The organism is Stenotrophomonas sp. DDT-1 (genome assembly GCF_001580555.1).
In the GTDB taxonomy this organism is placed as follows: Bacteria; Pseudomonadota; Gammaproteobacteria; order Xanthomonadales; family Xanthomonadaceae; genus Stenotrophomonas; species Stenotrophomonas sepilia.
The window spans coordinates 1-114,473 of record NZ_LEKR01000001.1 but is presented as its reverse complement, the minus strand read 5'-3'; the positions used below and the strand labels follow the sequence as shown (position 1 = coordinate 114,473).

98 protein-coding genes, 1 tRNA gene and 2 pseudogenes (1 of these 101 running past the window's edge) are annotated in these 114,473 nt (G+C 66.3%); 69 read left to right on the top strand and 32 right to left on the bottom strand.

Annotated elements, in window-relative coordinates:
• From AB839_RS00500 to AB839_RS00490, 3 genes are all read right to left on the bottom strand, one after another.
• A protein-coding gene (locus tag AB839_RS00500; RefSeq protein ID WP_061477898.1) for a hypothetical protein crosses the window boundary here: on the bottom strand, positions 1-629 show its 5' portion. Its footprint begins 133 nt before the window's first position; 629 of the gene's 762 nt are visible here — the first part of the coding sequence; its start codon is at positions 627-629; the stop codon falls past the left edge of the window.
• 94 nt (positions 630-723) lie between these two features.
• Positions 724-1,359 carry a LysE family transporter gene (locus tag AB839_RS00495; RefSeq protein ID WP_061477897.1) on the bottom strand — a complete coding sequence of 212 codons (636 nt, stop codon included), beginning with the start codon at positions 1,357-1,359 and terminating at the stop codon, positions 724-726.
• 74 nt (positions 1,360-1,433) lie between these two features.
• Positions 1,434-2,249 (bottom strand): AraC family transcriptional regulator, encoded by an 816-nt coding sequence (locus AB839_RS00490; protein WP_061477896.1) that lies wholly within the window; start codon positions 2,247-2,249, stop codon positions 1,434-1,436.
• Between the two features lie 89 nt (positions 2,250-2,338).
• Here AB839_RS00490 and moeB point away from each other — a divergent pair, with 89 nt between their 5' ends.
• The 10 genes from moeB (at position 2,339) to AB839_RS21820 (ending at position 14,937) form a co-directional block, all read left to right on the top strand.
• Entirely contained in the window at positions 2,339-3,475 is a 1,137-nt protein-coding gene (moeB, locus tag AB839_RS00485; protein WP_061477895.1) for a molybdopterin-synthase adenylyltransferase MoeB, read from the top strand.
• 278 nt (positions 3,476-3,753) lie between these two features.
• Positions 3,754-5,586 (top strand): monovalent cation:proton antiporter-2 (CPA2) family protein, encoded by a 1,833-nt coding sequence (locus AB839_RS00480; RefSeq protein ID WP_061477894.1) that lies wholly within the window; start codon positions 3,754-3,756, stop codon positions 5,584-5,586.
• 390 nt (positions 5,587-5,976) lie between these two features.
• Entirely contained in the window at positions 5,977-6,855 is an 879-nt protein-coding gene (gene folD, locus AB839_RS00475) for a bifunctional methylenetetrahydrofolate dehydrogenase/methenyltetrahydrofolate cyclohydrolase FolD (protein WP_061477893.1), read from the top strand.
• Positions 6,856-7,088: 233 nt separating this feature from the next.
• On the top strand, positions 7,089-8,546 hold the full coding sequence (guaB, locus tag AB839_RS00470; protein WP_032958143.1) for an IMP dehydrogenase: 1,458 nt from the start codon (positions 7,089-7,091) through the stop codon (positions 8,544-8,546).
• 107 nt (positions 8,547-8,653) lie between these two features.
• Positions 8,654-9,130, top strand: a complete 477-nt coding sequence (locus tag AB839_RS00465) for a hypothetical protein (RefSeq protein ID WP_061477892.1) — start codon at positions 8,654-8,656, stop codon at positions 9,128-9,130.
• Positions 9,127-10,692 (top strand): glutamine-hydrolyzing GMP synthase, encoded by a 1,566-nt coding sequence (gene guaA, locus AB839_RS00460; RefSeq protein ID WP_005413109.1) that lies wholly within the window; start codon positions 9,127-9,129, stop codon positions 10,690-10,692. Before AB839_RS00465 ends, guaA begins: the two co-directional genes overlap by 4 nt.
• Positions 10,693-11,029: 337 nt before the next feature.
• Positions 11,030-11,989, top strand: a complete 960-nt coding sequence (locus AB839_RS00455) for a hypothetical protein (RefSeq protein WP_156476601.1) — start codon at positions 11,030-11,032, stop codon at positions 11,987-11,989.
• 152 nt (positions 11,990-12,141) lie between these two features.
• Positions 12,142-12,828: a RusA family crossover junction endodeoxyribonuclease gene (locus AB839_RS00450; protein ID WP_082783260.1), complete on the top strand. Its 687-nt coding sequence runs from the start codon at positions 12,142-12,144 to the stop codon at positions 12,826-12,828.
• Positions 12,829-13,137: 309 nt separating this feature from the next.
• Positions 13,138-14,016, top strand: a complete 879-nt coding sequence (locus AB839_RS00445; protein ID WP_061477889.1) for a hypothetical protein — start codon at positions 13,138-13,140, stop codon at positions 14,014-14,016.
• A gap of 690 nt (positions 14,017-14,706) precedes the next feature.
• Positions 14,707-14,937, top strand: a complete 231-nt coding sequence (locus tag AB839_RS21820; RefSeq protein ID WP_241776727.1) for a hypothetical protein — start codon at positions 14,707-14,709, stop codon at positions 14,935-14,937.
• Between the two features lie 124 nt (positions 14,938-15,061).
• Here the strand turns inward: AB839_RS21820 and AB839_RS00440 are convergent, their stop codons facing one another.
• Together AB839_RS00440 and AB839_RS00435 are read right to left on the bottom strand one after the other, a co-directional pair.
• Entirely contained in the window at positions 15,062-15,418 is a 357-nt protein-coding gene (locus AB839_RS00440; RefSeq protein WP_061477969.1) for a hypothetical protein, read from the bottom strand.
• Positions 15,419-15,970: 552 nt separating this feature from the next.
• The gene (locus AB839_RS00435; protein WP_061477888.1) at positions 15,971-16,888 is read right to left on the bottom strand and encodes a LysR family transcriptional regulator; all 918 of its coding nucleotides are present in this window, start codon (positions 16,886-16,888) and stop codon (positions 15,971-15,973) included.
• 97 nt (positions 16,889-16,985) lie between these two features.
• Between AB839_RS00435 and AB839_RS00430 the strand changes: the two genes are divergently transcribed.
• The 3 genes from AB839_RS00430 to AB839_RS00420 all read left to right on the top strand — a co-directional run bounded on the left by AB839_RS00430 (position 16,986) and on the right by AB839_RS00420 (position 19,540).
• Positions 16,986-17,825: a type 1 glutamine amidotransferase domain-containing protein gene (locus tag AB839_RS00430; protein ID WP_061477887.1), complete on the top strand. Its 840-nt coding sequence runs from the start codon at positions 16,986-16,988 to the stop codon at positions 17,823-17,825.
• Between the two features lie 81 nt (positions 17,826-17,906).
• The gene (locus AB839_RS00425; RefSeq protein WP_061477886.1) at positions 17,907-18,701 is read left to right on the top strand and encodes an SDR family oxidoreductase; all 795 of its coding nucleotides are present in this window, start codon (positions 17,907-17,909) and stop codon (positions 18,699-18,701) included.
• A gap of 107 nt (positions 18,702-18,808) precedes the next feature.
• Positions 18,809-19,540, top strand: a complete 732-nt coding sequence (locus AB839_RS00420; protein WP_061477885.1) for a hypothetical protein — start codon at positions 18,809-18,811, stop codon at positions 19,538-19,540.
• 89 nt (positions 19,541-19,629) lie between these two features.
• On the opposite strand, the gene AB839_RS00415 is transcribed toward AB839_RS00420, so the two are convergent.
• Positions 19,630-21,432 carry a hypothetical protein gene (locus AB839_RS00415; RefSeq protein ID WP_156476599.1) on the bottom strand — a complete coding sequence of 601 codons (1,803 nt, stop codon included), beginning with the start codon at positions 21,430-21,432 and terminating at the stop codon, positions 19,630-19,632.
• 566 nt (positions 21,433-21,998) lie between these two features.
• Here AB839_RS00415 and AB839_RS00410 point away from each other — a divergent pair.
• Positions 21,999-22,781: a 3-hydroxybutyrate dehydrogenase gene (locus tag AB839_RS00410; protein ID WP_061477883.1), complete on the top strand. Its 783-nt coding sequence runs from the start codon at positions 21,999-22,001 to the stop codon at positions 22,779-22,781.
• Between the two features lie 38 nt (positions 22,782-22,819).
• Here AB839_RS00410 and AB839_RS00405 read toward each other — a convergent pair whose 3' ends face one another.
• From AB839_RS00405 to AB839_RS00395, 3 genes and pseudogenes are all read right to left on the bottom strand, one after another.
• Positions 22,820-23,278, bottom strand: a complete 459-nt coding sequence (locus tag AB839_RS00405) for an SRPBCC family protein (protein WP_061477882.1) — start codon at positions 23,276-23,278, stop codon at positions 22,820-22,822.
• Between the two features lie 2 nt (positions 23,279-23,280).
• Positions 23,281-23,595, bottom strand: coding sequence for a metalloregulator ArsR/SmtB family transcription factor (locus tag AB839_RS00400; protein ID WP_005416268.1), 315 nt, complete (start codon positions 23,593-23,595; stop codon positions 23,281-23,283).
• Positions 23,596-23,606: 11 nt separating this feature from the next.
• Positions 23,607-24,063: pseudogene (locus tag AB839_RS00395) on the bottom strand (SRPBCC domain-containing protein).
• A 234-nt stretch (positions 24,064-24,297) separates the two neighbouring features.
• On the opposite strand from AB839_RS00395, the gene AB839_RS00390 reads away from it, so the two are divergent.
• Both AB839_RS00390 and AB839_RS00385 read left to right on the top strand, forming a co-directional pair.
• The gene (locus AB839_RS00390) at positions 24,298-24,885 is read left to right on the top strand and encodes a TetR/AcrR family transcriptional regulator (protein ID WP_061477881.1); all 588 of its coding nucleotides are present in this window, start codon (positions 24,298-24,300) and stop codon (positions 24,883-24,885) included.
• 92 nt (positions 24,886-24,977) lie between these two features.
• A complete protein-coding gene (locus AB839_RS00385) occupies positions 24,978-25,478 on the top strand; it encodes a hypothetical protein (protein ID WP_061477880.1) in 501 nt (166 codons plus the stop codon).
• A gap of 11 nt (positions 25,479-25,489) precedes the next feature.
• Here AB839_RS00385 and AB839_RS00380 read toward each other — a convergent pair whose 3' ends face one another.
• The 3 genes from AB839_RS00380 to ftrA form a co-directional block, all read right to left on the bottom strand.
• Complete coding sequence (locus tag AB839_RS00380) at positions 25,490-25,957, bottom strand: chemotaxis protein CheW (protein WP_061477879.1); 468 nt, start codon at positions 25,955-25,957, stop codon at positions 25,490-25,492.
• Between the two features lie 97 nt (positions 25,958-26,054).
• Positions 26,055-26,498: a BLUF domain-containing protein gene (locus AB839_RS00375; RefSeq protein WP_061477878.1), complete on the bottom strand. Its 444-nt coding sequence runs from the start codon at positions 26,496-26,498 to the stop codon at positions 26,055-26,057.
• A 95-nt stretch (positions 26,499-26,593) separates the two neighbouring features.
• The gene (ftrA, locus tag AB839_RS00370) at positions 26,594-27,595 is read right to left on the bottom strand and encodes a transcriptional regulator FtrA (protein ID WP_061477877.1); all 1,002 of its coding nucleotides are present in this window, start codon (positions 27,593-27,595) and stop codon (positions 26,594-26,596) included.
• 338 nt (positions 27,596-27,933) lie between these two features.
• On the opposite strand from ftrA, the gene AB839_RS00365 reads away from it, so the two are divergent.
• The 9 genes from AB839_RS00365 to AB839_RS00320 all read left to right on the top strand — a co-directional run bounded on the left by AB839_RS00365 (position 27,934) and on the right by AB839_RS00320 (position 38,624).
• Positions 27,934-30,510 (top strand): TonB-dependent receptor, encoded by a 2,577-nt coding sequence (locus tag AB839_RS00365; protein ID WP_061477876.1) that lies wholly within the window; start codon positions 27,934-27,936, stop codon positions 30,508-30,510.
• A gap of 149 nt (positions 30,511-30,659) precedes the next feature.
• Positions 30,660-31,241, top strand: coding sequence for an FMN reductase (msuE, locus tag AB839_RS00360; RefSeq protein WP_061477875.1), 582 nt, complete (start codon positions 30,660-30,662; stop codon positions 31,239-31,241).
• Between the two features lie 156 nt (positions 31,242-31,397).
• Complete coding sequence (locus tag AB839_RS00355) at positions 31,398-31,760, top strand: DUF3088 family protein (protein WP_061477874.1); 363 nt, start codon at positions 31,398-31,400, stop codon at positions 31,758-31,760.
• A 14-nt stretch (positions 31,761-31,774) separates the two neighbouring features.
• The gene (locus AB839_RS00350) at positions 31,775-32,752 is read left to right on the top strand and encodes an MsnO8 family LLM class oxidoreductase (RefSeq protein WP_061477873.1); all 978 of its coding nucleotides are present in this window, start codon (positions 31,775-31,777) and stop codon (positions 32,750-32,752) included.
• A 19-nt stretch (positions 32,753-32,771) separates the two neighbouring features.
• On the top strand, positions 32,772-34,115 hold the full coding sequence (locus tag AB839_RS00345) for an LLM class flavin-dependent oxidoreductase (protein WP_061477872.1): 1,344 nt from the start codon (positions 32,772-32,774) through the stop codon (positions 34,113-34,115).
• Positions 34,116-34,119: 4 nt separating this feature from the next.
• Positions 34,120-35,340 carry a M20 aminoacylase family protein gene (locus tag AB839_RS00340; RefSeq protein WP_082783258.1) on the top strand — a complete coding sequence of 407 codons (1,221 nt, stop codon included), beginning with the start codon at positions 34,120-34,122 and terminating at the stop codon, positions 35,338-35,340.
• Complete coding sequence (locus AB839_RS00335; protein WP_061477871.1) at positions 35,337-35,888, top strand: GNAT family N-acetyltransferase; 552 nt, start codon at positions 35,337-35,339, stop codon at positions 35,886-35,888. The genes AB839_RS00340 and AB839_RS00335 overlap by 4 nt, the downstream gene beginning before the upstream one ends.
• Positions 35,885-37,630: an amino acid ABC transporter permease/ATP-binding protein gene (locus AB839_RS22020; RefSeq protein WP_082783257.1), complete on the top strand. Its 1,746-nt coding sequence runs from the start codon at positions 35,885-35,887 to the stop codon at positions 37,628-37,630. The genes AB839_RS00335 and AB839_RS22020 overlap by 4 nt, the downstream gene beginning before the upstream one ends.
• A gap of 16 nt (positions 37,631-37,646) precedes the next feature.
• Positions 37,647-38,624 (top strand): ABC transporter substrate-binding protein, encoded by a 978-nt coding sequence (locus tag AB839_RS00320; RefSeq protein WP_061477870.1) that lies wholly within the window; start codon positions 37,647-37,649, stop codon positions 38,622-38,624.
• A 174-nt stretch (positions 38,625-38,798) separates the two neighbouring features.
• Here AB839_RS00320 and AB839_RS00315 read toward each other — a convergent pair whose 3' ends face one another.
• Positions 38,799-41,918 (bottom strand): discoidin domain-containing protein, encoded by a 3,120-nt coding sequence (locus tag AB839_RS00315; protein WP_061477869.1) that lies wholly within the window; start codon positions 41,916-41,918, stop codon positions 38,799-38,801.
• Between the two features lie 222 nt (positions 41,919-42,140).
• On the opposite strand from AB839_RS00315, the gene AB839_RS00310 reads away from it, so the two are divergent.
• Entirely contained in the window at positions 42,141-42,440 is a 300-nt protein-coding gene (locus AB839_RS00310) for a hypothetical protein (RefSeq protein ID WP_156476598.1), read from the top strand.
• Positions 42,441-42,523: 83 nt separating this feature from the next.
• Here the strand turns inward: AB839_RS00310 and AB839_RS00305 are convergent, their stop codons facing one another.
• Positions 42,524-43,600, bottom strand: a complete 1,077-nt coding sequence (locus AB839_RS00305) for an MBL fold metallo-hydrolase (RefSeq protein ID WP_061477868.1) — start codon at positions 43,598-43,600, stop codon at positions 42,524-42,526.
• 103 nt (positions 43,601-43,703) lie between these two features.
• On the opposite strand from AB839_RS00305, the gene AB839_RS00300 reads away from it, so the two are divergent.
• Positions 43,704-44,315 (top strand): TetR/AcrR family transcriptional regulator, encoded by a 612-nt coding sequence (locus AB839_RS00300; protein ID WP_061477867.1) that lies wholly within the window; start codon positions 43,704-43,706, stop codon positions 44,313-44,315.
• On the opposite strand, the gene AB839_RS00295 is transcribed toward AB839_RS00300, so the two are convergent.
• Both AB839_RS00295 and AB839_RS00290 read right to left on the bottom strand, forming a co-directional pair.
• Entirely contained in the window at positions 44,312-46,258 is a 1,947-nt protein-coding gene (locus tag AB839_RS00295) for a GGDEF domain-containing phosphodiesterase (protein WP_061477866.1), read from the bottom strand. The genes AB839_RS00300 and AB839_RS00295 overlap by 4 nt on opposite strands.
• Before the next feature lie 96 nt (positions 46,259-46,354).
• Positions 46,355-47,071, bottom strand: coding sequence for an SDR family NAD(P)-dependent oxidoreductase (locus tag AB839_RS00290; protein ID WP_061477865.1), 717 nt, complete (start codon positions 47,069-47,071; stop codon positions 46,355-46,357).
• Between the two features lie 278 nt (positions 47,072-47,349).
• Between AB839_RS00290 and AB839_RS00285 the strand changes: the two genes are divergently transcribed.
• Positions 47,350-48,153: an APH(3')-II family aminoglycoside O-phosphotransferase gene (locus AB839_RS00285; protein ID WP_061477864.1), complete on the top strand. Its 804-nt coding sequence runs from the start codon at positions 47,350-47,352 to the stop codon at positions 48,151-48,153.
• On the opposite strand, the gene AB839_RS00280 is transcribed toward AB839_RS00285, so the two are convergent.
• Positions 48,126-48,551, bottom strand: a complete 426-nt coding sequence (locus AB839_RS00280; protein WP_061477863.1) for a DoxX family protein — start codon at positions 48,549-48,551, stop codon at positions 48,126-48,128. The two genes, AB839_RS00285 and AB839_RS00280, sit on opposite strands and share 28 nt — an antisense overlap.
• A gap of 144 nt (positions 48,552-48,695) precedes the next feature.
• On the opposite strand from AB839_RS00280, the gene AB839_RS00275 reads away from it, so the two are divergent.
• From AB839_RS00275 to AB839_RS00265, 3 genes are all read left to right on the top strand, one after another.
• On the top strand, positions 48,696-49,286 hold the full coding sequence (locus tag AB839_RS00275; RefSeq protein ID WP_061477862.1) for a TetR/AcrR family transcriptional regulator: 591 nt from the start codon (positions 48,696-48,698) through the stop codon (positions 49,284-49,286).
• On the top strand, positions 49,283-50,317 hold the full coding sequence (locus tag AB839_RS00270; RefSeq protein WP_061477861.1) for a heparan-alpha-glucosaminide N-acetyltransferase domain-containing protein: 1,035 nt from the start codon (positions 49,283-49,285) through the stop codon (positions 50,315-50,317). Before AB839_RS00275 ends, AB839_RS00270 begins: the two co-directional genes overlap by 4 nt.
• Positions 50,318-50,416: 99 nt before the next feature.
• The gene (locus tag AB839_RS00265; RefSeq protein WP_061477860.1) at positions 50,417-51,421 is read left to right on the top strand and encodes an aminoglycoside phosphotransferase family protein; all 1,005 of its coding nucleotides are present in this window, start codon (positions 50,417-50,419) and stop codon (positions 51,419-51,421) included.
• Between the two features lie 118 nt (positions 51,422-51,539).
• Here the strand turns inward: AB839_RS00265 and AB839_RS00260 are convergent, their stop codons facing one another.
• The 7 genes from AB839_RS00260 to AB839_RS00230 form a co-directional block, all read right to left on the bottom strand.
• A complete protein-coding gene (locus tag AB839_RS00260; protein ID WP_061477859.1) occupies positions 51,540-52,427 on the bottom strand; it encodes a DMT family transporter in 888 nt (295 codons plus the stop codon).
• A 29-nt stretch (positions 52,428-52,456) separates the two neighbouring features.
• Entirely contained in the window at positions 52,457-53,518 is a 1,062-nt protein-coding gene (gene murB, locus AB839_RS00255; protein WP_005416296.1) for a UDP-N-acetylmuramate dehydrogenase, read from the bottom strand.
• Between the two features lie 8 nt (positions 53,519-53,526).
• Entirely contained in the window at positions 53,527-54,582 is a 1,056-nt protein-coding gene (locus AB839_RS00250) for a quinone-dependent dihydroorotate dehydrogenase (RefSeq protein WP_061477858.1), read from the bottom strand.
• Between the two features lie 8 nt (positions 54,583-54,590).
• Complete coding sequence (locus AB839_RS00245) at positions 54,591-55,361, bottom strand: class I SAM-dependent methyltransferase (protein ID WP_061477857.1); 771 nt, start codon at positions 55,359-55,361, stop codon at positions 54,591-54,593.
• A 4-nt stretch (positions 55,362-55,365) separates the two neighbouring features.
• The gene (locus AB839_RS00240) at positions 55,366-55,650 is read right to left on the bottom strand and encodes a DUF4190 domain-containing protein (RefSeq protein ID WP_005413144.1); all 285 of its coding nucleotides are present in this window, start codon (positions 55,648-55,650) and stop codon (positions 55,366-55,368) included.
• 160 nt (positions 55,651-55,810) lie between these two features.
• Complete coding sequence (locus AB839_RS00235) at positions 55,811-56,650, bottom strand: SDR family NAD(P)-dependent oxidoreductase (protein WP_061477856.1); 840 nt, start codon at positions 56,648-56,650, stop codon at positions 55,811-55,813.
• A complete protein-coding gene (locus AB839_RS00230) occupies positions 56,650-58,182 on the bottom strand; it encodes an aldehyde dehydrogenase family protein (protein ID WP_061477855.1) in 1,533 nt (510 codons plus the stop codon). The genes AB839_RS00235 and AB839_RS00230 overlap by 1 nt, the downstream gene beginning before the upstream one ends.
• A gap of 183 nt (positions 58,183-58,365) precedes the next feature.
• On the opposite strand from AB839_RS00230, the gene AB839_RS00225 reads away from it, so the two are divergent.
• Positions 58,366-58,442: transfer RNA gene (locus AB839_RS00225), tRNA-Arg, on the top strand.
• A 91-nt stretch (positions 58,443-58,533) separates the two neighbouring features.
• Here AB839_RS00225 and AB839_RS00220 read toward each other — a convergent pair.
• Positions 58,534-58,794, bottom strand: a complete 261-nt coding sequence (locus AB839_RS00220; RefSeq protein WP_061477854.1) for a site-specific integrase — start codon at positions 58,792-58,794, stop codon at positions 58,534-58,536.
• Here AB839_RS00220 and AB839_RS21635 point away from each other — a divergent pair.
• The 5 genes from AB839_RS21635 (at position 58,793) to AB839_RS00200 (ending at position 70,589) form a co-directional block, all read left to right on the top strand.
• Complete coding sequence (locus AB839_RS21635) at positions 58,793-59,149, top strand: hypothetical protein (protein WP_061477853.1); 357 nt, start codon at positions 58,793-58,795, stop codon at positions 59,147-59,149. The genes AB839_RS00220 and AB839_RS21635 overlap by 2 nt on opposite strands.
• Positions 59,150-59,171: 22 nt before the next feature.
• Positions 59,172-59,528, top strand: a complete 357-nt coding sequence (locus AB839_RS21410; RefSeq protein ID WP_156476596.1) for a hypothetical protein — start codon at positions 59,172-59,174, stop codon at positions 59,526-59,528.
• Complete coding sequence (locus tag AB839_RS21805) at positions 59,512-60,357, top strand: hypothetical protein (RefSeq protein WP_241776726.1); 846 nt, start codon at positions 59,512-59,514, stop codon at positions 60,355-60,357. The genes AB839_RS21410 and AB839_RS21805 overlap by 17 nt, the downstream gene beginning before the upstream one ends.
• Before the next feature lie 372 nt (positions 60,358-60,729).
• Positions 60,730-66,903, top strand: coding sequence for a CshA/CshB family fibrillar adhesin-related protein (locus AB839_RS00205; protein ID WP_241776725.1), 6,174 nt, complete (start codon positions 60,730-60,732; stop codon positions 66,901-66,903).
• Complete coding sequence (locus AB839_RS00200; protein ID WP_061477851.1) at positions 66,900-70,589, top strand: hypothetical protein; 3,690 nt, start codon at positions 66,900-66,902, stop codon at positions 70,587-70,589. The genes AB839_RS00205 and AB839_RS00200 overlap by 4 nt, the downstream gene beginning before the upstream one ends.
• A gap of 66 nt (positions 70,590-70,655) precedes the next feature.
• On the opposite strand, the gene AB839_RS00195 is transcribed toward AB839_RS00200, so the two are convergent.
• Positions 70,656-71,015, bottom strand: coding sequence for a response regulator (locus AB839_RS00195; protein ID WP_061477850.1), 360 nt, complete (start codon positions 71,013-71,015; stop codon positions 70,656-70,658).
• Positions 71,005-72,141 (bottom strand): PAS domain-containing sensor histidine kinase, encoded by a 1,137-nt coding sequence (locus AB839_RS00190; RefSeq protein WP_061477849.1) that lies wholly within the window; start codon positions 72,139-72,141, stop codon positions 71,005-71,007. Before AB839_RS00190 ends, AB839_RS00195 begins: the two co-directional genes overlap by 11 nt.
• Before the next feature lie 178 nt (positions 72,142-72,319).
• On the opposite strand from AB839_RS00190, the gene AB839_RS00185 reads away from it, so the two are divergent.
• The 5 genes from AB839_RS00185 (at position 72,320) to AB839_RS00165 (ending at position 78,465) form a co-directional block, all read left to right on the top strand.
• Positions 72,320-75,427, top strand: a complete 3,108-nt coding sequence (locus AB839_RS00185; protein ID WP_061477848.1) for a response regulator — start codon at positions 72,320-72,322, stop codon at positions 75,425-75,427.
• Positions 75,424-76,248, top strand: coding sequence for a CheR family methyltransferase (locus tag AB839_RS00180; protein ID WP_005416310.1), 825 nt, complete (start codon positions 75,424-75,426; stop codon positions 76,246-76,248). The genes AB839_RS00185 and AB839_RS00180 overlap by 4 nt, the downstream gene beginning before the upstream one ends.
• Positions 76,248-76,823, top strand: coding sequence for a chemotaxis protein CheB (locus tag AB839_RS00175; protein ID WP_049413816.1), 576 nt, complete (start codon positions 76,248-76,250; stop codon positions 76,821-76,823). Before AB839_RS00180 ends, AB839_RS00175 begins: the two co-directional genes overlap by 1 nt.
• Positions 76,820-77,953, top strand: a complete 1,134-nt coding sequence (locus AB839_RS00170) for a hybrid sensor histidine kinase/response regulator (protein WP_061477847.1) — start codon at positions 76,820-76,822, stop codon at positions 77,951-77,953. Before AB839_RS00175 ends, AB839_RS00170 begins: the two co-directional genes overlap by 4 nt.
• A gap of 83 nt (positions 77,954-78,036) precedes the next feature.
• Positions 78,037-78,465 carry a BLUF domain-containing protein gene (locus AB839_RS00165; RefSeq protein WP_061477846.1) on the top strand — a complete coding sequence of 143 codons (429 nt, stop codon included), beginning with the start codon at positions 78,037-78,039 and terminating at the stop codon, positions 78,463-78,465.
• Positions 78,466-78,480: 15 nt separating this feature from the next.
• On the opposite strand, the gene AB839_RS00160 is transcribed toward AB839_RS00165, so the two are convergent.
• The gene (locus AB839_RS00160) at positions 78,481-78,801 is read right to left on the bottom strand and encodes a metalloregulator ArsR/SmtB family transcription factor (RefSeq protein WP_061477845.1); all 321 of its coding nucleotides are present in this window, start codon (positions 78,799-78,801) and stop codon (positions 78,481-78,483) included.
• Positions 78,802-78,881: 80 nt separating this feature from the next.
• Here AB839_RS00160 and AB839_RS00155 point away from each other — a divergent pair.
• The 3 genes and pseudogenes from AB839_RS00155 to AB839_RS00145 form a co-directional block, all read left to right on the top strand.
• A pseudogene (locus AB839_RS00155) lies at positions 78,882-79,325 on the top strand (hypothetical protein); the annotation flags it as partial.
• On the top strand, positions 79,322-79,759 hold the full coding sequence (locus tag AB839_RS00150; protein WP_061477843.1) for a DUF6691 family protein: 438 nt from the start codon (positions 79,322-79,324) through the stop codon (positions 79,757-79,759). The pseudogene AB839_RS00155 and the gene AB839_RS00150, both read left to right, overlap by 4 nt.
• A gap of 43 nt (positions 79,760-79,802) precedes the next feature.
• Complete coding sequence (locus tag AB839_RS00145; RefSeq protein WP_061477842.1) at positions 79,803-80,855, top strand: linear amide C-N hydrolase; 1,053 nt, start codon at positions 79,803-79,805, stop codon at positions 80,853-80,855.
• Here the strand turns inward: AB839_RS00145 and AB839_RS00140 are convergent.
• A complete protein-coding gene (locus AB839_RS00140; protein ID WP_061477841.1) occupies positions 80,852-81,631 on the bottom strand; it encodes a DUF6491 family protein in 780 nt (259 codons plus the stop codon). The genes AB839_RS00145 and AB839_RS00140 overlap by 4 nt on opposite strands.
• Before the next feature lie 81 nt (positions 81,632-81,712).
• On the opposite strand from AB839_RS00140, the gene AB839_RS00135 reads away from it, so the two are divergent.
• The 6 genes from AB839_RS00135 (at position 81,713) to thrC (ending at position 88,620) form a co-directional block, all read left to right on the top strand.
• The gene (locus tag AB839_RS00135) at positions 81,713-82,408 is read left to right on the top strand and encodes an AraC family transcriptional regulator (RefSeq protein ID WP_061477840.1); all 696 of its coding nucleotides are present in this window, start codon (positions 81,713-81,715) and stop codon (positions 82,406-82,408) included.
• A gap of 167 nt (positions 82,409-82,575) precedes the next feature.
• On the top strand, positions 82,576-83,526 hold the full coding sequence (locus tag AB839_RS00130; RefSeq protein ID WP_061477839.1) for a DMT family transporter: 951 nt from the start codon (positions 82,576-82,578) through the stop codon (positions 83,524-83,526).
• Between the two features lie 138 nt (positions 83,527-83,664).
• Positions 83,665-83,802: a hypothetical protein gene (locus AB839_RS21630; protein ID WP_162911581.1), complete on the top strand. Its 138-nt coding sequence runs from the start codon at positions 83,665-83,667 to the stop codon at positions 83,800-83,802.
• Between the two features lie 83 nt (positions 83,803-83,885).
• Entirely contained in the window at positions 83,886-86,390 is a 2,505-nt protein-coding gene (gene thrA / locus AB839_RS00125; RefSeq protein ID WP_061477838.1) for a bifunctional aspartate kinase/homoserine dehydrogenase I, read from the top strand.
• Entirely contained in the window at positions 86,387-87,301 is a 915-nt protein-coding gene (locus tag AB839_RS00120) for a homoserine kinase (RefSeq protein ID WP_061477837.1), read from the top strand. Before thrA ends, AB839_RS00120 begins: the two co-directional genes overlap by 4 nt.
• A gap of 29 nt (positions 87,302-87,330) precedes the next feature.
• Positions 87,331-88,620, top strand: a complete 1,290-nt coding sequence (thrC, locus tag AB839_RS00115) for a threonine synthase (protein WP_061477836.1) — start codon at positions 87,331-87,333, stop codon at positions 88,618-88,620.
• Positions 88,621-88,749: 129 nt separating this feature from the next.
• Here the strand turns inward: thrC and AB839_RS00110 are convergent, their stop codons facing one another.
• Complete coding sequence (locus AB839_RS00110) at positions 88,750-89,502, bottom strand: helix-turn-helix domain-containing protein (protein WP_005416324.1); 753 nt, start codon at positions 89,500-89,502, stop codon at positions 88,750-88,752.
• A 126-nt stretch (positions 89,503-89,628) separates the two neighbouring features.
• Here AB839_RS00110 and hisS point away from each other — a divergent pair, with 126 nt between their 5' ends.
• From hisS to cueR, 18 genes are all read left to right on the top strand, one after another.
• Positions 89,629-91,023: a histidine--tRNA ligase gene (gene hisS, locus AB839_RS00105; RefSeq protein ID WP_061477835.1), complete on the top strand. Its 1,395-nt coding sequence runs from the start codon at positions 89,629-89,631 to the stop codon at positions 91,021-91,023.
• Positions 91,024-91,463: 440 nt separating this feature from the next.
• Positions 91,464-91,772: a YerC/YecD family TrpR-related protein gene (locus AB839_RS00100; protein ID WP_088497315.1), complete on the top strand. Its 309-nt coding sequence runs from the start codon at positions 91,464-91,466 to the stop codon at positions 91,770-91,772.
• 34 nt (positions 91,773-91,806) lie between these two features.
• Positions 91,807-92,718 (top strand): ATP phosphoribosyltransferase, encoded by a 912-nt coding sequence (gene hisG / locus AB839_RS00095; protein ID WP_049438529.1) that lies wholly within the window; start codon positions 91,807-91,809, stop codon positions 92,716-92,718.
• Positions 92,715-94,010 (top strand): histidinol dehydrogenase, encoded by a 1,296-nt coding sequence (gene hisD, locus AB839_RS00090; RefSeq protein WP_061477833.1) that lies wholly within the window; start codon positions 92,715-92,717, stop codon positions 94,008-94,010. Before hisG ends, hisD begins: the two co-directional genes overlap by 4 nt.
• Positions 94,007-95,101: a histidinol-phosphate transaminase gene (gene hisC / locus AB839_RS00085; RefSeq protein ID WP_061477832.1), complete on the top strand. Its 1,095-nt coding sequence runs from the start codon at positions 94,007-94,009 to the stop codon at positions 95,099-95,101. The genes hisD and hisC overlap by 4 nt, the downstream gene beginning before the upstream one ends.
• Positions 95,098-96,171 (top strand): bifunctional histidinol-phosphatase/imidazoleglycerol-phosphate dehydratase HisB, encoded by a 1,074-nt coding sequence (gene hisB / locus AB839_RS00080; protein ID WP_061477831.1) that lies wholly within the window; start codon positions 95,098-95,100, stop codon positions 96,169-96,171. Before hisC ends, hisB begins: the two co-directional genes overlap by 4 nt.
• Positions 96,168-96,770 carry an imidazole glycerol phosphate synthase subunit HisH gene (hisH, locus tag AB839_RS00075; RefSeq protein WP_010482586.1) on the top strand — a complete coding sequence of 201 codons (603 nt, stop codon included), beginning with the start codon at positions 96,168-96,170 and terminating at the stop codon, positions 96,768-96,770. Before hisB ends, hisH begins: the two co-directional genes overlap by 4 nt.
• Positions 96,767-97,501, top strand: coding sequence for a 1-(5-phosphoribosyl)-5-[(5-phosphoribosylamino)methylideneamino]imidazole-4-carboxamide isomerase (gene hisA / locus AB839_RS00070; protein WP_061477830.1), 735 nt, complete (start codon positions 96,767-96,769; stop codon positions 97,499-97,501). Before hisH ends, hisA begins: the two co-directional genes overlap by 4 nt.
• Entirely contained in the window at positions 97,495-98,271 is a 777-nt protein-coding gene (gene hisF / locus AB839_RS00065; protein WP_061477829.1) for an imidazole glycerol phosphate synthase subunit HisF, read from the top strand. The genes hisA and hisF overlap by 7 nt, the downstream gene beginning before the upstream one ends.
• A complete protein-coding gene (gene hisIE / locus AB839_RS00060; RefSeq protein WP_061477828.1) occupies positions 98,261-98,881 on the top strand; it encodes a bifunctional phosphoribosyl-AMP cyclohydrolase/phosphoribosyl-ATP diphosphatase HisIE in 621 nt (206 codons plus the stop codon). Before hisF ends, hisIE begins: the two co-directional genes overlap by 11 nt.
• A gap of 127 nt (positions 98,882-99,008) precedes the next feature.
• Positions 99,009-100,598 carry a calcineurin-like phosphoesterase family protein gene (locus AB839_RS00055; protein WP_061477827.1) on the top strand — a complete coding sequence of 530 codons (1,590 nt, stop codon included), beginning with the start codon at positions 99,009-99,011 and terminating at the stop codon, positions 100,596-100,598.
• Between the two features lie 35 nt (positions 100,599-100,633).
• Positions 100,634-100,918, top strand: a complete 285-nt coding sequence (locus tag AB839_RS00050) for a hypothetical protein (protein WP_005409434.1) — start codon at positions 100,634-100,636, stop codon at positions 100,916-100,918.
• An 84-nt stretch (positions 100,919-101,002) separates the two neighbouring features.
• A complete protein-coding gene (locus tag AB839_RS00045) occupies positions 101,003-102,025 on the top strand; it encodes a glucokinase (RefSeq protein ID WP_061477826.1) in 1,023 nt (340 codons plus the stop codon).
• Positions 102,026-102,076: 51 nt separating this feature from the next.
• Complete coding sequence (locus tag AB839_RS00040) at positions 102,077-103,075, top strand: N(4)-(beta-N-acetylglucosaminyl)-L-asparaginase (protein ID WP_061477825.1); 999 nt, start codon at positions 102,077-102,079, stop codon at positions 103,073-103,075.
• Positions 103,072-103,809: a copper homeostasis protein CutC gene (locus tag AB839_RS00035; RefSeq protein ID WP_061477824.1), complete on the top strand. Its 738-nt coding sequence runs from the start codon at positions 103,072-103,074 to the stop codon at positions 103,807-103,809. Before AB839_RS00040 ends, AB839_RS00035 begins: the two co-directional genes overlap by 4 nt.
• 392 nt (positions 103,810-104,201) lie before the next feature.
• On the top strand, positions 104,202-107,159 hold the full coding sequence (locus AB839_RS00030) for a TonB-dependent receptor (RefSeq protein WP_061477823.1): 2,958 nt from the start codon (positions 104,202-104,204) through the stop codon (positions 107,157-107,159).
• 161 nt (positions 107,160-107,320) lie between these two features.
• Positions 107,321-109,822, top strand: coding sequence for a heavy metal translocating P-type ATPase (locus tag AB839_RS00025; RefSeq protein ID WP_061477822.1), 2,502 nt, complete (start codon positions 107,321-107,323; stop codon positions 109,820-109,822).
• A gap of 11 nt (positions 109,823-109,833) precedes the next feature.
• Positions 109,834-110,289, top strand: coding sequence for a Cu(I)-responsive transcriptional regulator (gene cueR / locus AB839_RS00020; RefSeq protein ID WP_061477821.1), 456 nt, complete (start codon positions 109,834-109,836; stop codon positions 110,287-110,289).
• Positions 110,290-110,366: 77 nt separating this feature from the next.
• On the opposite strand, the gene AB839_RS00015 is transcribed toward cueR, so the two are convergent.
• Together AB839_RS00015 and AB839_RS00010 are read right to left on the bottom strand one after the other, a co-directional pair.
• Positions 110,367-110,561 (bottom strand): heavy-metal-associated domain-containing protein, encoded by a 195-nt coding sequence (locus AB839_RS00015; RefSeq protein ID WP_061477820.1) that lies wholly within the window; start codon positions 110,559-110,561, stop codon positions 110,367-110,369.
• 189 nt (positions 110,562-110,750) lie between these two features.
• Entirely contained in the window at positions 110,751-113,825 is a 3,075-nt protein-coding gene (locus AB839_RS00010) for a TonB-dependent receptor (RefSeq protein WP_061477819.1), read from the bottom strand.
• Between the last annotated feature and the right edge of the window lie 648 nt (positions 113,826-114,473).

Below are 114,473 nucleotides of genomic sequence, written 5' to 3'. Positions count from 1 at the left end.
GTACCCAATGCTCCTGCCAGGTACGCCACCGACACCGCCCCGGTCACCAGGCCTGCGGCATGCTCCAGCCACGGAAGGAGTCGGCAATACCTCCGTGCCCAGCGCAGATGGCTGCCGAGCCATGCCATCAGCAGGCCGAGCGACAGCGCGACGCCGCTCAGGCCGGCCACGTAAGCGGCCTTGGTGCCAGTGTCGGCAACGAGGCCGGTAAGCAGGGCAGCCACCGCGAACTGCAGCATCCAGTTGCTGGTGCTGGCGAGCGCCAACAGGCATCCAGCCTCGGCGTGCGGCCAACGGGAGCGGGCCCTCAGGCCCCAGGGCATCTGCAGGGAAAGCGGAGAGAGGGTGGTCAGCCCGGCATCGCGCAGGCACATGCCCGCCAGGCGCAATAGCAGGAGGCAGCCCGTGCACTGCATCGCCAGCGTCCACAGGCCGCGGTTTCCCAGCATGGCCGCTGCAACGAAAGCTGTGGCGCAGATGACGCCCGTACCGATGGCGATACCGAACGACGCGGCCATGGCGGCGTGCCCGCCCGCGCCCATTGCGGTGCGCAGGATCTTCGCGTGATTGGAAGCAGGCAGGAGCATGGCGAAGCCGTACAGCACCGCGACGATGAAGAACTGCTGCACGTAAACCTGCCACCGACCTACAGAAAGTGCCGAGTGTGGGCTGGTGCGGACGCGCCGTATTGAACGCTATTGCGACAGGCGCGAATCGCCGGCATCAGCCCACCCACAGCGACACGACGATCCATAGCGCCAGCGCAATCATCAGGAGCCCTGCGGCGCGCTCCAGCCAAGGCAGGGCGCGTGCGAATCGGCCCAGCACCCACGGGTGGCCGACCAGCGCGGCTACCAGCAGATCCCAGAGCAGGACGATGCCGAACATCCACGCGCCATAGAAGAACTTCGTTGCGGTGCTGGCCTGCGGACCGTTGAGCATTGCCGCCAACGTTGCGTAGAACAGCGCATTCTTCGGGTTCAGCAGCGCAGACAGGGCGCCCAGCCCTGCCGCCTTCCACCATCCGTGGGCACCGCCCGCTCGCGATCCGGCGGCAGCGTCAGATGCCTGCAGCGTCGTCGAACCCGCATGGCGCAGGAACAGCGTGCCGAGGTACAGCAGGAACCCGCAGCCCGCCAACTGCACCGCAATGAACCCTGCGCTGCCTGGGCGCAGCATGGCCATTCCGGTGAAGGCGGCCACGATGAAGACGCCATTGCCGACGGCGATGCCTGCGCAGGCGCCACTGGCGGTGCGCCAGCCAGAGGTGATCGCGGTGCGTGCAACGAGGAAGAAGTCGGGGCCGGGTGAGAGCAGGGCGAGAAAATGTACGGTGGCGATGACCAGGAACTGTTCCATCGGGTCCGGCGGCGGCTGGCGGGGGCGCCAGTGTGGGGATGCGCCGCGCGATGGTATTGAACGTTATTGCAGGCTCAGCGCCGGTACTGGCCCGGGGTCGCACCGGCGTGGGCCTTGAAGACCCGCTGGAAATGGCTCTGGTCGGCGAACCCCAATGCATGGGCGACCACGGCCAGGGCCTGCCCTTCGCACAGCCGCCGCCGGGCCTCCTGGATGCGCTGGTCGATCTGCCAGGCGTGAGGGGTCAGGCCCGTGGCACGCCGGAAGGCGCGGATCAGCTGGTAGCGGCTCATGCCTGCCAGCGATGCCAGCTCCTGCAGGGCCGGGGTGTGTTCGAGCCGCTGGCGCAGAATGTCCATCACCGGCTGCAGCCGCTGCTGTAATGCGGCATCTTCGGGCGGGCCGGTGACGGCTACACCATCGTGTTCATCCAGATCGCCGACGAACGCGATCAGGGCAGCTTCCTTGACGCTGACCGGATCGTCGGAGAACAGCGTCTGGTTGAGCTGGCAGTACTGCTGGTAGCGCGGGCGATGGTTGGAAATCCGGATCGGTTCCTGCTGCCAGTCGGGTTCGGGCAGGTCGTCATACTCGGCGCGGACCTCGGCCATCCAGCGCGCGTCCAGATGCAGCATCTGGTAGCTCCAGACCTGGCCGGGCAGGGGGTTGCAGGCGTGCACGCGGCCTGCAGGTACGCCGACCAGGCTGCCGGGCTGCAGCAGGCGCGGTCCTTCCACAGCACCGGTGAACAGGCTGCTGCCGGCGTCCACGGCGCCGATCGAGAAGGTGTCATGGCTGTGCGGGCGATGGCAGGCGCGGCTGTCGCACGCCCGTCGGCTTTCGACGAAGGGCATGCGCGGGTCACGCCAGAATTCGGTGGCAGAGCGCATGCAGCGGTTCCGGGATGCAGGGGGCAACGCCCGCATGGTGCCATGTTCGGGGCAGGGCGCGTCGAGGGTGTCTGCGCGATAATGCCGCCATGAGCATCCAAGAGCTTTCCCCCGCGCAGGCACGCGAGCGCCTGGCCCATGGCGCGGTGCTGATCGATGTGCGCGAAGCGCACGAACGGGCCGGCGGGATGGCCGAGGGCGCGCGCGGCGTGGCCAAGGGCGAGCTGCAGGCCGACCCGGCCGCGCATCTGCCGCGGCGCGACCAGGAGATCCTGCTGATCTGCCAGAGCGGCAAGCGCTCGGCCGATGCCGTGCAGTTCCTGCTGGAGGCCGGCTACACAAACGTCGCTTCCGTGACGGGCGGTACCGTGGCCTGGCGCGAGCAGTCGCTGCCACTGGTGCAGCCGTTGGCCAGTGCCGCCGATCGCGACTTCTTTGATCGTTATTCGCGCCACCTGCTGCTGCCGCAGGTGGGCGAGGTCGGCCAGCGCCGGCTGCAGCAGGCGCGCGTGCTGGTGCTGGGTGCGGGCGGCCTTGGTGCGCCGGCCGGCTTCTATCTGGCCGCCGCCGGGGTAGGGCACCTGCGCTTCGCCGACCACGACCGCGTGGAGCGCAGCAACCTGCACCGGCAGATCGTGCATACCGAAGCCAGCGTCGGCCAGCTCAAGGTCGATTCCGCTCGCGAGCGCCTGCTGGCGCTCAACCCCTCGATCGAGGTCGAGGCGGTGCCGGAGCGGGTGACCTCTGAGAACGTGGATGCGCTGCTCGAGGGCGTGGACGTGGTGCTGGATGGCTCGGACAACTTCCCGCTGCGCTACCTGCTCAACGACGCCTGCATCAAGCACGCCAAACCGCTGGTGTATGCCGCCATCGAGCGCTTTGACGGCCAGGTAAGCGTGTTTGACGCCGGCCGCCAGCGTGGCGTGGCGCCGTGCTACCGCTGCCTGTTCCCGGAGCCACCGCCGCCGGAGTTCGCGCCGAACTGTTCCGAGGCCGGTGTGCTGGGTGTGCTGCCCGGCCTGGCCGGGGTGCTGCAGGCCACCGAGGTGCTGAAGCTGCTGCTGGGCATCGGCGAGCCGCTGGTGGGGCGCCTGCTGCGCTTCGACGCGCTGGGCATGCGCTTCCGCGAGACCGGCATCGGGCCGGACCCGCAGTGCCCGGTGTGCGCGCCGGGCGTGCCATTCCCGGGGTATATCGATTACGCCGCGTTCTGCCGGGGGGGGTGAGGCTGGCCGGGGCATCATCCACGCATGGCGTGGATCTACTGTAGAGCCGAGCCCATGCTCGGCTGCTTCTGGCCTCGGCACGAAGAGCAGCCGAGCGTGGGCTCGGCTCTACAGGTCATGGCGCCCACCCAAGCATGTGCATGGTTTCGGGATGATGTTGGGGGTCACTCCCTGCATCGTTCCACCGCCAAGACAATCCGGCGCAACATGCGTGCTATTGCCGTCATCGGCATTGCTCTATTGTTGAACCCGATTCTGGATCTTGGGGAAAACACCGCATGGCGGTAGAAGCAGCGACCAGCGAGCTGGTCAAGGTCGTCGCCCTGTTGGGCGCGGCGGTGGTGATGGTGCCTTTGTTCCGCCGGGCCGGCCTGGGCTCGGTGCTGGGCTACTTCGCCGCTGGCCTGGCGATCGGACCGTTCGGGCTGGGCTGGTTCTCCGACCCGCAGGCGATCCTGCATACCGCCGAACTCGGCGTGGTCATGTTCCTGTTCGTGATCGGCCTTGAAATGCGGCCCTCGCACCTGTGGAGCCTGCGTAAGGAGATCTTCGGGCTGGGCACGCTGCAGATCGTCACCTGTGCGCTGGTGCTGACCAGCATCGCCAAGCTGTTCGGCCTGCCGTGGCAGGTGGCCTTCATCGGCGCCACCGGCTTCGTGCTCACCTCCACTGCGGTGGTGATGCAGCTGCTGGCCGAGCGCGGTGACATTGCGCTGCCGTCGGGGCAGAAGATCGTCTCCATCCTGCTGTTCGAAGACCTGCTGATCGTCCCGTTGCTGGCGCTGGTGGCCTGGATGGCGCCGGGCGCGGGCAGTGCCGATGGCGAGGGTTCGCGCTGGCTGTCGGTGGCGATCGGCGTGGGCGCCATTGTTGGCTTGGTGCTGGTCGGCCGCTTCCTGCTCAATCCGCTGTTCCGCGTGCTGGCCGAATCGAAGGCGCGCGAGGTGATGACCGCCGCCGCGTTGCTGGTGGTGCTGGGCGCGGCGCTGCTGATGCAGCTGTCCGGCCTGTCGATGGCGATGGGCGCGTTCCTGGCCGGCGTGCTGCTGAGCGAATCGACCTTCCGCCACCAGATCGAAGCGGACATCGAACCGTTCCGCGGCATCCTGCTGGGCCTGTTCTTCCTCAGCGTGGGCATGGCACTGGACCTGGGCGTGGTAGCTGGCAACTGGCAGCTGATCCTCGGCCTGGTGCTGGCGTTGATGGCGGCCAAGGCGCTGTGCATCTACGTGGTCGCGCGCGTCATGGGCAGCGACCACGCGCAGGCGCTGGACCGCGGCGTGCTGATGGCGCAGGGCGGCGAGTTCGCCTTCGTGCTGTTCTCCGCCGCGGCATCGGCCGGCGTGATCAACCTGGAGATCAATGCCAACTTCACCGCCGTGGTAGTGCTGTCGATGGCGCTGACCCCGCTGGTGGTGCTGGTCTACAAGCGCATCGCGCCGAAGCCGACGGTGAACATGGACGGCGTGGACGAGGCCGACGGCCTGTCCGGCAGCGTGCTGCTGATCGGCTTCGGTCGCTTCGGCCAGGTCGCCAGCCAGTCGCTGCTGGCGCGCGACGTGGACGTGACCATCATCGACAACGATGTGGAGATGATCCAGAGCGCGGCGCGCTTCGGTTTCAAGATCTACTACGGCGACGGTACGCGACTGGACGTGCTGCATGCCTCGGGCGCGGCGACCGCGCGTGCGATTGCGGTGTGCGTGGACAAGGCCGAGGCGGCTGATCGCATTGTTGAGCTGGTGTCGCACGAGTTCCCGCAGGCCAAGCTGATGGTGCGCTCGTTCGACCGCGAGCATTCGCTGCGGTTGATCCATGCCGGTGTCGATTTCCAGATCCGCGAGACGTTTGAATCGGCGGTGCTGTTTGGCCAGGCCGCGCTGGTGGAACTGGGTGCGGATGAGGATGACGCGGTGGAGATTGCCGAGCAGATCCGCCGCCGCGATGCCGAGCGTTTCGAGTTGGAAATTGCTGGTGGTGGTCTGAATGCCGGCGCCAAGATGGTGTTTGGCAACGCCGGCCAGGGCGTGCCGACGCCGACGCCGTTCACCGCGCCGAAGCGGGCAAGCAAGACGTTGAACCCGCAGGATGTGCCGGAAGAGGAAGAGTAGAGCCGAGCCCATGCTCGGCTGCTCTTCGGCCAAATTGCGATGTACCCCCCGCTGCGCGCGTGAGCCGAGCGTAGGCTCGGCTCTACAAGGGCGGGTCGGTCGGTTGTAGAGCCGAGCCCATGCTCGGCTGCTCTTCGGTCAGGTTGCGATAAAGCCGCGCTGCGCGCGTGAGCCGAGCGTAGGCTTGGCTCTACAAGGGCGGGCCGGACGGTTGTAGAGCCGAGCCCATGCTCGGCTGCTCTTCGGTCAGGTTGCGAAAAAGCCGCGCTGCGCGCGTGAGCCGAGCGTAGGCTCGGCTCTACAAGGGCGGGTGGGATTGGTACCGTGGCGGTGGGCGAGGGGGCCTGAATCGGGGACAATAGCGTCCCCGCCGCCCCACGCCCGCTCCCGATGACCGATTCCGCCTCCCCGCATCCTGCCCGCATCCTTGATGGCCGCCGCATCGCCGAGGACCTGCTCGACAGCCTGAAGGTGCGCGTCGATGCCCGCGTGGCCGCCGGTGGCAGCCGCCCGGGCCTGGCCGTGGTGCTGGTCGGTGGCGACCCGGCCTCGACGGTGTACGTGCGCAACAAGCGCCGTGCCGCCGAGAAGGTCGGCATCGAAGCACATGACTACGACCTGCCGGCCGGTACCACCGAAGCCGAGCTGCTTGACCTGATCGACCAGCTCAACGCCGACCCGAAGATCCACGGCATCCTGATCCAGCTGCCGCTGCCGGGGATCCCCGACGCGCGCCGGCTGATCCAGCGCATCGACCCGCGCAAGGACGTGGACGGTTTCCACCCGGAAAACGTCGGCCACCTGGCCCTGCGCGAGTTCGGCCTGCGCCCGTGCACCCCGCGCGGCATCACCACGCTGCTGGGCCACACCGACCAGCCGGTGCGCGGCCGCAACGCCACCATCGTGGGCGTCAGCAACCACGTCGGCCGCCCGATGGGCCTGGAGCTGCTGATTGCCGGCTGCACCGTGACCAGCTGCCACAAGTTCACCCCCAAGGACGTGCTGGAACAGGCCGTGCGCAACGCCGACATCCTGGTGGTGGCGGTCGGTCGCCCGGGCATCGTGCCGGGTGAGTGGGTGAAGCCGGGCGCGGTGGTGATCGATGTGGGTATCAATCGCTTGGATGACGGCCGCCTGGTGGGCGACGTAGGGTTTGAAGCGGCTGCCCAGCGGGCCAGCTGGATCACCCCGGTGCCGGGTGGTGTGGGCCCGATGACCGTGGCCACGCTGATGCAGAACACCCTGGAAGCGGCGGAAGCGCTGAGCTGACCTGCTGTTGGCACCTACCAAAGGCGGCACCGGGCCTTGGGCCTGCTGTAGAGCCGAGCCTATGCTCGGCTCATCGCGGTCTGGCGGAAAGCAGCCGAGCGTGGGCTCGGCTCTACAGGTGAGCGGGTGCGACACTGTGTCGCGCGAAGTTCCAATTCGGGCTACCAAAAATGCTGTTCTTGGCCCCTGAAAAGGGGTAAAATGTCGCGCTTCCCCACATCTCGGGTATGCCGATGCTGCGCATCCAGGCTGAAGCACTCACTTACGACGACGTCTCGCTCGTCCCCGCCCACTCGACCATCCTGCCCAAGGACGTCAACCTCGAAACGCGGTTGACCCGAGACCTGAAGCTGAAGCTTCCGATCCTGTCCGCGGCCATGGACACCGTCACCGAAGCCCGCCTGGCCATCGCCATGGCCCAGCTCGGCGGCATGGGCATCATCCACAAGAATCTCAGCCTGGAACAGCAGGCCGCGGAAGTGGCCAAGGTCAAGAAGTTCGAGGCCGGTGTCATCCGCGACCCGATCACCGTCGGCCCGGAAACCACCATCCGCGACGTGCTGGCCCTGACCCAGGCGCACAACATCTCCGGCGTGCCGGTGGTGGGCAGCGACGGCCAACTGGCCGGCATCGTGACCCACCGCGACATGCGCTTCGAGACCGAGCTGGACGATCCGGTCCGCCACATCATGACCAAGAAGGATCGCCTGATCACGGTCAAGGAAGGCGCCGCCTCTGACGAAGTGCTGCAGCTGCTGCACCGCAACCGCATCGAAAAGGTGCTGGTGGTCAACGATTCGTTCGAACTGCGTGGCCTGATCACCGTCAAGGACATCCAGAAGAACACCGACTTCCCGAACGCTGCCAAGGATCTGTCGACCCGCCTGCTGGTCGGCGCTGCCGTCGGCGTGGGTGGCGATACCGATCGCCGCGTGGAAGCGCTGGTCGCCGCCGGCGTGGACGTGATCGTGGTCGATACCGCGCACGGCCACTCGCAGGGCGTGCTGGACCGCGTCAGCTGGGTCAAGAAGAACTTCCCGAACGTGCAGGTCATCGGTGGCAACATCTGCACCGGCGAAGCCGCACTGGCGCTGCTGGACAGCGGCGCGGACGCCGTCAAGGTCGGCATCGGCCCGGGCTCGATCTGCACCACCCGCGTGGTTGCCGGCGTCGGCGTGCCGCAGGTCACCGCCATTGATCTGGTGGCCGAAGCGCTGCAGGACCGCATCCCGCTGATCGCCGACGGTGGCATCCGCTACTCGGGCGACATCGGCAAGGCGCTGGCCGCCGGTGCCTCGACCATCATGGTCGGCGGCCTGCTGGCCGGTACCGAAGAATCGCCGGGCGAGACCGAGCTGTACCAAGGTCGTTCGTACAAGAGCTACCGCGGCATGGGTTCGCTGGCCGCCATGGAGAAGGGGTCGAAGGACCGCTACTTCCAGGACGCCGCCACCGCCGACAAGCTGGTGCCGGAAGGCATCGAAGGCCGCGTGCCGTACCGCGGCCCGGTGGGCGGCATCATCCACCAGCTGATGGGCGGCCTGCGCGCCACCATGGGCTACGTGGGCTGTGCCACCATCGACGAGATGCGCAGCAAGCCCAAGTTCGTGAAGATCAGCGGCGCCGGCCAGCGTGAGAGCCACGTCCACGACGTGACGATCACCAAAGAGCCGCCGAACTACCGCGCCTGATGCGCTTGCGAACTGCTCTTGCGATTACGGGCAGCCTGCTGATGGCAGGCTGTTCGTTGTCCGAACCGCCGCCGCGCTCCGGGTCTCCGGGCGCGGCGGTTTCGCAATTGCAGGACGTGCAGGCCTGCCAGAACGCATTCTCGCTGCCGAAGGGCTGGCAGGTGCAGGCCGCTGGCGAACAGCGCTGGCTGCTGAAGGGCACCGGCGAGCGCCCGCTGCAGGTCACGCTGCAGTGCGTTACCGAGCTGCTGCATGGCCCGGATGATCCGGTGCTGACGCCGGTACTGGGCGCGCTGGAGCCCGCACGGATGAGCGTGCAGTGGGCGTCCTGGGGCGCTGCGGAGTCGGGCTTCTCGATGGCGGCGCTGCAACGGCGCATCGTGCCCGGCACCGAAGTGCAGGAAATCGCCGAGCTGCCGCGCGCCGACCGCGCCAACCCCACCGCACCGCACGGCCTGCTGATGCTGCGCTGGGACGAGGAAGACCCCTCACATATTCAACAACGCGAGGCGTTCATCGCCACGCTGACGCAGAGCCTTGAAGCGCCGGGCGCTGCGAAAAACACCACTGGAACGGCACCATGACCAACATCCATAACGACAAGATCCTCATCCTCGATTTCGGCGCGCAGTACACGCAGCTGATCGCCCGCCGCATCCGCGAGCTGGGCGTCTACTGCGAAATCTGGGCGTGGGACCACAACCCGGCCGAGATCGCCGCGTTTGGCGCCAAGGGCATCATCCTGTCCGGTGGCCCGGAATCGACCACGCTGCCGGGTGCGCCGGCCGCGCCGCAGGAAGTGTTCGACAGCGGCCTGCCGATCTTCGGCATCTGCTACGGCATGCAGACCCTGGCCGCGCAGCTGGGCGGTGCCACCGAAGCCGCTGACCAGCGCGAGTTCGGCCACGCCGAAGTGAACGTGATCAACCCGGATGCACTGTTCAAAGGCCTGAGCGACCACGGCGGCGAGCCGAAGCTGAATGTCTGGATGAGCCACGGCGACCACGTCTCCGTTGCGCCGCCGGGCTTCACCATCACCGCCACCACCGACCGCATTCCGGTGGCCGCCATGGCCAACGAAGAAAAGCGCTGGTACGGCGTGCAGTTCCACCCGGAAGTGACCCACACCCTGCAGGGCCAGGCGCTGCTGCGCCGCTTCGTGGTGGATGTGTGCGGCTGCCAGACCCTGTGGACCGCCGCCAACATCATCGACGACCAGATCGCCCGCGTGCGCGAACAGGTGGGCGATGACGAAGTGATCCTGGGCCTGTCCGGCGGCGTCGATTCGTCCGTGGTGGCTGCGCTGCTGCACAAGGCCATCGGCGAAAAGCTGACCTGCGTGTTCGTGGATACCGGCCTGCTGCGCTGGCAGGAAGGCGACCAGGTGATGGCGATGTTCGCCGAGCACATGGGCGTGAAGGTGGTGCGCGTGAATGCCGCCGACCGTTACTTCGCTGCGCTGGAAGGCGTGAGCGATCCGGAAGCCAAGCGCAAGATCATCGGCAACCTGTTCGTTGAGATCTTCGACGAAGAGTCGAACAAGCTGAAGAACGCCAAGTGGCTGGCGCAGGGCACCATCTACCCGGACGTGATCGAGTCGGCCGGCAGCAAGACCGGCAAGGCGCATGTGATCAAGAGCCACCACAACGTGGGCGGCCTGCCGGAGCACATGAAGCTGGGCCTGGTGGAGCCGCTGCGCGAGCTGTTCAAGGACGAAGTGCGCCGCCTGGGCGTCGAGCTGGGCCTGCCGCGCACCATGGTCTACCGCCATCCGTTCCCGGGCCCGGGCCTGGGCGTGCGTATCCTGGGCGAAGTGAAGCGCGAATACGCCGAGCTGCTGGCCAAGGCCGATGCCATCTTCATTGATGAGCTGCGCAAGGCCGACCTGTACGACAAGACCAGCCAGGCATTTGCCGTGTTCCTGCCGGTGAAGTCGGTGGGCGTGGTGGGCGATGCGCGCGCTTATGAGTGGGTGATCGCGCTGCGTGCGGTGGAAACCATCGACTTCATGACCGCGCATTGGGCGCATCTGCCGTATGAGTTCCTGGGTACGGTGAGCAACCGGATCATCAATGAGTTGCGGGGGGTTTCGCGGGTTGTTTATGACATCTCGGGGAAGCCGCCGGCGACTATTGAGTGGGAATGAGTTGAAAGAACGAGGGCGCCGAGAGGCGCCCTTGTTGTATGCAGAATTTGCTCACGCGTCTCCGTTGTGAGTCTTACGGCGAATCGTGCCGGAGCTGCATCATGATGAGTCTCCGCGGGCCCCGGGAGTCATGGGGTGAGTTGTGGACAGATCATCTGTTTGGCTGGGATGATTCAGGACGAGCCTTATCGATGGTTAGATATCTGCGCATCGTAGGAAGTGAGAGTCGAAGGACTAGGGGCCTGCGTTGAAGGTGTATAGCGAGTTGGTCATGCAAGTGGGGACTCGTCGACTAGCGGCAAGGCATTGATGGGACGAAATATCCAAGGAGCAATTGATGTCTTCGTTTTCCGCTAGAGCGGTTGAAATATGGAGATCATCACAAGCGGAGGAGATTTCTCCGATAAGTGGAGCATTCTCCATCGAAGTTCTCCCAACCTTGATGGTTCCGCAGACTTTGCAGTTCCTGGCAGAATGCGCCGCTAATCCGCCAGAAGGTGTGGGGGGGATTACATCAGCGTTCTTGCAGGGCATGCGCTACTTGAATCCAAGAGAGCCTAGGCTCCTTTTCTGGAGAGGATTTTCGAACTCCGACGAGTTGTTCTCTTTTGACCCAGGGGAGCTCTTCGCAGCGGTTAGGCAGCTTGAAGTCCATGCTGACATCAATCTAACCTTTGGCCGAGCCAGCTATCTGGCAGATGTTGGTCGTGGTCCGGAGTTGCCGTTGTGGATGCTGTCTAGATTGCCATTCAACAGAGCGGTGGCATTCGAAATCGAAGAGCGCGACGCCGCTCGGGCGTCATTGGAGGGCGGGGACCTCCAGATGACGGACAAAGTCAGAGTGGCGCACCAGCATTACTCAACCGGCATGTCTCTTCTCGCAGGTGAAGACTCCGTTTCGGGTCTGGTCGACGCTGCATTCATGCAGTTCTATCTGGCAATTGAGTCGGTTCTGGAATGTCATGGAAGGGCTGAGGCACTTAAAGCGGGTGCGCAAATGTTTGGGGGTGAGTTCGACCGGAATATCCAGAAGATTGTGTCGCATGTATATCTGGCGCGGCATCGATTTTTCGGTCACGCGCATCCTAAATATCTTGGGGGGATGGTTGACATCAAGACGGCATTCGACATTGCAAAGCAAACCCTCGTCGCTCGATGGTGTGCACGACGCCTAATAGAGCTTGAGCTGAAGCGACCATTGGTCAAGCGAGAGTTGAGGCTATATGCCGGGCCACAGAAATCTGTTGCGTTCTTTGGGGACGCCAGCTCTCTTCTGTCTGAGTTCACTCTGCCATGATGACGAGTCAATCCTCGCACTTGTGCTCGCGAATAGTGATTCTGGGCGGAGCCATTGGTCTGTGCATTCCGGACCTTCTGGGTAATTTGCATAGCCGGACCCCCGAGTCTGTCTACTAGTAGTTGGGCAATTTTTAAGAGAATACGGCAACCATGTCAGATGAAGAGCTAATCGTGGCAATAGAAGAATCCAAACTGGGGCTCGAGCCACCACCTTTCGGTGAGCTGGCAATTTCGGTCCCAGGGTCGCCGGCGTCGGTACAGTCTTCCAAGAGCGTAAAGAGTAAGTACCTAGGAAACATCAGAAGCTTACTTTCTAAATACAAATTTGTGCTCACGGGACAGCTTGTTTTAGATGTAACTTGGATGATCTCAGGAAAAAGCCGGTATGAGACAGACGCCAAGGCTGATATCGATAACTGCATAAAGCCGATCATTGATGCGTTCACTGGCCCTGATGGCATCTTCATTGATGACTGTCAGCTCAAAGGTCTCTATGTCTGTTGGCGGCATATTGAGTCAGGTGAGGAGCGCGTAACGTTTGAGTTCAAATTCGATCCGGTCCAGTGGTGCCATAAGGAGAACGTTGCGTTTATTCGAGTCGACAATGCGTTGTGCATTATTGTGGACACAACATGGCCGAAGCCCATTAGGAAGTTATGGGTTGAGGAAATGAAGAAGCGGCAAGAGAGTAAGGCTGCGCTCGAGCAAATCAATGTCCCCTATTTGGCGTTGGCCGGCCTGCTGGGCGGCAGCCAGCCCTTCCATAGGAGCCGCACTGGCGACTTTCCCGTTTTTTCCCCGGAAGAATTTGTAGAAGGAGGCGTGGAAGACGCCTGACGATTTTCTGAGGGAGTCTGCTTAAAATCCGGGAACATGAAGTTCTTGCCTTTCGTATAAAGTTCATAAAGTTAAATGGTGTCGTCAATATTTGCTAATGGCTACGAGGCGTCATGCGACCCAAAACAGGCATTGGTGCAGCCGCTCAGCCTGGCGCTGGTCTGGCTGTACGCTGGCTTGCTTGCCGGACCCGGCCGCCTTGAGGTCGAGCAGTTCTAAGCGGACAGCGCGTCATGCGGTGCCCTGTAGATATGTCGAATAATCGAACGCAACGGTACGTCCAACTGGTAGCCAGCAAGTGGAGATCGTATGAATGAACAAATAGCGGCGGAAGTTAAAGAATCCACAGTGCCTACACCACTTTCCGAGTTCCTGGAAAGTGTTCCCCCTGGTAGTGTCACTAGTGTATCGATGCTTACCGAGCCTTATCACTATAATGGTGGTAATATTGCTGGCTACAGGTTTTTTGCTCCAGACATTCAGCTTCACTGCTCGCATGATTCATGTAATGGAATGCGTTTCTTCAGGTTCTCTGGGCGATCACGTTCGGAAATTCCGGAGGAGGCGTGGCATTTTTTTTACGCAACTTACAAATGTTCGAACTGCCAAGAAACGGAAAAGACGTTCGCCTTGGCTGCACGGCGAGATAAGGACGTAGAGTCAGGGCAATGCTATAAGTTCGGCGAGCTTCCCGGGTATGGTCCGCCTACGCCAGCAAGATTAACGAAGCTTATCGGGCCAGATCGGGATCTGTTCCTAAGGGGGCGGCGCTGTGAGAACCAAGGGCTAGGCATCGGCGCCTTTGTCTATTATCGGCGCGTCGTGGAGGGCCAGAAGGACCGGATCCTTGACGAGATCATAAAGGTGTCGCGCAAGCTTGGATCTCCGGCCGCATCGCTGGCCAAGCTGGAGGCTGCAAAGGCAGAGGCGCGCTTTAGTCAAGCCCTTGCTGGCGTCAAGGATGCTGTTCCTCAAGCTCTACTAATCAATGGTCACAACCCGCTCCTGTTGCTTCATTCTGCACTAAGCGATGGTCTCCACGACCGCACCGACGAGCACTGCTTGGAGGTTGCATCAAGCGTTCGAGTGGTGCTGGGTGAACTTGCTGAGCGCCTTTCCCAAGCGCTTAAAGACGAAGCTGAGCTTACAAGAGCCCTCGCCAAGCTGATGAATCCGGGGAATGACTAATATTTCATTGGGCCAAGGCCGATTCTCGGGCTGGCCAAATTCTAGCATTGGACATCATATGGAGAGTTGCGCGTGCCGTTGAGTAAACTAAACATAAGAGGCAGCACCGCTGCTGCGAATCCTCAAGGTCAAGTCATCTTCAGCGTGAAAGATACACACACCTTGATTCAGGCTGCCGGGTATCTAAAGCATGTCAGAGGCAGCAATAGCGCCGAGCTTGTGTATTTTCGAGGGGAATCCAAGCTCTACCCCACACTTCCCCCGACAGCCCTCCGTGGAATTTCGAGCCACAGAGCGGCGTCCAATGCTATCGGTCGCATCCATAGCGCTATTACGCATTTCGCAAGGCCACTTAAGTCTACCGCTAGCTATGCGCATGAAGCTCTGTTGCAGCATTATGGTCTCAAGACAACTTGGATTGACCTGGTTGACAACATTTGGGTGGCTCTTTGGTTCGCCTGCCATAACGCTAGATCATCAGGACCCTGCGGCGAGTACACTCACTTCGAGCGTCGCTCGCCGCGTACAGATCCGACTGGTAAGGCCTATGTGTTGCTAGTGGCCGCTGACGCTGTCGCTCCTGACAAGCAGCGCCCTGGGCTATACGTTGGAACGAGAACCGAGCTAATTGACCTTCGGATAGCAGCACCATCGGTTTTTGTTCGTCCTCATGCCCAGCACGGGCTCCTCATGCGCCGCAAAGGCGATACGGTTCAACGGCCCACAGATTACGGCGATCAGATTCGCGGGATTCTTGAAATTGATCTGGCGGATGCACTTGAGTGGCTGGGAAATAGCACAGCATTGAGCACTCATAGCTTGTTCCCACCGCCGTCATACGACAATGGCTATCAGAACCTTCTCACTGTGGGCTTCCAAGGCGCAAAGAACGTCGGATGCGTCTCGCACATCGGGGCGTGATACCTGACAACTCATTCCAGCCGAGCTCGCTTCGCTCGTTGGCCCAGTTATGGAGTTGTACGTCTGTTACTGGCCGGACGTGGACACTTGGTTCTTCAGCAGGTATCTATGCGATCAAGGGAGATCAATCCGGCCTAACCTCCTGACAAGCCCACTCAACCAACCCCCGGCAAGCCAGAAACAACCCGTCGACCACCCCTTCATCCAAATGCCGCTCCGGCTCCGCTGCCACCCGGCAGCGGTCGGCAGCGTGCAGCAACTCCAGAACCGTCAGCGCACCCACCATCGCGCGCTCGCTCCTGGCGAGGCTCACACGTCGGCCGGGTGACACATCGGTTTCTGGCCAGGGATGCCCATCTGCAGCTTCGCAGCCGCGCATGCGCTTGAGGATGCCGAGCAGGGAGTTCAGGTCGGGCAGGGGAGTGTCGTCGTTGATGGGCTCAACAACGGTGTACGAGGAGAAGGTGTCGGAATCGTTCATGGCGTCGGCTTCCTTGGCTGTGCTTAACAGCGCCACCGCGAGGAGGTGGCGGGCGATGCGTGGCTGCAAACCGGGACGAAGTAGTGCCATGACCGGTGGGTCCGAAGACCCCCACGCACCGCCCGCCATACAGGCCGACGGATTGCCCGCCGGCACCGGTTAAGGACGGTGCCGACGGGCAAGCGTAAACAACAGGCACAACAATCGTCGCGGGTTTGCAGACCCGGAGCCACCCGTTGTCGGTGGCACGTCATGTTGGCTACGCAGTCGCTTCGAATGCCAATAGAAATTCGCGAAGGAATCGCAAAATCCGAGAGCGAAGAACTATTGTGGCACGCACCATTCGTGCAACACGCGACACCGCCGGATGCATTCGCGCAGCTACTCTGCAGATGGCGAATCAAAGTGGCGCAATCGCCCACGCCACAAGCGAATTGCGCGACAGCCTTCTTTGCAACAGTTCTTAATCCGCACCGAGTGGCAACGGCACCCGATCAGCCGCACGCCCCGAAAAGCGGTTCAAACCCGACACCGCCAGCGAGCCTTGCGGCGTCAACCAGCGCGATCCTCACCCGCATTCCCCACCAGCAACTCAATCATCGCCCGCGCCGCCGCCGACTGCCGCCGATGGGGCGCATAGATCACCGAGAACGGCCTAGACCGCCCGCGCAGCTGCGGCAGCACTTCCACCAGCTCCCCGCGTTGCATCCGCTCGCGCACGATGAACTCATAGCTCTGGCAGATGCCGATGCCCTGTTCGGCCAGCGACACCACGCCCAGCACATCGTCGGAGGTCTCGATGGACGAACGCGGCAGCCAGTCCACGTCGCGCCCGTCGTCGCGGAACACCCACGGCGCCAACCGCCCGGTGCGCGGCATCACGAAGGGCAGGCACAAGTGCTGCTGCAGGTCCTCCAGCGTCTGCGGCGTACCCCGGCGCTGCAGATAGCCCGGCGCGGCCACCAGCAGCAGCGGCGCGTCTTCCAGCTTTCGCCCCACCAGCCCGCTGTCCGGCAGCTGGCCCAGGCGGATGGCCAGGTCGAAGCCTTCGGCCACCAGGTCCACGTTGCGGTTGGTGATGTTCAGTTCCACCTGCACCTGCGGGTACTGCTGCGCAAAGCGCGCCAGCACGGGCGGCAGCCGGTAGTGGCCATAGGTGGTGGGCACGCTCAGGCGCACGCGGCCGGCCAGCGCACCGTCCTGGGCCAGTACGTCGCGCTCGGCGTCGTCCAGCAGGCCGAAGGCGGTGCGCACCTGTTCCAGATAGAGCCGCCCGGCGTCGGTCAGGCCCACGCGGCGGGTGGTCCGCTGCAGCAGCTGCCGGCCCAGCCGCGCTTCCAGGCGGGTGACCGCCCGGCTCAGCACCGAGGGCGTGGTGGACAGCGCGACGGCGCCGGCCGTGAACGAGCCGTGCTCGACCACCGCCAGGAACACCTCCACATCGCCCAGGTAGTCGAACTTGCGGCTCATTTGGCTCTCCGGGGAACAGATGTTTTGCGATGGGGCCAATTTATCGCCGCTGGGGCGATGAATAAAGTGGCCGCCATTCCCCGATAGGAGCTCCCCCATGAACCTGATGACCCGGCTGGCCGCAGCGCTGGCCCTGACCCTGGCCGCCAGCGGCGCGCATGCTGCCAACGTGCTGGTGGTGCTGTCCGACGAAAACCACCTGGACCTGAAGGACGGCAAGGTGCTGTCCACCGGCTTCTATCTCAACGAACTGATGCAGCCGGTCAAGCTGCTGCTGGATGCGGGCCACGAGGTGACCTTCGCCACGCCGCAGGGGCGGGCGCCGACGGTGGATGCGTCCTCGGTGACGCCGGCGTACTTCGGCAACGATGCCGCGCAGCTGAGGCTGCACAAGGAGCTGCTGGAGAAACTGGCGCTGACCTCGCCGACGGCCTCGCCGGTGGTCAGCTTGGCGCGCGTTGAGCAGCGGGGCTACGCGCGTTTCGATGCGGTCTACATTCCCGGTGGCCACGCGCCGATGCAGGACCTGCTGAAGAGCCCGGCGCTGGGCCGATTGTTGGCCGACTTCCACCAGCGCGACAAGACCACCGCGCTGGTCTGCCATGGGCCGATCGCGCTGCTGTCCACGCTGCCGGATGCGGCGGGTTTCGTAGCGACGCTGGACGCGGGTGCGATGCCGGCCACGCCGAAGTGGATCTACAGCGGCTACCAGATGACGGTGATCAGCAACCAGGAAGAAGAGCAGGCCAAGCCGATGCTGGGCGGCGGTGAGATGAAGTTCTACCCGCAGACCGCGCTGCAGCGGGCGGGGGCGAAGTTCAGCAGTAACACCACACCGTGGACCGGGCATGTGGTGGTGGACCGCGAGCTGATTACCGGGCAGAACCCGGCGTCGGCGCTGGAGGTGGGGCAGCGGTTGGTGGAGCGGTTGAAGTAAGCCAGACAGCACATCTGTCTTTTCGGTGAGTCCTGCGCTCGGCGCGCGGGACGCCCGCTTCCTACTCAATGGATAAACCTCGTGGATCTTCAACTGGCGGGCAAGACCGCACTCGTGACCGGCGCGACCGCCGGTATTGGCCTGGCTATCGCGCGCACGTTGGCACGCGAAGGCGTAAGCGTGACCCTCACCGGGCGTGACCCGGGAAAGCTGCAGGCAGCCATGGCCGAGATCAGCGCTGGGGCGCCGGGCGCGCAACTGGCTACGGTGGTGGCTGATCTGGCCAGCGCCGACGGCGCGGCGGCCGTGATCGCGGCACAGCCCGATACCGATATCCTGATCAATAACCTGGGCTACTACGAAGCGAAGGCCTTTGCCGACATCAGCGACGATGACTGGATGCGCATGCTGGAGGTCAACGTACTGTCCGGCGTGCGCCTGTCGCGGCACTATTTCCCGCGCATGCTGGAGCGCAACTGGGGCAGGGTGATCTTCATGTCCAGCGAGGTGGGTGCGTTCACGCCGCCGGACATGGTGCATTACGGGGTGAGCAAGTCGGCGCAGCTGGCGGTGTCGCGTGGCCTGGCTGAGCTGACCCGGGGCACCGGGGTGACGGTCAACAGCGTGCTGCCGTCGGCTACACGCTCGGAGGGCATTGTGGAATACCTGCGCCAGACCGCGCCGCGACCGGGCATGACCGATGCAGAGATTGAAGCGCACTTCTTCCAGACCTACCGGCCCAGTTCGCTGATCGCGCGGATGATCGAGGCCGACGAGATCGCGGCGATGGTGGCGCTGCTGGCAAGCCCGTTGGGCGCGGCCTCCAATGGTGCAGCAGTGCGCGTAGAGGGTGGGACCTACCGATCCATCCTGTGACGCTGCGGTTGGGCCGGTTTGGCGCGTGATGTAGCGCGTGGCACCATGGCGAACTGGCCTCGCTCATTGGGCGGGGCCGTTTTCCCAGGGAAGCCCTCGAACACGACATGCGAACGTCCTACTTCATTCTCTCCGCTCTGTGCCTTGGCCTGCTGGGTGGTTGCGCCAGCGGGCCGGAGGAGCACGTCTGGAATCGTGAGGTCACCAGCGCCTTTGTGGCCGACGACGGCCAGCTGTATCTGCTGCCGCGCTATGACGAGCCGATGCGCTTCAATGCCGCGCCGTTCCGCGAGTACCGGGCGCTGATGGACAGCCCGCTACGCGAGGCGGTGGCCTGCGCGCAGATGTACTTCCATGAGGACTGGCGCGACCCGGCCAACAAGGCCAAGGTGCACGGCAGCTATGCGCTGCTGCTGCGGCCGGAGCGGGTGACGCGGGAACAGGCCGCGCAGTTCAAGCTGGAGCGGATTGAGGTCACCCCGCGTGAGGCCAAGGCCGTGGAGGAGCGGGCGCGCTACTACCTGCCGATGGACCGGACCCGCTACGCGCTGGCGTTTGATCGCGCCTGCAATCTTTCAAGGAAGGGCGGCAGCTATTACAGCGCGCTGTTCGAGGGCGACGGCGAGCGGGTGAAGTTGCCCGATGCTGCTGCGCTGGCGGAGAAAGGGAAGCTGGCACAGCCGATCAATGCGCGGGCGCAGCGGATCCTGCCGGTGAGGGAGGACAAGCCGGGTGTGGGTTCTGCTGCGGGCAAGGTGCTGGGGGCAGCGCTGATTCCTGTGGCGGTGCCGGTGTTTGTGTTGAGCCTGCCATTCCTCGGGCCGGATCATTGGAAGTGATGGCGCGCTGGGCTACCGTGGCGCCCGAAGGCAAGCTGCGGGCGCCACGGATCGGATACAAGCGAACTTTCTGATTGCGCGGGAAGAGATTACCTGCGCTGCTCAGAGTACTTTGAGAACTGTTCTCCCATTGCGTTCATCTTCTGAAGGATGTGCTCCTGTCCCGGGTTGACGGCGAGGCGGCTATCGGGGAGCAGCTTATGGGGAGTGGGGTAGAAGGGGAGCTGATTCCCCGCGCCGATAACCGGTATCGGTTGCCGGGGGTTGAGCACAACGGGCAGTCCGTGCGCATAACCGGCTCCCTGGCGGAAGGTGGTTGTCGGGCAGGTCAGCGACGTTGCAATGACAAGCGACGCCGCCGCAGAGGAGTAGCGATACCAGTCGCAGTCATTCTTGCTCCACCTGTGGCTTCCGCCGTAGTAGATGCCGTCGGCGTCATGGTCCTTCATGAATTGAAGGGCATGCCGGTCATCGAACAGCAGCGTTGGCACGCGCCAGAGTTCCTTGCGCGGGAAGTAGCCGAACTCGCCGGGTTGGCTGACGCGCACAGCGGCTTCTCTATAGCGGTATGTGGCTCCGGAGTTCTCAAGGGCCTCGTTGGCCAGCCTGAGATTCTCGCGCATGATCATGTGCGCGTCCCAGCTGCTTTGAACCTCTTCAGCGCTAAGATCAATAAGGAACGCCAGGTCGATGGTGACCGTTTCGCGCTGCCACGTGGAGCCTTTTTCGGAACGAAACACAATCTGTTCGCGCGGGCGAGCGTTGGCACGGAACGTACCGTAGGTTACCGGGATGGTATGGGACGACGTGTTGGTCAGGACAATGCGTGCACCCTGCCGGGGAGCAGGGAGCCTGAGCTGGCTGTTGGCCGCAGTGCCCTCGTCTGCTGAGACCTTGGTCAGCAGGTAGCCTTCGTCTGTCAGCCGCCCGTTCTTCAGCTCTCTGAGGATCTCTTGCTGGACGGGTTGGCGAAGAACATGCCAACGTCCCCATTCGGAGATATAGACGAATTCGTACTCATCTCCTTTGCGCAGTGCATAGGTCGCGTCGCGATTGGGGTCGATCAACGAGTCCCAGTCTGCGTCGGAGAGGATGATGTGCCTATCACGATCATAACGCGTGAGCGGCAGAGGCACTCTTCCGATCCACTCGCCGTCGTACAGCTCGAGGATGGAACGGGAAGAAATGCGCTGGTACCTTTGCGCGAGCGTCCTCACGGAATAGGGTGCGTGGACCCAGTCCCACTGCCTTGCAACGGGATCGAACTCGGCGCGGGCGGTGCTGTTCGGTAGCACGGTCATGCGTTGACCAGGAAAGGCAGTGTGTGTTCCCAGTACGTTGGTTTCTGTCGAGGAGGCGTTGTGAATTGTGATGGTGTCGAACGCTGAGCCGGTTGCCGGGAGGATAAGTTGTCCAGCGTGTTTACCGTCACGCAGTGTGACATTGGAGATCAGTCCGCTGTTACGCGGGATCTGCCATTGTGGTTGATTGGGGGCGGTGTGCAACTGCGGATGTTGCAGCCACGCAGCGTGGCCGTTGCTTCTCCCCCTGAAATCGATTGACCTGCCTGCGGCGAGCTTCAGTGGATCTCCCGCCACGCCTTGAACTGCGCCGTAAATCTTGAGCGTCTTGCCGGAATCGAGGGAGCTGTTGATGATTCTCAGCAATGAGAATTCCGAGGGAAGCCGGACGCTGTTCATCCATTGATGATCATCAACCCTGAATTCCGTTATCTTGCAGTTGGTTTCATTGGGGCGATGAGTATTGGGCAGCTGTTCCTTGTGGCCGACGGACGATGGCGACCAGTATTGGGTCGGACAGTCCGGGAACGCGATTGCGGGTTCTGCGGCCAATAGGGTCAGGATGGCAGCTGCGATGCAGGAGTATTTCATTCGGGTCCAGGAAACGCGGCATCGGCGATGCCTTGCAGGGACGACAAGATTGATGCCCGGTGTGGCATTGCTCCATCAGATCTGTACGAAGTTGTGAGGATAGGGATTCGGCAGCCCACGCCGATGGAACAGGGCACCGGCCAGGACCTTCTGGACGAGGTGCGTTTTTCCAGGCAAGCCCTCGTACATGACATGCAACGCGGTTCTTCATCTCTTCGCCCTGTACCGGGTTCTGCTGGCCGGCTGTGCCGGTAGCTCGGAGGAACACGCCTCAAGCTGCGAGAACATTGAACGCTTGGAACGTGCGGCGGCTTGCTGTACCTGCCGGGTATGCATTCGAGCAGCAAGGTGTCAGGCAGAAGGTCGGTGACGTTCACCAACGACCTGTCGCCGTTCAACCGCGACTTCGTGCTCTTCCTGGAGGCGGTGCAGAAGGCCAATCCGCTGGCGAGCGTTGACTGGGCGGGCATCCGATTCTAGCGGTGGGCCGGTATGGGCCGATGCCATTAAACAAGGGCTGGCGCGTGGAGCTACACTGGCTTCCTACGCCTAATGGAAGCTCGCCCATGTTCTCCGGAAAGGTTGCGGTGGTCACCGGCTCCACCAGCGGTATCGGTCTTGGCATCGCCACGGCGCTGGCCCGGCAGGGTGCCGATATCGTATTGAATGGCTTTGGCGAGGCGGCGGAAATCGAACGCATCCGTTTCCGGTTGGAAGCTGAGTTCGGCGTGCGCGTGGCGCATGACGGTGCTGACCTGTCGCGGGGCGAGGCAGTGCGAGGCATGATCGACCGCGCCGTTGCGAAGATGGGGCGCATCGACATTCTGGTGAACAATGCCGGCATCCAGCACACGGCGTCGATCGAGGAATTTCCGATCGAGAAGTGGGATGCGATCCTGGCGCTGAATCTCTCGGCGGTGTTCCATGCAACGGCAGCGGCCTTGCCGCACATGAAGCAGCGGCGCGCAGGCCGCATCATCAACATTGCGTCGGTACACGGCCTGGTGGGCTCGGTGAACAAGTCGGCCTATGTGGCGGCCAAGCATGGCGTGGTCGGGTTCACCAGGGTGACCGCGTTGGAGAACGCGGGCACCGGCATCACCGCCAATGCGATCTGCCCGGGTTGGGTGCGGACCGCGCTGGTAGAGCAACAGATCACTGCGCTGGCCGAGCGCGAAGGCACCGATCAAGAGACCGCTGCCCGCGAGTTGCTGGCCGAGAAACAGCCCTCGCTGCAGTTCGTGACGCCCGAGCAACTGGGCGAAATGGTGGTGTTCCTGGCCTCGGATGCTGCAGCGCAGATTACCGGCACGGCGCTGCCGGTGGATGGGGGCTGGACGGCGCGCTAGCTGGCCGGCATCGGCCGCGTTGCCGACGCCGCCGCCGTTTACTGCGGCTTCGCAAACACATCCAGCCCCTTGCCCGTCTCCAACAGCGACTTCAGGCTCGACAGCACGATCGGCCAGCCCTGGCGGATGCCGGTATCCATGCCGCTGCCCGGTTCCAGCTCGTCGTGGGTAACGGTCAGCCGCACCATGTCCTGGTAGGGCACGATCTCGAAGGTGACCCGGCTGTAGGCATCGGGATTGTCGGCCTGCGAGGCGGCGGCCCAGGTGATGACCAGCCGCGAGGGCGGGGTGCTTTCCACCACTTCGCCGACCAGCTCGACCGAGCGCGTTTCGTTGGCGCGCACGTGCTGCCAGCGCGAGCCGGGTTTCCAGTCCGAGACGTTCTCGTGGCCCCAGTAGCGGCGGGCGATCTCGGGCCGGGTGATGGCCTCGAACACCTTCTGTGGCGTCGAGGCGATGTAGATCACGTGGATGAAGCGGGTAGTCTCTGCGGACATCGTCATTCTCCTTCCAGTTCGCGTTTCAGGTCATGCAGCAGGCTCAGGCGCTGCTGCTCGAACTTGCGTACCCAGCGCTCGTAGACTTCATGCAGCGGCACCGGATTGATGAAGTGCAGCTTCTCGCGGCCACGGCGTACCGTGCTGATCAGGTTGGCGTCTTCCAGCAGGCCCAGGTGCTGGGTGACCGATTGCCGGGCCATGTCCAGGTGTTCGCAGAGCTGGCCCAGGGTCTGGCCGTTGTCTTCGCAAAGCAGGTCCAGCAGCGTTCTACGCGTGGGGTCTGCCAGTGCCTTGAACACCTTGTCTGCATTCATACGGGGCGTCTTCAGTTCCAGTTGTCGATCCTGATGTCGTGTGGATTGGGCTGACCCTTGCCGGTTTCCAGCAGGGCCTTGAGGCTCAGCAGGAAGACCGCCCACTTGGTGCTGCAGTGGGAGGTGAACTCGACGCGTTCCTTCCAGCCTTCGTGGGTGAACAGGACGATGCAGTAATCGCCTTCCTGCTTCAGCACGAAGCGCGCGTGGGTGCCGATCCATTCGGCGGGACCGGCCAGGAACTGCCAGAGCACCAGTTCGCCAGGAACGAGCTGTTCCAGCTGCATTTCCATGGCGCCGATTTCCTGGCCGTTATTGGTGAAACGGACCTTTACCGTGCCGCCGACGTTGCAGTCGCCATGGGTGTCTTCGGCCCACCAGGCGGCGACGCCTTCAGGGGTGGCCAGTGCTTGATACACCCTGGCTTGCGGGGGCCTTGATGCCGACCCGGTGTGCGATATCCACCATTGCAGGTTCCTCGCCACGGGCCGGCAGGCGCCGCCCTTGGATGGACTATATGCAGGTAAATACCTGCATGTCAAATCCCGCCACGAACGCCCGGGTTTGGTAGTGCCGGCCGCTGGCCGGCATCCCGGTGGAGTCAGGGGCGTGCAGTTGCCGGCCAGCGGCCGGCACTACCAGATGCTGCCGACCTCGCAGCGGGGAGTTGACAGTGTGACAACCTACTAGTAGGTTGGCAACATGAAAGAGTCGCTCTCGCCCAAAGCCCAAGAGATCCTGGCCCACGCCCGTTCGCTGCTGGAGGCTGGTGGCTACAACGGTTTCAGCTACGCCGACGTGTCGGCGCGGGTGAACATCAGCAAGGCCAGCATCCATCACCATTTCCCCAGCAAGGTGGACCTGGTGCGCACGGTGGTTGAGCTGTACCGGGCCGAGGCGCGCGAAGGCCTGGCGCTGCTGGACCGGCAGCTGGACGACCCGCTGCAGGAGCTCAACGCCTATGTGGACTACTGGTCGAGCTGTATTGCCGGTGGCACGTCTTCGTTCTGCATCTGCGCGATGCTGGCGGCAGAGGCGCCGATGATCCCTGCGGAGATTGCCGAAGAAGTACGCGGGCATTTCGAGGATTTGAGTGGCTGGTTGGCGCTCACGTTGGAAAAGGGCGCGGCGCTGGGTCAACTGCGCCTGCAGGGTCCGGTGGCCGATGAGGCCAAGGCGTTCATGTCATCGGTGCATGGCGCGATGCTGGCCGCGCGCGGTTTCGGCGATGCGGCGACGTTTGCTGCGCTGGCACGGCTGGCCATCGCGCGGGTGAGCGCGGCTGCCTGATAGATGTGTGGTGGGCCTACGGCAACGTAGGCCTTTTCTTTGATTCAGAAGTCTACCTACTAGTAGGTTCAATCAACCCTTGGAGATGTTCCATGTCGCACTCTCTGTCCACGCTGGGCGTGATCCACACGGCCGTCAGCCTTGTACCGGTGTTCGCCGGCCTGTATGCCTTCATTCGCCATCGCGCGATCGACCCCGCGACACGCTCCGGCAAGCTGTACCTGCTTGGGCTGGTGCTGTCGGTGGCAACGTCGTTCACCGTCTCCAGTACGGGCGGGATCAACCCGGGCCACGCATTCGGAGTGATCGTGCTGCTGGTGGCGTTCGGCGGCGTGCTGGCGGCCCGGCTGCGCTGGCTGGGTGGCGCCGCACCTTACGTGTCGACATTTGCGCTGTCTTTCAGCTTCCTGCTGTCGCTGGTGCCGGGCGTGAATGAAACGCTGACACGGTTGCCGGCAGCGCATCCGATTGCTGCGGCGCCGATGGCGCCGGTGGTGCTGCACACGCTGCTGGGATTGGCGGTGGTGTTTGTGATCGGCTTTGCCGCGCAGTGCTGGCGCATGCGGGTTCAACCGGTTCGCAGGCGCCCTTGAGCAGAGGCGCCTCAGTCCCGCACCGCGAGCGCAGCCAGCAGCGACTGCGGTTCGATCAGCGCAGCCGAACGTGTGGCATCCACCCGAACGTGCCGGCTGCAGAAGTTGAACGGTCGACCCTGGGCCGGCGAGGCTGCGTCTGGAGATGCGTCCGGTGTTTCGATTTCCAGCACTTCATCTACCGCCAGCGCCAGGGTTGCGGTGCCGGCGCTGATCAACAGCATGGCTGGGCTGCCGCCATCGAATGCCGGTTGCCCGCTGAGCCTGCGCAGGTCGGCCACCGGCAATGGCTGCCCCCGTACCTCCAGGTTCCGCCTGCCATGCTGATCTGCAGGGCCGAAGGTCTCGGGGCCGCGTATTTCCACGGCCACCTGTACGTCGATCGCGAACAGGGCCGTGCCTGCGCGCAGGACGACAACCTCGAACAACTCGGCGGGCGAGGCACGTGTTTCCGTTGAAGGTTGAGCAGGTACAGGCATGCTGTGGATCTGGCAGGAACGATGGGTAACGCGGCTTGAATGATGACGTGCGCAGGGAGCACGCGGCCGCGTGGGACTACGCGCGCAAGGCGGCGGTTCAGCTGGATCCGACGGGCGCATGGCGGGCACTGAGCGCGCCGATGCGCGGAAAGTGCGGACGCAGCAGGCCGACGAGCTGATCCATGCCCGGAACGGAATGGCCGAATTCGTCCCATCGCGCATTGACCAGGCCGGACACCACGACCTGCCCGGTCTCGATGCGGGTCATGGCCCAATAGGGAACAGCACGCGTGCTGATCGCCATGTCCAGTACCGGCACGACGGCAGCATGCGATCGGCTGTCCTGGATGCGGCGCTTGACCGCTTCCAGCCCGTCGGGCGGACCTTCGATGTACTGGAAAAACCGCTGCCCGTCGACGAGCAGCGCTCCGGTGACGTCCACGCGACGGTTGAACGTGGCAGAGCGGGAGACGATCTGCCGGAGCATTTCATCGGAGATCCCAGCCGACATATGGCTGGAGTAGGCAAATGCGTTGAGCATGGAAGGGGCTTCTTGTGACGCCCGTCACTATACGTGGGGCGCCGTAGCCTGCCGTGAGCCTTTCCTCACGCATCACCGGGGAGTGATGCGTTGGATCAGCAGCCCACCAGCCGGTCCGCGCCAATTCCGCCGCGATGCTGGCTGCGGTATTCGGTAGGACTGGCGTCCACCTGGCCGCGGAAGTGCCGACGGAACGATTCCTGCGAACCAAAGCCGGCCTGTTCTGCTATCCACTGCAGGGGCCGGTCGGTGGTTTCCAGCAGCTCGCGCGCGAAGGCCACGCGCTCGCGGATCAGCCAGTCGATGGGTGACAGGCCGGTGGCTTCCAGGAACTGCCGCTGCAGCGTGCGCTGGCTGAGCGCTGCCTGCTCGGCAAGACTGCCCAGCGAGTGCGGCTCGCGCAGGTTGCGGCGCATCCATTCCATCAGTTTCGCCAGCCGCGTGGGCTCGCCGTTGGGAATGGCACGGCTGACGCGCTGGCTGCGCCCGGCGTCGCGCCACGGCGCCAGTACCAGCCGCTCGGCCACCAGGTTGGCCACGCGCGCGCCGTAGTCCTTGCGCACCATGTGCAGCATCATGTCCATGCCGGTGGCCGAGCCGGCCGAGGTGATGACGTTGCCGGTATCGACGTACAGCACGTCTTCGCGCACATCGATGCGTGGGAAGTCGCGCGCCAGCGCTTCGGTGAGGCGCCAGTGGGTGGTGGCCTGGCGGCCATCGAGCAGCCCGGCCCAGGCCAGCACGAAGGCGCCAGAGCAGATCGAGGCGATGCGTGCGCCACGGACGTGGGCGCGGACGAGTGCATCGAGCAGTGCCTGCGGCGGGCGTTCGCTGGGTTCGCGCCATCCGGGAATGACGATGATGTCGGCGTCATCAACAGTGCTGAGATCGTAGGGCAGCTGCACCTGTGCATTGCCGAGCATGCGCAGTGCACCGGGTTCACCCGCGCACAGCTGGGTGCGGTACCAGGCCACGCCCAGTTCTGGCCGCACCGGTGCGAACAGGCCGACCGCACAACCGAATTCGAACAGCCCCTGGCCGTGGCAGGCAACGATGGCGACGAGCGGTGCGCTGGGATCGGCGGGTGGGCTGGGCATGGCTTGATGCTACGGGTGCAGATGCGTGGCGCTGCGTGGTGCGCGGGCATGAGGTGATGCCGGGCAGGCATATGGAGCGGTCGCTCCCTTCCTGTAGACCCGCGCCCACGCTCGGTTCAGTGCCGGCGGGGTGGATGCATCTGACGCCGTCGCGAAGAGCAGCCGAGCGTGGGCTCGGCTCTACAGGCAGCAGCGCACCGTTGCGGCCGCCTAACGTCATTACCAGCGGTCATGTGGGTGGCCGGATGTTACGGCTGGGTGACGCGATCGCGCCTGTCGCGGTGGGTGAACAGGCCCTTGAATGGAAGCGTGTTTCCGGCCCACCCCCACGAGCCCCCATGCCTGCTGCCCACGCCCCTGTGCTGAACACTCTCGCCGTCCTGATCGCCAGCGTTCTGGCCGCATCGCCTGGCCATGCGGCTGATGCCGATGCGGATCCTGCTGCCACCGCTGCAACGGCCAACGTGGCAGCGTCCACGCTGGATGCGGTGGTCGTCACCGGGTCGCGCACCAGCACGCGCACGGTGAAGAACAGTTCCACCCCGATCGATGTGATTTCCGCAGAGGACCTTGCTGCAACTGGCCAGGGCAACCTGCTGGAAGCGTTGCAACGTTCGCTGCCGTCGCTGAGCCAGATCGGCGGCTACCAGAGCGACCAGGAGAGCCTGATCCGTGGCTACCAGCTGCGCAATCTGTCGCCGGGTTACACGCTGGTGCTGGTGAACGGCAAGCGCCGCAATGCCAGTGCCTATGTGAGTGGTGCCAACGGCGGCGGTTTCCCCGGCCATGCCTGGGCTGACCTGGCGTTGATTCCAGTCTCGGCGATCGACCATGTGGAAGTGCTGCGCGATGGCGCGTCGGCCATCTATGGTTCGGACGCGATCACCGGCGTGGTCAACGTGATCCTGAAGTCGCAGGCGCATGGCGGTGACCTGTCGGTTGAGAGCGGGCAGAGCATTGATGGCGATGGCTCGCGCACCAGCGTGCGTGCCAACGTGGGCCTGCCATGGGGCGCCGATGGCTTCGTCAACCTGTCCGGTGAAACCACCCGCCAGCATCATGCCATCCGCAGCCGCCGCTACATCGACGGCTACCTGAGCTACCCGGCGGTGGATGCCAATGGCGATCGGGTAGCGTTGCGCCCGAACAACCGGTTGCCCGCGGGTGCGTCGCCGAACCCGGCCGAGGCCAACCGCGATGCCGAGGCCAACATCATCCTCAGTTCGCCATCGTATGCGCTGAAGGCGTTTGCGGTGAACGTGGGCCATGGCCTGGGCGAGAGCGCGCAGTTCTACGCCAATGCCACCGCCAGTGATCGCACCGCGCAGGCGATCCAGAACTTCCGCCTGCCGGCGACCATCTTCACCACCTACAAGGCGCCGGGTGTGCTGAGCGTGTTTCCCGATGGGTTCCTGCCCGTGCTGGAGACCAAGGAGAAGCAGTACACCGGTACCGCGGGCGTGAAGGGCCAGATCGCGGGCTGGGACTACGACGCAAGCCTGACCGGCAACCGCAGCACGGTACGCACCTATACCCGCAATTCGGTGAACTACTCGCTGCCGTACCCCGGTTCGCCCACCGACTTCTATGACGGCAAGCTGGACTACCAGCAGGGCATCGCCAACCTGGACCTGCGCCGTGGCTTCGAGGTGGCCGCCTTTGCGTCACCGCTGGAAGTGAGCGCCGGCGCCGAGTACCAGCATGAACAGTATGAGCGCGGCGCAGGGCAGTGGGAGTCCTACACCGGCTTCGGTGCCGCCGCGTTCGTGGGCTACTCCACCGCCGATGCGGTGAAGGCGACGCGCAACAGCAAGGCGGTCTATGTGGGTGCGGCCAGCAACATCACCGCGCGCTGGTATCTGGATGCCGCTGCACGCTGGGAAGATCATTCCGACTTCGGCAGCGTGTCCACGGGCCGCCTGACCACGCGCTTCGACTTCACCGACGCGTTGGGTGTACGCGCGACGGTCAGTAACGGCTTCCATGCGCCCAGCCTGGGCGCGCAGTTCTACCAGGCCACCGGCAGCTGCCCGTGCGGCACCACGCTGGTGGCACAGGTGTCTTCGCCGGCGGCGATTGCGTTGGGTGCTACGCCGCTGAAGCCCGAGAAAGCCACCAACTACAGCCTGGGCGTGACCTGGGACCCGAGCCCGGCGTTCCACCTGGCCGTGGATGCCTACCAGATCGACATCCGCGGCCAGCTCGGCCAGTCCAGCCAGATCGGTTACAACGCGCAGGATCCAGCGCGCATTACCGACAACAGCGGCACGGTGCTGAGTGCGGCGCAGAAGAACACCATCGATGCCTTGCTGGGTTCAGCCGGCATCAGCATCCTGCCGGGTGATGCGTTCTACGCCAGCTACTTCACCAATGTGGGCAATACCCGCACACGCGGTGTCGAGCTGACCCTGGAAGCGAACCAGGAAACGGCGTGGGGCAAGCTGCGCTGGAGCTATGCGGCCAACGTCGGCCGCACCACGATCCGGAAGGTCAGTGATATTCCGGCGGCGCTGCAGGGGCTGCCCAACATCAACCTGCTGACCAAATCCAGCGAGTACGCACTGCGCTTCCGCACGCCCAGCTACACCCAGGTGGCAGGCCTGGGCTGGCAGAACGGGCGCTGGCGCTCGAATGTCGACTTCACCTACTACGGCCCGATCAAGCGCCTGAACAACGGCGTGGAATACAGGCAGCCGCCGGTGCTGGTGACCAACCTTTCAGGTGCGGTGGAGCTGGGTGCGGGCTGGAGCGCGGCGCTGGGCATCAACAACGTGTTCGACAAGCGCACGCGCAAGGTGCCGGAGTACGCGCGCAGTGCTACCGATGTGGCCAGCATCGAGACGACGTGGGATTCGGGCGATGTGCTGAGCCGGATCGGGACGTTCTGGTACGGGCGGATCAATTACCGGTTCTGAGGTGGAGCAGCCGAGCATGGCTCGGCTCTACAAAGGCAACAGCAGCCGAGCATGGCTCGGCTCTACAAAGGCAACAGCAGCCGAGCATGGCTCGGCTACAAAAGGCGAAAGGCGGCCGGCGGTAGTCCGGCATCATCGAGGAGCAGTTCATGTCTTCTGCATTGAAGGTGGTTGCAGTGGTAGGGTCACCGACCAGCTCGGCGACGTCGCGCACGTTGCTGCTGATGCGGCACCTGTTGGCGTCGTTGCAGCAGCGGGTACACGCCAGCGTGGAGCTGGTGGAGCTGGCGCCGATCGCGCGCTCGTTGGGGCAGTCGTTGTCGCGCGATGAGGCGGAGCCTGCGGTGGAGCAGGCGCTGCAGACGATCGAGGCGGCCGAGCTGCTGGTGGTGGCCGCGCCGGTGTATCGGGGGTCGTATCCGGGGCTGTTCAAGCACCTGGTCGACTTCATCGGGCTGGAGGCGCTGGTGGATACACCGGTGCTGCTGGCGGCGACCGGTGGCAGCGAGCGCCATGCACTGGTGATCGACCATCAGTTGCGGCCGTTGTTCAGTTTCCTGCAGGCGCACACCCTGCCGATCGGAGTGTATGCCACGCCGGCCGACTTCGATGGCGAACACATCAACAGTGCAGCGTTGCAGGCCCGCATCGCGCTGGCGACCGAGCGTGCGGCCGGGCATCTGGCCGTGCAGGCGCCGGCGGTACCGGCGCCGCTACGACGCATTGCCTGACGGCATAACCGACGGCGCTTTGCTTATGGCCAAGGCGCATCTGCATGGCCGGATCTGACCGCCGATTGTCGCCTGGTATCGCCACCGCAAGCACCGGCATCCCTAGCATCGAGATCGAAGCGGCATCGCATTGCCGGCCCTGATGAGGACACTCCCGTGGCGTTGGACGCAGCAAGCAAACCCATCCTGTTCCTGCTCGACCGCGAGTTCGAGGATGGCCAGATTCCTGGCCAGCGTTTCTTCTGCCGGCACAGCCTGCTGCTGGAAGGGGCGCTGTCGAGCATCGACGGCCTCGACGCGCAGCTGGATGTGCGCCGCATCGGCTTCGCGCGGCCACGCCGCGAGGTGATCGCCGAGATCGGCGAGCAGGACCAGTCGTTGCCCAAGCTGGTGCTGCCGCAGGGTGTGCGCAGCGAGCTGGCCAGTGGCGTGCATCAGGACCGCCAGTACATCTCCGGTGCCGAGCCGATCCTGGCCGCGCTGAACGGATTGCTTGGCATTCCTGTGGCCCACCCCTGAGCGAGGACGCGACCGTGAGCTATCTCATCAGTGTGCTGGACAAGAGCCCGGTGGCCGAGGGTGCCTCGCCCGAACAGGCGCTGCGCAACAGCCTGCAGCTGGCGCAGCGTGCCGAGCAGCTGGGTTACCACCGGTACTGGTTCGCCGAGCACCATGCTGCCCCGGCGCTTGCCAGCCCTGCGCCGGAAGTGCTGGCAGCCTGGGTGCTGGCGCAGACGCGGCGCATGCGCATCGGCAGTGGCGGGGTGATGCTGCGCCACTATGCGCCGTACAAGGTTGCAGAGAGCTTCAACCTGCTGGCGGCGTTGGCGCCGGGGCGCGTGGATCTGGGGGTGGGCAAGGCGCCCGGTGGCCTGCCAGCATCGACCGCCGCGCTGGCGGCAGGACGCCCGGCATTCGCCGATTTCGACCAGCAGCTGCGCGACCTGGAGGGCTATCTGTCCGGTGCCACGACCGAGGCGCTGGCGCGCCCGATTCCACAGCAGGCGCCTGAGCGCTTCCTGCTCGGGGCCAGCCCACAGAGCGCGAAGCAAGCAGCCGAGCTGGGCTGGCGCTTCGTGTACGCCGCGCACTTCGATGGCGACCCGAAACATATCGAGGCTGCGTTCGACGCTTACCGCAGCGTCTCCTCGCAGCCCCCGCTGCTGGCCACGGTGGCCTTCGCCGCACCGACTGCCGAAGCAGCAGCGCGTCATATCGGCGCGCTGCGCGTCTACAAGCTGCACCTCGGTCCCGGGCAGGCGGTGAACCTGCCCAGCCCCGAGGCGGCTGCCGAGTACGCGCGCCAGGTGGGCGTGGCCGACTTCCGCATCGAGGAAACGCGCCCCAGCGTGCTGTCCGGTGATGCGCAGCATGTGCGCGGCGAACTGGACGCGCTGCACCGGCGTTTCGGCGTGGGCGAATTCATCCTCGACGCGCCGGTGGCCGACCTCGACGCACGCCTGACATCCCTCGAACTGCTGTCGCCTGCGCCGCGCGCGGCGGTGGCCTGACCTGCAGGAGCGATTCCCAATGAGCACGACCCCGCGCCACATTCCGTTCGGCATCATGCTGCAGGGCCCCGGCAGCCACATGCATGCCTGGAAGCATCCGTCCAATCCGGCTGATGCCAGCGTCAACCTGCAGTTCTACATCGACATCGCACGCACGGCCGAGGACAACGGTATCGCCTTCGGCTTCGTGGCCGACGGGTTGTATATCAACGAGAAGTCGATCCCGCATTTCCTCAACCGCTTCGAGCCGATCTCGCTGCTGTCGGCGCTGGCCACGGCAACGAAGAAGATCGGCCTGGCGGGTACGCTGTCGACGTCCTACAGCGATCCGTTCACCGTGGCCCGCCAGTTCGCCTCGCTGGATCTGCTCAGCGGCGGCCGTGCCGGCTGGAACGTGGTGACCTCGCCACTGGAGGGTTCGGGCCGCAACTATGGCCGGCCACACCCGGAACATGCGCTGCGCTACCAGATCGCCGACGAGTATCTGGAGGTGGTGCAGGGGCTGTGGGATTCCTGGGACGACGACGCCTTCGTGCGCGAGCGCGACAGCGGTATCTTCTTCGCGCCGGAAAAGTTCCGCCGCCTCGACCACAAGGGCCGCTTCTTCCAGGTGGAAGGGCCGCTCAACATCCAGCGTTCGCCGCAGGGCCAGCCGGTGATCTTCCAGGCCGGTTCGTCCGACGACGGCATCGCGCTGGCCGGCAAGTACGCCGACGCGGTGTTCACCCACTCGCCGTCGCTGGAGGAAACCCGCGCGTTCACCCAGAAGGTGAAGAATTCGGCGATCGCGCATGGCCGCAGCGGCAATGACGTGAAGATCTTTCCGGGCATCGGCCCCATCGTCGGCCGTACTGCCGAGGAGGCCGAAGCCAAGTACCAGGCGATCGCCGCACTGGCCACGCTGGAGGATGCGCTGGCCTATCTCGGCCGGTTCTTCGATCACCACGATTTCAGCCAGTACGACCCGGATGCACCGTTCCCGGAGCTGGGTGACATCGGCAGCAACTCGTTCCGTTCCACCACCGACCGCATCAAGCAGGATGCGCGTGAGAAGGGCTTGAGCCTGCGCCAGGTGGCGTTGGAAGCGGTGAGCCCGCGACCGAACTTCATCGGCACGCCGGAGCACGTGGCCGATGAGCTGATCCGCTGGTTCGATGCCGGTGCCAGCGATGGCTTCATTCTCGGCTTTGCCGCGCAGCGCGAGGGCCTGGACGATTTCGTGACCCAGGTATTGCCGATCCTGCAGGCGCGGGGCTACCACCAGCGCGCGCTGGAAGGGCAGACGCTGCGCGAGCATCTGGACCTGCCGTACAAGGCAAGCCGCCATGCGACCGATGCCGAGCCGGCACGGAAGGCGGGATAAGGCGATGAGCGGAGAAACCGCGGTAGCGCCGGGCCGCGCCCGGCGGACTTACCCAACCAGCGGCATATTGCCGGAGATCGCGGCACGCGCCGAGGCCACAATCGCGATCCGCCATGACCTGCACCGGCACCCGGAGCTGGCCTTCGAGGAGCATCGCACCAGTGCCCGCGTGGCCGAGCTGCTGCAGCAATGGGGCTATGAGGTCACCACCGGCCTCGGCGGCACCGGCGTAGTCGGCACGCTGCAGCGCGGGCAGGGCAGCCGTCGCCTGGGCCTGCGTGCCGACATCGATGCGCTGCCGATCCGCGAGGACTCCGGCCTGGCCTACGCCAGCCAGACCGAGGGCCTGATGCATGCCTGTGGTCACGATGGGCATACCGCGATCCTGCTGTCCGCCGCGCATTACCTCGCCCATCACGGCAATATCGACGGCACCCTGCAGCTGGTATTCCAGCCTGCAGAGGAGACGGGTTCGGGCGCGTCGAAGATGATGGCCGATGGCCTGTTCGAACGCTTCCCGGTGGATGCGATCTATGGGCTGCATAACTGGCCGGGCGTGCCGGTGGGGCACTTCGGCTTTGTCGATGGCCCGGCGATGGCGTCGGTGGACTGGGCGCGGCTGAAGGTGATCGGCAAGGGCGGCCACGGTGCCGAGCCACAAGGGAGTGTCGACCCGATCCTGGCGGCGGCGCATATCGTCACCGCATTGCAGAGTGTGGTGTCGCGCAATGTCGACCCGCGGCAGATGGGCGTGGTTACGGTTGGCTCGATTCACGGCGGGCAGGCCGCCAACGTGATTCCGGACGTGGTCGAGCTGAAGCTGACCGTGCGCGCCTATCTGCCGGAAGTGCGCGACACGCTGCGGCGGCGGGTCACGGAACTTGCCGAGCAGACCGCCGCCGCGTTCGGCGCGCGCGCCGAGATTGAATTCCCGCGCGGCTTCCCCAGCGTGATCAACCACCCGCAGCAGACTGCGTACATCCGCGAGGTGGCGCTGCAGGGCTTCGGCGCCGAACAGGTGGTGCCCGACTTCGCACCGCGCACCGCCAGTGAGGACTTTGCCTTCCTGCTGCAGGCGCGGCCCGGCAGCTTCGTGTTCGTCGGCAACGGCGACAGCGCACCGTTGCACAGCCCACGCTATGTGTTCAACGACGCCGCCATTGCACCCGCTGCCAGCCTGTGGGCACGGCTGGCCGAAGACTATCTGGTGAAGGACGTGGCATGAGCAGCAACGAACGCTTCCTCTACACCTCGGTGGATGACCCACTGGCGCGGCCGCTGTTCGACGGCCTGGAGCAGGAGTACGACAGCCGCTACGCCGACGTGCGTCGACGCATCGGTGGCAGCGCCCGCGAGGAGCTGCAGCGCTATCCGGCGCAGGCCTTTGCGGCCCCGGTGGGCGCCTTCGTGCTGCTGCTGCGCGACGGGGTGGCGATTTCCGGCGGTGCGTTCATGCCGCACCGTGATCCGGATACCGCCGAATTCAAGCGCATCTGGACGCTGCCCGGGCTGCGTCGCCAGGGCATTGCGCGGCGCGTGCTGCAGGAGCTGGAAGAGCAGGCGGCGCGGCAAGGGTATCGGCGGGTGTTCCTGACGACGGGCTTCCGCCAGCCTGAAGCTGTTGGCCTGTACCTCAGCCATGGTTACACCGCGCTGTTCGATCTGGATGCGGATCCCGAAACCATTGCGCACCTGCCGTTCGAAAAGCACCTGCGGGCACCGGCGCCCCCCATCCTGCCTGCGCAGATCCAGCTGCAAGGAGCCCACGCGTGAGCACGCCTTCGACCGCGCTGGATGGCATTGCAACCCGGCCGGCGCCAGCGCCGGCGCTGAAGATCGTGCCGGCCCGGCATCCGCTGCAGGTCTTCGGCACGGTGCTGGCACTGGCGCTGATCCTGATCGGGCTGCAGTCCGTGCTGGGCAATCCGCGCTGGGGCTGGGGCACCTTCGCCGAATGGTTCTTCGCGCGCCCGGTGCTGGAGGGGCTGGGCCGTACGCTGCTGCTGACCGCGCTTGGCACTGCGCTCGGCTTCGCGCTGGGTACGCTGCTCGCGCTGGCCCGGGTGTCCGGCTCGCCGCTGCTGTCGGCGGTGTCGTGGGGCTACGTGTGGCTGTTCCGCTCGATCCCGCTGCTGGTGCTGTTGCTGCTACTGAACAACCTGGGCTACCTGTACAGCACCATCGAGCTGGGCGTGCCGTTCACCGGCATCAACCTGTTCTCGTACCCGACCACGCAGCTGATCGGTGTGTTCACTGCCGCGGTGCTGGGCCTGACCCTGAACCAAGCCGCGTTCTCGGCCGAAGTGATCCGCGGCGGCATTCTGTCGGTTGACCACGGCCAGTACGAGGCCGCGGCCGCGCTGGGCCTGCCACGTGGCCGCCAGGTGCGCCGCATCATCCTGCCGCAGGCGATGCGCTCGATCCTGCCGGCCGCGTTCAACGATGTGATCGGCCTGGCCAAGAGCACGTCGGTGGTCTACGTGCTGGCGCTGCCTGAGCTGTTCTACACGGTGCAGGTGATCTACCGCCGCAACCTGGAGGTGGTGCCGCTGCTGATGGTGGCCACGGTCTGGTACCTGGTGATCCTGACCGTACTTTCACTGCTGCAGCGGCGCGTGGAGCAGCGTTTCGCGCGCGGCCAGCTGCAGCGCGAGCGCTCGGCATCGCACGTGTCATCGCTGCTGCGCGTGCAGAGTGATGCTGCTCCGCGCGTGATCCACCGACCGCGCATCGCCACCCAGGTCGAAGCGGGCGAGGGCGCGGCGGTGTCGCTGCACGGCGTAGGCAAGGTGTTTGGCGACCAGCCGGTGCTGGAGGATGTGAACCTGGACCTGCGCGCCGGCAGCGTGACGGTGCTGATCGGCCCATCGGGCGCCGGCAAGTCCACGCTGCTGCGGCTGATCAACCACCTGGAGCGTGCCGACAGCGGCTACGTGACCGTCGGCGGCCAGTTGATCGGCTACCGCCGTGACGGTGACACCCTGTACGAACTGCCCGAGCGTGAGATCCGCCGTCGGCGTGCCGAAGTGGGCATGGTGTTCCAGGGCTTCAACCTGTTCCCGCACCTGACCGCGCTGGAGAACATCATCGAAGCGCCGATCGCAGTACGCGGTGTGCCGCGCGCGCAGGCCGAGCAGCAGGCGCGCACGCTGCTGGAACGGGTCGGCCTGGCCGACAAGGCCGATGCCTTCCCGCGCCAGCTGTCCGGTGGCCAGCAGCAGCGCATCGCGATCGCCCGCGCGCTGGCGTTGCAGCCAAAGGTACTGCTGTTCGATGAGCCGACCTCGGCGCTGGACCCGGAGCTGGTGGCCGAAGTGCTCAGCGTGATCGAAGAGCTGGCCCGTTCCGGCACCACGCTGGTGATCGTCACCCATGAGCTGGGCTTCGCCCGCCGCGTGGCCGACCACGTGGTGATGATGGACCAGGGACGGGTGATCGAGCAGGGCACGCCCGAGGCCCTGTTCGAGCGCCCGCGCCAGCAACGCACCGCCGATTTCCTGGCCAAGACCCTGTAACCCCGGAAGGAACACCATGAGCCCTGCAGCACCGCGTCGCCCCTCGCGCAGCACCCTGTTGATCGTGGCGGTGCTGGTCATCGGCATTGCCGGCATCGTCTATTCGCGCGTACGCCAGGCACCGGATGCCGGCACCGTGGCCGCGACCAGCCTGGCCGGTGCGAACACGGCCGTGCTGAAGGGCACGTTTGACCCGAAGGCGCAGGCGTTGATCCCCGCCGGCTATCAGTTCGTCACCCCTGGTGCGTTTACCGTAGCCACCCATCCGGGGCAGCTACCGCTGGCCGACTACGGCGCCGACAGCAAGGACGTGGTCGGCATCGAGCCCGACATCGCGCGGCTGATTGCCGATGCGTTGGGCCTGAAGCTGGTGATCGTGCCGGTCGCGTGGGCGGACTGGCCGCTGGGGCTGGAATCGGGCAAGTACGATGCGGTGCTGTCGAACGTGACGGTGACCGAAGAGCGCAAGAAGAAGTTCGACTTCTCCAGCTACCGCTACGATCTTCTGGGCATCTACACGCGCAGCGATGGGCCCATCCAGAAGATCGAGAAACCCGCTGATGTGGCCGGGCTGAAGGTGGTGGTGGGTGCCAGCACCAACCAGGACCAGATCCTGCGGCAGTGGGACCGGCAGAACATTGCGGCCGGCCTGAAACCGGTGGAGTACCAGTACTTCGATGACGCCGTGGTCGGCCGCTTGGCGGTGATCACTGGCCGCGCCGATGTCTCGTTCGAGCCCAATGCCACCGGCGCCTACTCGGCACGCGATGGCAAGGTGCGGCGCGTGGGCCTGTTCCCCGGGGGCTGGCCGAACGCTGCGGCGATCTCGGTGACCACGCGCAAGGGCAGCGGCCTGGCCGATGCGGTGACGCAGGCGTTGAACACCCAGATCGGCAGCGGCACCTATGCGCAGGCATTGAAGCGCTGGAACGTGGCCGAGGAGGCGGTGCCGCAATCGCAGACCAATCCGCCGGGCTTGCCGACGCTGCAATGACACCGGGCGTGGCCCGGCGCTACCGCTGCTTCTGTAGAGCCGAGCCATGCTCGGCTGCAGTTCGCGCGGTGCGCGATGAGTCGAGCATGGCTCGACTCTACAGGAGCATCCACGCATGGCGTGGATCTACTGGCGGAGTCTGCTTTCTGTAGAGCCGAGCCATGCTCGGCTGCTCTACCAACGCGCCTCCAGCGTTCTGAATGGTCTTGCCAGGCGCATGCCCTCCGCATCGAACGCGGTAACGTCGCGCCCATCCACACGCACGGTCTTCGGCATCGTCCGCGCCGGCCACCAGACCTTTACCGCCGTCCCACTGCGCAGGCCCTTGCCCAGCGTGATCGATAGCGTGCCGTCGCGTTGCCGTGCCTGCATCTGCAACGTGCCATACGCGGTGGGCAGGCCTTCCACCGCCAATCCATCGCCAGCCACCCAAGACGGTGGCGTGCCCGGCAGCAGCGAGAGCACATCATCGTCTTCGCGCATCAGCATGCCGAACAGCGTGCGGCCGTATTCGGCACCGATCCAGGTGTGCGGCATGTCGCCCAGGTAGCGAGGAAAGCGCAGGCGTGAGTGCACGACCTCGGCCAGCACCTGCCACTGAAGCGGGCGCCGGTCATGCAGCAGCCCCTGCAGCAGCTCATCGGCGACCTGCGGCTGGCCCAGGTGCACATAGCTCAGCACGTTGCGGATCTCGTACGGTGTGTACGCATACAGCGCACCGGGCTGGCTGCGCTTGCGCACATCGTCCAGATAGCGCGCGAAGGTGGTCCGCAGCGCCTCGGCGGGCAACACGCTCTGTGCGCCGGTCGGGTCCAGTGCGATCGAAACGCCGGTGGGATCGCCATCGCCCAGATCGGCCGAGGAGGGAATGAAGTCGATGCCCTTCCACGCCATCGTCGCCCGGATCGAGGCATGCAGCGCGTCGTAAAGCAGTTTGTACTGTTCGCGTGCCCACGCTGCGGTCTCGTGGTCGCCCAGCGATTCGGCCAGCCACGCGCCGTCGTGCCAGCCCTTCAGGCCCCAATAGTCGTCCCAGTAGCTGTGGGTGGGCGAGGGGTAGCCCTCATGGCTGATCGACGGCGCAAGAATGCCCGCGAACCGTTCCGGCGAAGGCTGGTCAGCCTTGTAACCGGGCACCAGCGTACGTTCGCGCAGTTCCTGCAGGAAGCGCAGCGCTGCTTTCACTTTCGGCAGATAGCCACGCACCGACTCGGGGCCGCCGTCCAGGCGCGCGACATCGGCCACCAGCGCGACGTACTGGCCCTGACTGTCGTACTCGATGTCCGATCCAAAGCCGGTGTTGACGCTGCCATCGTCGTTGAGGATCGGCGAGACCAGGCCGTTGGCATGCACGCCGTGTTCGCTGTACCAGGCCAGGTAATCGCGCGCGACACGCGCTTCGCCCATGCGCAGCAGCACCGCCGAGGTGGCCATGCCGTCGCGGATGAAGGAGCGGTTGTAGTTGCGCGGGCCGGGCTGCATGGCTGGACCGGTCTGGTTGATCAGCATGTAGGCGGCCTGCGCGCGCAGCATGTCCACCAGCGACGGATCGGGCAGGCGCAGGCCGACCTGGCCCAGCCGTGCCTGCCAGTCCGCAGACGCCTGCGTGGCCAGTGAATCAAACGCCGCATTGGCATCGCGGGGCAGCGTGGCCAGATCCAGCGCAGGCGCTTCGGGCAGCACGCCATTGGCATCGGCGGCGGCGGTGCCCAACGGGAACGCGACCACGATGGCATCACTGGTTCCCGGCGCCAACGAGACGCGGTAGTTCAATGCAGCCGAGGCAAGCCCCTGGTCATCACGCGCCTGTTGCGTGGAAGGCAGCTGGCCGGCAGCGAGGGTCGCGGTGATCTCCGTTGCGCCATCCTTGCCGAATGGCGCCGCGCCCGACGCAGCCACCGGCGTGAGCGACTGCAGCAGCGTGCGCCCATTGATACGCAGGGCCTGCCCGTCGATGGTCACCTCGCGGATCGGGGACAGCCCGCCGTTCTGCCACGGTGGATTCATCTGCATCGGGCGCACCACGAGGCTGAGCGTGCCTTCGATCTTCGTGCTTCCCGTGTTCTGCAGCCGATGCCGCAGGAAGGTCACCGGCTGGCCATCGCGCTCGATGGCGAATACTTCACTGCGCAGCTGCAGGCCGGGTTGCGGTGACCAGGTGGCGGAGGGCATCGGCTTCCAGCCGTCGCGCAGGGCATGCTGCATGGCCTGCCCGGCGGCGCCGGCGGTTTGGCCATCGGCATTGCGCCAGATGGGCTGCACCAGCGGTGCGCCCTTGAAGGCTTCCAGGTTGCCGTACTCATCGAAGATCGACTTCTGTCGTCCTGCATGCACACCCACGGCCATCCAGTAGGTCTGCTGCATCTGCAGCGAGGCCGGGAACAATGCGCGCTGGGCGCCGCTGGCGACGATCTGATACTGCTTCATCGGCGTCATCACGGCATTCGGACCGAGCAGGCGCAGGCGTGCGATCTGCGGCGCAGCGCCGTCCACGCTCAGGCGGAAAGCACGCAATGGTTGTGCTGCAGTGGCGGCCAGCCAGCTTTGCCGGTGACTGGCCGCCTGTGCATCGTGTGCGAGGTCCTGCCAACGGCCCTGTGCATCCTGCGCCTGTAGTCGGGCGGCGCCTCGTGCGCCATCGGCCCAGTCGACCACCAGGCCAGCCGTTGATTGGGCCTGCGGCAGCGTGATCTCGAGCGCATGGGCGCCTGGCTTCCCGACGGGAATCGCGACGGCAGCGCCGCCCAGCCACAGCGCCGCTGCCTGCGTTGCATCGATACCGCTGATGCGTGCGCCGAGCGTGCTGTCCAGCGGCTCCATCTCGAAGATCGACACGCCCCAATCGGAAGTGCGCTGCGGGCTGGCCAGCCGCAGGTAGCGCGCTTGGCGCGGCGCGAAGTACAGCGTTTCCACGTCGCTCAGCGAATCGGCCATCGTGTACGCGGTCTGCCACTGCCTGCCGTCCAGTGAGGTCTGCAGCGAATAGCCTTCCGGATTGGAGACATCCCAGGTGAGGCGCGCGCCGGCCAGCGTTGCAGGCGTGCCGAGATCGATCTGGAACCAGTGGCCCGGACTGAATGCGCCGCCGGTAACGGTCTTCGGGTTGCCGTCGATCAGGTGGCTGATCGCCATCGCCGGCACCTGCTGCGAGGAACTGCTGGCCTGCCATTGGCTGCGCGGGGGAAGGGGCTGTGCCTGTGCGCTGGAGGCCAGGGCGGCCAACAGCAGGGTGGCGGCAGCTCGCCATGGAATGGCTGAGCGGGAGAGCTTGGAGCGTTCGGCGCGCAATGTCATTACGTACAGCCTCGCAGGTTCTGCCGGTATCGGGCGAGCGCTACGCTAGCAAGGGATGTAATCGGTTACATGACGCGCTGCAATAGGTTGCGGATGATCCCCGGTCGCCTCCTTCGTGGGCTTGAGTCACGATTCATCGATGGGACTGACGCATGTGGCTCTGGACGCCTGCCGGCTAGGTCATACGCTGATTGATAACGACCTCAGGTCTGAAATGGATTGATGATGGAATTCAGCTTCACGCTGATGTATCGGGTGCCCGATACCGGAGAAGATCTCAGTGCATTTGAGCGATGTCTTGCAGAGTCGGGATGTGACGATGCATTGCTGGGCAGCGGTTTGCCGGGCATCTTGGCGTTGCGATTCTGGCGAGAGGGAACGGCCGCAAACGATGTCGCGCGTGACACATGCGCGCAGGTCCAGAAGGCGCTCCCGGAAGCCGAGTTGATAGCGGTGCATTTTGATGTCAGCAATGCTGCCAGCGTCTCTACCTGCAGTTTCGCCAGAGCTGAGCCTGCTTGACTTCCACTGAACACGTTTCAGAAGCAGCCGAGCATGGCTCGGCTCTACAGGGCCTTGGGATACATGACGCCCCGTCACGCCGGTTACAACTCCACCGTCTCCCACCAGCGCGTACCCGACTGCGGTGCCTGCATGTCCAGCGCTTCGCCCATCATCGGCGTGGCCACCGGTACATTTTTTGCGGCCGCCAATGCGGTGATGCGCTCGAACGGCTGCTGCCATGCATGCAGGGCCAGATCGAAGGTGCCGTTGTGGATCGGCAGCAGCCACTTGCCGCGCAGGTCCAGGTGCGCCTGCAGCGTCTGTTCCGGTTGCATGTGCACGAATGCCCAGCGCGGATCATAGGCGCCGGTCTCGATCATGGTCAGGTCGAACGGACCGTACTTCTCGCCGATGGCCTTGAAGCCGTCGAAGTAGCCGGTGTCGCCGCTGAAGAAAATGCGGAAGTCACCGTCCTGGATCACCCACGACGCCCAAAGGCTGCGGTCGCTGTCACCCAGCCCGCGGCCGGAGAAGTGCTGGCCCGGGGTCGCGGTCAGGCGCAGGCCGTTGGCTTCGGTGGATTGCCACCAGTCCAGCTGCTCGACCTTGCGCGCATCCACCCCCCACGCGACCAGCTGGTCGCCGACGCCGAGCGGTGCAATGAAGCGCGCGGTCTTGCCGGCCAGCTGCATGACCGCGGCATGGTCCAGGTGGTCATAGTGGTTGTGCGAGAGGATCACACCGGCGATCGGCGGCAGCGCGTCGATGCTGATCGGCGGTGCATGGAAGCGTGCCGGCCCCATCCACTGCACCGGCGAGGCGCGCTCGGAGAACACCGGATCGGTCAGCCAGTACTGGCCACGCAGCTTCAGCAGGATCGTGGAGTGCCCCAGCCGGAACAGGCTGCGATCCGGTGCGGCGTCCAGCGTGGCGCGGTCCAGCGGCTTCACCGGAATCGGGTGCGCGGGCACGGTGTCCTTGGGCTTGTTGAACAGGAACGTCCACCAGATTCCCGCGCCGTCGCGCAGGCCCATCGCCGGACGGGGCAGGGCATTGCGGAACTTGCCATCACGGTACTGCGGCGAATCGGGGAAGTCGGGAAGAGACCAGGACTTGCAGAAGGTGTAGGCGGTCACGGCGAGGATTCCGAGCAGGAGGACAAGGAGCAGGCGCTTCATGGGTGACGTCCGCTGAGTACACTGCACAGTGTAGTTTCGTGTTTTTCAAAAGTACACTGTCGAGTGTAAAATGGAGGCATCCGTTCAGTTATCCGGTTCCGCCATGTCCCGTGCCCCGCAACGCCTGACCGACCGCAAACGTGACGCCATCGTGCGCGCGGCGGTGGAGGAGTTCCGTGCATCGGGCTACGAGGCGACCAGCATGGACCGCATCGCCGAGGCGGCGGGGGTCTCCAAGCGCACCGTCTACAACCATTTCCCGAGCAAGGAAGCACTGTTCTCGATGATCCTGGAGGAGCTGTGGGAGCGCAGCGTGGCCAGCGACGCACTGCCATACCGCGCCGACCAGCCGCTGCAGACGCAGTTGCTGCAGTTGCTGCGCCAGAAGCTGGACCTGCTCAGCGATGGGAATTTCATCGATCTGGCGCGGGTCGCGATGGCCGAGATCATCCATTCACCGGAGCGCGCGCAGGCCATCGTCTGCCGCATGGGCGAGAAGGAAAGTGGCGAGAGTGCCTGGATCCGCGCAGCAATTGCCGATGGCCGCCTGCGCGAGGTGGATCCGGACTTTGCCGGCGCCCAGTTGCATGGGCTGGTGAAGAGCTTCGCGTTCTGGCCGCAGGTCACGATGGGGCAGCCACCGTTGACTGCGCAGGAACGTGCGCGCGTGGCCGAATCGGCGGTGGCGATGTTCCTGGGGTTCTACGCGGTCTAGCCGGCTGCGAAGCGACGGAACTCGTCGGCCGGCAGCGCCGCCGAGTACAGGTAGCCCTGGCCGACATCCACCCCGAGTGCGCGCAGCTTCTGTTCCTGGGCCAGGGTCTCGGTACCCTCGGCCACCACGATCGCGCCGCAGCGGTGCGCGACCTCGACGATGAAGCGCACGATCGACTGCGACTTGGCGTCGGACAGCGTGGCGATCAGCGCCTGCTCGATCTTGACCTCGGCGATGGCCAGCTGCGAAAGCAGGATCAGGGTTGAATAGCCGGCGCCGAAATCATCCAGCGACAGGGTGACCCCGGCTGCCAGCAGCTGTGCGAAGTTGGCATCGACCACGTCGCGCTCGACGATTTCGGTCCATTCGACGATCTCCAGGCGCAGCATCGCACCGGGGATGTCATGCAGCTGCAGCAGCTCCTGCAGGCGCAGGCCGAAGTCGGGCAGGCGCAGCGATTCGGCTGAAACATTGACTGCAATGGTCAGCGCCGCGCCGTCCCGCCGGCAGTGCTGCAGGAAGTGCACCGCCGACCGCAGCGTGGCCCATTCCAGGTCTGCCAGCCGCCCCTGCCGGCGCAGCAGCGAGATCACCCGCATCGGGGCAATCGGCCGGCCTTCGCCGTCGCGCATGCGCAGCAGTGCTTCGGCGCCGACCAGTTGGCGGTCCTGCAGGCGATGCTTGGGCTGGTAGCACAGCGGCGCATTGCCCTGCTGCAGCCAGTGCTCAAGGGCAACCTCGATCAGGGTGTCGATCTCGCTGTCGCGCTGGATCGGGTCATCGAAAAACACCACGCCCGACTCGATCGCGCTCAGTGCCACGGTGATGGCGCGGAACGGAAGATGTCCTTCATCGGCATCAGCAGGGGGCTTCAATTCAACCACTGCACAGCGGAACAGCGGCCGGAAGCCCGGCCAATCGCGGCCGACCCGATCAGCCAGGTTGCTGGCCAGCTCGGTGATCTGCGGTTGCGTGCGCAGTGTGGACAAGGTCAGGCCGCGCACCAGGATCGCCAGCGCGGCATCACCGAACTGGTAGATCTCCAGCTGCGCAGCCGGCAGCGAGGGCAGCAACCGATGCACCTCTTCGGTGCTGTCGCGCTGCCACAGGCCGTTGTCCTGCAACGGCCCGTAGCGCAGGCGCAGATCGCGCAGATTGCCCATCTCGGCCACGATCAGGCAGGCCTTGCCGGTGCCGTCGTTATCCCGCCAGTACTGCTGTAGGCGTTCACCGAGCGCACGCATGTTGGGCAGCCCGCTGATCGGATCGATGCGCAGCCAGGCCTGTTCGCGCTGGCGTTGCGCATCGATCTGGGCATCGTTGTAGACCAGCGCGAATACGGCGCCGAGCACGAGCAGCGAGACCGGCAGTGCCAGCACGCGCTGGATCGCCAGCTCGGCCACCGGCAGTTGATCGGCGCCAATGATCGCCACACCCAGCGCCAAACCCAGAGCGGTTACCCCGATACGCACGGACCAGGCCTGCAGGATCATGCGCGGCGAGAGCTCGTTGAGCATGCGCGGGTACAGGTGCCTGCGCAGCCAGACGCCCGCCACCATCTGCAACACGGCCTCGAGGCTGGCAGGCAGGAAGAACGGGATACCGACGAACTGGTAGCGGGCCAGCAGGGCGGCAGCCAGGCAGGCCAGGCCGCCGCGCCAGCCGCCCAGCAGGCCACTGACCAGCAGGATGTCGAAGCCCAGGTGCAGTTTGACGACACCCTGGGAATAACGGGCCACGAACCAGGAATTGAACAGGTAGATCAGGCCCAGCGCTACGCCGACATACAGGCGACGGCCTTCTATGGCGTGCCCGGCGCGACGGGTGGCGATCAGCAGCACGCCGATCATGCCGATCACTGCCGTGGCCTGCAGCAGATACAGCGGCAGGCTGGGCAGGGCGCTGTCCGGGACCTGGGCCCAGACCCGTGAAAGCGCATCCATAGCAGGTTCCCGCCTGTGACCGACGGCCAGTGACCAGCAGGGTAAACCACGACCGCGCGCGCGGCCACTGAGGGTGCTCTGCGGCGGCCGGCAAGGTCAGTAGCGCGGGTCGGCGATGGCGGGCAGCACCAGTTCGCGCACGAAGCCGGAGGATGACAGCTGCAACAGGGCGCTTACCATGGCCACGACATCGTGGACCGGCACCTGCTCACCGTCGCCGCGCGCTGCGGCCTCGGCCACCGGCACCGACAAGGCGTCATCGGTGTTGAGGTAGCCCAACTGCAGGCTGGTCACCGCCAGCCGGCGATCGCGGAAGCCCTCGCGCAGCGCATCGGCGATGCCGTTGAGGGCGAACTTCGAGGCGCCGAACGCCACTTCCGGGCGGCCACTGCGAGGCAGGGCCGAGGTCGAACCGGTCAGCACCAGCTGCGGGCGCGCTGCGCTCAGTACGCGGGGCAGCAGGCGTTGCAGCAGTACAAGGGTCGCGGTGATGTTGACGTCGACCAGCTTCGTGAGTGCAGCGTCGCTTTCATCGAGGAAGGCGTACTCGCCGCTGAAGGCCTTGTCTTCCCAGATACCCAGGTTGTGGATCAGCACATCGATATCGGTCGGTGCCTGCGCTGCGATGTGGTCGGCAGCCACGGTCGGCCGGGACAGGTCTGCTTCGATCCACTGCAGGGTGACGCCGTCAGCGCAGGCGATGCCGCACGGGCGGTGGCGCGAGACACCAATCACAGTGTCACCCGTGGCACAGAGGCCTTCCACGAACGCGCGTCCCAGGCCCCTGCTGGCGCCGATGACCATCAATTTCATATTGCTTCCTCGTTGTACTGCGGCAGCCACGATCGGCTGCCAGAACGGTGCTCCACTTGGCGAACGCGCGCAGGCCGCCGCGTTCGGCGGTAAGGGTCGAGGCCGTGTCGTCGAACTGGCACCGGTACCGTGGCAGCAGCCGTCGCTGCTGCATGCGCTGGGACGCAGTGGCCGCCGACGGCCCAGTCAGCTCGCTCAGGCTGCCTCCCGCACGGGAGGCGATGTGCGCCAGGATGAGCGAGAATGCGTAGGGTCACCGGCAACAGGAATCTCCTGGCATGGACGAGCACAACGCCACCCCTGATGGCATGCCGCTGCCGTTGGCGTGGCAGAAGGCGTTGGCCGATGCGCGCATCGAGCGGCAGTCGATGGGTGTTTCGCGGGCCGACGTTGCCCGCGTGCTGCGGCAGGGCCGCCCCGATGCCTTTCTCAAGTCGGAACTGATCGACGCCTTCAGTGAGCTGGGCGATGAGATCGCGCGGCTGCGCTGGTTGCAGGCACAGGGACAACCGGCGCCAACGGTGATTGCCACGGCCGAAGAAGCGGGCCGGCGCTGGTTGCTGATGAGCGCGCTGCCTGGCCGCGATCTGGCCTCGTCGCCGGAACTCGCGCCGCAGCAACGGGTGGAGATACTGGCCGACGCGCTGCGCGGGCTGCATGCGTTGCCGGTAGCAGCCTGTCCGTTCGATCAGCGGCTGGCCTCGCGCCTGCCGGCCGCGCAGGCACGGGTCGAGGCGGGGCGCGTGGACGCCGATGACTTCGATGACGAACGCCTGGGACAGAGTCCACAGCAGGTCTTCGCCCAACTGTGCAGCACACGGCCCGATCATGAAGATCTGGTGGTCAGTCATGGCGATGCCTGCCTTCCGAATCTGATGGTGGCCGAGGGGCGTTTCAGCGGGTTCATCGACTGTGGGCGACTGGGCGTGGCCGACCGCTACCAGGACCTGGCGCTGGCCGCGCGCAGCCTGGTCCACAACTTCGATGATACGCGCTGGGTCACACCGTTGTTCCAACGCTACGGCGCTGTGGCCGACGAGCGCCGGTTGGCTTTCTACCGGCTGCTCGACGAGTTCTTCTGAGCCCGCGCGCGGCTGGCGATGGCCGCGCAGATCAGGCCACCGACCACGCTCAGGTGTTCCAGTGCGAAGAACAGGGCCAGCTGCTGTTCCGTGCCGTGCTTGGTCCAGAAGGCATGCACGATGGTGATGGTCAGCAGCATGAATACCGCCAGCGCGCCGCTGCCCAGCCAGAGCAGGCGATCAAGCAGCAGGCACAGTGAGCCACCCAGCAGCACCACGGCGCTGGCGAGGTTGAACAGCACAGGCGGTTGCAGCCCGGCCGCCTGCATTTCGGCCACGCTGTTGTCCCACGCCAGCAGCTTGGCCAGACCCGATGACAGGAACACCACCGCCAGCAGCAGTCGGGCCAGGAACCACAGCAGGCGGCTGTCGAGCAGGGCGGTGATCATCCGTGGCATGAAGTCTCTCCGGGTTGGGCTTGGAACGGGCCGCGCAGCATCGGGCCTCAACCGCAGTTGAGGTCAAGGGCCGGCTGAACGGAGCTCGCTGATGAACGGGTTGCCATCTTCAAGGTGGACGAACGTTCGTTCACTATTGACGCCATGAACCGAGCCGACCGCAACGTGCAACGCATCGAGCAGATCCTGCAGGCCGCCCTGCAGTGCTTCCTCGCCAAGGGATTCCACCAGACCAGCATGCGTGACATCGCGCAGGCGGCCGGCGTCAGCCTGGGCAATCTCTACAACCACTTCCCCGGCAAGGAAGCGATCATCCTTGCAGTGGCCGTGGCCGAAAGCGAGGAACTGGCGCCGTTGCTGCAGCGGCTGGCCGCGGCCGACGGTGATCGCACGCAGGTGCTGGCGTTCCTGCAGGACTTCCACGCACTGTGCAGCCAGCCGGAATGGGCGACGCTCGCCGTCGAAGTGCTGGCCGAGAGCGCACGCAATCGGGCCGTGGCCGAGGCATTTGCGGCCAATCGCAGGCAATTGCAGGCTGTGCTGGCCGAAGCCCTGCAGCAGGTGGCACAGCGTGAACGCCGGCGTCCCGTACTGGCCCCGGCACTGCAGGCGCAGGTGCTGCTGGATGCCATCGAAAGCGATGCGCTGCGCCGGGGGCTGGGCGAAGCCGGTGGCACCGATGAGGCTCCGCTGGACCCTGGCCTGCTCGCGCTGCTGCTCGGTGCACGCGCATGAGCGCGGTTGAGCGGCGATTGCACGGCGTTGATCTGGCGCGTTACCTGGCCTTGGCCGGCATGGTGCTGGTCAACTTCCGCCTGGCGATGGCCGTGCCGGCAGAGGGTGAGGGTTGGCTGGCCGGCTTCTTCCATCTGCTGGAAGGCAAGGCCTCTGCGACCTTCGTCACCCTGGCCGGACTTGGCCTGGTACTGGCCACGCAGCGCCTTGGCTGGATGCCGGCCAGCGCGCAGACCTGGCGGCGCGCGCTGTTCCTGCTGGCGCTGGGCCTGCTCAACCTGACCCTGTTCCCGGCCGACATCCTGCACTACTACGCGGTGTATTTCGCGCTGGCGGTGCTGTGGCTGCGTGCGTCGCCACGGGTGCTGCTGGCCAGCATCGCCGGCCTCGCGGCCGGGTCGTTCTGGGCACTGCTGCACTGGAATTACAGCCAGGGCTGGAACTGGCAGACGCTGGAGTATGCCGGTCTCTGGCAATGGCCGGGTGCCGCGCGCAACCTGTTGTTCAACGGCTTCCATCCCTTGCTGCCCTGGATGTGCTTCTTCCTGCTGGGCATGCTGCTGGCGCACCTGCCGTTGTCACAACCGCGGGTGCAGCGTGCGTTGCTGCTGGTGGGCCTGCTGCTGATCGGCGCAGGCCAGGCCGTGCAGCACCTTGCACAGGGAACGCCCTGGCAGCCGTGGCTGGGAACGCAGCCGATGCCGCCGGGACCGGCCTACGTGTTGACCGGTGCGGGCGCAGCCTGCAGCGCGATTGCCGCATGCCTCTGGGTCAGCCGCCGGCATCCGGGGGATTGGCTGGAACCGCTGGCTGCAGCAGGGCGAATGACCCTGACCCTGTACGTCGGCCACATCCTGCTGGGCATGGGGACGCTGGAATGGTTGGGCCTGCTCGATGGCAGCGCGTCGCTACCGACCGTGCTGCTGTGGGCGCTGTTGTTCCTGATGCTGGCCACGGGCGCAGCGTGGCTGTGGTCGTGGCGGTTCACGCGGGGGCCATTGGAAGCAGTGATGCGACGCGTCGCCGGCTAGCACGTTGGTCGCGCGGGCACGATGTTGTGACGGACATGTCTGTGTCGTGGCGGGCACATCTGCGATAGTTGTCGCAGATAACACTTTCCGCTTGCATCCATGTCATCCGCTTCGGCGCAGCATCTCGGCGAAGTCCTCCAGCAGTCCTATGGCATCACCGCGACCGCTGTGGTGCCACGCCCGGTTGGCGCCGATGCCAACGCCAGCGTGTATCGCATCGATGCACGGCGCGGGCAGTGGTGGTTGAAATGCCGCAGCTACCAGGTGGCCCCAGCCGTCTGGGACACCCTGCATTGGCTGCGCGGCACGCTGGGGATCGAGGAAATCGTTGCGCCCTGGCCGGCGCTGGCCGGCGGGGCATCGGTGCAGCGCTGGGGCCTGCAGTTCACCCTGTTCCCGTATGTGGAAGGCCAGTCCGGTTTCGAGGCGGCATTGAGCCGCACGCAATGGCAACGGTTGGGCGAGGTGCTGCGGCGCCTGCACGAGGCGTGCCCGCCACCGGCGCTGCAGGAAGCGCTGCCGAGCATCCGGATGGAAACCGCGGCGCTGGAGACCGTCGGGCAGTGGCTGGCCGGCGAAGGCCTGGCGGCTGCCAAGGATGGGCTGGGCCGTGCCTTCGTCTCCGTCTGGGACCAGCAGCACGCGCGCATCGCGGCGCTGCACGCGCAGGCACTGCAGCTGCACGCGGCGTTGCAGGATGTGCCGGTGCGGCTGCACCTGTGCCACACCGACCTTCATGCCGGCAATCTGCTGATGGGCAATGACGGCGGCCTGCACCTGATCGACTGGGATGGCCTGTCGCTGGCACCGCGCGAGCGCGACCTGATGTTCATCGGTGGCGCTGTCGGCGGGCGCTGGGGCCGCGAGAACCCGGTGGGATTCGAGGAGGGCTATGGCGGTGACCGCGGCGACCCTCGCTGGATCGCCTGGTACCGTCACTGGCGCATCCTGCAGGACCTGATCGAGTTCCAGCAGGTCCTGCTGGGCAGCGATGGAGAGGACCGGTCGCCGCAGCTGCGCCGGCAGTCGCTGCATTTCCTCAGCGAACAGTTCGCCCCGGGCAATGTGTTCGACGCGGCCGAGCGGGTGTATCGCGCGCTGTAGATCCACGCCATGCGTGGATGAACCCTGCGCGCTCAGTCAACGGTGGAGGCGAGAAGAGCAGCCGAGCGTAGGCTCGGCTCTACAGAGGAGTGCAGCGTCATCCACGCGTGGCGCGGATCTACTCGGCGGGCTTCGCCGCTGACGAGGCGGCTGCGCTGGCGGCGCGGCGCGAAAGTACGGCCTCGCGGTGGGCAATGTAGGCGTTGGCGGCGAGGATGATGCCGGCGCCGATGATCGTCCAGCGGTCCACGCTTTCGTTGAACAGCAGCCAGCCGAACAGCGTTACCAGCGGCAGCTGCAGGAAGCTGATCGGGGTCAGCGCCGAGACTTCACCCCGGCGCAGCGCCCGCGTCCACAACAGCTGGCCGATGGTGCCGAGCACGCCGGTGGCCAGCAGCCACAGCCAGGCCATGCCGCTCGGCCAGACCCAGACGAACAGCGCCGGAACCAGCGACAGCGGCACCCAGAACACGTAGGTGTAGAGCACCACGGTATCGGCGCTGTCGACGCGGGTCAGCTGCTTGATCTGGATCGCCACCAGCGAACTGAGCACCGCTGCGGCCACGGCGACCAGGCTGCCCGCGGTGAAGCCGGCGGTACCGGGTCGCACGATCACCAGCACACCGATGAAGCCGACCACGACCGCGGCCCAGCGGCGCACGCGCACGGTTTCACCCAGCCACAGCACGGCGGCAATCGTGACGAACAGCGGCGTGGAGTACGACAGCGACACCGCCTGCGCCAACGGCAGGTGGCCCAGTGCCCAGAACGCGCACAGCATCGAGCCCAGGCCAATCGCACTGCGCACGAAATAGCGCGGCAGCTGTTGCGTCTTCAGCGGAGCACGGCCCGGCCGCAGCAGCATCGGCAGCAACGCCAGCAAGCCGAAGGCATTGCGGAAGAACGCCACTTCCTGGGTTGGCACGTACCGGGTGGCGTAGCGGATCGCGACCGCCATCAGGCCGAATGCCATCGTGCTGCCAAGCATCAGCAGCGCCGCCCGCATCGGGGCGCTTGGGGAAAGGGCGGGGGTGTTCACCACTGTGCGCCGAGCAGGCGGGGCTCCGGTTCGATCGGCACGCCGAACTTCTCCAGCACCGAGGCCGAAATGCGGCGCGCCAGCGCCAGCAGCTCAGCACCGCTGGCATTGCCGTGGTTGACCAGCACCAGCGCGTGGCTTGGCGCCACGCCGGCATCACCTTCGCGGAAGCCCTTCCAGCCGCAGGATTCGATCATCCAGGCAGCGGAGACCTTGCGCTTGTCGTCCTGCTCGGCCGGGAACACCGGCAGGTCGGGGAAATGCTGCAGCAGCACGTCGACCTGTTCCAGCGGCAGTACCGGGTTCTTGAAGAAGCTGCCGGCGTTTCCCAGTACATCCGGGTCGGGCAGCTTGCGGCGGCGGATCGCGATCACGGCATTGGCCACGTCCACTGCGCTCGGCAGCTCCACGCCCTGTGCCTGCAATTCCTCGCGGATGCCGGCGTAGTCCATGCGCAGATCATGCAGCAGTGGCAGCTTCAGTTCGATGGCGGTGATCAGATAGCGATCGGGTTGCTGCTTGAACACGCTGTCGCGGTAGGCGAAGCCACACTGTTCGTTGTCCAGCCGCACCCAGGCCTGCTCCTGGCAGTCCCACGCTTCGACCGCCTGGATGAACTCGCCGACCTGCGCGCCATAGGCACCGATGTTCTGGATCGGCGCGGCACCGGCCGTGCCGGGAATCAGGGCCAGGTTTTCGAGGCCAGACAGGCCTTCCTGCAGCGACCACATCACCAGGCCATGCCACGGCACGCCGGCACCGGCACGGATCACCGCATGGTCGGCGCGGTGTTCGAGGAAACTGATGTCACGGTTGCCGAACACCAGCACGGTGCCGGGCAGGTCCTCGGCGATCAGAACGTTGCTGCCGCTGCCCAGCACCAGCAGCGGGCCGCTGGCCACCTCGGGCAATGCCAGCACGTCCGGCAGCAGCGCGGCATCGTGCAGTTCCAGCAGCTGCGCGGCGCTGGCCTGCACATGGAAGGTATTCAGCGCCTGCAGCGGCGCATTGCGGGTGAGCGTCCAGCGCAGCGGGGCGTTGCCGTCGATGGTATCCATGGGCGCGCTCACAGCGGAGCCACCGCGCCGCGGCTCGGCGCTTCACGGCGGCGACGGATCGCCTCCACGCATTCGGAAACCAGCGCCGGTCCACGGAAGATCAGGCCGCTGTAGCACTGCACCAGTGCGGCACCGGCCGCCATCTTGGCTACCGCATCGGCGCCGGACAGGATGCCGCCGACGCCGACCAGCGGCACCGATTCGGGCAGGCGCGCGCGCAGGCGGCGCAGCACCAGGGTGGACTGCTCCAGCACTGGTGCACCGGACAGGCCGCCAGCCTCATTGGCCAGCGGGTCGCCGGCCACCTTGCTGTGGTCGATGGTGGTGTTGGTGGCGATCACGCCGTCCACCTGCAGTTCGCCCAGCACGCGGGCGGCGGCGTCGATATCGCGTTCGCTGAGGTCCGGCGCCACCTTCACCAGCATCGGCACGCGTCGGCCGTGGCGGGCAGCAAGGTCTTCCTGGCGGTCGCGCAGCTGGCTGACCAGCTGGCGCAGCGCGGTCTCTTCCTGCAGCTCACGCAGGCCGGCGGTGTTGGGCGAGGAGATGTTGACGGTGATGTAATCGGCCAGCGGGTACACCTTGTCCAGGCAGGCGATGTAATCGTCCACGGCCTGTTCGTTGGGGGTGTCCTTGTTCTTGCCGATGTTGATGCCGAGCAGGCCGCGGCGGTTGCGCGCGCGCTCGACGTTGCGCACCAGCGCGTCCACGCCCGCATTGTTGAAGCCCATGCGGTTGATGATCGCGTTGTGTTCCGGCAGGCGGAACAGGCGCGGTTGCGGATTGCCGGCCTGCGGGCGCGGGGTGATGGTGCCGATTTCGACGAAGCCGAAGCCGAGCGCGAACAGTGCATCGATGTGCTCGCCGTTCTTGTCCAGGCCGGCGGCCAGGCCGACCGGATTGGGGAAGGTCAGCCCGAACACCGTGCTGGGCATCGGCGCGATGCGTGCGGCCAGCAGCGGCGTGGTGCCGGTGCGATAGGCCAGGTCCAGTGCGGACAGGCCGAGGCCGTGGGCGCGTTCGGCGTCGAGCGAGAACAGGAAGGGGCGGGCAAGCGAATACATGCGTCGGTTCAGTCCAGCGTGCCGAGGAAGGCTCGGGTTCGATATTCAAAAGCGACCTGGCCGTCCACCGCATGGGCGGCGAACAGGTCCTGCAAAGCGTCGATCATCGCCGCGTGGCGAGGATGACCGGATTGGGGTGCGTAGGAGGAGGACAGCAGGCGCCCGCGCAGGGCGTCGAAGTCCAGATGCTGCACGTTCGGCAGCTCCACCCTGCCGCGCAGGCCGGGGCCGAACCAGGCCTGCATGGTGGCATCGTCCTGGTAGCGCTCGGCCACAGCGGTGTAGTCGGTGCCGTAGTCCAGCAGCAACTGTTCGTAGCCGATCAGGAACGGGCTGGCATCGAGCAGGCGCGAGTTCCAGTAGATCAGTGCCTGGCCACCGGGGCGCAGGATGCGCTGCCACTCGGCGCGCACCGCGACGGTGTCGAACCAGTGGAAGGCCTGCGCGACGCTGACCAGATCGATGCTGGCATCGTCCAGTGTGGTGGCCTCGGCGCGGCCGTCCACCGCACGGAACTGCGGGTACTGCGGTGCCAGCCATTCCGCGGCCGCGCCCCGCATGGCGGCGTTGGGTTCAACCGCGACTACTGGATGGCCGCTGGCCAGGAACAGGCGACTGGAAATACCGGTGCCGGCGCCGATGTCGGCGACCACGGCCTTGCGGCTGACGCCCATCGGGCCATGCAGCCACTCCAACAGGGCGGGCGGATAATCGGGCCGGTAGCGGACGTAGTCGGCGACGCGGCTGCTGAAGCGTTCAGTGCTGTCGGAGGCGGTCATGGCGTCAGTTCGACACCGCCGCCAGCCATGCCAGGCCGCCGAAGAACAGGATGAAGACCAGGATGGCGGCAAGCACGGCGCCGACCATGACCCAGCCCAGCACCAGGCCGGTAACGGCCAGGCCGTCGCCTTCCAGTTCATGCGGGCGGCGGCGGATCTCGGCGCGGGCCATGTGGCCGGTGATGATGGCGACGATGCTGGCCACGAAGGGCAGGACGGTCCAGCTGGCGATGCCCATGACCAGGCTGACCACGGCCAGGGCGCTTGTCTGTCGGGGTGCCACGCTCATCGGGTCCTCCTTGGCAGTGTGCACATGATAGTGCCTCTGCCCGGGCAATCCCATGGGCAGTGCCCTGTAGAGCCGAGCCCATGCTCGGCTGCCCCCTTGGGCTGATGCGGGATCGACCGCGTCTTGCGTGCAAGCCCAGCATGGGCTCGGCTTTACAAATTCAGCCCATCAACACCTGGCCGCCATCCACGTTGAGCACGCTGCCGGTAACCCAGCGCGCCAGTGGCGAGCACAGGAACAGGGCGGCGTCGGCAATCTCGCGCGGATGGCCGAAGCGGCCGAACGGGATCTTCGCCAGGGTGCCGTGGTACAGCGCTGGATCCTCGATGCGGCGACGGTCCCAGAGCCCGTCATCGAACTCGATCGAGCCCGGTGCGATGGCGTTGACCCGGATCCGGTCCTTGGCCAGCGCCAGCGCCTGCGAGGTGGTGTAGTGCGAAAGCGCGGCCTTGGCAGCGGCGTAGGGCGCGCCGCCGGGACGCGGCTGCTGCGCGGCAATCGACGACAGATTGAGGATGCAGGCATCGCCGGACGCGCGCAGCCAGGGCAGGGCCAGGCGCGAGGCACGCACGGCCGCCATCAGGTCGATCTGCAGGCTGGCGGCCCAGCCCTCCTCATTGTCGGCCATGCCGTAGCCGGTGGCATTGTTGACGAGCACATCGATGCCGCCGAAGGCATCGGCGGCGGCCTGCAGCCAGGCCTGGATCTGGCCGATGTCGGCCAGATCGGTGGAAAACGCATGCAATGGCGTTCCCTGCGCCTGTGCGTCAGCGCACAGGGCCTCCAGGCCGGCCTGGCCGCGCGCGCAGACCGAGACCTGCGCACCGGCACCAGCAAAGGCCAGTGCCATTTCACGACCAATGCCCTTGCTGCCGCCGGCAACGAGCACGCGGCGGCCGCTGAAATCGAGGATCGGAGCCCCTGCGGGGATCCGACCCTGGGCATGGGTCAGATCCCCGGAGGGACTCTGACCCACAGACGTGTCCGCGTCGTTTGCCATCACAGGTCGAACTTGATGCCCTGCGCCAGCGGCAGCGAATCCGAATAGTTGATGGTGTTGGTCTGGCGGCGCATGTAGACCTTCCAGGCATCCGAACCGGACTCGCGGCCACCGCCGGTGTCCTTCTCGCCACCGAAGGCGCCGCCGATCTCCGCACCGGACGTGCCGATGTTGATGTTGGCGATGCCGCAGTCGCTGCCGGCGGCCGACAGGAACTTCTCGGCGGTCTTCAGGTTCTGGGTGAAGATCGAGGACGACAGGCCCTGCGGCACGCCGTTCTGCATGTCGATGGCTTCGTCGAGGGTGTCGTACGGCATCACGTACAGGATCGGTGCGAAGGTCTCGTGCTGGACCACGGCGTCGCTGTTCTTCAGGCCCGTGACGATTGCAGGCAGCACGAAGTTGCCGGCGCGGTCGATGCGGGTGCCGCCGGTCTCGATGGTGCCGCCAGCCGCCTTGGCCTGGGCGATGGCATCGAGGAACTGCTGCACGGCGCCTTCGCTGTTCAGCGGGCCCATCAGGTTGGCGGCATCGGTCGGGTCGCCGATCTTGCCTTCCACCTGCTTGTAGGCCTTGACCAGGGTGGCCAGCACGTCGGCGTAGATCGAGCGGTGCACGATCAGGCGGCGGGTGGTGGTGCAGCGCTGGCCGGCGGTACCCACGGCGCCGAACACGATGCCCGGCACGGCCAGCTTCAGGTCGGCGGTTTCGTCCAGGATGATCGCGTTGTTGCCGCCGAGCTCCAGCAGGCAGCGGCCGAGGCGGCGTGCGACCTTTTCGTTGACGGTGCGACCGACCTGGGTCGAGCCGGTGAAGCTGATCAGCGGCACGCGGCGGTCATCGACCATCTTTTCCGACAGCGCGGTGCCGGCATCGTTGATCAGGAAGAAGATGTCCGGGAAGCCCGCTTCGCGCAGGGCGTCGTTGCAGATCTTCAGCGAGGCGATGGCGGTCAGCGGCGTCTTGTTGGACGGCTTCCAGATGCACACGTCGCCACAGATCGCCGCCAGGAACGAATTCCAGCTCCACACCGCAACCGGGAAGTTGAAGGCCGAGATGATGCCGACCAGGCCCAGCGGATGGTACTGCTCGTACATGCGGTGGCCGGGGCGCTCGGAATGCATGGTGTAGCCGTACAGCATGCGGCTCTGGCCCACGGCGAAATCGGCGATGTCGATCATCTCCTGCACCTCGCCATCGCCTTCCGGCTTGCTCTTGCCCATTTCCAGGGCAACCAGCGAACCCAGAGCGTCCTTTTGCCTGCGCAGTGCTTCACCGCACAGGCGCACGGCTTCACCGCGGCGCGGCGCCGGCGTGGTACGCCAGATCTTGAAGGCTTCCTGGGCGCGGGCGACGACGGTCTCGTACTCGGCCTCGGTGGTGGCGCGGACCTGCGCGATCGGCTCGCCGGTGGTCGGGTTGACCGGGGTGATCAGCTCACCGCTGGTCGCGCTCGACCACTCCCCGTTGCCCAGGTACGTGCCAGCGTTGATCGCGTCCAGGCCAAGGGACTTGAGCAGCTCGGAAGACATGCAGACTCCTGTGTTTCGTTACGTTGTTTGGTGCCATCGCGGGCAGGTGGGGGACGCGATGAACTGAATCGCCGATGGTAGCAGAGCGCCCCGACCGGCCATGGTGCAACGCGCCAGCGGAACCGGGTGGAACATGAATGCTTGGAGGGCAGGGCACGTTGCCTGTAAACTTCCCTGCTGCATGGCCCCGTAGCTCAGCTGGATAGAGCGTCCCCCTCCTAAGGGGAAGGTCGCCCGTTCGAATCGGGCCGGGGTCACCAGAATCAACGACTTGCGAAGCGCTCTAGATCTCAATAGGCCATATAAGGCCATCAAAAAGCACCACTTGGTCACAGTGGTCACGACGGCGAATCAATAGGTTAGTTTGGCCGCCGCGCCATCATCACCCTCAGGGATGAGGTGTGCGTGGTACTTCTCTGTCGTGGCGTAATCCGCGTGCCCGGCCAGAATCTGCACCCTTCGCAACGGAACGCCGGCCATCACCATGTGGGCGCAGAAGGTGTCCCGTAGCCGGTGGAGGCTGCCACCGATCCCCGCCCGCTTCGCATCGGCTGCGAACCAGTCAGACACGATTTCCTTGTGCACGGCCACCAGCGGATCGGGAAAGCACATGCCGCAAAAATTCATTGGCCAAACGACCATCCAGCCGGGTGGAAAGCCAGGCGACGACGCGTTCACCGCGTTCGCAACCTGCAACGATAACTTAGCGGATCCCGGGCAGCGCCATTCGTCATTGGAGGCCGGTGGCCAGGATGTGGAGAACTTGAATGTCGGCCTGCAGCAGGAGGCTCAGTTGCGAGCCACTGCACGCCAGAATGCGGACGCAGCAGTGGGTGCACGCATCCTCGGTAAGAACATCGTCAAAAGCGGTGACTTCCGGTTCTGGCAGCGAGGTACCGGCTTCACCGCTGCTGGTTACGGCGCAGATCGCTTCTTGAACAACATCAACGGCATCACCTGCTCTTGACTCGGTGGCGTTGGAGCTCGCGTTGTGTCAGCGCTACTACGAAAAAAGCTACGATCTGGCAACCGTCCCCGGCACCGCAACAGCTATTGGCCAGAGCGCGTTCTTCATCCATGGCCTGCCAAGCAGCACCGGTAAGGAAGTCACTTTCAGGGTGACCAAGCGGGTGCCGCCTGCCATGACCGGATACAGCCCGCAGACTGGCGCAGCTGGCAAAACGTTCAGTGCGGCACTTGCAGCCGACATTCCCATTGCGTTTCAGGACATTGGCGTGTCGGCGGTGTTCTGCACGATCGGCCGTGCGCGACGGCGACCATCAATCTCAACTATCGGCACCACTGGGCTGCAGACGCGGAGCTCTAATCATGTATCAACTCACTGAAGATCCTGATGTGATTCGTTGCGTCGAAACCGGTGCGTTCATTCCGCGCGGCCACTATCTGTGGTCGACCGAGTGGTTGCAGACCAATACGCCTCCGCTGGCGGTGTCGCCGGACCCAGGTTTCGAGCTGCACACGCCCGCGCACTACCGCTACATCCGGGATCAGGCGTTCGCGTGGATGCGCGCCGAGGCGGTAGAGCGTGGTTACGACAGCATCGAGTCGTGCGCCAGCTACTACAACAGCGGCGTGGCCCGATACCGCGCGGAGGCGCGGGCGATGGTGGCGTGGCGCGACGCTATGAACCAGGTGCTGGAGCAGCTGGTGCTGGCGCCGCCGGAAGGCATCGAGACCTGGGAGCGGGTGCGCGCGCTGTTGCCGCAACCGGAGACGTTCGTGTGGCCGAAGAAGGCGGAGATTGACGAGGCCTTGTTCGTAGCGGGATTCGAACGCCTGGAAGGAGCGGGGAGCTCGTTCGATGGCAACGAGCCTGCGCAGTTGGTGTTGGAGCAGGTCACGGCGGCACTGCTGGCGGACTGGGAGCGGGTGACGCTGGTGTTCGCGCGGATGATGGAAGAACAGCAGCGCCAGGGTGACCTGCACCTGCTGCCGGAGCGCTGGGCCCCGATCGGTGAACGCTTCGAGGCGTTTTTCCTGCGCGGCCAGCGAGCGGGTGAGTTCAATGTCGAGTTCACCGCGGTGTGGTTGGCCGACTTCTATTGGACCTGCTTCTACGGCATCGCCTGGTCGCATGCGCGCGGCCGTCTGGCCCCGGCAATGGCTGCATCCACGCTGTTGGCCGCGTTCCAGCATGGGGCGATGAAGGGCTGATTCCCGATGGCGCGCATCGCGCGCCACCTTGTCGCTGGGCCCATTGTGCGCCGAATTCGCATGGCAACTTGCCGGAAAGGGCGTCGCAGCTGCCGGAATCGTGCACGGGCCGCCTGGGCCGTGTTGCTACAACTGTAGCCAAGCGATTGGCGCCAGATTTGGCAAATATGAATGTGATTAAGATCACACATTTGTTCGAAATGTGTTAACTTGGTCACAGATATATGTACCCAACCATCCCGGGTGCAGGGACGAAGGCGGGTGCCACGGAGTCGGCAGAACACGTAGTTGCGTGCGTCGCCGGTGCCGGGATTTCGTCCCAGGTCACCCATTGAACTTCGGCCCGTCTGAGGGCTGAGCGGGGAAATCAACATGTGGCAGTCGACGACGTCGCGCATTCGCGCGGGCGGTAGATGCGTTCATCCCGGAGAAAACCTGCAGTACCTGCACCCCGGCCGCTGGATGGCGGCCGGCCTGTTGCTGCTGCTGGCAATGCTGGCACCCTCGCTGGCCTGGGCTGCGGCCTATGCCACCGGTGGTAGCAGCCCGTATCGCAACACCGTGCTGTGGTTGACCTGGGGCGGCGGTGCCAATGGCGTGAACAACGTCGCGCTCAACGACGGCGCGACGTCGTCCATCGATATGCCTGTGGCGGCAGGAGTGAACCTGCGTGTGGACTGCCGCCTGAACACCGCCGAGACCGGTGTGCTGCGCAGCTATCGGCCTGGCAACTTCGGCGGTGACAGTCTTGACGATCTGTACAACATCGGCGGCACTGGCACCAGCAACCAGCTGATTGCCGGCATCGCACGTGCGGGCGGCACCTCCAGTTTCAGCATCACCTGCACGTCGACCCTGGGGGGGACGCCCTACCGCCTGCGCGGCGTGGTGATGGCCGATGCCGAATCGATCAACAACAGTGGCGAGTTCGTCGAAGCCAGCGCGCAGGGCACCTGGAATGTGGTAGAGGTTCGCAAGAACCTGGCCAATGCCACCCCCTATCTGGTGAACAAGTCGACCAGCGGCGCCAACCAGGTGATCCGCTTCGGTCCCGGCAACGACGACAACACCGCGGCCGTTACCTTCCTCAGTTTCGACAATGCCGCACACGCGCCGGGCGACTTGGCGGTGAACATGGGCTTCTCGATGCGCGGCGGCGGCACCACCGCCATCGCCATCGGCCTGCTGGTGCCGTATGCCGATTTCGGTGACGCACCGCAGAGCTACGGCGATGCCATGCATGTGGTGGACGATCTGCAGTTCCGTTCCGATGGTATTCCGCAGGGCGCCAGCAACTTCAACATCAATACCGCCGGTTACACGCCGGGTGGCTTGGCACCACCGTTGACTGATTTCCTCGGCAGCCTGGGCCCGGATACCGAACAGAAGAGCAGCTACAGCGCGGACGCACTGGGCGATGACAACTTCCCGCAGGTGGGGAGCCGTGAAGAAGATGCCTGGCCAACCAGCTACCGGTTGACGGTGATGCAGGCCGGTACGCTGATCACCCAGTCAGTAGCCTGCGTGGGCAATGGCAGCGTTGCCGGCTGGATCGACTTCAACCGTAATGGCACCTTCGATCTCAACGAGCGCAGCACGACCGCCGCCTGCAGCGGAGGCCAGGCGAACCTGGGCTGGACGGTACCCGGCGCGGTCAGCGCCGGCACGAGCTACGTGCGGCTGCGCTACTCCACCATCGCCGCGCAGATCCAGAACCCGACCGGCGTGGCTGATGACGGCGAGGTAGAAGACCACCGCATCACCATCGCCGCTCCCTCGCTGAAGGTGGTCAAGGGCAACAACGCCACCGGTGGCATCTGGAACTACGGGCAGGCCGGCACCCAGTACACGCTGACGGTGAGCAATACCAGTGATGTGCCCACCGCTAATCCACCGAATGTGCCGGTGGGCGCGATCATCGTGCGCGACCAGTTGCCGGCCGGGATCGTGCCGAACTGGACGGGTGCCCATGTGAGCGGCAGCTGGAGCTGTACGGCCAGTGGCCAGGATGTCACCTGCACCAGCAGCCAGCTGCTGGCTGCAGCCGGCAGCCCCGGCTCCAGCTCGGCCTTCACGTTGCCGGTGACGGTCACTGCGGCTGCTACCGGTGTGCTGACCAACCATGCCAGCGTGGGCGGCGGCTACGATCCCTTCAACAACGGCAATCCGCCGGTACCCGGCAGCAGCTGCACCGACGTTGACCACTGCACGCGCAGCGATGTGACCGTGCCGGTGACACGGGTGGGCTACGCCAAGCGTTCGAACACCGCCGGCCCGGTCGCGGTGGGTGCGACCGTGAACTATACGGTGGATGTCACCGTGGCCGACGGCAACACCCGCGATGTGCTGACCTTCACCGACACCCTGGGCACCGGCCTGGATTTCGCCAGCGTCAGCAGCCCCGGTGCATTCACTTGCAACGCGGCCAACCCCTTGGTGTGCACGCTGCCGGCCGGCACAGTGCCGGGCACCTATAGCCTGAGCTACGCGGCCACGGTGAATGCGCAGGCCAGTGGCCAGGTGGTCAACACCGTGGTCGGCACGGGCACTGACACGCCTACCTGCAGCGGCAACTGCACCACCACCACGCCGGTGGCGGCGCCGCGCATCTCGGTGTCCAAGGCCAGCGGCACCGCCGGTCCGGTCGCGATAGGCGACAGTGTTGCCTATACGGTGACGGTGTTGGTGGCCGACGCGCGCACCACGGCGGTGACCACGCTGACCGACACGCTGGGTACCGGCCTGGACTTTGGCAGCGTCACCAATGCGGGTAGCTTCAGTTGCACGCCAGGCAATCCGCTGGTCTGCACGCTGCCGGCCGGCACCGTTCCGGGCAGCTATGCGTTTTCGTACACCGGCGTGGTCAATGCGCAGGCCAGCGGCCAGGTGCGCAATGCGGTGGTGCCGAGCGGCACCGACAACCCCTCCTGCGTGGGCAGCTGCGATACCACCACGCCGATGGCCGCCTCGCAGGTGGTCTATGCCAAGCAGGCCTCGACCGGCGGCCCGGTACGGGTGGGTGACCGCATCGATTACACCCTGACTGCCACCGTGACGCGTGCGCGCACCCGTGCCGTGGTCACCCTGACCGATACGCTGGGCAGCGGTCTCGACTTCGCTGGCGTCAGCAGTGCAGGCGCTTTCACCTGCAATGCCGCCAATCCGCTGGTGTGCACGCTGCCGGCCGGCACCGTGCCGGGTACCTACAGTCTGACCTATGGCGGCACCGTCAATGCGCAGGCGAGCGGCAGTGTGCGCAATGCCGTGCTTGGCAGCGGCACCGACAACCCGTCGTGCAGCGTGAATTGCGATACCACCACCCCGGTGGCGACACCGGGCGTCAGCTATGCCAAGTCGGTGAACAGCACTGGTCCGGTTTCAGTGGGCGATCGCCTGACCTACACCCTGACCACGGTCGTGACCAACTCGCGCACCACCGATGTGGTGACCCTGACCGATACGCCGGGCACCGGCCTCGACTTCGGTGCGGTAACCAGCGCGGGCGCCTATACCTGCAATGCCGCCAATCCGCTGGTGTGCACCTTGCCGGCGGGAACCGTGCCGGGCAGCTACAGCCTGACCTACACCGCGGTGGTGAACGCACAGGCTACCGGCCAGGTCACCAATGCCGTGCTCGGCAGCGGCGGCGACAATCCGTCGTGTACTGCCAACTGCGATACCAGCACGCCGGTGACCGGCAGTGCGATTGATTATCGCAAGACCTCGGCCGCGGCTGGTTCGGTGAAGGTGGGTGACAGCATCGCCTACACACTGACTGCAGTGGTCAGCAACTCGCGCACCACGGCGGTGTTCACTCTGACCGACACGATGGGACCCGGCCTGGACTTCGGTGCGGTGACCGCCAGCCAGGGCTTCAGCTGCAATGCCGCCAATCCGTTGGTGTGCACGCTGCCGGCCGGTACGGTGCCGGGCACCTACACGGTGGACTACAGCGCGCGGGTGAACGCGCAGGCCAAGGGCAGCGTCAGCAACGCGGTGCTCGGCAGTGGCACCGGCACCAACACGTGCACCAGCAACTGTGGCACCACCACACCCGTACTGTCGACGGTGGTGACCTACCGCAAGCAGTCGAGCACCGCTGCCCCGGTTGCCGTGGGCGATGCGGTGGACTACAGCGTGGAAGTGACGGTCGCCAACTCGCAGACCCTCGATACGCTGACTCTGACCGATACCCTGGGCACGGGCCTGGACCTGCCGTCGGTCACCCAGCCGGGACCGTTCACCTGCAATGCCAGCAATCCACTGGTCTGCACGCTGCCGGCCGGCACTGCGCCGGGGACCTATACGCTGGGCTACCGGGCGCTGGTGAATGCCCAGGCCAACGGCAGCGTGCGCAATGCGGTGCTCGGCGGTGGCGGTGATACGCCCACCTGCAGTGGCGACTGCAGCACCGAGCATGCGTTGGCCGAGCCGCGCGTCGTGCTGGAGAAGCAGGCCGGCCCGGCCAGTGGCACCGAAGTGCGACCGGGCGACCGCCTGCGCTACACGCTGGTGGCCACGATCGAGCGCGCGGCATTGCGCCGCCCGCTGCAGCTGGTGGATACGCCCGATGCCGGCTTGAGCATCGAGAGTGTGCCGGCCGGGTGCGTCCAGCAGGGTTCTGACATCGTCTGCACGGTGCCTTCTGGCACCGCGATCGGTCGCCACGAATTCGTCTACCAGGCCGTGGTCAACCAGGAGGCCCGCACCGAGGTGCTGAACCGCTTGCGCGGGCAGTATCCGGATGGCTCGCCGCCGCCGGACTGCACGACCTGCGAGACGCGCCACAAGGTGGTGTCCGATTTCGCCCTGCGCATCACCAAGACCGCCAGCCCGCGCCGGGTGAGGGTGGGCGACCTGGTGCGCTACCAGCTGGTGGTGGAGAACGTGGGCGGCAGCCATTGGCGTGACGGCGTGGTGGTCGACACCCCGCCGCCGGGCTTCAGCTATGTCGACGGTTCGATGCGCGTGGCTGACGACGACGGTGCGTTCGCGCTGGCCAGCAGCCAGTCGCCGTTGCGCATCGGTGCGGTGGACATCGCGGTGGGTCGCAGCGCGACCATCACCTACCTGTTGCGGGTGGGTGCCGGCGTGCGCGCGGGCAACCACGTGAACCAGGCCGTGGCCACGGCTGACGATGGCACGCCGCTGTCGAACATCGCCACCGCCGAGGTGGCCATGGATGCCGATCCGTTGCTGGAAGACAGCCTGGTGTTCGGCACCGTGTTCGATGACCGCGACGGTGATGGCTGGCAGGACAGTGCCGAGCTGAGCGGCGTGCGTGTGCAGGGCGGGTTCGCTGCTGCGGCCTACGTGCCGGGCTCGACCACGCTGGATCGTGGCGAAGGCCCGCAGCCGCTGGCCGATGCCAGCGCGCCGCTGCTGCACGGAGTGCAGATTGGCGTGGTGCATGGTCGCGCGTCGACGTCCGACACCGCCGAGGCCCACCAGGTGGTGCTGCGCCAGCGCCTGCGCGAACTCTCCTTCAGCGATGACTTCGTGCTGGAAAGCGCGCAGGGCCATCGCCTGCGGATGGACGCGCAGGGCGCCACGCGCGTCGAACGCAGTGGTGACGCCGGCAAAGGACTGACCGCGGCCGAGCCGAGCGTGCGCCGCGAGATCGCCCGTGTCGCCGAGGGCTACGAAGTGGCTTACGTGATCGGCAACGAAGGTATCCAGGAGCAGGGCATCGCCGGTGTGCGTCTGGCCACGGTGGAAGGCCTGCTGGTCGAGACCGATCCGTTCGGTCGCTACCACTTGGCTGACGTGCACGGTGGTGACGCGCGCCTCGGCCGCAACTTCATCATCAAGCTGGACCCGGCGACGGTGCCGGCCGGTGCTGAACTGACCACCGAGAATCCGCTGCTGCGGCGGGTGACGCAGGGCATGCCGACCCGCTTCAGCTTCGGTGTACGCCTACCGCGATCGCCGCAGGCCGCCGCCGAGCGCATGGAGATCGCGCTGGGCGAGGTGCTGTTTGCATCGGGCAGCCGCGAGCTGCAGGCCAGCTATCGCCCGGTGCTGAAGAAGATGGCCGAAGTGGTGGACCGCTACCAGGGCGGCGACGTGGTGATTGCTGCCAACGGCGAAAGTCAGGCGCTGGCCTTCGCCCGCGCAGCGGCGGTGCGCGACGCACTGCAGGCCGAGGTTGCGGAAAGTGCGCGTGCGGGCCTGACCGTGCAGCTGCGCACCGATGTACGTGATCCGCACTCGCTGCTGGCCGGAGTGGATGCCGGTGGCGCGCTGCTGGGCAACGTGCTGTTCGACACCGACAAGGCCACCGTACGCGACGAGTTCAAGCCGTTGCTGGCCGCCATCGCCGCGCGCCTGGAAAAACTGGGCGGCGGCCAGGTCAGCCTGGTTGGTCACACCGATGTGCGCGGCAGCCATGCCTACAACCAGGCGCTGGGCCTGCGCCGTGCCAACGCCGTGTTCGAGGTGCTGCGCAGCCAGCTCAGCCCCGCCGTGCAGCAGCGCCTGCGCGTCCGCAACGAGGAGAGCGCCGCCACCCGTGCGGCCGCCCGCCAACAGGAGGCACGCCGATGAGCGCGCATCACTCTGCCGCCCACCGTGCGGCCCGCCTGCCGCGCGCTGCGCTGTACCAGGCCCTGCTGCTCGGCCTGGCCGGTGCCGCCCAGGCCGCGCCGCCCGCCGTCGAGCCGGCGCCGATCCGTTGTGACGGCACCCAGTGCAACGCCGAGGGCAAACTGTTGTTCAGCCTGCGCTCGCGCAGTTACGACGAGCCGGTGACCAAGGGCACCTCGACGCGTTCCAGTTCGGAGGACCTGCAACCGGACCGCCGGGTCAGCCTGGCGATCGATGAGCCGGGCAAGGCCACCGTGCGCGGCGAGTTCATGATCCGCCTGCCGGAAGGCGGCGCGATCTGGGCCACCGAAGATCCGGCGATGGGCCAGCCGGAACTGTCGGTCTCCGCACCGGGCATGGTCGCCTTCGACGAAGGCCGGATCGTGCGGCCGGTCGAGTTCTACGTGCGTGGCAACTACACCGCCTTCATCCAGCGCCTGGAGGTCAGCGTCTACCGTGGCAGCGACACGGATCGCGTAGCAGCACTGGCGACGTTCGAACTGCCGGTGGCCGCCGTTGCCCAGGGCGTGTGGGATGGCGCGTTGCCGGCCTCGACACCGCTGCGTCGCGGCGACCGGCTGGTCTACGTGCTGCGCGCCTTTGATGCCGAGGGCAATGCCGATGAAACCACCGCGCAGTCGATGCAGCTGGTGACGCCGGCGGAATTCGAGCGCGGCAACCAGCAGTTGCGTGACGCGCTGGAAGACCGCCGCGGTACCTCGGTGGACGCCAACCAGGCCGCGTCGTTGTCACTGCTGCAGAAGGTGTTCGATGGCAATGGCCTGCGCCAGCAGAACATCCCGGTGTACGGCTCGCGGGTGCGCCTGCGCGGCCGCGACCTGCCGCTGGGGGCGTCGCTGAAGATCAACGGCGACAGCTATCCGCTGGACCAGGATCGCAAATTCGCCGCCGAGTACCTGATGCCGATCGGCCATCATGCGTTCGACGTACGCGTGGAGCGACCGGATGCGCCGGCCATCGCGCGCACGCTGGAAGTCGATGTCAGCGGCCAGTACCTGTTCGGCGTCGGCCTGGCCGACATCACCGTGTACCAGAACAAGGCCAGTGGGGCAGGGCAGGACCTCGCCCGCGGCGAGCGCAATGATGACGTGCTCAGCGATGGCCGCCTGGCCTTCTACCTGAAGGCCAAGACCCGTGGCCGCTACCTGCTGACCGCACAGGCCGATACCCAGAACCGTCCGCTGGACGAGCTGTTCACGGGGTTCACCACGGCCGATCCGCGCGACCTGTTCCGCAGCCTGGACCCGGACCTGTACTACCCGACCTACGGCGATGACTCGCTGACCCAGCGTGATGTCGACAGCATGGGCCGGTTCTACCTGCGCATGGACTGGGACAAGAACCAGGCGCTGTGGGGCAACTACAATACCGGCCTGACCGGCACCGAGTACGCGCAGTATGTGCGTTCGCTGTACGGTGCGGCGCTGTCGTGGCGTTCGCGTGGTGCCAACGCCTGGGGCGATGCGCGCAGCGAGCTGCGCCTCTTCGGCTCACAGGCCGAAACGGCGCCGGGCCACAGTGAGTTCATCGGTACCGGCGGCAGCCTGTACTACCTGCGGCATGCCAGCATCCTCAGTGGTTCGGACCAGGTGGTGCTGGAAATCCGTGACCGCACCACCGGGCGCGTGGAGCAGCGCGTGCCGATGGTGCGCGGTGCCGATTACGAGATCGACGCCCTGCAGGGCCGCATCCTGCTGACCCGGCCGCTGGCCCAGGTGAGCCGCGAGAACCTGCGCCGGATCAGCCGTGACGTGCCGCTGGATGGCTATGAGCAGCGCCTGATCGTCGACTACGAATGGGTGCCGACCGGCTTCGACAGTGATGACATCACCGCGGGCTTACGCGGCAAGCACTGGTTGGGTGATCACGTGGCCGTCGGTGCCACCTACGTGGACGAGCAGCGCTCCGGCCAAGACTATTCGCTGAAGGGCGCGGACCTGACCCTGCAGGCCGGCCGTGGCACCTACTTGAAGGTCGAGCACAGCCGCAGCGAAGCGACCAGTGCGCCGGTGTTCTTCTCCGACAACGGTGGCCTGAGCTTCAGCCGGCTCAATCCGGAGGGGCCGCGCGAAGGCGAGGCGACCGCAGTTGAAGCGCGCATCAACCTTCGCGAACTGGGCTGGACCCAGCGCGACTGGAGCGCTGGCGCCTGGTGGCGCCAGGTGGACGGCGGCTATTCGGTGGGCCGCTTCGACACCGGGCAGCGGGTGCGCGAGCAGGGCGCCGAGCTGCTCGGCTACGTGACCGACGACTTCAGCCTGTATGCGCGGTACAGCGAGGCGCGGCGGGGCAACGAATCGTTGATCCAGGCCCAGGCGACGGCCGAATGGCGGATCGGCGAGAACGACCGACTGTCGGCCGAACTGCGTCGCGTGCAGGAAGACCGCGGTGCGGGCGGCAACGTGGCCGGCGTGCTGGCTGCGGCGCGCTACACGCACCGCATCGGTACGTCGCTGGATGTGTACGGCGGCGGCCAGCTGACCGTCGACGACGACCATGGCCGCTACGCCGACAACGACGCGGTGGTGGCCGGTGGCACCTGGACCTTCGCCAACCTGTCCACCATCGGTGCGGAAGTCTCGGACGGCGACCGTGGCACCGCCGCGCAGGTCAACGCCGAGTACCGGCTGACCCCGCAGCACAGCTTCTATGGTGCCTTCACCCAGTCCACCGACCGCAGCGAGTACGACCCGCTGTTCAGCCCCAACGCGCAGGATGGCTGGACGCTGGGCCAGCGCTGGCGCCTGTCTGATCAGGTCAACGTGTTCAACGAAAGCCAGTTCCTGAAATCCGGGCAGGAGTCCGGCCTGGCGCACACCTTCGGCATGGACTTCTATCCAGCGGTGGGCTGGAACGCGGGCTTCACCCTGAGCAACGGCAAGCTTGATGCCAGCAGTGGCCAGGTGGATCGCAAGGCGGTCAGCCTGTCCGGGGGCCGCACCGCGCCGGGCACCGAGTGGCAGAGCAAGCTGGAATGGCGTCGCGATACGGGCGCCGAGCGGCGCACGCAGTGGGTGAGCACCAACCGCCTCAGCCACCGCCTCAACGACAGCTGGCGTATCGCGGCGCGCTTCAACTATGCCGACACCGACGACGCGATCAATCCGGTGGCGGGCGCGCGCTTCGTCGAAGGCAATCTGGGCTTCGCCTACCGGCCGTGGGACAACGACCGCTGGGCGTTGTTCGGTCGCTACAGTTACCTGTACGACCTGTCGACGATGGGCCAGGTGAACGGCGTGGACTACGATCAGCGCACGCAGATCCTGTCGCTGGAAGGCGTGTACCGCATCGACCAGCGCTGGGAGGTGGCGGCCAAGGCGGCGCGGCGCGAAGGCGAGGTGCGTTATGGGCGCGGCACCGGCCCCTGGTTCGATTCGGCTACCAACTTTGCTTCGGGCCAGCTGCGCTATGACCTGTACTACCAGTGGCACGGCCTGCTGGAGTATCGCCTGCTGGATGTCCGCGACGGCGGCAGCAGGCAGGGTTGGCTGGCCGGTGTCGATCGCGATATCGGCCGCAACTTCCGCGTGGGTGTGGGCTACAACTTCACCGACTTCAGCGATGACCTGACCAGGTTCGATTACACCCATCGCGGGTGGTACCTGAACCTGGTGGGACGCTATTGAGGAGCGCAGCCGGGCATGGGCCCGGCTCTACAGGAACGGATACGCCGGGCCACGCCCGGCGACGGATCATTCCTGCCTGAGCAGTTCAACCAGCTGGCGCAGGCGATAGGGCTTGGGCAGGAACTCCACCTGCTCCGGAAGCGGCGGCAGCTGCGAACGTGCGTAGCCGGATGACAGGATCATCCGCGCCTGTGGTTGTTCGCGGGCGACGTGCTCGCTCAGCTCGATTCCGGACATGCCATTGGGCATGCTGACATCGCTGAACACCACGTCGAAGCGTGCGTCGCCCTTCAGCAACGCAGCGGCTTCATGCCCGTCGGCGGTGGTGGACACCTCGATGCCGAAATCGCGCAGGGCCATGCCGATCATCTCGCGCAGATCGTTCTGGTCCTCCACCATCAGTACGCGGATCGGGTCATCGGTCATGGGTAAATTCCTCGGTTGCGGGTAGCAGAAGGCTGACCGTGGTGCCGACACCGGGCGTGGTGGACACATCGACGAAGCCGCCGCTCTGGGTAGTGAATCCGAACACCTGGCTCAGGCCCAGGCCGCTGCCCTTGCCGATGTCCTTGGTGGTGAAGAAGGGCTCGCTGGCCCGCTCGGCGATGTCGGCGGCCATGCCGTGGCCTTCGTCGCAGACGCTGAGGGTGACATAGCCGCGTTGCAGCGTGGTGTCCGCATCCGGGTCGAGGCGATGTTCCAACGCGGTGCCGATCAGGATGCGGCCGCCATCGGCGGTGGCCTCCACGGCATTGGCCACCAGGTTCGCCAGGGCGGTCTGGAGCTGCATCGCATCGGTGCTCACCTGCGGCAGGCCCGGGGTGAGATGGGCATCCAGTACCACCGTGGGCGGGCAGGCGCGTTGCAGGTCCGGCAGCCACTGCCGTACCAGCGCATTGATGTCCACCGATTCCCGGATCAGGGTCTGGCCGGTGCTGAAGGCCAGCAGCTGGCGGGTCAGCAGCGCGCCGCGGTCGGTGGCTGCCTGCGCGGCATCCAGCAGCTCGGCTGCGCGTGCATCGTCACTGCTGACACGCAGCGACAGCAGGTCCAGGGCGTTGCCGATGGTGGTCAGCAGGTTGTTGAACTCATGTGAGAGGCCGCGGCTGAGCCGGCCAACCGTCTCGAACTGCTGGGTATTGCGCAGCGCACGCTGGGCATCGCGCAGCAGCCGCTGCGCTTGCCACTGCTCGGTGATGTCACGGGTGATCTTGACGAAGCCGAGCAGTTCGCCGGCTTCCACGACCGGTTCGATGACCACGCTGGCGCGGAACGACGATCCATCGCGGCGAACGCGCCAGCCCTCACTGGCGACATGCCCCTGCTGCGCTGCGACGCGAAGCAGGCGCTGGGGTTCGCCGGCCTCGCGGTCGGCGGCCAGGTAGAAGCGGCTGAAGTGCGTTCCCACCACTTCATCGGCTGAATAGCCTTTGATACGTTCGGCGCCCGGGTTCCAGCTGCACACGATGCCTTCAGGATCAAGCAGGTACAGCGCATGGTCGCGCACGCTGTCGATCAGCAGTCGCAGTTGTCGGGAAGGGTCCGTCAGCACGGACGTCGTAGAGGCGGCTGCGTCCACGTGTAAATAAGTGTTACCCCTGTGAGGGACGTGAAGCTAGGCACTCAAGTGTGAAGGATGCGTGCACACCTGACACGTGCCATTTGTCCTGTGCGGCTGAATGCGACACGGAGTACCATCTTCCACCCTTTGCCTTCTGGAACCGACCTGCATGCGTCCTGGTGCGACTACGCGTGACCGCTGGATCTGGATGACGTCCGCCGTGCTGCTGGCCGCGACCATCGCGTTGGAACTGGTCGTTCCGCTCGGCTACGCGGTATGGCTGGCCTACTTCCTCGCGGTCGGCGTGACGGTATTCCAGCGCAGTGCACGCGCGCCGTTCGTGGTCGCGGTGATCGCCTGTGTCCTGCTGGTGATCGGCTTCAACGTTGCGCCAGCCAGCAACAATTCGTCGTTCTCGCTTGTCAACCGTACCGTCGGTGGCTGCGCCTTCCTGATGATCGCACTGATCGTCTCGCGCGCGATCCAGGCCCGGCGCCAGGCGATGCGCGCGCTCTGGCTGCAGGAGGCCGAGAACGCCGTGGCGATGAGCCTGCGCGGTGACCTCGGGCCGGAGCAGATCGCCGAGGCGGCAGCAGTAAGCCTGGCCGGGCAGCTGGATGCAGAGGTCGGTGCGGTCTATCGCCTGGACGGCGGCCGCCTGCAGCTGACCGGTGGCGTGGCGCTGCCCTCCGGGACGCCGGCCTCCCTGGCCCTGCACGAAGGACTTGCCGGGCAGGTTGCCCGGGACGAACGCATCCGCCACCTGCACGGCGAAGATGCTGCCGTGCTTGAACTGCAGACCAGCCTGGGCCGGCTGCCGGTGCGCGAGCGCATCCTGGCGCCGATCAACAGCGATGGTGCGGTGGTCGGTGTGATCGAGCTGGGCCGCGCGCGGGCGGGTGAACAGCGTGATCTGGACCGTGAGCTGCTGGAGCGCTGCGCCGACACCATCGGCATGGCACTGCGCGCATCGCTGCTGCGTGCGCAGCTGGTGGTGCTGCTGGAAGAGTCGCAGCGCCAGGGCGAGGAGCTACAGGCCCAGCAGGAAGAGCTGCGCGTGGCCAACGAGGAACTGGAAGAGCAGAGCCGCAGCCTGTTGCAGTCGCAGAGCCACCTGGAAGAACAGCAGGCTGAGCTGGAACAGAGCAACGTGCAGCTGGAAGAGCGCACCCACGAGCTGGAGGCGCAGAAGCAGGCGCTGCTGGTCGCGCAGAGCCAGCTGGTGCGCAACAGCAACGAACTGGCCGCCACCTCGCGCTACAAGTCCGAGTTCCTGGCCAACATGTCGCATGAACTGCGTACGCCGCTGAACAGCTCGCTGATCCTGGCCAAGCTGCTGGCCGACAACAAGGACGGCACGCTGACCGAGGAACAGGTGAAGTACGCGCGTGCGATCCTGTCGTCCAACAACGACCTGCTGGCGCTGATCAACGACATCCTCGACCTGTCGCGCATCGAGGCCGGCCATGTCGAACTGTCCGATGAAGTGGTGGTGGTCGAGAGCGCGCTGCAGCGCCTGCGCGAGACGTTCGAGCCGATGGCGCGGCAGAAGGGCCTGGCCCTGCAGATCGAAGCCGACGCCCTGGCACCGACCCAGATGGTGGTTGACAGCCAGCGGCTGCAGCAGATCCTGAAGAACCTGCTGGCCAACGCGGTGAAGTTCACCGAGCATGGCAAGGTCAGCCTGCACGTGCGTGCCGGCGGCAACGGCCGCATCCGGTTCGAGGTCTGTGACACCGGCATCGGCATTGCCCGCGAGCAGCTGGACGTCATCTTCGAAGCGTTCCGCCAGGCCGATGGCAGCACCCGCCGTCGCTACGGCGGCACCGGCCTGGGCCTGTCGATCTCGCGCGATCTGGCCGAGCGCATGGGCGGCGGCATCCAGGTCGACAGTGAGCCCGGGCGCGGCAGCTGCTTCATCCTGGAGCTGCCGTTGCAGGGGGCGCCCGCGGCGAGCGCAGCCGACGCTGCCGAGGTCCCCGTGGCAGCGCCGCCGACGGCGCCGGCCGTGCTGCCGGCCGCGCCCGTACGCGCTGCGACCGCAGCAGCGCCGGTTACTGCGATGGCCGGCGTAGCCGACGACCGCGGTCGCCGCCAGCGTGCCGGGCGCCTTATCCTGGCGGTCGAGGACGATGCCACGTTCGCCGAAGCGCTGGTGGCGCTGGCCCATGAACTGGACTTCGACTGCGTGGTGGCGGGCACGGCGGAAGAGGCGCTGGCCCTGGCCAGCGAACTGCGCCCGAACGGCATCCTGCTCGATATCGGCCTGCCGGACGTGTCGGGCCTGAGCGTGCTGGAACGCCTGAAGCGCAACCCGGACACCCGCCACATCCCGGTGCATGTGGTCTCGGCCACGGACCGCAGCCAGGTAGCGCGCGAGCTCGGCGCGATCGGTTTTGCGATCAAGCCGACCACGCGCGAGCGGCTGGTGACGGCCATCGAACAGCTGGAACAGACCAGCCAGCGCGACATGCGGCGGCTGCTGATCGTGGAGGACGACAACGAGCTGCGCCACAACCTGGAACTGTTGCTGGGCCGCGACCAGCTGCAGATCGTCGCCGTAGGCACTCTGGCCGGCGCACTGGAACAGCTCAGTACGGTCACGTTCGACTGCATGGTGATGGACCTGTCGCTGCCCGACGGCAGTGGCTACGACCTGCTCGAGCACATGGCCGGCAACGACGATGTCGGTTTCCCGCCGGTGATCGTCTATACCGGCCGCGCACTCAGTCGCGAGGAAGAGCAGCGCCTGCGCCGCTATTCCAAGAGCATCATCATCAAGGGCGCACGTTCGCCCGAGCGCCTGCTGGACGAGGTGACCCTGTTCCTGCACAGCGTTGAGGCCAGCCTGCCCAGCGACCAGCAGCGCCTGCTGCGCGAGGCCCGCCGTCGCGACACCGTGCTCGACGGTCGGACGGTGCTGCTGGCCGAGGACGACGTGCGCAACATCTTCGCACTGTCCAGCGTGCTCGAACCCCTCGGCGTCACGCTGGAGATCGCGCGCAATGGACAGGAAGCGGTGGATCGGCTGGCCGAGCGCGAGGTCGACCTGGTGCTGATGGACATCATGATGCCGGAGAAGGATGGCCTTGCTGCGATGCGCGAAATCCGCGCGCAGCGCCACCTGCAGGACCTGCCGATCATCGCGCTGACCGCCAAGGCCATGCCGGACGACCGTGAGCGCTGCCTGCAGGCCGGCGCCAACGACTACATCGCCAAACCCATCGACGTCGACAAGCTGGTCTCGCTGTGCCGGGTCTGGTGCTCGCGGCAATGAACGAGCAGGCCCTGTTCGACCTGGAGCTGAAGGTGCTGCTGGAAGCGCTGTACCAGCGCTACCACTACGATTTCCGCAGTTATGCGGTGTCGTCGCTGCGCCGGCGGATCCGCCAGGCCATGCAGCGCTATGAGTGCGAGCGGCTGGCCGACCTGCAGCACCGCCTGCTGCACGAGCCGGACCTGTTCGCGCAGGCGATGCAGTTCTTCACCGTGCAGGTCTCGGAGATGTTCCGTGACCCGGCCTATTTCCGCGAGCTGCGCGAGCAGGTGGTGCCGGTGCTGCGCACCTACCCGTCGGTGAAGCTGTGGGTGGCCGGTTGCAGTACCGGCGAGGAAGTGTGGTCGCTGGCGATCCTGTTGCACGAGGAAGGCCTGCTGGAGCGCAGCATCGTCTACGCCACCGACATCAATCCGGCAGCCCTGGCCACCGCCGAGGCCGGCGCCTATGGCATCGACCGGATGGCTCAGTTCAGCCGGAACTACCTGGCGGCCGGTGGCACCGCCTCGCTGTCCGACTACTACGCCACGGCCTACGATGGCGCGGTGTTCGATCGCCAGCTGCGCCGCAACGTGGTGTTCGCCGACCACAGCCTGGCCACCGACACCGTGTTCTCCGAAGTGCATCTGGTGTCGTGCCGCAACGTGCTGATCTATTTCAACCGCGATCTGCAGGACCGCGCGGTAGGCCTGTTCCGTGAAGCGCTGGTGCATCGCGGCTTCCTTGGCCTGGGCAGCAAGGAGTCGCTGCAGTTCGGGCGCCACCACGGCGCGTTCGAGACCTGCTCGCGGGAGCATCGCCTGTACCGGAAGGTTGCCTGATGGCACTGCCGACACGACCGGCGGTGCTGGTGATCGGGGCCTCGGCGGGTGGGGTCGCGGCGCTGCAGGCGGTGCTCGGCGCGCTGCCCGCGGCTCTGCCGGCGCCGGTGCTGGCGGTGCTGCACCTTCCGCGCGATCGCAGCAGCCGCATCGCCGAAGTGCTGGCGCCGTACTGTGCGCTGCCGGTGCGCGAGGCCGAAGACAAGCAGCCGCTGCAGCCTGGCACGGTGACCTTTGCGCCACCGGACTATCACCTGCTGGTGGAAGACGCCGGTTCGCTGGCGCTGTCGGTGGACGCACCGGTGCTGTTTTCGCGCCCGGCGATCGATCCATTGTTCGAGTCGGCTGCGGCTGTGTTCGGCGCGCAGGTGCTGGCCCTGCTGCTGACCGGTGCCAGCAGCGATGGTAGTGAAGGGGTGGCCGCGGTGCGCGCCGCCGGCGGCCGCGCCTGGCTGCAATGTCCCGAGGAGGCCGAGGCATCGATGATGCCGGCCTCCGCCCTGCAGCACGCCGGCGCCGATGCCGTGCTGCCCCTCGAACTGATGTGCCGTCGCCTGAAGGAGCTGTTTGCATGAACCTGTTGCCGCCGGACCCTGCGCAGTCGCAGACCCCGGTCAACCTGCTGATCGTCGATGACGTGCCGCAGAACCTGGTGGCCATGCAGGCGCTGCTGCAGCGCGAGGGCGTGAACCTGCTGCTGGCCGGCTCGGGCGCACAGGCGCTGGAACTGCTGCTCGAGCATGAGGTGGCGCTGGCCCTGCTGGACGTGCACATGCCGGAGATCGATGGCTTCACCCTTGCCGAGCTGATGCGCGGTTCACACCGCAGCCGGGATGTGCCGATCATCTTCCTGACCGCCTCGCCGGACGACCCGCTGCGCGCGTTCAAGGGGTACGAAACCGGCGCGGTCGACTTCCTGCACAAGCCGGTGGCGCCGCAGGTGATCCTGAGCAAGGTCAATGTCTTCATCGAGCTGTACCAGCAGCGGCAGCTGCTGAAGGCGCGCAACGAGGCGCTGGAGCGCTCGCTCAAGCTCAACGAGACGATGGCGGCGGTGCTCACCCACGATCTGCGCACGCCGCTGTCGGCGATCCTGCTGTGTGCCGACAAGCTGGCGCTGGAGCTTCCTGCGGGCAATGACGGCGCGCAGCAGACCTTGAAGCACCTGGAGGCCAGCACGCTGCGCATGGCGCGCATGGTCGAGCAGCTGCTGGACTTTTCGCGGATCCGCAGCGGCGGGCTGCGCCTGCAGGCCAGCGCCTGTGATCTTGCCGAGGTCACGCGTGCGGTGGTGGCCGAAGCGGGCAGCGCCCACGGCCACGCACGGCTGCATCTGGATATGCAGGGTGATACCCGCCTGCAGGGTGATCTGGATCGGCTGGGTCAGGTTGCCGCCAACCTGATCGGCAATGCGCTCACCCATGGCAGCGAGGCGAGGGTGGAGGTGGACGGCCGTGATCCGCGCAGCGTGCTGCTGCGGGTGAGCAACGCGGGACGGATCGACGACGCGCTGCTGCCGCGCCTGTTCGAGCCGTTCAAGGCCAGCTTCCATCCCAGCAATGGCCTGGGGTTGGGCCTGTATATCGTCGATCAGTTCGTGCGCGCGCACGGCGGGCACATCGCAGCGCGCAATGAAGCCGGTCAGGTGGTGTTCGAAGCCCGGTTGCCGAGGCGCACAGAGGGGCTGCCGGCGGCCGCTACCTGAATTCTTCAGGAAACACCTGCGGGCACTGAGACGGACTCGTCCGTAGCTGCTACCGTGGGTGTACATCTTGTCAAGGAAGCGCCATGCCACTGCGTGCCATCGCCTACGTCAGCCAGGCGCTGCCGGATCTTTCCGCTGAACGGCTGCGGGCGCTGGTCGATGATGCAGCCCGTTTCAACAAGATGGCGGGCGTGACCGGTGTGCTGCTGCATGACGGTGGGCGATTCCTGCAGTACATCGAAGGGCCGCCGGATGGTATCGATTCGGTGTACGAACGCATCCTGCAGGCCGGTAGCCATATCGACATCATCGAACTGGCGCGTGGCCGCCTCGGCCAGCGCCAGTTTCCGTACTGGTCGATGCGCGCGTTGCCGGTGGAGGAGGCGCTGCTGCGGCAACTGTCTTCCAGCGACTGGTCAGGTTTCACCCGCGCGTTGCAGGGTGACCTGTCGGCGCCGACCCCGGTGGATCTGCTCGATCAGGTCGTGCAACCGGTGCTGCACGCAGGTTGAACCTGCGTGGAAGGTTCAGCGCGCTGCACTTCCGCAGTACGCGGCGTGCAACGCCTGCAATACGCCCAGCGCCGGCCCTTCCACCACCCGGTAGTGGATCGCCTGCGCTTCGCGCCGGGTCGCGACGATGCCAAGTCCGCGCAGCACCGCCAGATGTTGGGACAGCGCTGATGCGCTGAGCCCGGTCAGTGCCTGCAGTTCCGGTACTGGCGCCTCGCCTTCGACCAGCCGGCACAGCACGCGCAGCCGTGCCGGGTGGGCCAGGCTTTTGAGCAGGGCTGCAGCCTCGGCGGCGTGTTCGGCCATGGCGGCGCTGTCGAGCGGGGTGCGGGCCATGGTTGACCTTTTGTTTTAGAAGACGCTAATTTAGAAAAAGCTAATTCAAAAGGCAAGCGAATGAACGGGACAACTGGAGGCAGGTCATGACCGTGCCGTGGGCCGCCGTCGCGGGGGGCGCGTTGATCGGTGCGGCGGCGGTGGTCTTGCTGGCAACCACGGGCCGGGTAGCCGGCATCAGCGGCATCGCCGCTGGCAGCGTGCGCGCAACGCCGGGCGATCGCGGCTGGCGCTGGGCATTCCTGCTCGGCCTGCTTGCCGCTGGCGGGGGTGTGCTGTACTGGCAGGCCGTGCCAGGCCAAGCGCCCCGCAACCTGTTGCGCGACGCCTTGCCGGCGTGGCAGCTGATCGGTGCCGGCCTGCTGGTCGGCTTCGGTACGCGGTTGGGCAATGGCTGCACCAGCGGTCACGGAGTCTGCGGCCTGGCCCGCGGCTCAAAGCGGTCGCTGCTGGCGGTGCTGGTGTTCATGGCCTGCGCCATGCTGACCACGTTCCTGATCCGTCACGGCGGAGGTTTCGCATGAGCCGCGCGATGGTGGCCGCCGGTGCGGCAGGCGCGCTTTTCGGCGCAGGCCTGGCGTTGGCCGGCATGACCGATCCGCGCCGCATCCTCGGTTTCCTCGATATCGCTGGCGATTTCGATCCCACCCTGGCCTGGGTGCTGGCCTCTGCATTGCTGGTCAGCGCGGTTGGCCAGCGCTGGGTGCTGCGGCGCCCGCAGCCGTCATGCGCAACGCGCTTCCAACTGCCCGCCGCGCGCGCTGTCGATGTACGCCTGGTGCTGGGCGCGGCATTGTTCGGAATGGGTTGGGGCTGGGCAGGCTATTGCCCGGGCCCTGCCATCGCCGGGCTGGCGGTGGGATCGCGCGAAGCGCTTTGGTTCGTGCCGGCGATGCTTGCAGGTTTCTGGCTGCACGATCGCCTAGTTCGCCGGGGCTTCACCGCTGTATCACCCTGAATCGCGTCATATCCACGGATCACGGGGAAAGGAGGGCAACAACATGGCACGGATGAAGTGGAAGGAAAGGGCACTGCTGGCGGTCGCGCTGGCTGCCGCAGTGGCACCGGCGCTGGCCTGCACGCGCGCGGTCTACCTGGGCAACAACGGTGATGTGATCACCGCTCGCTCCATGGACTGGAAGGTCGATGTGGCGACCAACCTCTACGTGCTGCCGCGCGGCATCGCGCGCACCGGCCAGGCCGGGCCGAAGTCGCTGGCCTGGACGGCGCGCTACGGCTCGGTGGTGGCCACCGGTTATGACGTATCGACCACCGATGGCATGAACGAGAAAGGCCTGGTGGCCAACCTGCTGTGGCTGGTCGAATCGGAGTATCCGAAGCAGCGCGGCAACAAGCCGGGCCTGGCCATCTCACTATGGGCGCAGTATGTGCTGGACAACTTCGCCACCGTAGACGAGGCGGTCGCGGCGCTGCAGCGCGAGCCGTACGCGATCGTCACCGACAAGGTGCCGGGCGAAGACCGCCAGGCCACGCTGCACCTGTCGCTGTCAGATGCCAGTGGCGACAGCGCCATCGTCGAATACATCGGCGGTCGCCAGGTGATCCACCATGACCGGCGCTACCAGGTGATGACCAACTCACCGATCTTCGAGCAGCAGCTGGCACTCAACAGCTACTGGCAGCAGATCGGCGGCACGGTGATGCTGCCGGGCACCAACCGCTCAGCCGACCGTTTCGCGCGCGCCTCGTTCTACATCAACGCCATTCCCAAGGCGGAAGACCCGGTGGTGGCGCTGGCCAGTGTGTTCAGCGTGATCCGCAACGCCTCGGTACCGTATGGCATCACCACCCCGGGCGAACCGAATATTTCATCCACGCGCTGGCGCACCGTGGCCGACCACAAGCGGCGGTTGTACTTCTTCGAATCGGCACTGACACCGAACACCTTCTGGGTCGACCTGAACAAGGTCGATTTCGGCGGCAAGGTGCTCAAGCTCGATCTCGGTCCGGACCAGCGCAATACCTTTTCCGGCGACGCGCTGGGCCACTTCGTGCCCAGCGCACCGTTTGCGTTCCTCGGCGTCGACGGTTAGTTCGACGCCTGGCTGGACGCGGGATAGACCGCCTGGATCGTGCAGCCGCCGCGGGTGTACTGCGGCAGCGGCGCCAGCGCGTCGTTGCGCAGGTCACCATTCTCGAATCCGGCGGTGAGGATGCGATCGCCCGGATTGCCACAGATCAGGCCGTTCTGCATGCCGGAGTGGAAGCTCAGCTGTGGCGCACGGTCGAGCTGGCGGCAGTGGCTGCCAAGCTCCACGCGATAGTAGCGGTGACCCCCATTGCGATGCGGATTGGTCTCCACCAGCATGCCCTGCGGGTCGGACGACCACGCGCGCACGTTGCGCGTGGCAAAGCAGTACGACGGCGAACCACCGAAACTGCGGCGGATGTCCCTGCGCTCGCGGATGGTCAGGGCGGGCAGGGTGGCCATGCGCAGGCGGTCGCTGTCGCGGGCCACGCTGGCGTAGTCGCGATCCTGCACGGGGGTCACCGCGCTGATCGCGCAGCTGCGGCCATCGACCACCACACGCTCGCTGGGGCGACCGCAGGCCCAGCCGGCGGGTGCTTCAAGTTTCAGCGTGGTAGCACTGCGGACGCCGGGACACTCTTCGCTGAAGTCGATCCGATAGGCCTGGCCGGAGGCGGCTCGCAGGGCGATTGAACGCGATGACGCCTGCTCCACTTCCTGGACGCCGACCGCGTCCATGCAGTGCGGGGCCGGTGGCGTACGTTCCTGCGCGGAGGCCGAGGCGGTGAGCGCCAGGCCGAGGCTGATGGCAAGCACCAGGGACAGCCGCTGATGGGTCATGACCTGCACTCCCTGCGTTGGATGACGGATCGACTATAGCAGCGGTTTGCACGGCCGTTGTTACACGCGCACACTGCCCGGATGGGCGCCATCTTCCATCTGCGGCACTACGGGCAGGCCACCGGCCTGGACCGCCATGACTACGCGCAGTGGGTGCTGCCGCTGCAGGGCGAACTGCAGTTCGAGATGGAAGGGCGCGGCGGCCGGCTGGACCTGCTGCAGGGGGCATTTGTCGCCGCCGGCGAAGCACATGACCAGATGGCGGACGGCCCCAATGGTTTCGTGATCGTTGATTGTCCTCCAGGCGTGCTTGATGACGGCACGCAGGAGCATCTGTGCCGGCAGCGCTGGCTGCATCTGCCGCTGGCATTGCGTCGGCGCCTGGCCGAGGTGCAGGCAGGGCAGCCGATGCCGGCGCTGCTGCCGCAGTTGCTGCAGGTATTTGCACCGGCGGGCAGTGGGGCGCGCATGCAGGGCCTGTGCGCGGCGGTGCAGGCCGATCCCGGCCGGGCCTGGCCGGTTGCCCGGATGGCCGGATTTGTCGGTGTCAGCGAGGGCCGGTTGCACGCATTGTTCCAGCGCGAGTTCGGGCTGAGCCCGCAGGCCTGGCTCAGTGCGTGCCGCTTGCGTTGGGCCAAGCATCAGCTGCGCACCACTGCCGCGCCGATCAGCGATATCGCACTGGCTGCAGGTTATTCCGAGCAGAGCGCACTGACCCGTGCGCTGCGCCGCGAATGTGGCCAGACCCCCGCTGCGTGGCGCAGGGGTGCCGGCTGAGTTGTAGAGCCGAGCCGATGCTCGGCTGCCGTTGTCTGCACAACGGCGAATCGCAGCCGAGCATGGGCTCGGCTCTACAGAGGTGACAAGGCAGTAGCCTCGGTCAAGAGTGCCCACCGGCCAGCGCTTACACTGCGCGGCCCGTTCCATCCCCCCGGACAACCCGAATGCGCAACAACCCGATGGCCGTGGGCATCGCCAATGGCGTGGCCGCTGGCGCGCTGTGGGGCGTGGTTTTCCTCGCGCCTGCCGTGCTTCAGTCGTTCAATGCGCTGCAACTGTCCGCCGGCCGCTACCTGGTCTATGGCCTGATGGCAGTCGCCCTGCTGCTGCCGCGATGGAAGCGGCTGGCACCGCAGCTGGGCCGTGCCGAATGGATCGGCCTGCTGTGGCTGAGCCTGGCAGGCAACCTGGTGTACTTCCTGCTGCTGGCGACCGCCGTGCAGTGGGCCGGTGGCGCTGCGGCATCGCTGATCGTCGGCCTGATTCCGGTCGTGGTCACCCTGGTTGGCGTGCGCGAGCAGGGGGCGGTGCCGCTGAGGCAGCTGCTGCCGGCGCTGGGCCTTTGCGTGCTCGGCGTGGGACTGGTTGGCTGGGAAACGCTGATGTCCGAGCACCTGGCCACCCCGTGGCGGCAGCGCCTGATCGGGCTGCTGTGCGCGTTCGGTGCGCTGTTCTCGTGGGCGCTGTATTCGATCGGCAACAGCCGCTGGCTGGCGCGCCGAACGGATCTGTCCAGCCACGACTGGTCGCTGCTGACCGGCGTCACCACCGGCGGCCTGGCCCTGCTGCTGGTGCCGATGGCCTTCATCGGGCACACCGGCAGCCATACGGCGGCGCAATGGAGCGGGTTCTGGGCGATCAGCGCCGGCGTGGCAGTGGTGGCCTCGATCCTCGGCAACGCATTCTGGAACCGTGCCAGCCGTCTGCTGCCACTGACCCTGACCGGCCAGATGATCGTGTTCGAGACCCTGTTCGCGCTGCTGTACGCCTTTGCATGGCAGCAGCGCTGGCCCTCGCTGCTGGAAGCCCTGGCAATCGTGTTCCTGGTGGCTGGCGTGATGCTGTGCGCGCATGCCCATCGCACACCGCGGGCGATCGCCGAACATGCCGGCTGAATGCGGTCGTCAAGCGTGCTGATGCCGGCTTGGTCTCAGATGCAACCAAATGCCGGCACGTTGGCCGATGATCGCTGCATCGATTTTCTGCATCGCAGCACTTGACAGCGGCCGGGCGCACGGTGTTTTCTGTGCGCCATGGTCCTTGATGCCGCCCACGCCAGCCTGATCGCGCCCGCCATTGCGGGCCGTTCGACTGCGCCGGTCGCGACCATCACCACCATTACCACCACCACCGTCACCACTGCCCTGGTGCGGCCCGTCGTCTTCGTGTAACTCCCGAAAACCACGGCCCCGCACCTACAGGTGGCGGGGAAACTCGACACCTGCATGCGACGGGGCCTCCTACCGAGGTCTGCATGTCTTCCCACGCTCCCGCTCATTCCGTTGCCCCGGCCGACCTGGCTGCACCGTCCACCGTCGTGCACAAGTTCGGCGGCACCTCGGTGGCCGATGCCGAACGCTATCGCCATGTGGGCGGCCTGCTGCTGGCCCGTCCCGAATCGTTGCAGGTCACTGTTGTCTCGGCGATGAAGGGCGTCACCGACGCGCTGATTGAACTGGCCCAGCTGGCGGCCAAGGGCGATCAAGGCTGGCGTGAGGCCTGGCATGCCCTGCGCGCACGCCATCGCGGCGCTGCCGTGGCGCTGCTGGGCGAGCAGGTGGGCGAGACGGTTGAATGGATCGACGCCCGCTTCGATCAGCTGGCCGAAGTGCTGGCCGCGCTGGCAGTGATCGGCGAGCTGCCGCGCGAGGTGCTGGACCGTGTGCAGGGCTTGGGCGAAGTGTTTTCCGCACAGCTGCTTGGTACCCACCTGCGCGCGCTGGGCGAAGACTGCGCGGTACTCGACGCGCGCGATGTGCTTGTGGTCGGGCATGGCGAACTCGGCGTGGATGTCGACTGGGAAGCCAGTGCCGACCGACTGGCCAAGTGGCGCCTGCAGCATCCGCAGTCGCGCCTGGTTGCCACCGGATTCGTCGCACGCGATCGCGATGACCGCATCACCACCCTCGGCCGCAACGGCAGCGACTATTCCGGTGCGATCTTTGCCGCGCTGTTCAACGCTGACGAGCTGCACATCTGGACTGATGTCGATGGCGTGCTGTCGGCGGACCCGCGGCTGGTGCCCGAGGCGGTGCAGCTGGAAGCGCTGAGCTACGACGAGGCCTGCGAACTGGCGTACTTCGGCGCCAAGGTGGTGCATCCGCAGACCATGTCGCCGGCGATCCGCCTCGGCCTGCCGATTTTCATCCGCAATACGTTCCAGCCGGCGCATCCGGGTACGCGGATCAGCGCCGAGCGCTCGCCGCGCGGGCCGGTGAAGGGCCTGACCCTGAGTCCCGGCCTGGCCCTGCTGAACCTGGAAGGCACCGGCCTGATCGGCGTGCCCGGTACCGCCGAGCGCGTGTTTGCCGCCCTGCGCCAGGCGCAGGTGTCGGTGGTGATGATCTCGCAGGGTTCCTCGGAACATTCAATCTGCTGCGTGGTGCGTGCTGCCGAAGCCGGCCGTGGCCGTGATGCACTGCTGCACGCATTTGCGCACGAGTTGTCAGCGGGACAGGTGCAGCGCGTGCAGGTCAGTGAGGGCGTCAGCGTACTGGCTGCGGTCGGTGACGGCATGGCCGGGCAGCCAGGTGTGGCGGCGCGCCTGTTCGAGGCACTGGGGCGTGCGCAGGTGAACATCCTGGCGATCGCGCAGGGCTCGTCCGAGCGCAACATCTCGGTCGCCGTGGATAGTGCCGATGCCACCCGTGCGTTGCGCGCGGCGCATGCAGGCTTCTGGCTGTCGCCGCAGACCTTCGCGGTCGGTGTGATCGGGCCCGGCAACGTTGGCGCCGCACTGCTGGATCAGTTGCTGGCCGCGCGCCCGCAGCTGCTGGCCAAGGCCAATGTGGATCTTCGCCTGCGTGCGCTGGCCTCGCGTTCGCGCATGCGCCTGGAAGTGGACGGCCTGCATGCGGACTGGCGTGAGGCCCTGCGGGACGCGGGTGAATCCAGCGACCTTGATCGTTTCACCGAGCACCTGCTGGCTGCGCACCTGCCCCACTCGGTGGTGATCGACTGCAGTGGCAGTGCCGAGGTGGCCGAGCGCTACGAGGGCTGGCTGGCGGCGGGCATCCATGTGGTCACCCCGAACAAACAGGCGGGCGCCGGGCCGCTGCCGCGCTACCAGCGCATCCGCGCCGCCGCAGCGGCCAGTGGCGCGCGCTTCCGCTACGAGGCCACGGTGGGCGCGGGCCTGCCGGTGATCACCACGCTGCGCGATCTGGTCGATACCGGTGACGAGGTGCTGGCCATCGAGGGCATCTTCTCCGGCACGCTGGCCTGGCTGTTCAACCGCTTCGATGGCAGCCAGCCGTTCTCGCAGCTGGTCGCGCAGGCGCGGTCGATGGGCTATACCGAGCCGGACCCGCGCGATGATCTGTCCGGTGTGGACGTGGCACGCAAGCTGGTGATCCTTGCACGCGAGGCCGGCCACGCGCTCAGCCTGGAACAGGTACAGGTGGAAAGCCTGGTGCCGGCACTGCTGCGCGACGGCAGCGTGGATGACTTCATGGCGCGGCTGGGCGAGTCCGACGCCAGCCTGCTGCAGCGCCTGCAGGATGCGCGGGCGCGTGGCGCGGTGCTGCGCTACGTGGCACGGCTGGGCACCGACGGCGCCTCGGTGGGCCTGCAGGAACTGCCGGCCGACCATGCCTTCGCCAACCTGCGGCTGACCGACAACGTGGTGCAGTTCCGTACCCGCCGCTACTGCGACAACCCGCTGGTGGTGCAGGGACCGGGCGCTGGACCGGAAGTGACGGCGGCGGGCGTGTTCGCCGACCTGCTGCGGGTAGCCGCTGGCGAGGGAGCACGCCTGTGATCGCACGTGCATTTGCGCCCGCCTCGGTGGCCAATGTGGCGGTGGGCTTCGACATACTGGGGCATGCCATTGCAGGCGTTGGCGATACGGTGAGCGTGCGGCGTATCGATGAGCCGGTGGTGCGCATCGAGGCCATCCGTGGCAGTGCGGTCGAACTTCCACTGGAGGCGGCCGGAAACACGGCAGGTGCGGCGTTGATGTCGCTGCGCGCAGGGCTGGGCCTTGACTTCGGCTTCGCGGTGGAGATCGACAAGGGCATTCCATTCGGCTCCGGCATGGGGGGCTCGGCAGCCTCGTGCGTCGCTGCGCTGGTTGCTGCCAATGCATTGCTGGATGCGCCGCTCTCGCGCGAGGCGCTGTACCCGTTTGCCCTGGATGGCGAGGCCGTGGCCAGTGGGGGCCGCCATGGTGACAACGTGGGGCCGCTGCTGCTCGGCGGGCTGGCGTTGTGCACGGCTGACCGCCTGCTGCCGATCCCTGTGCCAGCCAGTTGGCACAGCCTGCTAGTGCACCCGCACGCGGTGCTGGAAACCCGTCTGGCACGCCAGGCGCTGCAAGGCAGCTATGCGCTGGGTGAATTCGTGGCGCAGAGTGCGAATCTTGCGCTGGTGCTCAGCGGCTGCCATCGCAGCGACGCGGCGCTGGTGCGCGCTGGCCTGCGCGATGTGCTGGTGGAGCCGCGACGGGCGGGTCTGATCGGCGGCTTCGAGGTGGCTCGCGATGCGGCGTTGTCAGCCCGTGCAATGGGCGCGGGCATCTCCGGTGCCGGCCCCAGCGTATTCGCCTGGTTCGAAGATGCCGACCAGGCCCACGCTGCCGCGGCGCCGGTGCAGGCCGCATTCGCTGCTGCCGGCTTCGACAGCGATGCCTGGGTGTCGCCTCTGGATACGCCGGGAGCCCGGCTGTGCTGAATCCTTCCCCTTTACTGGATACCCAACCCATGCAATTTGTTTCGACCCGCGGCCAGTCCCCGGCCGTCGGCCTCAGTGCGGCGATCGCTGCAGGATTGGCGCCCGATGGTGGGCTGTATGTTCCGCAGGTGCTGCCGGCGCCACGTGAGCTGCAGGCCGGCGCAACGCTGGCCGATACCGCCGCCGATCTGCTGGCACCGTTCTTCGCAGGTGATGCTCTGGAGGCAGCGCTGCCATCGATCTGCCGCGAGGCGTTTGACTTTCCGGTGCCGCTGCGTCCACTGGGCGGCGGTGACCATGTGCTGGAGCTGTTCCATGGGCCGACGGCGGCGTTCAAGGATGTCGGTGCGCGCTTCCTGGCCGGAACGCTGTCGCGGCTGCAGGCCGGTAAGGACCGCGACCTGACCATTGTTGTCGCCACGTCTGGCGATACCGGCGCCGCCGTTGCTGCGGCGTTCCATCGCCAGCCGGGCGTGCGCGTGGTGGTGCTGTATCCGGATGGCCGCGTGTCACCGCGGCAGGCGCATCAGCTTGGTTGCTTCGGCGACAACATCCAGGCGCTGCGCGTGGCCGGTGCCTTCGACGACTGCCAGGCGATGGTCAAGCAGGCGCTGGCCGACCGCGAACTGCAGGCGCAGGTGCCGTTGAGCTCGGCCAACAGCATCAGCCTGGGCCGCCTGCTGCCGCAAATGAGCTACTACGCGCATGCGGCACTGACCCATCATGCTGAAACCCGTCGCCGGCTCAACCTGGTGGTGCCGACCGGCAACCTTGGCAACGCAATGGCTGCGGTGCTGGCGCGTGCGCTGGGTGTGCCGATCGGACAGATCGTGCTGGCCACCAATGCCAATGCGGTACTGCCAGCGTACTTCAGCGGCGGCGACTACCAGCCGCAGGCCAGTGTGGCCACCGTGGCCAATGCAATGGACGTAGGGGCGCCAAGCAACTTCGAACGCCTGCGCTGGCTTTACCACGGAGATGATGCCGAGCTGCGCGCTGCGTTCCGTGCGTTCGCGGTGGACGACGTGACCATCCGCGCCACCATTGCCGCCGCGCATGCCAGCAGGGGCGAGCTGTTCTGCCCGCATACGGCTACGGCGGTGAAGGTGCTGCAGGACCTGCGCGCCCGTGGTGCCAAGGGCGACTGGGCGGTGGTGGCCACCGCGCATCCGGCCAAGTTCGAGGCCGTGGTCGAGCCGTTGATCGGCGAACCTGTGGCCGTGCCGCCGGCATTGGATGCGTTGTTGCAGCGGCCGGCACACGCCGAACCGTTGGCCGCCGATTACGCGGCGTTGCGCGAGGTGTTGGCTCCCATGTAGAGCCGAGCCATGCTCGGCTGCTGTTCGCGCACGGCGCGATGAGTCGAGCATGGCTCGACTCTACAATGCGCTTCGCGCAACACGGGTAGTGCCGGCCGCTGGCCGGCAACCCCATGAACTGCGAAATCCTCAGATCAACCCTTCACCCGCCAGCGTGCGCAGCCCGTCCTCGTCGAGGATCTCCACTACGTTCAGGTGGGGCAGGGCAATCAGCCCTTGCTGGCGCAGCTTGGTGAAGGTGCGGCTGACCGTTTCCATGGTCAGGCCCAGATGGTCGGCGATGTCGCCTCGGCCCATCGGCAGCGACACGCGCAGGCCGTCGCCGCCCAGCCTGGCTTCACGCGCGGCCAGGCGCAGCAGGAAATCAGCCAGCTTCTCGGCCGGCTGCAGGCGTGCCAGCGCCAGTGCAGCGTCCTGTGCGGCATCCAGTTCCTGGCAGGCACGCTGCAGCAGCTTGCGCTCCAGGTGCGGGAAGCGGCTGCGGAGCGCCTTCATCTGTGGCAGCGCGACGCGGCAGACACGGCTGTCGGCGATGGCTTCGATGTCGTAACGGTGATGGTCGCTGCCGCTCAGGCCCAGGTAGTCGCCGGGCAGCACGAAGCCGTTGATCTGGCGGCGGCCGTCGGCCAGGGTGCGTACCAGGCGCAGTGCGCCTGCAGTCAATGTATAGACATGGTCGCGTTCTTCACCCGTGCGGGCCAGCGTGCTGCCCATGCTGACCTGCTGCGAAACGGTGACCTGTTCCAGCGCCTGCACTTCATCGGGCGACAGCGCCGAGCACACCGCAAGGTGGCGAACCGAGCAGTGCAGGCAGTCCAGCGTGGTGCAGGACGGCGAGGCGGGATCGTTGGTGGCGGGCGGAGCGCCGGAAGGCCGTGACATGTTGCGGGGGCGTATCGCGGGCGGGGAGGGCCTTATGATACTTCAAGCGGCCGTTCGACCCTGCCCGAGGCGGGGGCGCTAGAATGTCGCCCCCTCCCACGTCCCGTTCCAGCAGGAGTTCCGCCCGTGATCAAGCCCCGTACCCCGCCCGGCACCCTTGAACTGCTGCCGCGCGAGCAGATTGCGTTCCAGCGCATGCTGGACGTGATCCGCCGCAACTACGAGCGCTTCGGGTTCCTGCCGGTGGAGACGCCGGTGTTCGAACTGTCCGACGTGCTGCTGACCAAGTCCGGCGGCGAGACCGAGCGCCAGGTGTACTTCGTGCAGTCCACCGGTGCGCTGGCCAATGCGGCCGAATCGGGCGACCGTTCGCTGCCGGAGATGGCGCTGCGCTTCGACCTGACCGTGCCGCTGGCACGCTACGTGGCCGAGCACGAACACGAACTCACCTTCCCGTTCCGTCGCTACCAGATGCAGCGCGTGTACCGCGGCGAGCGTGCCCAGCGCGGCCGTTTCCGCGAGTTCTACCAGTGCGACATCGACGTGATCGGCAAGGACAGCCTGAGCGTTCGCTATGATGCCGAAGTGCTGGCGGTCATCCACGCCGTGTTCTCGGAACTGCGCATCGGTGACTTCAGCATCCAGCTGAACAACCGCAAGCTCATGCGCGGCTTCTTCGAGAGCCTCGGCGTGGCCGAAGGCGAGCGCCAGCTGGCGGTGCTGCGTGAAGTGGACAAGCTGGACAAGCGCGGCGCCGATTACGTGCGCGAGACGCTGGTGGGCGAGGGCTTCAACATCCCGGCCCAGCAGGTCGAGAAGATCCTGGCATTCGTGGCCGTGCGTTCGCAGGGCCATGCCGATGCGCTGGCGCAGCTGGCCACGCTTGAAGCCGACGCCGGTTCTTCGGAGATCCTGCGTACCGGCGTGGCCGAACTGCGCGAAGTGCTGCAGCTGGTGCAGGCGCTGGGCGTGCCGGAAACCGCGTACTGCCTGAACTTCTCCATTGCGCGCGGCCTGGACTACTACACCGGCACCGTCTACGAGACAACGTTGACCGACCACCCGCAGATCGGCTCGATCTGCTCGGGCGGCCGCTACGAAGACCTGGCCAGCCACTACAGCAAGTCCAAGTTGCCGGGCGTGGGCATTTCCATCGGCCTGTCGCGCCTGTTCTGGCAGCTGCGCGAGGCCGGCTTGATCGATGGCATCGAGGCCAGCAGCGTGCAGGCGCTGGTGGCGCTGATGGACGAGCAGGGCATGCCGCAGTCGCTGGACATCGCGCGTCGGCTGCGCGCCGGTGGCATCAATACCGAAGTGCAGATGGAGCCGAAGAAGATCGGCAAGCAGTTCCAGTACGCCGCCAAGGCGGGCATCCGCTTCGTGGTGCTGGCCGGTGAGGACGAGCTGGCGCGCGGCGTGGTGGCGGTGAAGGACCTGGTGCGCGAGCAGCAGTTCGAAGTGTCGCGCGATGAACTGGCCAGCACCCTGCAGGTGGAGCTGGAGCAGTCCAAGGTGATGTAACGGCCACTGGCAGCATGCAACGCTTCAAGGAAACGCCCACCAACCGGTGGGCGTTTTCGTTTCCGGGCCCCGGCCGTCCCGACAGCTCGCGGCCAACTGTCGAAGGCGGGGTGGGTCCGGTTGAGGGGGCGTGAGCCGCATAAATGCGGCGACCGAGCTTACATGGGTGAGGGCGCTTTGCTTGCGAAGCACTGCTTCGCAAGCGCCCGAACGCACAGCCGCCAGCGGCTGGGCCGGGCCCCGGAGGGGTACTTGCAGCGCCCCCCTCAAGCGGATCCATCCCGCCAACCCTCGGAAACCAGCTTTGCTGTTGCTCTGGCTCTTGCCTCTGCGGGTGCAGGGCAGCAGCCCTGCCGTACCCCAACTGACGATTTGACGCACTGCGCAAGAATGTGCTAATGTACTAACGCGTTATTACATTGATGCATGGAAACAGCCCCGTGAAAGCCCGCCCCGAGATTGCCGCCAAAGACCCGAAGGCCGACCTGGAAGCCTTGGCCCTGGCCTTTGCCGCCCTGCGCGAGCCGGAGCAGGTGGAAGCCTTCCTGCGCGATCTGTGCACGCCGGCCGAACTGGAAGCCATGGCCGACCGCTGGAAAGTGGTGCCGTTGCTGCAGCAGGGCGTGCCGTATCGCGAGATCCACGAGCGCACCGGCGTGAGCGTGACCACCACCGGGCGGGTGGCGCGCACGCTCGAGCATGGCCATCGAGGCTATGCCGCTGCCATCGACCGCCTTGCTTCGCGCTGATCCGCGCCCCGTTCCGAACTTCGAGACCTCCCCCATGAGTGCAACCCAGGCAGCGCCGGCAAGAGACCGGCTGCGTATCGCCATCCAGAAGAGTGGCCGGCTGGCCGAGCCCGCCCGCAACCTGCTCAGCGCCTGTGGCCTGAGCTGGCGCGAAAGCCGTGACAAGTTGTTCTGCTACGGTGAATCGCTGCCGGTAGACCTGCTGCTGGTGCGCGACGACGACATCCCCGGCCTGATCGCTGACGGCGTCTGCGACCTCGGCATCGTCGGCCGCAATGAACTGGACGAGCAGGCCGCGGCACGCCGCCAGATCGGCCTGCCTGACGCCTATCAGGCGCTGCGCGGGCTGGGCTTCGGCCAGTGCCGGCTGATGCTGGCGGTGCCCGAGGAATGGCAGTGGCAGGGTCCGGCGCAGCTGGCCGGTACCCGCATCGCCACCAGCTACCCGGCCATCCTCACGCAGTGGCTGGCGGAGCAGGGCGTGGACGCGCAGGTGGTCGAATTGTCCGGTTCGGTGGAAATCGCCCCGCGCCTGGGTACCGCCGACCTGATCTGTGATCTGGTCTCCAGCGGTGCCACGCTGCGCGCCAACCAGTTGACCCCGGTACACAACCTGCTCGACAGCGAGGCGGTGCTGGCCGGTGCAGTAAGGGTGCCGGATGATGCACGCGCTTCGCTGCGCGCGATGCTGCTGCGCCGCCTCGACGGCGTGGTGCAGCGCCAGGACCGCAAGCTGCTGATGTTCCGCGCCAGCGAGGACCGCGTCGATGCGCTGGCGCAGTTGCTGGCCGATGCCGAGCCGCTGGTGCGGTTGCCGGCCGATGGCGGTGCGCTGCGCCTGCAGACCATGTGCCCTGGCCCGCTGAGCTGGCAGCGCATGGAGGAACTCGAGCGCGCGGGTGCGCAGGGCCTGATGGTACTGAGCGTGGAGCGGTCGCTGGCATGAACCGTCTGATCTGGTCCCGACTTGATGAGGCCGCGCGCAGCGCGGCATTGACCCGCCCGGTGCAGACCGTGGCGCAGCAGACCCGCGACGCGGTGGCGACGCTGATCGCACAGGTACGCACGCAGGGCGACGACGCGCTGCGTGCGATCACCGCACGCTTCGATGGTGTCGAACTGTCGTCCTTTGAAGTGAGCGAAGCCGAGTTCGCGGCGGCCGAAGCCGCTGTCCCCGCCGAACTGCGCCAGGCCATGGTGGACGCCGCCGAGCGCATCGCCCGCTTCCACGCCGCCGGCATGGGCAAGGGTTACGCGGTTGAAACTGCGCCGGGCGTAGTCTGCGAACGCATGCTGCGCCCGATCGGTCGGGTGGGCCTGTACGTGCCGGCCGGCAGCGCGCCGCTGCCGTCTACCGCGCTGATGCTGGGCGTTCCGGCACAGCTGGCCGGCTGCCCGCAGGTGGTGCTGTGCACGCCGCCGCGCGCCGATGGCAGCGCAGACCCGGCCGTACTGGTGGCGGCGCGGCTGACCGGCGTGCAGCGCGTGTTCAAGCTGGGCGGCGCGCAGGCGATCGCTGCCATGGCCTATGGCACCGCAAGCATTCCCGCCTGCGACAAGCTGTTCGGGCCGGGCAACAGCTTCGTGACCGAAGCGAAGCAGCAGGTCGCACAGGAGGGCGCCGCCGCCATCGACATGCCGGCCGGCCCGTCGGAAGTGCTGGTGATCGCCGATGCGGGTGCCAATCCGGCGTTCGTGGCTGCCGATCTGCTGTCGCAGGCCGAGCATGGCCCGGATTCGCAGGTGCTGCTGCTGACCGACGATGCCGCGATGCTGGCGGCGGTCGAGGCCGAAGTGGAGCGGCAGGTGGCCCTGCTGCCGCGCCAGCAGATCGCGCGCCAGGCGCTGTCGGCCTCGCGCCTGATCCAGGTCGATTCGCTGGAGGAAGCCTTCGCGATCAGCAACCGCTATGCGCCGGAGCACCTGATCCTGGCACTGCGTGATCCGCGCGCGTGGCTGGACAAGGTGCAGGCGGCCGGCTCGGTGTTCCTGGGTGATTACACCCCCGAAGCACTGGGTGACTACTGCAGCGGCACCAACCACGTACTGCCCACCGCCGGTGCCGCACTTGCCTACAGCGGCGTGAGTGTTGCCAGCTTCCAGAACCTGATCAGCGTGCAGAGCGCCAGTGCCGCCGGCCTGGCCGCGATCGGCGGCTGCGCGCGCATCATCGCCAGCGCCGAAGGCCTGGATGCCCACGAGCGTGCGGTTGCATTGCGCATGGAGTCCGCCGCATGAGCGCCGCCATTGATGACGTGCTGGCACTGGTGCGCCCGGATCTGCAGGCCTTCGCCGGCTACAGCTCGGCGCGCAGTGCGGTGGTGCAGGGCGAGGTCTGGTTGAATGCCAACGAGTCGGCCTGGGCCAATCCGGCCGATGCGGCTGGCAGCAGCCGGCGCTATCCGGAGCCGCAACCGTTGGCGTTGCGCGAAGGCTTGGCGGCGCTGTACGGCGTGACGCCGCAGCAGCTGCTGGTCGGCCGCGGCAGCGACGAGGCCATTGATCTGCTGGTACGCGCGCTGTGCGTGCCGGGTCGCGATGGCGTGCTGGTCACGCCGCCGGTGTTCGGCATGTACGCCGTCTGCGCGCGCCTGCAGGGTGCCGCATTGATTGAAGTGCCGCTGGTGGACAGCGAGGATGGCCTGCGCGCCGATCTGGATGCGGTGATCGACGCGGCCAAGGCGCAGGGAGCCAAGCTGGTGTTCCTGTGCGCACCGTCGAACCCGGCCGGCAGTGACATCGCTCTGGAGGAGGTCGAGCGTGTGGCGGTTGCGCTGCGCGGGCAGGCGCTGGTGGTGGTGGACGAGGCCTATGTGGAGTACGCGCAGCGCCCGTCGGCGACCACGCTGCTGGCCGCGAACCCGAATCTGGCGGTGCTGCGCACGCTGTCGAAGGCGCACGCTCTTGCTGCCGCGCGCATTGGAACCCTGATCGCCGCACCGGAGCTGATTGCTGTGCTGCGCCGCTGCCAGGCGCCGTACCCGGTGCCGACGCCGTGCGCGGAACTGGCGGTACAGGCGCTGCAACCCGCCGCGCTGGCCCGGACCGCCGAACGCGTAGCCACGGTGATTGCCGAGCGCGAACGCCTGCGCGTGGCGCTGCTGGGCCTGCCCGGCGTGCGTCGCGTCTACCGCTCATCCGGCAACTACCTGCTGGTCCGCTTCGCCGATGCCCAGGCCGCGTTCGATACGCTGCTGGCTGCGGGCGTGGTGGTGCGTGACCAGCGCGCCGCGCCGCAGTTGGGTGATGCGCTGCGCATCAGCATCGGCAGCCCCGAAGAGAATGACCGCGTGCTTGCGACCCTGTCGGCGCGGAGGGCCGCAGCATGACCCCGATCCTGTTCATCGACCGCGACGGCACCCTCATCGAGGAGCCGTCCGATTTCCAGATCGATGCCTACGAGAAGCTGCGCTTCGTGCCGCAGGTGATCCCGGCGCTGCTGAAGCTGCGTGATGCCGGCTACCAGTTCGTGATTGTCACCAACCAGGACGGCCTGGGCAGCGACAGCTACCCGCGCGCCAGCTTCGATGGCCCGAACGACCTGATGCTGCAGATCTTCGAGAGCCAGGGCATCACCTTCCGTGACGTGCTGATCGACTGCAGCTGGCCGCAGGACAATGCGCCGACCCGCAAGCCGGGCATCGGCCTGATGACTGGCTACCTGCAGGACCGCAGCATCGACTGGGCACGCTCGGCCATGGTTGGCGACCGCATCACCGACCTGCAGTTCGCCGACAACCTCAACATCCGGGGCTTCCAGTTGCGTACCGAACAGTTCGGTGGCGAGTGGGACTGGCCGGGCATCGCGCACGCGCTGGCCGACGCGCCGCGCACCGCCGTGGTCCAGCGCAACACCAAAGAAACGAAAATCCGCGTTGAGCTGGACCTGGATCGCGCCGGTGATGCGCGCATCGCCACCGGCCTGCCGTTCTTCGACCACATGCTCGAACAGATCGGCAAGCACGGCGGCTTCGCCCTCGACATCCAGGCCGAGGGTGACCTGCACATCGACGAGCACCACACCATCGAGGACACCGGGCTGGCCCTGGGCCAGGCCCTGCGCGAGGCGCTGGGCGACAAGCGCGGCATCGGCCGCTACGGCTTCACCCTGCCGATGGACGAGACCCTGGCCAGCGCCGCGCTGGACTTCAGCGGCCGCCCGTACTTCGTGTTCGAGGGCGAGTTCAAGCGCGAGCGGGTGGGGGACATGCCGACCGAGCTGGTGCCGCATTTCTTCCGCTCGCTGTGCGATGCCAGCGGCCTGAACCTCAACCTGCAGGTGCGCGGCGACAACGATCACCACAAGGTGGAGGCCTGCTTCAAGGCGCTGGCGCGCGCACTGCGCCCGGCGCTGGCCCGGCAGGGCACGGCACTGCCGAGCACCAAGGGGGCATTGTGAGCGACGTCGCGCTGATCGATGCCGGAGGTGCCAACCTGGGCTCGGTGCGCTACGCACTGGAGCGCCTGGGCGCGACGGTGCGGCTGGTGCGCGACGCGGACGGCCTGATCGGCGCGCAGCGGGTGATCCTGCCCGGTGTCGGCGCCGCCGGTCCCGGCATGCAGCGCCTGCACGCGCAGGGCCTGGTGGAACCGCTGCAGCGGCTGGAGGTGCCGCTGATGGGCATCTGCCTCGGCATGCAATTGCTGTTCGAGCGCTCCGAGGAAGCGGGTGTGGAGACACTGGGGCTGATTCCCGGCGTGGTGCGCAAGCTGGTGCCGGCCTGCGGCATCCGCGTGCCACACATGGGCTGGAACCGGCTGCTGCCACTGCGCGAATCGCTGCTGCTGCGCGGCGTGCCGGAGCGTGCCAGCGCCTACTTCGTGCACAGCTATGCGGCGCCGCTCAATACCCACACCGTCGCTGCCTGCGACCACGGCGGCCTGTTCACTGCCGTGGTGGAGCAGGGGCGTTACTACGGCGCACAGTTCCACCCCGAGCGTTCCGGCGAAACCGGCTCGCTGATGCTGCGCAATTTCCTCGAGGGCACTGCTGCATGAGTTTCATCGTCTACCCCGCGCTGGATATCCGCGATGGCCGCGTGGTGCGGCTGCGCCAGGGCGACTACGCGCAGGAAACCTCCTACGGCGACGATCCGCTGCCGCGCGCGCAGGCGTTCGCCGCGCAGGGGGCGCAGTGGATGCATCTGGTCGACCTGGATGCTGCACGCGCCGGTGGCTATACGCTGGCGCCGCTGCTGGCGGCGATCCGCGCGCACACGCCGCTGCAGGTGCAGACCGGCGGTGGCGTGCGCGGCCGCGACGACGTGGCGCGCATCCTCGATGCCGGCGCCGGCCGCGTGGTGGTCGGTTCGCTGGCGGTGCGCCGCCCCGATGAAGTGGTGGGCTGGCTGGAGGAATTTGGCGCCGAGCGCATCACGATTGCGCTGGACGCGCGCCAGGACGCACAGGGGCAGTGGCAGCTGCCGGTGCACGGCTGGACCGAGAACGCCGGGGTGACCCTGGATGACCTGGCCCAGCGCTACGCGCGCGCTGGCATGCGCCACCTCTTGTGCACCGACATCGCCCGCGACGGCATGCTGGCCGGGCCCAATATCGGCCTCTACCAGCACCTGTCGGCATTGCTGCCAGGGGTGGCGGTGCAGGCGTCCGGCGGCATCCGTGACGTGGCCGATGTGGCCGAGGCGCGTGCCGCTGGCTGCGGCGGTGCGATCCTCGGCAAGGCGCTGCTGGAACAGCGCATGGACCTGGCGGAGGCACTGGCATGTTGAGCCGGCGCATCATTCCGTGCCTGGACGTGCGCGATGGCCGCGTGGTCAAGGGCGTGCGTTTCCGCGACCATGTCGACATGGGCGATATCGCCGAGCTGGCGCAGCGCTATCGCGACCAAGGGGCGGACGAGCTGGTGTTCTATGACATCGGCGCCAGCCCCGAGGCGCGTTCGGTCGACGTTGCCTGGATCGAGTGCATCGCGCGGCTGATCGACATTCCGTTCTGCGTGGCCGGGGGCATCGACAGCGTGGAAACCGCGCGTCGCGTGTTGTTCGCCGGTGCCGACAAGGTGTCGATCAACTCCCCCGCGCTGGGCCGCCCGGAACTGATCACTGAACTGGCCGACGAGTTCGGCGTGCAATGCGTGGTGGTCGGTGTCGATTCGGTGCGCGAAGCGGATGGCCAATGGCGGGTGCGCCGCTTCAGCGGAGACCCGGACAAGACCCAGGCGGTGCCACTGCGCACCCTGGACTGGATTGTCGAGGTGCAACGTCGGGGCGCCGGTGAGATCGTGCTGAACTGCATGGACAGCGATGGCGTGCGCCGCGGCTACGATGTCGCACAGTTGCGGCAGGCGAGGGCCCTGTGCCAGGTGCCACTGATCGCCTCCGGTGGCGCCGGTGCGATGGAGCACTTCGCCGAAGCCTTTGACCAGGCCGACGTCGATGGTGCGCTGGCGGCGAGCGTGTTCCACAGCGGCGGCATCGCCATTCCAGAATTGAAGCGCTACCTGCGCGGACAGCAGATCGAGGTGCGGGATGTCTATTGAAGTCAGGCCTTCGTTGGACGCATTGCAGGCACTGGACTGGGGCAAGGGTGACGGCTTGCTGCCGGCCGTGGTGCAGGATGCCGATACCCTGCAGGTGCTGATGCTGGGCTATGTCAGCGCAGAATCGCTGGCGGCCACGCTGGCCATCGGCCACATGACTTTCTTCAGCCGCAGCAAGCAGCGGTTGTGGACCAAGGGCGAGCAGTCCGGCAACGTGCTGGTGGTGCAATCGATCAGCGTCGACTGTGACGCCGACACGCTGCTGGTGATGGCACGCCCGGCGGGGCCGACCTGCCACACGGGTGCGGAGAGCTGTTTCGACCAGGCGCCGAAGGACTTCCTGGGCGGGCTGGGCCAGTTGGTCGCGATGCGTGAGGCGCAGCGCCCGCCGGGCAGCTATACGACCCGCCTGTTCGAGGGCGGCATCCGCCGCATCGCACAGAAGGTGGGTGAGGAGGGGGTGGAGACCGCACTGGCGGCGGTTGCGCAGGATGACGAGGCACTGCTCGGTGAGGCTTCGGACCTGCTGTACCACCTGCTGGTACTGCTGCGCGCGCGCGGTCTGTCGCTGGACGATGCGCGGGCGGTGCTGGAAAAACGCCATCGTTGAAGAAGGCGTGCGGAGCAGCGCTCCGCACCTACCTGTAGAGCCAAGCCATGCTCGGCTGTTTTTCTTGAATGCAGCCGAGCGTGGCTCGGCTCTACAATACCGCGTCTCTTTCTGCCGGATGCCTCCCATGAAACTGCCTGCCGCCTGGCTGTGCTGCCTGTTGCTGACCTCGCCGGCCTGGGCTGCGGGCACCGTGGTCACCGGCAAGGTCTATCTGGAGCGTGACGGCAAGCCGGGCCGCGGTGCGACCGATCCGGGCCTGGCCGGGGTGCAGGTCTCCAACGGCGAGGCCATCGTCAAGACCGCCGCCGACGGCAGCTACAGCCTGCCGGTGCGTGATGGCCAGACCGTGTTCGTGATCAAGCCCGATGCGTATTCGTTCCCGAAGGCGGCAGACGGCCTGCCTTCGTTCTGGCGCCATTTCCGCCCGAACGGCTCGCCGGCGCTGAAGTACGGCGGCATCGCCGCCACCAGCGATGTCACCCGCAACTGGGATTTCGCGCTGCAGCCGGATCGCCGTGACAGCCGTCGCGGCTTCCAGATGCTGGTCTTCACCGACTCCCAGACCGCCAGCCTGAAGGACATCGGCTACTACCAGCAGTCGATCGTGTCGCCGCTGGTCGGCCAGACCAAGGCGCGCATGGGCACCACCCTGGGTGACATCGTCAACGACGATCTGACCCTGTATCCGGCAATCAACAAGGTCACTACGTCGCTGGGCGTGCCGTGGTTCCATGTGCCGGGCAATCACGACCTCGATTTCGATGCAGCCAGCGACGAGCATTCGCTGGACAGCTGGCGCAACATCTACGGCCCGGACACCTACGCGGTGGAAGAGGGCGGTGCCAGTTTCGTGTTCCTCGACGACGTGGTGTATGACCCCAACGCAAGGCCGAAGTATGTCGGTGGCCTGCGCGAAGACCAGTTCGCTTTCCTTGCCAGCTACCTGAAGGGCCTGCACAAGGACCGCCTGCTGGTGCTGGGCATGCACATCCCGCTGTTCGACGCCGCGCCGGGGCGCGAGACCTTCCGTCATGCTGACCGCCAGCGCCTGTTCGACCTGCTGAAGGACTTCCGCAACGTGCTGGTGCTCAGTGGCCACAGCCACACCCAGCAGCACGTCTACCACGGCAAGGCCGACGGCTGGAACGGTGACAAGCCGCTGCACGAATACAACGTCGGTGCCAACTGCGGCGCGTTCTGGTCGGGGGTGAAGGACGCCGCCGGCGTGCCGGACAGCACCATGAGTGATGGCACGCCAAAGGGCTACGCGTTGCTGGACATCGCCGCCAATGGCAGCTACAGACTGCAGTACCGGGTGGCCGGCAAGCCGGCCAGCGAGCAGATCGGCCTGCATGCGCCGAAGGTGCTGCGCCAGGGGGCCTATCCGGCGTGGGGTGTCTACGCCAACGTCTACATGGGCGAGGACGCCAGCGTGGTCGAGTACCGCGTCGATGGCGGTGCCTGGCAGCCGATGAAGCAGGTCAGCCAGCCCGATCCGCGCCTGATGGTGGAGAACGTGGCCGATGATCTGGCCAGCAGCCTGCGCGGCTACGACCGTTCGCCGGAGGCCACCGCGTCGCCGCACCTGTGGCGTGGCGCGCTGCCGACCGACCTGGCCGTGGGCAGCCACAAGGTCGAAGTACGCTCTACCCAGCCTGATGGTGCAGTGTTCACCGCCACCACCCGCTACAGCCTGCAGACGGCCCAGCCCTGATCCCCCGCATCTCCGCTCCAGCGAAAGGACCCCGCATGGATATCCGCTTCATGGCCGGCACCACGCCAGTCACCCTCAGCCGCCACTGGTTCACCGGTGCGATGCTGCTGCAGAGCGCCACCGAGAAGGTCTGGGTGCAGCATCCGCTGCATCCGGGCACCCACTTCTCGTTCTCGCTGGTACAGTCGTGGCTGCGCCACATCGCCGGCCATGAGGTGCTGGTCGAGCGCACCCGGCCGCTGTTGTTCGCCGGCTTCCGCCCGCAGCGCCTGCGCGTGCTGGTGGATGGCGTGCAGGTGGCCGAACAGGAAGGCATGTAGGCCAACCTGAACCGCCGGCGCGCTAGGCAAAGCCGCCCCGATGCCTGAGAATCGGGGCGATTCAATCGATCCAAGCAGGCCAGCGTGACCATCGCAGCAGCGTCCCCGGTTTCCACCGACTCCGCCCGCGGCGGTCTTCCGCGCAGTCTCGTTGTCGCCGATGTCGGCGGCACTTTCGCCCGTTTGGCGCTGGCTGAAACGCAACCCGGCCAGGCACCACTGCTGGGCAGCCATCGCACCTATGCCTGCGCCGAGCATCCCAGCCTGGCCGCGATCCTGGCCGATTTCACCGCTGGCCTCGGCCAGCCGGTACAGGCCGCCGTGGTCGCCATCGCCGGACTGCTCGATGGCGATGTGTTGATCAATTCCAACCTGCCGTGGACGGTCTCGCTGTCGGCCACGCGGCTGCAGTCCGGGCTGCATGAGTTGCAGCTGATCAATGATTTTGAAGCGGTGGCGTTGGCCATTCCCTACCTGCAGCCTGACACCCTGGTGCCGCTCAATGGCGATGCTGACCCGGCGCAGGCGTTCCCGGCGCTGGTGCTGGGCGCCGGTACCGGCCTGGGTGCAGCATTGCGCTTTGCCGACGGCGAGCGTCCGGTGCTGGCCAGCGAGATCGGCCATGCCGCGCTCGGCGCCGGCAACGCGCTGGAACTGCAGGTGCTGGACAAGCTGCTGCAGCGCTGGCCGCACGTGGACAACGAGCGCGTGCTGTCCGGCAGTGGCCTGATGAACCTGTATCCGTGCCTGTGCGAACTGCGTGGCGTCACTCCGGTGTGGAGCAGTACCGAGGCACTGATCGGTGCCGCACGCAGCGGTGAGGATGCGCTGGCGGTGGAAACGCTGCAGGTGTTCTGTGCCTGGCTGGGCAGCCTGGCCGGCGACGCAGCGATCGCGGTGGGTGCGCGTTCGGTGTACCTGGCCGGGGGCATTTCTGCGCATGTGCAGGATTTCCTGGCCGATGGTCGCTTCCGTGAGCGCTTCCTCAACAAGGGCGTGCTGACCGAGGTGCTGCGCCAGGTGCCGGTATGGCGCGTGGAGCATGGCCAGCTGGGCGTTCTCGGCGCAGCGGTCTGGTACGCCGCACGGCAGCCCACGCACGACTGATCGGCGTGGCCGGCATCGGGCCGGCCGTGCATTGCAGACTGGGAGGGGAAGATGGTGGATCGCAGGCAGTTCCTGCAGGCCGGCGCACTGGCCGCAGGCATGGTGGCCTTGCCGGGCGTGCAGGCGCGCACGCAGGGTGGGGCCAGGGTGGTTTCGACCTGGGACTTCGGCGTGCCGGCCAACCAGGCCGCATGGAAGGTGCTGTCGCAGGGTGGCAGCGCACTGGATGCAGTTGAAGCCGGTGCACGCTGGGCCGAGAGCGAGCTGTGCAACCCCACCGTCGGCCATTGCGGCAACCCGGACCGCGACGGCGTGCTGAGCCTGGACGCCAGCATCATGGATGGCGATGGCCGTTGTGGCGCGGTGGCCGCGCTGGTCGACATCCTGCATCCGGTGTCGGTGGCCCGCAAAGTGATGGAGAACAGCCCGCACGTGCTGCTGGTGGGCGAGGGCGCGCAGCAGTTCGCGGTGCAGCAGGGTTTCGAGCGCAGGCACCTGCTCACGCCGCAGGCCGAAGCGGCCTGGCGCGAGTGGCTGAAGACCGAGAAGTATCAGCCGCAGATCAATGCCGAGCGCCGTGGTATTCCCGGCAACAGCGACAACCACGACACCATCGGCATGCTGGCGTTGGATGCCAAGGGCCATCTTGCAGGTGCCTGCACCACCAGCGGCATGGCCTGGAAGCTGCACGGCCGGGTCGGCGACAGCCCGATCATCGGTGCCGGCCTGTATGTCGACAACGAAGTGGGTGCGGCCACCGCGTCGGGCGTGGGCGAGGAGATGATCCGCAATGCGGCCTCATTCCTGGTGGTCGAGCTGATGCGCCAAGGGCGCTCGCCCGCACAGGCCTGCCGCGAAGCCATCGACCGCGTGGTGCGCAAGCGCCCCGAAGCGAGCAGGACATTGCAGGTGTGCTTCCTGGCCATGAACAAGCAGGGCGAGGTGGGTGCCTACGCGTTGCACCGCGGCTTCGTCTACGCCGTGTGCGATGGACAGCGCCAGGACGACCTGCGCGACTCGCCGTCGATCTATGCGAGCACCCAGGCGTGAGCACGCGGCTGACCCTGGAGATCGCCAGCAACTCGCTGGCCTCGGCGCTGGCCGCGCAGGCCGGCGGTGCCGACCGCATCGAACTGTTCGACAACCTGGCCGAGGGCGGCACCACGCCGTCGTTCGCCAGCATCGCGATCGCCCGCGAACGCCTGTCGATTCCGCTGTTCGTGCTGGTGCGCCCGCGCCCGGGTGATTTCCACTACGACGCATTGGAAACCGAACTGATGCTGCGTGACATCGCGCAGTGCCGCGCGCTGGGCTGCGATGGCGTGGTGATCGGTGCGCTGGATGTGCAGGGCGGTATCGACCTGGCGTTGTGCCGTGAACTGGTGCAGGCCGCCGGGCCGCTGCAGGTGACTTTCCATCGTGCCTTCGACGCGGCCCGCGACCTGTCGGCGGCGCTGGAGCAGGTGATCGGACTGGGTTGCCAGCGCGTGCTGACCTCGGGCGGCCAGGTCAGCGCCGAGGCCGGCGCCGATGTGCTGGCGGGTCTGGTCACCCAGGCGGCGGGACGTATCACGGTGATGGCCGGCGCCGGGCTGGGCCCGGCCAACATCGCCGCCGTTGCGCGACGGACCGGCTGCACCGAACTGCACGCCTCGGCCAAGGGCCTGCGCCGCTCGGCGATGCAGTTCCAGAACCCGGCTTTGCGCGGCCTGGACCCGGACTGGAGCCAGACCGCCACCGCCACCGTGGCCGCACTGCGGCAGGCGCTGGACGGCGCAAGGTAGCCCGCTTCTGCTGTAGAGCCAAGCCAACGCTCGGCTGCGCTTTGCGGCAAACGACATCAGCCGAGCACGGGCTCGGCTCTACAGTCGCACGCGACGACGCGGACAAAACCGTTCCGCGCGCGGTTGTCGCGATCGTGTCATTGACGTGTGCGCTGTTCTCTCAGCGATGTTTCGCAACCCTTTGATTGTTCTTGATACCTGCGGCTGATAGCGGCATTGCGTAGGGTGTTGCTGCATCGCCGCATGCCCGGCGCGGTTCAGCTGTGCTTTAGTTTGGATCGATCCACAGGGGAGGGGCTGGGACGGTCGTGAACCGATCCCGGCACCCGGATCAGCCGTCGTGCTACGCCACCACCTGTCCGCGCGTCCACACTTTCCAAGAGCAACCACCCATGGCTCAGTCCGTTCGCAAGCGTCGTCACCTGCTGTCCCAGGCACTGGTCCTGGCCCTGTTGCCCCTGGCCGCGGGTGCACAGGAAGCGGCCAGTTCGTCCACCAAGGACTTGGACGCGGTCACCGTTACCGGTTCGCGCATCAAGCGCGCCGCGGTCGAAGGCCCGGCCCCGGTCAACGTGATCACCGCGCAGCAGATCCAGAAAGAGGGCTTCGTCAGCGTGTATGACGCGCTGAAGACGCTCACCGAAGCAACCGGTACCGTCGAAGCCGCCTCGCAATGGGGTTCGCACACGCCCAATGCCAGCGGGCTGAACCTGCGCGGGATGGGCCCGAACCGCTCGCTGCTGCTGGTGAACGGCCGTCGTGTGGCCGATTACCCTCTGCCGTATGGCGGTGAAACCAATTTCTCCAACTACGGCAACATTCCGGCCGCAGCGGTCGAGCGCATCGAAGTACTGACCGGCGGCGCCTCGGCCATCTACGGTTCGGATGCGATCGCCGGCGTGGTCAATGTCATCCTCAAGACCAACTACGACGGCGACGAAGTGCGCGTGCGCGGCGGTACTTCCACCGAAGGCGGGCGCGACACCTGGGACCTGTCATGGGCCGGCGGCAAGACGGGTGACAACTGGAGCGTGACCTACGCGCTGCAGTACACCAAGCGCGATCCGTTGTTCGGCCGCGACCGCCCGCAGATGGACGATGCCGATGATGCGCCGTATGCGTCCTGGAACATGGAGCAGCGCAAGGTCGGCTTCCGCCCCACCTCGGGCCTGGCGTTGATCGATCCGACGACGGGCCAGCGCTTGGCGCCACCCACTGGCACCTGCGAGAAGTTCGACGGCGAGTACTACACGGCCGATCGACTGGTCTACAACTACGCCGCCAACCGCATCACCAACACCGGCCGCCTGTGCGGCATGAGCGCCGACTACGCCAACTGGCTGCTGACCGGTGGTGCCGAGAACGTGTCCGGCAACCTGTATGCCACCTTCGATTTCAGCAGCGACCTGCAGGCGTGGACCAACCTGGCGGTGTACCGCTCCGAAGCGATCTGGGGCACCAACCCGCCCAGCGTCTCGCTGATCGACGACGACAACGGCTATTACTGGGATGCCAACCGCAACCGCCCGATCCTGGGCGTGCGCCAGTTCACCCCGAACGAAGTCGGCGGCCTGGACACCCTGCGCAACACCAACCGCGAGCTGTCATGGGACTGGAGCGCGGGCCTGCGTGGCCGCCTTGCCGACCGCTTCGACTGGAGCGCCACGGTGGGGCGTTCCTACTATCGCGTGGAAGAACGGCAGAACGTGGTGGACGAGCAGAAGTCGTACGACTTCTTCCTCGGCCCGCGCCTGGGCACCACCGCTGACGGCGAGGCGATCTATGCGTTGAACGAATCGCGCTGGTGGAACCCGCTGACGCCTGACCAGTACTGGCAGATGGGCACGGTGGCCAGGAACCGCGCGTCATCGTGGGTCAACCAGGCCTCGGCGGACATCACCGGCGAGCTGTTCCAGGGCTGGGCCGGCCCGATCTCGTTCGCCGCCGTGGCCGAAGTCGCGCAGCAGGGCTATCACCTCAGCCCGGACCCGCGCGCCGGCATCGACTTCGATCTGCAGAACGTCGATCGCGGTGGCGGCGAGCGCACCCGTTACTCGGCCGGCGTCGAGTTCAAGATCCCGCTGCTGGAGAGCGTGACGGCCACCGCGGCGGCCCGCTACGACCGCTACGGCAACTACAAGGCCGATGACAGCAGTGAAGCGCTGGATATCGGCAGCCAGAAGGAGACCACCTGGAACGTCGGCCTGGAATGGCGCCCGGTCGAATCGCTGCTGGTGCGTGGCTCGTACGCCACCAGTTTCCACGCGCCGGACATGCACTACCTCCTGGGCCAGCCGAGCAGTTCCGAAGTGCAGACCTATGACCGCCTGCGCTGCATCCAGAGCGGGGCCTACCTGGTCAACAACTGCGGCGTGGGCAACACCGATGTCTGGTACACCTTCGACGTGAACCGGCGTGGCACGCCGCTGCTGCGTTCGGAAACCGGCGATTCGTGGACGGTCGGCTTCGTCTGGGACGTGATGCCCAACCTGTCGGTCAGCGCCGATTACTGGGCGATCAAGCTGGAAGACATGATCGTCGACGTCGGCGCCGACGAGGTGCTGGCCAGCGAGGCCGGCTGCCTGACCGGCAAGAACATCGATGGCACGCCGTGGGCCAATCCGGCCGGTGGCGACTATTGCGCCGGCATCCTGGCCCGCGTGAACCGCGACAGCAGCGGCCGCCTGGTATCGATCGAGCGCGGCCCGTTCAACCTGGCCAGCCGGGAAGTGCGCGGCATCGACCTGACTGCACGCTATCGCCTGGAAACCGCGCAGTGGGGCAGCTTCCAGCTGGGCCTGAACTACACCAACCAGATCTCGACCAAGGAACAGCGCTACGCCAACGACCCGAACCCGGAACGGCGCGACCGGGACCTGCGCAGCAAGCTGCGCGCGAGCCTGGCCTGGCAGCGCGGCAACTGGAACGCCAACGTCTATGCCGACCGCGTGGGCTCGGTGCCGGGCGTGCGCTATCACTGGGGCACCGACCGCCTGGACAATCCCGGCGGCTGCCTGCCGTTCGCCGACGGCTACGTGCCCAGTGACAGCCCGTCGCTGAACTGCCTGGAACCGGCACAGCTGCCGGATGGCTCGGCGAACCCGAACCCCAACGCGGGCCAGCAGACCTCGCGCTACTTCGGCCGGGTCGGGCCGTTCATCACCTGGAACGTCAACGTGGGTTACCAGGTGACCGAGCACGCCAAGGTCAATGTCTACGTCAACAACGTGTTCAACTCGGCCAGCTGGAACCACAAGGACCCGTACAAGCTGGACTATGACTTCGCGCCGACCCGGTTGCTGAGCGCGGTCGGCCGCGAGTTCGCATTGGAGTATGTGTTCACCTTCTGAGGAGACCGACCTCCGCCGCTAGATCCACGCCATGCGTGGATGCGGAAACGGGACGCCGGGGGCGGCGCTCCCTTCAGGCATGCGGACAGGCTGGATTTGACCTTCCCACGATGGCAAGGTTTAGCCTGTCCGCATCCAGAAGGAAACCCGGGAATCCGATCATGAGCACGCCGCGCGCCGCTGCCGCCCCCGCCAGCCCCTCCACCATCAGCCTGCCCATCGAGGGCATGACCTGCGCCAGCTGCGTGGGCCGGGTCGAGGCAGCACTGTCCAAGGTCGAGGGCGTGGGCAGTGTCTCGGTGAACCTGACCACCGAGCGGGCGGACATTCGTCCGTCGGGCCCGGTGGATCGCGCGGCGCTTGTCCAGGCAGTGGAGCGGGTGGGCTATGACGTGCCCGCGGCGACCACTGAACTGGCGGTGGAAGGCATGACCTGCGCTTCCTGCGTGGGCCGTGTCGAACGCGCGTTGTTGGCCGTGCCCGGCGTCAGCCAGGCCAGCGTCAACCTGACCACCGAGCGCGCCACGGTGCGTGGCATGGCGGACGTGGCTGCGCTGGTCGCCGCGATCGACAAGGCCGGCTATGACGCACGTGTGATCGAGGCGGGTGTGCAGTCCGATGATCAGGCTGCGGAAAAGAAGGATGCCGAGCTCGCCGGACTGAAGCGCGACCTGATCGTGGCCACCGCGCTGGCACTGCCGGTGTTCGTACTGGAAATGGGTTCGCACCTGATTCCCGGCATGCACGCATGGGTGATGTCCACCCTCGGCATGCAGGCCAGCGGGTACCTGCAGTTCGTGCTGACGCTCCTGGTGCTGGCCATCCCCGGGCGCCGCTTCTACCAGAAGGGCTTCCCGGCGCTGCTGCGGTTGGCGCCGGACATGAATTCGCTGGTGGCGGTGGGCACCGCCGCGGCGTTCGGCTATTCGGTGGTAGCGACCTTTGCACCGCGGCTGCTGCCGCCGGGCACGGTGAACGTCTACTACGAAGCGGCGGCGGTGATCGTCGCGCTGATCCTGCTCGGTCGCTTCCTGGAGGCCCGGGCCAAGGGCCGCACCTCCGAAGCGATCAAGCGCCTGGTCAACCTGCAGGCCAAGGTGGCCCATGTGGTCCGTGACGGCCGCGCGGTCGACATCCCGGTCAATGAAGTGCAGAGCGGCGACCTGGTGGAAGTGCGCCCGGGCGAGCGCGTGCCGGTGGATGGCGAGGTGGTTGGAGGCCGCAGCTACATCGATGAATCGATGATCAGCGGCGAGCCGATTCCGGTCGAGAAGCTGCCGGGCAGCAGCGTGGTGGGTGGCACGGTCAACCAGAAGGGCGCACTGACGGTGCGGGCCACGGCCGTGGGCGCGCAGACCCTGCTGGCGCAGATCATCCGCATGGTCGAACAGGCGCAGGGCTCGAAGCTGCCGATCCAGGCGGTGGTCGACAAGGTCACGTTGTGGTTTGTGCCGGCGGTGATGCTGGCCGCGCTGGCGACCTTCGCAGTCTGGCTGATCTTCGGTCCATCGCCGGCACTGAGCTTCGCACTGGTCAATGCGGTGGCGGTGCTGATCATTGCCTGCCCGTGCGCGATGGGCCTGGCCACGCCGACCTCGATCATGGTCGGAACCGGTCGTGGCGCCGAAATGGGCGTGCTGTTCCGCAAGGGCGAGGCCCTGCAGCTGCTGAAGGACGCGCAGGTGGTGGCGGTGGACAAGACCGGCACGCTGACCGAAGGCCGCCCGCGCCTGACCGATCTGGAGATTGCCGCTGGCTTCGATCGCAACAGGGTTCTGGCGGCAGTGGCCGCGGTGGAGTGGCGCTCGGAGCATCCCATCGCCCGCGCGATTGTTGATGCCGCGACCGGGCAGGGCATCACGTTGCCGGGCATGGTCGGCTTCGAATCGGTCACCGGCATGGGCGTGCGGGCCAGTGTCGAGGGTGCACGCGTGGAGGTCGGTGCCGATCGCTTCATGCGCGACCTGGGCGTGGACATCACTGCATTCGCAGCATTGGCGGCGGAACTCGGCACGCAGGGCAAGTCACCGATGTACGTGGCCATCGATGGACGCCTGGCCGCGATCATCGCGGTATCCGATCCGATCAAGCCGAGCACCCCGGCAGCGATCGCGGCACTGCATCGGTTGGGCCTGAAGGTGGCGATGATCACCGGCGACAACGCCGGGACCGCACAGGCGATCGCGCGCCAGCTCGGCATCGATGAAGTGGTGGCCGAGGTGCTGCCGGAAGGCAAGGTCGAGGCAGTGCGCCGGCTGAAGGCCACGCATGGGCACGTCGCCTTCGTCGGCGACGGCATCAACGATGCCCCTGCGTTGGCTGAAGCCGATGTCGGCCTGGCCATTGGTACCGGCACCGACATCGCGGTGGAGTCGGCCGATGTGGTGCTGATGTCGGGTAACCTGCAGGGCGTGCCCAATGCCATTGCGCTGTCCAAGGCGACGCTGGGCAACATCCGGCAGAACCTGTTCTGGGCGTTCGCCTACAACACCGCATTGATTCCCGTCGCTGCCGGCGTGCTGTACCCGGCCTGGGGCGTGCTGCTGTCGCCGGTGTTCGCGGCCGGTGCGATGGCGCTGTCCAGTGTGTTCGTGCTGGGCAACGCGCTGCGCCTGCGCCGCTTCCAGCCGCCGATGGCCGATGCCGCCGCTGCCGCCCACTGAAGGAGATCCGCATGAACATCGGTGACGCCGCCAAGGCCTCCAGCGTGTCGGCGAAGATGATCCGCTACTACGAACAGATCGGCCTGATCCCCGCGGCCGATCGCACCGAATCGGGCTACCGGGCGTATTCGCAGGCGGACATCCATCGCCTGCGCTTCATCCGCCGCGCGCGCGATCTCGGCTTCCAGGTGGCCGAAATCAGTGACCTGCTGGGCCTTTGGAACGACACCGCGCGGCACAGTGCCGACGTCAAGCACCTGGCCGAGCAGCACATTGCCGACCTGGAACAACGCATCCAGAGCATGCGGCAGATGGCCGACACGTTGAAATCGCTGATCCGTTGCTGTGCGGGCGACGAGCGCCCGGAGTGCCCGATCCTGGAGCGGTTGGGTGAAGACGATGAGGCCCCGCTGCCGGTCGATGCAGCGAAGACCGGCGCGGTGCGGCGGCGCGCGCGCAAGCGCTGAGTTTCCATGTCGCATGCAAAAAAGCCCGCTCGGTGACAGTGCAGGGGGCGGGCTCCGCGGTGGCAGAAGGCAGGGGATCAGGCAGTGCGCGGCGGGAAACCCGCATCGTTCAGCGCGGCGAACACCTGCTCCTGTGATGCGGTGGTCTGCACCTTGAGCAGACCGGTCGGCGGATCGGCCACCACACTGGCGTTCGGATCGATCTGCTGGATCGCGCGGGTCACGCTGCGCGCGCAGCCGCCGCAGGTCATGCCGTCAACATGGAATTCCATCTGTAGCTCCTTCGGTGCTCGTGAGGTGAAACCAGTGTGCACCTTCCAACGATGGCAGGGTCAAGCAGGTGGCTGAACGGCGGCGCAGGCACCCATGAAAACGGCAGCCGCCTGTACCAGCGCGGCTGCCGTGGAGGACCATTCCCGCCGGGGCGGGCAAGACGGCGCCGGGCCAGGCCCGGCGCTGCCTCAGAACTTCCAGTTCACGCCGAAGTACAGCTGGCGGCCGGCGTACAGGTTGGACAGCAGGCGGGCCTGGCTGTCGTTGCCGATGTAGCTGCGCAGCTCGGACTTGGTGGCGTTCAGTACGGCGGCGGTCACCGTCCAGTCCGGAGTGAGGTTGTAGGCCACGTTCAGGTCAAGCTGGCTGTAAGGCTTGGTGTAGGTGGTCATGCCATTGTTCAGGCCGCCGACCACTTCACCACGACGGTTGTACGAGGCGCGCGCCAGGAACTTGTCGTTCTCGTAGAACACCGTAACGTTGGCCTGGTTCTTGGCACTGCCGACCAGCGGCGAGGAGCCGATTTCCTCGCCATCCAGCACGATCGAGGCCAGGTTGGTGTCGTTGTAGGTGTAGTTGGCCTGCACGCCCAGTCCGAAGTCGAACGTGTACTGGCCATACAGTTCCACGCCCTGCGACACGCCATCGCGGCCGTTGGCCTGAGTCTCGTACTTCTGCACGGTGACCGACTGCCCGCCGACGTTCATCTGCTGGTCGCGCACCACCGGCACGGTGAAGTTGTCCACGTTCTTGCGGAACAGCGAAACACCTGCGACCGCGCCCGGCTTGAAGTACCACTCCAGGCCCAGGTCGAACTGCACCGCCTTGAACGGTTCCAGCGCCTTGTTGCTGCCCGAGCCGTACCAGCCGGGCGTGTCGGTGCCGCCGGTGACGCGGCGGTCGTTGGCGTACTCTTCGCTGATGTAACGCAGGCCACCGGGATAGGCGATGCTGGTGTAGCTCGGGCGCGCGACCACCTTCGATGCCGCGCCACGCAGCACCAGGTTGTCGGTGATGTCCCAGGCAATGTTGAAGCTGGGCAGCACGTCGGTATAGGTCTTTTCCAGCGACGACAGGGCGTACACCTTGTCGCGCACCTGCGGGTCGGGCAGGCGGACGAAGCCACCCTGGCAGCGCAGGTTCGGGTCGGCGGCCGGATCATCGCAGCTCATCGGCGCGCCGCTGGCGTTGTCGACGAAATAGTCGTTGAAGCGCTCGACCGAATCGCTGGACTGGGCGAACTGCTTGGTCCGCACCACGCGCACGCCGATGTTGCCGCGTACCCGCTCAGTGCGGAAGTTGGCCTGGAAGTAGCCGGAATGGATCTTCTCGTTGACGTCGTAGACGAAGTCTTCTTCGGTGCGGTTGTGCGAGCCACCGTAGGTCTTGTTCAAGTAGTCGATGTAGGCCGGGTAGTTGATGCCCGGGAACACGTTGGCGTTGAACGCGCCGGTGATGTTGCTGATCGGGTTGGACAGGAAGAAGCCCGGTTGCGCATCGCCTGCGGTCGGATCGCAACCGGCCTGGTAGCGATTGTTGTCATAGTCGGACGGATCCAGGCCCGGGCACACCCAATAGGTGTTGCCGGTGTTGCGGTGGACCTTGCCATCGCGGTACTTGGCGCCGAACTGGATCGAATCCAGCCAGCCGGCCTCGAACAGCTTGGTGACGTCGGCCTGGAAGTAGTTCTGCTTGACCTCGGTCTGCATCCAGGACGAATCGGTCGAGCCGGTATCGACTTCGGCCACGCCCGCCATCAACTGCTGCTGCAGGTCCGGCGAGAACTGCACCGACGGCGTGCCGGTCAGGTCCCAGGCGGTGTACTGGTTGCCGGACTGCCACTGGTTGCCCACCTTGCGGCGCGGCTTGGCCGACATGCGGAAATTCATCGACGGACCACCTTCGGACCAGGTGCGGCCGCCGGTGAACGAGGCCTTCCACAGCGGGCTGATATCCCAGTCGATGGTCAGGTCGGCGGTCTGCGACAGTGCCTTTTCCTTGCTGTATCCACCGGTGAGCTGCGGAGTGGGGATGGTGCAGTCGTCCGGGCCCCAGCCACCGGGTTCCAGGCCGGCTGCCGCTGCTTCTTCCTCACTGCAGTAATAGGTCTTTCCGGCCAGCTTCTGGTACTGCGCACCGGTGACAATGCTGCCACTCGGGTCGAAATCCAGGCCGTTGAGCAGGCGGCCGCCGGCCCAGTTGCCGTCCTGGTTGTAGCGGGCCAGGTTCCACTCCGGCACCTTCAGCATGTTCTGGGTGTAGTCACCCTGCAGCTCGAAGCGGAAGTAGTTCGCGGTCATCGTGACGTTGTCGACCGGCTTGAACTGGAAGGTCAGCTGGCCGCCCTTGCGCTCGCGCTTCTCTTCCTTCACCGCGAAGTTCACCGAGGTTGGCATGAAGAATTCGCTGTAGTTCTTGCCAGCCTGGTTGTTGAAGCCGGACTGGCCCCACCAGTAGTGGATGCCATCCTGCTCCAGCAGGTTGCCGTTGGCATCGCGGGCCGTGGTGCCATTGCCGTACCACTGGTAGTCCTCGGTGCTGGCTTCCATGGTGCGGGTGGTGCGCTTCTGCTGGGTCACGCCGACGAGGACGCCGAAGCGCTCATCCTTGCTGTGCCACGAGTACAGCGCGGACGCCTGCGGATCGACATCGTGGCTGGTATCGGAGGTGGTGCCCTCCAGATTCACGTAGCCGGAGTTGGATTCCATGTCCAGCGGGCGACGGGTATGCAGGATGACCGTGCCGCCGATGCCGCCTTCGTCGATGCGTGCTTCCGGCGACTTGAACAGCTCCGCGCTGGACAACATGTTCGATGGCAGCAGGGTGTAGTTGAAGGAGCGCGTCGCTTCGTTGTTGGTCTCTGACGAGGCGACGAAGTTGCCGTTCAACTGGGTCAGGGTCAGGTCCGGCGCAAGGCCGCGCACACTGACACTCTTGCCTTCGCCACCGCTGCGGGTGATGACCACGCCGGGCACGCGCTGCAGTGCGTCGGCCACGTTCTTGTCGGGGAACTTGCCGACGTCCTCGGCGGTGATCACCTCGACCACCGCGTTGGCGTCGCGCTTCTGCTCGAGGCTCTTTTCAATGGCGTAGCGGTAGCCGGTGACCTGGACGCTGTCCAGGGTGGTGGCGTCCTGCGCGCCGGTGGACGTGGCCTGTTGCGCGGCGGCGCCAGCCGGAATGACGGCGGCGGCCAAGGCCAGCGCGATGGCCAGCGACAATGCGTCCTGGCCGTGCGTACGTGTTGAATGCTTCATTCCCATCTCTCCCTCTCTCCTGGATTGATCCGGTGACGTGGCTCGGACAACTTGAATCGATCTAATTTGAAGTGACATTACGGGTGTCGCCATGTGGGTGGCAGAGCACCGCGCGTGGTGGCCTGGTACGTCCTGTTGCTGCTCCCCCAACTCCCGGCCATCGCAGTGTCGTTCTTGGATCGATCTAAGCGATGGGCGGGCGATTTTTAGCATGGGTCGCCCTTGGGCGCATGCTGCTCCGCAATATGGTACTGGCGTGGCGAAGGGATGACGGTTTGCTGAAAACAGTGAAATCGTTTTCGTGCGCAGGGGAGGGGGGCCGGCAGGGCTGCGCCCTGCACCTGCTTGAAGCCAGGGCAACGGCCAAAGCTAAAGCCAAAGCCAAAGCGGCTCTGGTTTTCTGCTGGTTTGGCGGGACGGTGTCGGATTGCGGGGACGCCGTAAACCCCCAGGCCGGCCCAGCCGCTAGCGGCTGGGCGTTCGGGCGCTTACGAAGCAGTGCTTCGCAAGCAAAGCGCCCTCACCCGGAAGTGACCCCCGGGAGTTGGACATCAGATCCAACCCCGAGGGATACATGAACAGATACGACGCGCGTTTCAAGCTGCAGGTCGCCAAAGAGGCCTGCAAGACCTCCACATCGGTCAAAGCCGTTGC

What these genes read in the sequence shown, in the direction of transcription:
- AB839_RS00365 (WP_061477876.1), top strand. Translation starts at nt 27,934, where the DNA reads ATGCCTGCTGCCCACGCCCCTGTGCTGAACACTCTCGCCGTCCTGATC.
- AB839_RS00040 (WP_061477825.1), top strand. Translation starts at nt 102,077, where the DNA reads ATGGTGGATCGCAGGCAGTTCCTGCAGGCCGGCGCACTGGCCGCAGGC.
- AB839_RS00185 (WP_061477848.1), top strand. Translation starts at nt 72,320, where the DNA reads ATGCGTCCTGGTGCGACTACGCGTGACCGCTGGATCTGGATGACGTCC.
- thrA (WP_061477838.1), top strand. Translation starts at nt 83,886, where the DNA reads ATGTCTTCCCACGCTCCCGCTCATTCCGTTGCCCCGGCCGACCTGGCT.
- AB839_RS00415 (WP_156476599.1), bottom strand. Translation starts at nt 21,432, where the DNA reads ATGAAATACTCCTGCATCGCAGCTGCCATCCTGACCCTATTGGCCGCA.
- AB839_RS00025 (WP_061477822.1), top strand. Translation starts at nt 107,321, where the DNA reads ATGAGCACGCCGCGCGCCGCTGCCGCCCCCGCCAGCCCCTCCACCATC.
- AB839_RS00010 (WP_061477819.1), bottom strand. Translation starts at nt 113,825, where the DNA reads ATGGGAATGAAGCATTCAACACGTACGCACGGCCAGGACGCATTGTCG.
- AB839_RS21820 (WP_241776727.1), top strand. Translation starts at nt 14,707, where the DNA reads ATGCGCCGCAAAGGCGATACGGTTCAACGGCCCACAGATTACGGCGAT.
- AB839_RS00275 (WP_061477862.1), top strand. Translation starts at nt 48,696, where the DNA reads ATGAACCGAGCCGACCGCAACGTGCAACGCATCGAGCAGATCCTGCAG.
- AB839_RS00055 (WP_061477827.1), top strand. Translation starts at nt 99,009, where the DNA reads ATGAAACTGCCTGCCGCCTGGCTGTGCTGCCTGTTGCTGACCTCGCCG.
- AB839_RS00390 (WP_061477881.1), top strand. Translation starts at nt 24,298, where the DNA reads ATGAAAGAGTCGCTCTCGCCCAAAGCCCAAGAGATCCTGGCCCACGCC.
- AB839_RS00455 (WP_156476601.1), top strand. Translation starts at nt 11,030, where the DNA reads ATGTCTTCGTTTTCCGCTAGAGCGGTTGAAATATGGAGATCATCACAA.
- AB839_RS21805 (WP_241776726.1), top strand. Translation starts at nt 59,512, where the DNA reads ATGTATCAACTCACTGAAGATCCTGATGTGATTCGTTGCGTCGAAACC.
- AB839_RS00135 (WP_061477840.1), top strand. Translation starts at nt 81,713, where the DNA reads ATGGGCGCCATCTTCCATCTGCGGCACTACGGGCAGGCCACCGGCCTG.
- AB839_RS00310 (WP_156476598.1), top strand. Translation starts at nt 42,141, where the DNA reads ATGATGGAATTCAGCTTCACGCTGATGTATCGGGTGCCCGATACCGGA.
- AB839_RS21635 (WP_061477853.1), top strand. Translation starts at nt 58,793, where the DNA reads ATGCCGCAAAAATTCATTGGCCAAACGACCATCCAGCCGGGTGGAAAG.
- AB839_RS00265 (WP_061477860.1), top strand. Translation starts at nt 50,417, where the DNA reads ATGTCATCCGCTTCGGCGCAGCATCTCGGCGAAGTCCTCCAGCAGTCC.
- AB839_RS00050 (WP_005409434.1), top strand. Translation starts at nt 100,634, where the DNA reads ATGGATATCCGCTTCATGGCCGGCACCACGCCAGTCACCCTCAGCCGC.
- msuE (WP_061477875.1), top strand. Translation starts at nt 30,660, where the DNA reads ATGTCTTCTGCATTGAAGGTGGTTGCAGTGGTAGGGTCACCGACCAGC.
- AB839_RS00170 (WP_061477847.1), top strand. Translation starts at nt 76,820, where the DNA reads ATGAACCTGTTGCCGCCGGACCCTGCGCAGTCGCAGACCCCGGTCAAC.
- AB839_RS00400 (WP_005416268.1), bottom strand. Translation starts at nt 23,595, where the DNA reads ATGAATGCAGACAAGGTGTTCAAGGCACTGGCAGACCCCACGCGTAGA.
- AB839_RS00130 (WP_061477839.1), top strand. Translation starts at nt 82,576, where the DNA reads ATGCGCAACAACCCGATGGCCGTGGGCATCGCCAATGGCGTGGCCGCT.
- AB839_RS00445 (WP_061477889.1), top strand. Translation starts at nt 13,138, where the DNA reads ATGAATGAACAAATAGCGGCGGAAGTTAAAGAATCCACAGTGCCTACA.
- moeB (WP_061477895.1), top strand. Translation starts at nt 2,339, where the DNA reads ATGAGCATCCAAGAGCTTTCCCCCGCGCAGGCACGCGAGCGCCTGGCC.
- AB839_RS00260 (WP_061477859.1), bottom strand. Translation starts at nt 52,427, where the DNA reads ATGCGGGCGGCGCTGCTGATGCTTGGCAGCACGATGGCATTCGGCCTG.
- AB839_RS00285 (WP_061477864.1), top strand. Translation starts at nt 47,350, where the DNA reads ATGGACGAGCACAACGCCACCCCTGATGGCATGCCGCTGCCGTTGGCG.
- AB839_RS00385 (WP_061477880.1), top strand. Translation starts at nt 24,978, where the DNA reads ATGTCGCACTCTCTGTCCACGCTGGGCGTGATCCACACGGCCGTCAGC.
- AB839_RS00230 (WP_061477855.1), bottom strand. Translation starts at nt 58,182, where the DNA reads ATGTCTTCCGAGCTGCTCAAGTCCCTTGGCCTGGACGCGATCAACGCT.
- AB839_RS00165 (WP_061477846.1), top strand. Translation starts at nt 78,037, where the DNA reads ATGCCACTGCGTGCCATCGCCTACGTCAGCCAGGCGCTGCCGGATCTT.
- AB839_RS00140 (WP_061477841.1), bottom strand. Translation starts at nt 81,631, where the DNA reads ATGACCCATCAGCGGCTGTCCCTGGTGCTTGCCATCAGCCTCGGCCTG.
- AB839_RS00245 (WP_061477857.1), bottom strand. Translation starts at nt 55,361, where the DNA reads ATGACCGCCTCCGACAGCACTGAACGCTTCAGCAGCCGCGTCGCCGAC.
- hisB (WP_061477831.1), top strand. Translation starts at nt 95,098, where the DNA reads ATGACCCCGATCCTGTTCATCGACCGCGACGGCACCCTCATCGAGGAG.
- AB839_RS00345 (WP_061477872.1), top strand. Translation starts at nt 32,772, where the DNA reads ATGAGCACGACCCCGCGCCACATTCCGTTCGGCATCATGCTGCAGGGC.
- AB839_RS00305 (WP_061477868.1), bottom strand. Translation starts at nt 43,600, where the DNA reads ATGAAGCGCCTGCTCCTTGTCCTCCTGCTCGGAATCCTCGCCGTGACC.
- hisC (WP_061477832.1), top strand. Translation starts at nt 94,007, where the DNA reads ATGAGCGCCGCCATTGATGACGTGCTGGCACTGGTGCGCCCGGATCTG.
- folD (WP_061477893.1), top strand. Translation starts at nt 5,977, where the DNA reads ATGACCGATTCCGCCTCCCCGCATCCTGCCCGCATCCTTGATGGCCGC.
- AB839_RS00300 (WP_061477867.1), top strand. Translation starts at nt 43,704, where the DNA reads ATGTCCCGTGCCCCGCAACGCCTGACCGACCGCAAACGTGACGCCATC.
- AB839_RS00435 (WP_061477888.1), bottom strand. Translation starts at nt 16,888, where the DNA reads ATGAGCCGCAAGTTCGACTACCTGGGCGATGTGGAGGTGTTCCTGGCG.
- AB839_RS00180 (WP_005416310.1), top strand. Translation starts at nt 75,424, where the DNA reads ATGAACGAGCAGGCCCTGTTCGACCTGGAGCTGAAGGTGCTGCTGGAA.
- AB839_RS00495 (WP_061477897.1), bottom strand. Translation starts at nt 1,359, where the DNA reads ATGGAACAGTTCCTGGTCATCGCCACCGTACATTTTCTCGCCCTGCTC.
- AB839_RS21630 (WP_162911581.1), top strand. Translation starts at nt 83,665, where the DNA reads ATGGTCCTTGATGCCGCCCACGCCAGCCTGATCGCGCCCGCCATTGCG.
- AB839_RS00450 (WP_082783260.1), top strand. Translation starts at nt 12,142, where the DNA reads ATGTCAGATGAAGAGCTAATCGTGGCAATAGAAGAATCCAAACTGGGG.
- AB839_RS00145 (WP_061477842.1), top strand. Translation starts at nt 79,803, where the DNA reads ATGGCACGGATGAAGTGGAAGGAAAGGGCACTGCTGGCGGTCGCGCTG.
- cueR (WP_061477821.1), top strand. Translation starts at nt 109,834, where the DNA reads ATGAACATCGGTGACGCCGCCAAGGCCTCCAGCGTGTCGGCGAAGATG.
- AB839_RS00295 (WP_061477866.1), bottom strand. Translation starts at nt 46,258, where the DNA reads ATGGATGCGCTTTCACGGGTCTGGGCCCAGGTCCCGGACAGCGCCCTG.
- AB839_RS00340 (WP_082783258.1), top strand. Translation starts at nt 34,120, where the DNA reads ATGAGCGGAGAAACCGCGGTAGCGCCGGGCCGCGCCCGGCGGACTTAC.
- AB839_RS00440 (WP_061477969.1), bottom strand. Translation starts at nt 15,418, where the DNA reads ATGAACGATTCCGACACCTTCTCCTCGTACACCGTTGTTGAGCCCATC.
- guaB (WP_032958143.1), top strand. Translation starts at nt 7,089, where the DNA reads ATGCTGCGCATCCAGGCTGAAGCACTCACTTACGACGACGTCTCGCTC.
- AB839_RS00195 (WP_061477850.1), bottom strand. Translation starts at nt 71,015, where the DNA reads ATGACCGATGACCCGATCCGCGTACTGATGGTGGAGGACCAGAACGAT.
- AB839_RS00280 (WP_061477863.1), bottom strand. Translation starts at nt 48,551, where the DNA reads ATGCCACGGATGATCACCGCCCTGCTCGACAGCCGCCTGCTGTGGTTC.
- guaA (WP_005413109.1), top strand. Translation starts at nt 9,127, where the DNA reads ATGACCAACATCCATAACGACAAGATCCTCATCCTCGATTTCGGCGCG.
- AB839_RS00490 (WP_061477896.1), bottom strand. Translation starts at nt 2,249, where the DNA reads ATGCGCTCTGCCACCGAATTCTGGCGTGACCCGCGCATGCCCTTCGTC.
- AB839_RS00270 (WP_061477861.1), top strand. Translation starts at nt 49,283, where the DNA reads ATGAGCGCGGTTGAGCGGCGATTGCACGGCGTTGATCTGGCGCGTTAC.
- AB839_RS00410 (WP_061477883.1), top strand. Translation starts at nt 21,999, where the DNA reads ATGTTCTCCGGAAAGGTTGCGGTGGTCACCGGCTCCACCAGCGGTATC.
- AB839_RS00320 (WP_061477870.1), top strand. Translation starts at nt 37,647, where the DNA reads ATGAGCCCTGCAGCACCGCGTCGCCCCTCGCGCAGCACCCTGTTGATC.
- AB839_RS00235 (WP_061477856.1), bottom strand. Translation starts at nt 56,650, where the DNA reads ATGGCAAACGACGCGGACACGTCTGTGGGTCAGAGTCCCTCCGGGGAT.
- AB839_RS00030 (WP_061477823.1), top strand. Translation starts at nt 104,202, where the DNA reads ATGGCTCAGTCCGTTCGCAAGCGTCGTCACCTGCTGTCCCAGGCACTG.
- thrC (WP_061477836.1), top strand. Translation starts at nt 87,331, where the DNA reads ATGCAATTTGTTTCGACCCGCGGCCAGTCCCCGGCCGTCGGCCTCAGT.
- AB839_RS00290 (WP_061477865.1), bottom strand. Translation starts at nt 47,071, where the DNA reads ATGAAATTGATGGTCATCGGCGCCAGCAGGGGCCTGGGACGCGCGTTC.
- AB839_RS00205 (WP_241776725.1), top strand. Translation starts at nt 60,730, where the DNA reads ATGTGGCAGTCGACGACGTCGCGCATTCGCGCGGGCGGTAGATGCGTT.
- AB839_RS00160 (WP_061477845.1), bottom strand. Translation starts at nt 78,801, where the DNA reads ATGGCCCGCACCCCGCTCGACAGCGCCGCCATGGCCGAACACGCCGCC.
- AB839_RS00250 (WP_061477858.1), bottom strand. Translation starts at nt 54,582, where the DNA reads ATGTATTCGCTTGCCCGCCCCTTCCTGTTCTCGCTCGACGCCGAACGC.
- hisA (WP_061477830.1), top strand. Translation starts at nt 96,767, where the DNA reads ATGAGTTTCATCGTCTACCCCGCGCTGGATATCCGCGATGGCCGCGTG.
- AB839_RS00405 (WP_061477882.1), bottom strand. Translation starts at nt 23,278, where the DNA reads ATGTCCGCAGAGACTACCCGCTTCATCCACGTGATCTACATCGCCTCG.
- hisIE (WP_061477828.1), top strand. Translation starts at nt 98,261, where the DNA reads ATGTCTATTGAAGTCAGGCCTTCGTTGGACGCATTGCAGGCACTGGAC.
- AB839_RS00315 (WP_061477869.1), bottom strand. Translation starts at nt 41,918, where the DNA reads ATGACATTGCGCGCCGAACGCTCCAAGCTCTCCCGCTCAGCCATTCCA.
- AB839_RS00420 (WP_061477885.1), top strand. Translation starts at nt 18,809, where the DNA reads ATGCGAACGTCCTACTTCATTCTCTCCGCTCTGTGCCTTGGCCTGCTG.
- AB839_RS00380 (WP_061477879.1), bottom strand. Translation starts at nt 25,957, where the DNA reads ATGCCTGTACCTGCTCAACCTTCAACGGAAACACGTGCCTCGCCCGCC.
- AB839_RS00240 (WP_005413144.1), bottom strand. Translation starts at nt 55,650, where the DNA reads ATGAGCGTGGCACCCCGACAGACAAGCGCCCTGGCCGTGGTCAGCCTG.
- AB839_RS00110 (WP_005416324.1), bottom strand. Translation starts at nt 89,502, where the DNA reads ATGTCACGGCCTTCCGGCGCTCCGCCCGCCACCAACGATCCCGCCTCG.
- AB839_RS00150 (WP_061477843.1), top strand. Translation starts at nt 79,322, where the DNA reads ATGAGCCGCGCGATGGTGGCCGCCGGTGCGGCAGGCGCGCTTTTCGGC.
- AB839_RS00015 (WP_061477820.1), bottom strand. Translation starts at nt 110,561, where the DNA reads ATGGAATTCCATGTTGACGGCATGACCTGCGGCGGCTGCGCGCGCAGC.
- AB839_RS00480 (WP_061477894.1), top strand. Translation starts at nt 3,754, where the DNA reads ATGGCGGTAGAAGCAGCGACCAGCGAGCTGGTCAAGGTCGTCGCCCTG.
- AB839_RS00375 (WP_061477878.1), bottom strand. Translation starts at nt 26,498, where the DNA reads ATGCTCAACGCATTTGCCTACTCCAGCCATATGTCGGCTGGGATCTCC.
- AB839_RS00430 (WP_061477887.1), top strand. Translation starts at nt 16,986, where the DNA reads ATGAACCTGATGACCCGGCTGGCCGCAGCGCTGGCCCTGACCCTGGCC.
- ftrA (WP_061477877.1), bottom strand. Translation starts at nt 27,595, where the DNA reads ATGCCCAGCCCACCCGCCGATCCCAGCGCACCGCTCGTCGCCATCGTT.
- AB839_RS00220 (WP_061477854.1), bottom strand. Translation starts at nt 58,794, where the DNA reads ATGTGCTTTCCCGATCCGCTGGTGGCCGTGCACAAGGAAATCGTGTCT.
- hisG (WP_049438529.1), top strand. Translation starts at nt 91,807, where the DNA reads ATGAGTGCAACCCAGGCAGCGCCGGCAAGAGACCGGCTGCGTATCGCC.
- hisF (WP_061477829.1), top strand. Translation starts at nt 97,495, where the DNA reads ATGTTGAGCCGGCGCATCATTCCGTGCCTGGACGTGCGCGATGGCCGC.
- AB839_RS00200 (WP_061477851.1), top strand. Translation starts at nt 66,900, where the DNA reads ATGAGCGCGCATCACTCTGCCGCCCACCGTGCGGCCCGCCTGCCGCGC.
- AB839_RS00175 (WP_049413816.1), top strand. Translation starts at nt 76,248, where the DNA reads ATGGCACTGCCGACACGACCGGCGGTGCTGGTGATCGGGGCCTCGGCG.
- AB839_RS00335 (WP_061477871.1), top strand. Translation starts at nt 35,337, where the DNA reads ATGAGCAGCAACGAACGCTTCCTCTACACCTCGGTGGATGACCCACTG.
- hisD (WP_061477833.1), top strand. Translation starts at nt 92,715, where the DNA reads ATGAACCGTCTGATCTGGTCCCGACTTGATGAGGCCGCGCGCAGCGCG.
- murB (WP_005416296.1), bottom strand. Translation starts at nt 53,518, where the DNA reads ATGGATACCATCGACGGCAACGCCCCGCTGCGCTGGACGCTCACCCGC.